Source organism: Promicromonospora sp. NPDC019610, from assembly GCF_044389365.1.
Lineage (GTDB): Bacteria > Actinomycetota > Actinomycetes > Actinomycetales > Cellulomonadaceae > Promicromonospora.
On the sequence record NZ_JBIRXX010000001.1, the window covers coordinates 1781670 to 1895402 of the forward strand.

At 73.3% G+C, this 113733-nt stretch carries 100 protein-coding genes and 2 tRNA genes (1 of these 102 cut by a window edge); 50 read left to right on the forward strand and 52 right to left on the reverse strand.

The features are described from left to right. Window positions 1-158: 158 nt before the first annotated feature. Window positions 159-1160 (reverse strand): alpha/beta fold hydrolase, encoded by a 1002-nt coding sequence (locus tag ACH45N_RS07965; RefSeq protein WP_397392801.1) that lies wholly within the window; start codon window positions 1158-1160, stop codon window positions 159-161. Between the two features lie 86 nt (window positions 1161-1246). On the opposite strand from ACH45N_RS07965, the gene ACH45N_RS07970 reads away from it, so the two are divergent. Then, a complete protein-coding gene (locus tag ACH45N_RS07970; RefSeq protein WP_397392803.1) occupies window positions 1247-1810 on the forward strand; it encodes a TetR/AcrR family transcriptional regulator in 564 nt (187 codons plus the stop codon). A gap of 48 nt (window positions 1811-1858) precedes the next feature. Here the strand turns inward: ACH45N_RS07970 and ACH45N_RS07975 are convergent, their stop codons facing one another. From ACH45N_RS07975 to ACH45N_RS07985, 3 genes are read right to left on the reverse strand one after another with little or no spacing between them, the layout of a single operon-like run. Then, window positions 1859-2155, reverse strand: a complete 297-nt coding sequence (locus ACH45N_RS07975) for a hypothetical protein (protein ID WP_397392805.1) — start codon at window positions 2153-2155, stop codon at window positions 1859-1861. 12 nt (window positions 2156-2167) lie between these two features. Beyond that, window positions 2168-2602, reverse strand: coding sequence for a type II toxin-antitoxin system VapC family toxin (locus tag ACH45N_RS07980; protein WP_397392807.1), 435 nt, complete (start codon window positions 2600-2602; stop codon window positions 2168-2170). Continuing rightward, the gene (locus ACH45N_RS07985) at window positions 2599-2907 is read right to left on the reverse strand and encodes a CopG family transcriptional regulator (RefSeq protein ID WP_397392809.1); all 309 of its coding nucleotides are present in this window, start codon (window positions 2905-2907) and stop codon (window positions 2599-2601) included. Before ACH45N_RS07985 ends, ACH45N_RS07980 begins: the two co-directional genes overlap by 4 nt. A gap of 129 nt (window positions 2908-3036) precedes the next feature. On the opposite strand from ACH45N_RS07985, the gene trmB reads away from it, so the two are divergent. The 3 genes from trmB to ACH45N_RS08000 all read left to right on the forward strand — a co-directional run bounded on the left by trmB (window position 3037) and on the right by ACH45N_RS08000 (window position 6008). After that, entirely contained in the window at window positions 3037-3831 is a 795-nt protein-coding gene (gene trmB, locus ACH45N_RS07990) for a tRNA (guanosine(46)-N7)-methyltransferase TrmB (protein WP_397392811.1), read from the forward strand. Between the two features lie 192 nt (window positions 3832-4023). Next, window positions 4024-4362 carry a DUF485 domain-containing protein gene (locus tag ACH45N_RS07995; RefSeq protein WP_397392813.1) on the forward strand — a complete coding sequence of 113 codons (339 nt, stop codon included), beginning with the start codon at window positions 4024-4026 and terminating at the stop codon, window positions 4360-4362. An 11-nt stretch (window positions 4363-4373) separates the two neighbouring features. After that, window positions 4374-6008: a cation acetate symporter gene (locus tag ACH45N_RS08000; protein WP_397393827.1), complete on the forward strand. Its 1635-nt coding sequence runs from the start codon at window positions 4374-4376 to the stop codon at window positions 6006-6008. Between the two features lie 96 nt (window positions 6009-6104). Here ACH45N_RS08000 and ACH45N_RS08005 read toward each other — a convergent pair whose 3' ends face one another. Further along, entirely contained in the window at window positions 6105-7085 is a 981-nt protein-coding gene (locus ACH45N_RS08005) for an epimerase (protein WP_397392815.1), read from the reverse strand. Between the two features lie 94 nt (window positions 7086-7179). Then, window positions 7180-9504, reverse strand: a complete 2325-nt coding sequence (locus tag ACH45N_RS08010) for an FdhF/YdeP family oxidoreductase (RefSeq protein ID WP_397392817.1) — start codon at window positions 9502-9504, stop codon at window positions 7180-7182. A gap of 102 nt (window positions 9505-9606) precedes the next feature. Between ACH45N_RS08010 and fdhD the strand changes: the two genes are divergently transcribed. After that, the gene (fdhD, locus tag ACH45N_RS08015; RefSeq protein WP_397392819.1) at window positions 9607-10557 is read left to right on the forward strand and encodes a formate dehydrogenase accessory sulfurtransferase FdhD; all 951 of its coding nucleotides are present in this window, start codon (window positions 9607-9609) and stop codon (window positions 10555-10557) included. Here the strand turns inward: fdhD and ACH45N_RS08020 are convergent. The 5 genes from ACH45N_RS08020 to ACH45N_RS08040 form a co-directional block, all read right to left on the reverse strand. After that, entirely contained in the window at window positions 10530-11396 is an 867-nt protein-coding gene (locus tag ACH45N_RS08020; protein WP_397392821.1) for a helix-turn-helix domain-containing protein, read from the reverse strand. The genes fdhD and ACH45N_RS08020 overlap by 28 nt on opposite strands. A gap of 12 nt (window positions 11397-11408) precedes the next feature. After that, entirely contained in the window at window positions 11409-11795 is a 387-nt protein-coding gene (locus ACH45N_RS08025; protein ID WP_397392823.1) for a nuclear transport factor 2 family protein, read from the reverse strand. Window positions 11796-11881: 86 nt separating this feature from the next. Then, window positions 11882-12028 carry a hypothetical protein gene (locus ACH45N_RS08030; RefSeq protein WP_397392825.1) on the reverse strand — a complete coding sequence of 49 codons (147 nt, stop codon included), beginning with the start codon at window positions 12026-12028 and terminating at the stop codon, window positions 11882-11884. A gap of 2 nt (window positions 12029-12030) precedes the next feature. After that, window positions 12031-13428: an OFA family MFS transporter gene (locus ACH45N_RS08035; RefSeq protein ID WP_397392827.1), complete on the reverse strand. Its 1398-nt coding sequence runs from the start codon at window positions 13426-13428 to the stop codon at window positions 12031-12033. Window positions 13429-13589: 161 nt separating this feature from the next. Beyond that, on the reverse strand, window positions 13590-14918 hold the full coding sequence (locus ACH45N_RS08040; protein WP_397392829.1) for a serpin family protein: 1329 nt from the start codon (window positions 14916-14918) through the stop codon (window positions 13590-13592). Window positions 14919-15141: 223 nt separating this feature from the next. Here ACH45N_RS08040 and ACH45N_RS08045 point away from each other — a divergent pair, with 223 nt between their 5' ends. From ACH45N_RS08045 to ACH45N_RS08055, 3 genes are all read left to right on the forward strand, one after another. After that, window positions 15142-17559, forward strand: a complete 2418-nt coding sequence (locus tag ACH45N_RS08045) for a Tex family protein (protein WP_397392831.1) — start codon at window positions 15142-15144, stop codon at window positions 17557-17559. Window positions 17560-17739: 180 nt separating this feature from the next. Continuing rightward, window positions 17740-19497 (forward strand): TetR family transcriptional regulator, encoded by a 1758-nt coding sequence (locus ACH45N_RS08050; protein ID WP_397392833.1) that lies wholly within the window; start codon window positions 17740-17742, stop codon window positions 19495-19497. A 33-nt stretch (window positions 19498-19530) separates the two neighbouring features. Then, window positions 19531-21177, forward strand: a complete 1647-nt coding sequence (locus ACH45N_RS08055; RefSeq protein ID WP_397392835.1) for a dihydrolipoyl dehydrogenase family protein — start codon at window positions 19531-19533, stop codon at window positions 21175-21177. A gap of 196 nt (window positions 21178-21373) precedes the next feature. On the opposite strand, the gene ACH45N_RS08060 is transcribed toward ACH45N_RS08055, so the two are convergent. The 3 genes from ACH45N_RS08060 to ACH45N_RS08070 all read right to left on the reverse strand — a co-directional run bounded on the left by ACH45N_RS08060 (window position 21374) and on the right by ACH45N_RS08070 (window position 23903). Beyond that, on the reverse strand, window positions 21374-22405 hold the full coding sequence (locus tag ACH45N_RS08060; protein ID WP_397392837.1) for a glycine betaine ABC transporter substrate-binding protein: 1032 nt from the start codon (window positions 22403-22405) through the stop codon (window positions 21374-21376). Between the two features lie 158 nt (window positions 22406-22563). After that, entirely contained in the window at window positions 22564-23247 is a 684-nt protein-coding gene (locus ACH45N_RS08065) for an ABC transporter permease (RefSeq protein ID WP_397392839.1), read from the reverse strand. Continuing rightward, entirely contained in the window at window positions 23244-23903 is a 660-nt protein-coding gene (locus ACH45N_RS08070; RefSeq protein WP_397392841.1) for an ABC transporter permease, read from the reverse strand. The genes ACH45N_RS08065 and ACH45N_RS08070 overlap by 4 nt, the downstream gene beginning before the upstream one ends. Before the next feature lie 42 nt (window positions 23904-23945). Here ACH45N_RS08070 and ACH45N_RS08075 point away from each other — a divergent pair, with 42 nt between their 5' ends. Both ACH45N_RS08075 and ACH45N_RS08080 read left to right on the forward strand, forming a co-directional pair. Beyond that, window positions 23946-25025, forward strand: a complete 1080-nt coding sequence (locus ACH45N_RS08075) for an ABC transporter ATP-binding protein (protein WP_397392843.1) — start codon at window positions 23946-23948, stop codon at window positions 25023-25025. Between the two features lie 49 nt (window positions 25026-25074). Further along, a complete protein-coding gene (locus ACH45N_RS08080; protein ID WP_397392845.1) occupies window positions 25075-25971 on the forward strand; it encodes a RimK family alpha-L-glutamate ligase in 897 nt (298 codons plus the stop codon). Between the two features lie 114 nt (window positions 25972-26085). Here ACH45N_RS08080 and ACH45N_RS08085 read toward each other — a convergent pair. The 4 genes from ACH45N_RS08085 to ACH45N_RS08100 all read right to left on the reverse strand — a co-directional run bounded on the left by ACH45N_RS08085 (window position 26086) and on the right by ACH45N_RS08100 (window position 27995). Next, a tRNA-His gene (locus ACH45N_RS08085) sits at window positions 26086-26161 on the reverse strand. A gap of 72 nt (window positions 26162-26233) precedes the next feature. Further along, window positions 26234-26869 (reverse strand): oligoribonuclease, encoded by a 636-nt coding sequence (gene orn, locus ACH45N_RS08090; protein WP_397392847.1) that lies wholly within the window; start codon window positions 26867-26869, stop codon window positions 26234-26236. Window positions 26870-27368: 499 nt separating this feature from the next. Next, window positions 27369-27518: a hypothetical protein gene (locus ACH45N_RS08095; RefSeq protein ID WP_397392849.1), complete on the reverse strand. Its 150-nt coding sequence runs from the start codon at window positions 27516-27518 to the stop codon at window positions 27369-27371. Between the two features lie 300 nt (window positions 27519-27818). Further along, complete coding sequence (locus tag ACH45N_RS08100; RefSeq protein ID WP_397392851.1) at window positions 27819-27995, reverse strand: hypothetical protein; 177 nt, start codon at window positions 27993-27995, stop codon at window positions 27819-27821. A 208-nt stretch (window positions 27996-28203) separates the two neighbouring features. Here ACH45N_RS08100 and ACH45N_RS08105 point away from each other — a divergent pair, with 208 nt between their 5' ends. Together ACH45N_RS08105 and ACH45N_RS08110 are read left to right on the forward strand one after the other, a co-directional pair. Continuing rightward, window positions 28204-28833 (forward strand): ArsR/SmtB family transcription factor, encoded by a 630-nt coding sequence (locus tag ACH45N_RS08105; RefSeq protein WP_397392853.1) that lies wholly within the window; start codon window positions 28204-28206, stop codon window positions 28831-28833. Further along, window positions 28830-30071 (forward strand): MFS transporter, encoded by a 1242-nt coding sequence (locus ACH45N_RS08110; RefSeq protein ID WP_397392855.1) that lies wholly within the window; start codon window positions 28830-28832, stop codon window positions 30069-30071. The genes ACH45N_RS08105 and ACH45N_RS08110 overlap by 4 nt, the downstream gene beginning before the upstream one ends. 18 nt (window positions 30072-30089) lie before the next feature. On the opposite strand, the gene ACH45N_RS08115 is transcribed toward ACH45N_RS08110, so the two are convergent. The 11 genes from ACH45N_RS08115 to ACH45N_RS08165 all read right to left on the reverse strand — a co-directional run bounded on the left by ACH45N_RS08115 (window position 30090) and on the right by ACH45N_RS08165 (window position 43338). After that, on the reverse strand, window positions 30090-31037 hold the full coding sequence (locus ACH45N_RS08115) for an FHA domain-containing protein (RefSeq protein WP_397392857.1): 948 nt from the start codon (window positions 31035-31037) through the stop codon (window positions 30090-30092). After that, entirely contained in the window at window positions 31034-32353 is a 1320-nt protein-coding gene (locus ACH45N_RS08120) for a VWA domain-containing protein (RefSeq protein ID WP_397392859.1), read from the reverse strand. The genes ACH45N_RS08115 and ACH45N_RS08120 overlap by 4 nt, the downstream gene beginning before the upstream one ends. A 25-nt stretch (window positions 32354-32378) precedes the next feature. Beyond that, window positions 32379-33494, reverse strand: a complete 1116-nt coding sequence (locus ACH45N_RS08125; protein WP_397392861.1) for a protein phosphatase 2C domain-containing protein — start codon at window positions 33492-33494, stop codon at window positions 32379-32381. Window positions 33495-33519: 25 nt separating this feature from the next. Beyond that, window positions 33520-35865: a tetratricopeptide repeat protein gene (locus tag ACH45N_RS08130; RefSeq protein ID WP_397392863.1), complete on the reverse strand. Its 2346-nt coding sequence runs from the start codon at window positions 35863-35865 to the stop codon at window positions 33520-33522. Next, entirely contained in the window at window positions 35862-36965 is a 1104-nt protein-coding gene (locus ACH45N_RS08135) for a hypothetical protein (RefSeq protein ID WP_397392865.1), read from the reverse strand. Before ACH45N_RS08135 ends, ACH45N_RS08130 begins: the two co-directional genes overlap by 4 nt. Then, the gene (locus ACH45N_RS08140) at window positions 36962-38017 is read right to left on the reverse strand and encodes a glutamate ABC transporter substrate-binding protein (RefSeq protein ID WP_397392867.1); all 1056 of its coding nucleotides are present in this window, start codon (window positions 38015-38017) and stop codon (window positions 36962-36964) included. The genes ACH45N_RS08135 and ACH45N_RS08140 overlap by 4 nt, the downstream gene beginning before the upstream one ends. Next, window positions 38014-39345, reverse strand: a complete 1332-nt coding sequence (locus ACH45N_RS08145) for a hypothetical protein (RefSeq protein WP_397392869.1) — start codon at window positions 39343-39345, stop codon at window positions 38014-38016. Before ACH45N_RS08145 ends, ACH45N_RS08140 begins: the two co-directional genes overlap by 4 nt. Further along, window positions 39342-40718: an AAA family ATPase gene (locus ACH45N_RS08150; RefSeq protein ID WP_397392871.1), complete on the reverse strand. Its 1377-nt coding sequence runs from the start codon at window positions 40716-40718 to the stop codon at window positions 39342-39344. Before ACH45N_RS08150 ends, ACH45N_RS08145 begins: the two co-directional genes overlap by 4 nt. Continuing rightward, window positions 40715-41332: a hypothetical protein gene (locus ACH45N_RS08155; RefSeq protein ID WP_397392873.1), complete on the reverse strand. Its 618-nt coding sequence runs from the start codon at window positions 41330-41332 to the stop codon at window positions 40715-40717. The genes ACH45N_RS08150 and ACH45N_RS08155 overlap by 4 nt, the downstream gene beginning before the upstream one ends. Before the next feature lie 23 nt (window positions 41333-41355). Further along, window positions 41356-42576, reverse strand: a complete 1221-nt coding sequence (locus ACH45N_RS08160) for a toxic anion resistance protein (RefSeq protein ID WP_397392875.1) — start codon at window positions 42574-42576, stop codon at window positions 41356-41358. 222 nt (window positions 42577-42798) lie between these two features. Then, entirely contained in the window at window positions 42799-43338 is a 540-nt protein-coding gene (locus ACH45N_RS08165) for a YbhB/YbcL family Raf kinase inhibitor-like protein (protein ID WP_397392877.1), read from the reverse strand. A 62-nt stretch (window positions 43339-43400) separates the two neighbouring features. Between ACH45N_RS08165 and ACH45N_RS08170 the strand changes: the two genes are divergently transcribed. From ACH45N_RS08170 to ACH45N_RS08190, 5 genes are all read left to right on the forward strand, one after another. Further along, window positions 43401-44114 (forward strand): GntR family transcriptional regulator, encoded by a 714-nt coding sequence (locus tag ACH45N_RS08170; protein ID WP_397392879.1) that lies wholly within the window; start codon window positions 43401-43403, stop codon window positions 44112-44114. A 151-nt stretch (window positions 44115-44265) separates the two neighbouring features. After that, window positions 44266-45933 carry an ABC transporter substrate-binding protein gene (locus ACH45N_RS08175; RefSeq protein WP_397392881.1) on the forward strand — a complete coding sequence of 556 codons (1668 nt, stop codon included), beginning with the start codon at window positions 44266-44268 and terminating at the stop codon, window positions 45931-45933. A gap of 38 nt (window positions 45934-45971) precedes the next feature. Further along, the gene (locus tag ACH45N_RS08180) at window positions 45972-46913 is read left to right on the forward strand and encodes an ABC transporter permease (RefSeq protein WP_397393829.1); all 942 of its coding nucleotides are present in this window, start codon (window positions 45972-45974) and stop codon (window positions 46911-46913) included. Between the two features lie 5 nt (window positions 46914-46918). Further along, the gene (locus ACH45N_RS08185; RefSeq protein ID WP_397393831.1) at window positions 46919-47749 is read left to right on the forward strand and encodes an ABC transporter permease; all 831 of its coding nucleotides are present in this window, start codon (window positions 46919-46921) and stop codon (window positions 47747-47749) included. Then, on the forward strand, window positions 47746-49497 hold the full coding sequence (locus ACH45N_RS08190) for a dipeptide ABC transporter ATP-binding protein (protein WP_397392883.1): 1752 nt from the start codon (window positions 47746-47748) through the stop codon (window positions 49495-49497). Before ACH45N_RS08185 ends, ACH45N_RS08190 begins: the two co-directional genes overlap by 4 nt. 198 nt (window positions 49498-49695) lie before the next feature. Here ACH45N_RS08190 and ACH45N_RS08195 read toward each other — a convergent pair whose 3' ends face one another. Next, entirely contained in the window at window positions 49696-50079 is a 384-nt protein-coding gene (locus ACH45N_RS08195; protein WP_397392885.1) for a TIGR03618 family F420-dependent PPOX class oxidoreductase, read from the reverse strand. A 96-nt stretch (window positions 50080-50175) separates the two neighbouring features. After that, window positions 50176-51009: a helix-turn-helix domain-containing protein gene (locus tag ACH45N_RS08200; RefSeq protein ID WP_397392887.1), complete on the reverse strand. Its 834-nt coding sequence runs from the start codon at window positions 51007-51009 to the stop codon at window positions 50176-50178. Window positions 51010-51143: 134 nt separating this feature from the next. Between ACH45N_RS08200 and ACH45N_RS08205 the strand changes: the two genes are divergently transcribed. After that, on the forward strand, window positions 51144-51482 hold the full coding sequence (locus ACH45N_RS08205) for a YciI family protein (protein WP_397392889.1): 339 nt from the start codon (window positions 51144-51146) through the stop codon (window positions 51480-51482). A gap of 120 nt (window positions 51483-51602) precedes the next feature. Here ACH45N_RS08205 and ACH45N_RS08210 read toward each other — a convergent pair whose 3' ends face one another. Both ACH45N_RS08210 and ACH45N_RS08215 read right to left on the reverse strand, forming a co-directional pair. After that, window positions 51603-53252 carry an ATP-dependent DNA ligase gene (locus ACH45N_RS08210; RefSeq protein WP_397393833.1) on the reverse strand — a complete coding sequence of 550 codons (1650 nt, stop codon included), beginning with the start codon at window positions 53250-53252 and terminating at the stop codon, window positions 51603-51605. A gap of 138 nt (window positions 53253-53390) precedes the next feature. Then, window positions 53391-53825, reverse strand: coding sequence for a nuclear transport factor 2 family protein (locus tag ACH45N_RS08215; RefSeq protein ID WP_397392891.1), 435 nt, complete (start codon window positions 53823-53825; stop codon window positions 53391-53393). 88 nt (window positions 53826-53913) lie between these two features. On the opposite strand from ACH45N_RS08215, the gene ACH45N_RS08220 reads away from it, so the two are divergent. Beyond that, window positions 53914-54723 carry a helix-turn-helix domain-containing protein gene (locus tag ACH45N_RS08220; RefSeq protein ID WP_397392893.1) on the forward strand — a complete coding sequence of 270 codons (810 nt, stop codon included), beginning with the start codon at window positions 53914-53916 and terminating at the stop codon, window positions 54721-54723. Between the two features lie 3 nt (window positions 54724-54726). On the opposite strand, the gene ACH45N_RS08225 is transcribed toward ACH45N_RS08220, so the two are convergent. Then, window positions 54727-55878, reverse strand: coding sequence for a winged helix DNA-binding domain-containing protein (locus tag ACH45N_RS08225; protein ID WP_397392895.1), 1152 nt, complete (start codon window positions 55876-55878; stop codon window positions 54727-54729). A gap of 194 nt (window positions 55879-56072) precedes the next feature. Between ACH45N_RS08225 and ACH45N_RS08230 the strand changes: the two genes are divergently transcribed. The 12 genes from ACH45N_RS08230 (at window position 56073) to ACH45N_RS08285 (ending at window position 69519) form a co-directional block, all read left to right on the forward strand. Next, a complete protein-coding gene (locus ACH45N_RS08230; RefSeq protein ID WP_397392897.1) occupies window positions 56073-56237 on the forward strand; it encodes a hypothetical protein in 165 nt (54 codons plus the stop codon). Window positions 56238-56292: 55 nt separating this feature from the next. Then, window positions 56293-56366, forward strand: a tRNA-Arg gene (locus tag ACH45N_RS08235). Window positions 56367-56487: 121 nt separating this feature from the next. Then, window positions 56488-58167: a GTPase gene (locus tag ACH45N_RS08240; RefSeq protein WP_397392899.1), complete on the forward strand. Its 1680-nt coding sequence runs from the start codon at window positions 56488-56490 to the stop codon at window positions 58165-58167. Continuing rightward, the gene (locus ACH45N_RS08245) at window positions 58164-59744 is read left to right on the forward strand and encodes a GTP-binding protein (protein ID WP_397392901.1); all 1581 of its coding nucleotides are present in this window, start codon (window positions 58164-58166) and stop codon (window positions 59742-59744) included. The genes ACH45N_RS08240 and ACH45N_RS08245 overlap by 4 nt, the downstream gene beginning before the upstream one ends. A 52-nt stretch (window positions 59745-59796) precedes the next feature. Beyond that, complete coding sequence (locus ACH45N_RS08250) at window positions 59797-60339, forward strand: single-stranded DNA-binding protein (protein ID WP_397392903.1); 543 nt, start codon at window positions 59797-59799, stop codon at window positions 60337-60339. Window positions 60340-60464: 125 nt separating this feature from the next. Then, entirely contained in the window at window positions 60465-62147 is a 1683-nt protein-coding gene (gene ettA, locus ACH45N_RS08255) for an energy-dependent translational throttle protein EttA (protein WP_397392905.1), read from the forward strand. Window positions 62148-62395: 248 nt separating this feature from the next. Further along, window positions 62396-63349 (forward strand): phosphotransferase, encoded by a 954-nt coding sequence (locus ACH45N_RS08260; RefSeq protein ID WP_397392907.1) that lies wholly within the window; start codon window positions 62396-62398, stop codon window positions 63347-63349. A 165-nt stretch (window positions 63350-63514) separates the two neighbouring features. Then, window positions 63515-64357: a hypothetical protein gene (locus tag ACH45N_RS08265; protein WP_397392909.1), complete on the forward strand. Its 843-nt coding sequence runs from the start codon at window positions 63515-63517 to the stop codon at window positions 64355-64357. Between the two features lie 65 nt (window positions 64358-64422). Further along, the gene (locus ACH45N_RS08270; RefSeq protein WP_397392911.1) at window positions 64423-66513 is read left to right on the forward strand and encodes a dynamin family protein; all 2091 of its coding nucleotides are present in this window, start codon (window positions 64423-64425) and stop codon (window positions 66511-66513) included. Continuing rightward, window positions 66510-68258, forward strand: coding sequence for a GTPase (locus ACH45N_RS08275; RefSeq protein WP_397392913.1), 1749 nt, complete (start codon window positions 66510-66512; stop codon window positions 68256-68258). The genes ACH45N_RS08270 and ACH45N_RS08275 overlap by 4 nt, the downstream gene beginning before the upstream one ends. A gap of 47 nt (window positions 68259-68305) precedes the next feature. Continuing rightward, complete coding sequence (locus ACH45N_RS08280; protein WP_397392914.1) at window positions 68306-68806, forward strand: acyl-CoA thioesterase; 501 nt, start codon at window positions 68306-68308, stop codon at window positions 68804-68806. 62 nt (window positions 68807-68868) lie between these two features. Then, complete coding sequence (locus tag ACH45N_RS08285) at window positions 68869-69519, forward strand: hypothetical protein (protein WP_397392915.1); 651 nt, start codon at window positions 68869-68871, stop codon at window positions 69517-69519. A 43-nt stretch (window positions 69520-69562) separates the two neighbouring features. Here ACH45N_RS08285 and ACH45N_RS08290 read toward each other — a convergent pair whose 3' ends face one another. Both ACH45N_RS08290 and ACH45N_RS08295 read right to left on the reverse strand, forming a co-directional pair. Then, entirely contained in the window at window positions 69563-70513 is a 951-nt protein-coding gene (locus tag ACH45N_RS08290) for an acyl-CoA thioesterase (protein ID WP_397392916.1), read from the reverse strand. A gap of 46 nt (window positions 70514-70559) precedes the next feature. Continuing rightward, window positions 70560-70946, reverse strand: coding sequence for a globin (locus tag ACH45N_RS08295; RefSeq protein WP_397392917.1), 387 nt, complete (start codon window positions 70944-70946; stop codon window positions 70560-70562). A gap of 142 nt (window positions 70947-71088) precedes the next feature. Here ACH45N_RS08295 and ACH45N_RS08300 point away from each other — a divergent pair, with 142 nt between their 5' ends. The 3 genes from ACH45N_RS08300 to malQ all read left to right on the forward strand — a co-directional run bounded on the left by ACH45N_RS08300 (window position 71089) and on the right by malQ (window position 74897). Then, window positions 71089-71322, forward strand: coding sequence for a glucose PTS transporter subunit EIIB (locus ACH45N_RS08300; protein ID WP_020018155.1), 234 nt, complete (start codon window positions 71089-71091; stop codon window positions 71320-71322). A 192-nt stretch (window positions 71323-71514) separates the two neighbouring features. Then, on the forward strand, window positions 71515-72570 hold the full coding sequence (locus ACH45N_RS08305) for a mechanosensitive ion channel family protein (RefSeq protein ID WP_397392918.1): 1056 nt from the start codon (window positions 71515-71517) through the stop codon (window positions 72568-72570). Window positions 72571-72647: 77 nt separating this feature from the next. Further along, on the forward strand, window positions 72648-74897 hold the full coding sequence (gene malQ, locus ACH45N_RS08310) for a 4-alpha-glucanotransferase (RefSeq protein ID WP_397393835.1): 2250 nt from the start codon (window positions 72648-72650) through the stop codon (window positions 74895-74897). Between the two features lie 159 nt (window positions 74898-75056). Here the strand turns inward: malQ and ACH45N_RS08315 are convergent, their stop codons facing one another. Beyond that, window positions 75057-75977, reverse strand: coding sequence for a hypothetical protein (locus ACH45N_RS08315; protein ID WP_397392919.1), 921 nt, complete (start codon window positions 75975-75977; stop codon window positions 75057-75059). 300 nt (window positions 75978-76277) lie between these two features. On the opposite strand from ACH45N_RS08315, the gene pepN reads away from it, so the two are divergent. Then, window positions 76278-78842, forward strand: coding sequence for an aminopeptidase N (gene pepN / locus ACH45N_RS08320; protein WP_397392920.1), 2565 nt, complete (start codon window positions 76278-76280; stop codon window positions 78840-78842). A 104-nt stretch (window positions 78843-78946) separates the two neighbouring features. On the opposite strand, the gene ACH45N_RS08325 is transcribed toward pepN, so the two are convergent. Beyond that, window positions 78947-80959, reverse strand: a complete 2013-nt coding sequence (locus ACH45N_RS08325) for a M13 family metallopeptidase (RefSeq protein WP_397392921.1) — start codon at window positions 80957-80959, stop codon at window positions 78947-78949. A gap of 49 nt (window positions 80960-81008) precedes the next feature. Here ACH45N_RS08325 and ACH45N_RS08330 point away from each other — a divergent pair, with 49 nt between their 5' ends. Further along, window positions 81009-81461: a ribose-5-phosphate isomerase gene (locus tag ACH45N_RS08330; RefSeq protein ID WP_397392922.1), complete on the forward strand. Its 453-nt coding sequence runs from the start codon at window positions 81009-81011 to the stop codon at window positions 81459-81461. Next, entirely contained in the window at window positions 81454-82509 is a 1056-nt protein-coding gene (locus tag ACH45N_RS08335; RefSeq protein WP_397392923.1) for an Fpg/Nei family DNA glycosylase, read from the forward strand. The genes ACH45N_RS08330 and ACH45N_RS08335 overlap by 8 nt, the downstream gene beginning before the upstream one ends. A 1-nt stretch (window position 82510) precedes the next feature. On the opposite strand, the gene eis is transcribed toward ACH45N_RS08335, so the two are convergent. Continuing rightward, complete coding sequence (eis, locus tag ACH45N_RS08340; RefSeq protein WP_397392924.1) at window positions 82511-83827, reverse strand: enhanced intracellular survival protein Eis; 1317 nt, start codon at window positions 83825-83827, stop codon at window positions 82511-82513. Window positions 83828-83882: 55 nt separating this feature from the next. Here eis and ACH45N_RS08345 point away from each other — a divergent pair, with 55 nt between their 5' ends. Then, on the forward strand, window positions 83883-84386 hold the full coding sequence (locus ACH45N_RS08345; protein WP_397392925.1) for an MGMT family protein: 504 nt from the start codon (window positions 83883-83885) through the stop codon (window positions 84384-84386). Between the two features lie 73 nt (window positions 84387-84459). On the opposite strand, the gene ACH45N_RS08350 is transcribed toward ACH45N_RS08345, so the two are convergent. Further along, window positions 84460-85572: an LLM class F420-dependent oxidoreductase gene (locus ACH45N_RS08350; protein WP_397392926.1), complete on the reverse strand. Its 1113-nt coding sequence runs from the start codon at window positions 85570-85572 to the stop codon at window positions 84460-84462. 104 nt (window positions 85573-85676) lie between these two features. Here ACH45N_RS08350 and ACH45N_RS08355 point away from each other — a divergent pair, with 104 nt between their 5' ends. Then, a complete protein-coding gene (locus ACH45N_RS08355; RefSeq protein WP_397392927.1) occupies window positions 85677-86069 on the forward strand; it encodes an MmcQ/YjbR family DNA-binding protein in 393 nt (130 codons plus the stop codon). Between the two features lie 12 nt (window positions 86070-86081). On the opposite strand, the gene epsC is transcribed toward ACH45N_RS08355, so the two are convergent. From epsC to ACH45N_RS08370, 3 genes are all read right to left on the reverse strand, one after another. Then, window positions 86082-86678, reverse strand: coding sequence for a serine O-acetyltransferase EpsC (gene epsC / locus ACH45N_RS08360; RefSeq protein ID WP_397392928.1), 597 nt, complete (start codon window positions 86676-86678; stop codon window positions 86082-86084). Next, complete coding sequence (gene cysK / locus ACH45N_RS08365) at window positions 86678-87613, reverse strand: cysteine synthase A (RefSeq protein WP_397392929.1); 936 nt, start codon at window positions 87611-87613, stop codon at window positions 86678-86680. Before cysK ends, epsC begins: the two co-directional genes overlap by 1 nt. A gap of 471 nt (window positions 87614-88084) precedes the next feature. Beyond that, on the reverse strand, window positions 88085-88819 hold the full coding sequence (locus tag ACH45N_RS08370; protein WP_397392930.1) for a lytic polysaccharide monooxygenase: 735 nt from the start codon (window positions 88817-88819) through the stop codon (window positions 88085-88087). Window positions 88820-89147: 328 nt separating this feature from the next. Here ACH45N_RS08370 and ACH45N_RS08375 point away from each other — a divergent pair, with 328 nt between their 5' ends. Then, window positions 89148-89477: a nuclear transport factor 2 family protein gene (locus ACH45N_RS08375; protein ID WP_397392931.1), complete on the forward strand. Its 330-nt coding sequence runs from the start codon at window positions 89148-89150 to the stop codon at window positions 89475-89477. A 175-nt stretch (window positions 89478-89652) separates the two neighbouring features. Here ACH45N_RS08375 and ACH45N_RS08380 read toward each other — a convergent pair whose 3' ends face one another. The 3 genes from ACH45N_RS08380 to erm all read right to left on the reverse strand — a co-directional run bounded on the left by ACH45N_RS08380 (window position 89653) and on the right by erm (window position 91676). Next, on the reverse strand, window positions 89653-90045 hold the full coding sequence (locus ACH45N_RS08380) for a DUF4345 domain-containing protein (protein WP_397392932.1): 393 nt from the start codon (window positions 90043-90045) through the stop codon (window positions 89653-89655). A 64-nt stretch (window positions 90046-90109) separates the two neighbouring features. Continuing rightward, the gene (locus ACH45N_RS08385; protein ID WP_397392933.1) at window positions 90110-90724 is read right to left on the reverse strand and encodes a hypothetical protein; all 615 of its coding nucleotides are present in this window, start codon (window positions 90722-90724) and stop codon (window positions 90110-90112) included. Between the two features lie 88 nt (window positions 90725-90812). Then, complete coding sequence (erm, locus tag ACH45N_RS08390) at window positions 90813-91676, reverse strand: 23S ribosomal RNA methyltransferase Erm (RefSeq protein ID WP_397392934.1); 864 nt, start codon at window positions 91674-91676, stop codon at window positions 90813-90815. Between the two features lie 277 nt (window positions 91677-91953). Between erm and ACH45N_RS08395 the strand changes: the two genes are divergently transcribed. The 4 genes from ACH45N_RS08395 (at window position 91954) to ACH45N_RS08410 (ending at window position 99837) form a co-directional block, all read left to right on the forward strand. After that, window positions 91954-95490 (forward strand): family 43 glycosylhydrolase, encoded by a 3537-nt coding sequence (locus ACH45N_RS08395; protein ID WP_397392935.1) that lies wholly within the window; start codon window positions 91954-91956, stop codon window positions 95488-95490. Between the two features lie 166 nt (window positions 95491-95656). Beyond that, complete coding sequence (locus tag ACH45N_RS08400) at window positions 95657-97249, forward strand: peptide chain release factor 3 (RefSeq protein WP_397392936.1); 1593 nt, start codon at window positions 95657-95659, stop codon at window positions 97247-97249. A gap of 141 nt (window positions 97250-97390) precedes the next feature. Beyond that, complete coding sequence (locus ACH45N_RS08405) at window positions 97391-98659, forward strand: chloride channel protein (RefSeq protein WP_397392937.1); 1269 nt, start codon at window positions 97391-97393, stop codon at window positions 98657-98659. Further along, window positions 98656-99837, forward strand: a complete 1182-nt coding sequence (locus ACH45N_RS08410; RefSeq protein WP_397392938.1) for a cation:proton antiporter — start codon at window positions 98656-98658, stop codon at window positions 99835-99837. Before ACH45N_RS08405 ends, ACH45N_RS08410 begins: the two co-directional genes overlap by 4 nt. Here the strand turns inward: ACH45N_RS08410 and ACH45N_RS08415 are convergent. Further along, on the reverse strand, window positions 99818-100207 hold the full coding sequence (locus ACH45N_RS08415) for a MerR family transcriptional regulator (RefSeq protein WP_397392939.1): 390 nt from the start codon (window positions 100205-100207) through the stop codon (window positions 99818-99820). The two genes, ACH45N_RS08410 and ACH45N_RS08415, sit on opposite strands and share 20 nt — an antisense overlap. 74 nt (window positions 100208-100281) lie before the next feature. On the opposite strand from ACH45N_RS08415, the gene ACH45N_RS08420 reads away from it, so the two are divergent. After that, on the forward strand, window positions 100282-101010 hold the full coding sequence (locus ACH45N_RS08420) for an SDR family oxidoreductase (RefSeq protein WP_397392940.1): 729 nt from the start codon (window positions 100282-100284) through the stop codon (window positions 101008-101010). Window positions 101011-101149: 139 nt separating this feature from the next. Here the strand turns inward: ACH45N_RS08420 and ACH45N_RS08425 are convergent, their stop codons facing one another. From ACH45N_RS08425 to ACH45N_RS08440, 4 genes are all read right to left on the reverse strand, one after another. Next, complete coding sequence (locus tag ACH45N_RS08425; RefSeq protein ID WP_397392941.1) at window positions 101150-101776, reverse strand: class I SAM-dependent methyltransferase; 627 nt, start codon at window positions 101774-101776, stop codon at window positions 101150-101152. Between the two features lie 121 nt (window positions 101777-101897). Continuing rightward, a complete protein-coding gene (locus ACH45N_RS08430) occupies window positions 101898-102656 on the reverse strand; it encodes a C40 family peptidase (RefSeq protein ID WP_397392942.1) in 759 nt (252 codons plus the stop codon). Between the two features lie 186 nt (window positions 102657-102842). Then, on the reverse strand, window positions 102843-104825 hold the full coding sequence (locus ACH45N_RS08435) for a ricin-type beta-trefoil lectin domain protein (protein WP_397392943.1): 1983 nt from the start codon (window positions 104823-104825) through the stop codon (window positions 102843-102845). 907 nt (window positions 104826-105732) lie between these two features. Further along, window positions 105733-106734: a LacI family DNA-binding transcriptional regulator gene (locus tag ACH45N_RS08440; protein ID WP_397392944.1), complete on the reverse strand. Its 1002-nt coding sequence runs from the start codon at window positions 106732-106734 to the stop codon at window positions 105733-105735. Between the two features lie 146 nt (window positions 106735-106880). On the opposite strand from ACH45N_RS08440, the gene ACH45N_RS08445 reads away from it, so the two are divergent. The 4 genes from ACH45N_RS08445 to ACH45N_RS08460 are packed head-to-tail and all read left to right on the forward strand — an operon-like array spanning window position 106881 to window position 112353. Beyond that, entirely contained in the window at window positions 106881-108305 is a 1425-nt protein-coding gene (locus ACH45N_RS08445) for an ABC transporter substrate-binding protein (protein ID WP_397392945.1), read from the forward strand. After that, a complete protein-coding gene (locus ACH45N_RS08450; protein WP_397392946.1) occupies window positions 108302-109222 on the forward strand; it encodes a carbohydrate ABC transporter permease in 921 nt (306 codons plus the stop codon). The genes ACH45N_RS08445 and ACH45N_RS08450 overlap by 4 nt, the downstream gene beginning before the upstream one ends. A gap of 1 nt (window position 109223) precedes the next feature. Then, window positions 109224-110156 carry a carbohydrate ABC transporter permease gene (locus tag ACH45N_RS08455; protein ID WP_397392947.1) on the forward strand — a complete coding sequence of 311 codons (933 nt, stop codon included), beginning with the start codon at window positions 109224-109226 and terminating at the stop codon, window positions 110154-110156. A 28-nt stretch (window positions 110157-110184) separates the two neighbouring features. Then, window positions 110185-112353, forward strand: a complete 2169-nt coding sequence (locus ACH45N_RS08460; RefSeq protein ID WP_397392948.1) for a glycoside hydrolase family 2 protein — start codon at window positions 110185-110187, stop codon at window positions 112351-112353. A gap of 39 nt (window positions 112354-112392) precedes the next feature. Here the strand turns inward: ACH45N_RS08460 and ACH45N_RS08465 are convergent, their stop codons facing one another. Next, window positions 112393-113046 carry a TetR/AcrR family transcriptional regulator gene (locus tag ACH45N_RS08465; RefSeq protein WP_397392949.1) on the reverse strand — a complete coding sequence of 218 codons (654 nt, stop codon included), beginning with the start codon at window positions 113044-113046 and terminating at the stop codon, window positions 112393-112395. 54 nt (window positions 113047-113100) lie between these two features. Between ACH45N_RS08465 and ACH45N_RS08470 the strand changes: the two genes are divergently transcribed. Then, window positions 113101-113733, forward strand: partial view of an SDR family oxidoreductase gene (locus tag ACH45N_RS08470; RefSeq protein WP_397392950.1) — the 5' portion only. The gene runs 408 nt beyond the window's last position; only the first 633 of its 1041 coding nucleotides appear in the window; its start codon is at window positions 113101-113103; its stop codon lies off the right edge, out of view.

The window sequence follows — 113733 nt, forward strand, 5'->3', positions numbered from 1 at the left end:
GCGGGGTGTCGGCGCGGGGGCGGGGTGCCGCGGCGGCGGCGGGCTGAGCCCGGGTCGGCCAACGTTGGGTTGGCCGCACTCTGGGCGCCCAGAGTGCGACCAACCCTACGTTCGGTTGTCCGGCCGTTCGGCACCGCGGCCGGCCGCCCGGCAGCCGGCTACTCGTGAGTCGCCCAGAACGTCTCCAGCTCCGCGTCCAGCGCCGGCGCCACCTGCATGGGCAGGGAGTGCGTCGTGTCCGGCCAGATCTTGACCTGCGCGTCCGGGATCAGCTGCGCCTTCTCGGCCGCCGCGTCGCCCCCGGCCAGCGACGAATCGCTCGCGATCGCCACGTACACGGGCATCGGCAGCGCCTTCAGGTCGGCGTCGCTCAGCACGGAGGGGCTGGGCAGCCCCGACGAGCTGTAGCTCGCCGAGCCGACGGCGATCATCCGGGCCAGCGGGTCGTCGGGGTCCACCTCGTCGTCCGACACGCCGCCGATCCGGTTCAGCGCGGACTCGCGCCAGGAGTCCGGGAAGAACGGCAGCGAGACCGGGATGGTCGTGAGGATGACCGACAGCGGCATCATGCCGAGCGTCATGACGGGCTCCAGCAGGGTGAGGCTGGCGAGCCGGTCCGGGTGGCGCACCGCCACGGCCGCGGCCAGCCCGCCGCCCTGGGAGTGCCCCAGCAGATGAACCCGGTCGAGGTCCAGCCCGGCCATCGCCTCGTCCACCCAGCGGGCGGAGTCCCCGACGCCGCGGAACGGGACCGTCTGCACGGACAGGCCAGTGTCGCCGAGGGTGTCGAAGGCGTAGACGGTCCGGTGCTCGACGAGGTCGGGCAGGTTGTCGCCCCACATCGGGGCCGCGGCAGACCGGCCGGGCAGCAGGACGACGGGCGTGGCGTCGGGCCGCTCGGCGTGCACCCAGGCGTAGGCGCGGACCGTGCCGAAGCTCGTCTCGACGTCGTGCGTCGCGGTGGGCTCCGGCAGGCGGCCGAGCGCCTCGGCATACGCGTCCTCGTAGGCCCGGCGGTCCTCAGGCGTGCGGAAGTGGCCGACGCCGGGGCCGCCCGCCGCGACCAGCAGCGCCAGCCCGCTGGTCGAGACCACCGCGACGACGGCCAGCAGGACGGTCGGCCAGCGGCGGCGCTTCGGGCCGGTGGTGTGCGTGCGCATCGGAGGTCCTCTCGGGGTCGGTCGGTTTTCCAATACGGTCGCATCGTAACAGGTGACGGTGCGACCGCATTGCTATCCTGGCCCGCATGCCGAGAGTCGTGGACCACGAGGAGCGCCGCTGGGAGATCGTCCTCGCGCTCTGGCTGGTCATCGCCCAGCACGGGATCGAGGGCGTCAGCCTGCGCCAGGTCGCGGCGGAGGCCGGCGTCTCCATGGGGCGCATCCAGCACTACTTCGGCACCAAGGACGCCCTCGTCCTGGCCGGCTGCACCGCCCTCGTCGACCGCGCCTACGGCGGGTACCAGGGGACCGCCGACGCCGCTCCGCGCGAGCGCCTGCTGTACGTCATGAGCCAGCAGATCCCCCGGGACGACGCCGGACGCACCGGCGTCAGCGTCTGGTACGCCTACGTCGCGAAGTCGATCAACGACGCCGCCGTCCGCCAGGTGCTGGCCGAGGCGCGGCGGGGCGCCGAGGACGAGTGCGTGCGGTTGATCCGGGCTGACCGCGACACGAGTGCCGATGAGGCGCTGACGCAGGCCCGGCGGCTGCTGGCGCTGGCCGACGGGCTCACGCTGCGGGTCCTGGTCCGGGACCTGGAGGCCGACGAGGCCGTTGCGATGCTGGAGGCGGAGGTCGGGCGGGTGTGAGCGGCGCGGCCCGGCCGCGCCTGACCCGGGCGCCCGGCGCCCCCGGTGTCAGTCCGCGCGGTCCGGGCTGCCGAACAGGTCGCCGAAGGCGTCGTCGGCCTGCCGTGCGACCTCGACGTCCCGGGCCAGTCGGGCGCCCCGGTCGACTGGCCCGTCCCAGGCTCGGGGGCCCCGGGCCGGTCCGTCAAGGAGCCCGCGCCGGATCCAGCCCAGGACGAGCTGCGGCGCCGGGATGCCGCTCCGGGCCGCCGTCGTGGTGAGCTGGTCGCCGTCGGCGTCGGACAGGTCGACGACGACCCGCCGTCCGTCGACCTCGACGCGCGAGCAGGAGCCGCGGGTGGTCATGGGTGCTTCCGATCAGAGGTCGTCGGGGAGGATGCGGAAGGCCTTGTCCTCGGTGAGAGGGCGAATGGCGCGGAAGCCTCGGCGATCGAGCGTCAGGACCGTGTTCGTGTAGTTGTCGCGCGCAACAACGGTGATGACGGCGTCGGTGAGGTCAAGGTTGAGGTCGTCATATCGTGCCTGCACCACGCGCGCCGTCCGCAGGACGTCGACGGCGAGCGGGGTGACGATGAATCGCCCGGACTCGGCCTGTCGGACGATCTCGTCCATCAGACTGGCGGCGGCACCACGGCCGAACCGTTGTGTGACGAGGTGGTCGAGCTCGGCGAGGACGAGGGGTGGGACGAGGATGGTGCTCGCATGATCGACTACGCGACGAGCGCCTTCGTGCTCAGGGGAGTCGGTGTCGATCGCAGCGATGAGGCCTGACGTATCGGCGACCACGATCATTCGGTGTCCGGCTCCAGGTTCATGGAGTCCAGGATCTCGTCCGTCCGTGCCGCGAAGGTCGGGTCGCCGCTTGAGACGAGAGGCAGGTTGACGGGCTCGTCCCACACCCGGTTCCGAAGGAGGGCGTGACGCACCCCCTCGCGAATGATCTCCGCTTCGCTCACGCCACGGCGGGCGGCGGCAATCTTGAGGTCTCGAAGGTCGTTCTCGTCGAGGTAGACAGTGGTCCGCTTGAGCCCCATCTCAATATGGTATCTCTGCCATACGTCGATGGTCGGATCTGTGACAGGTGCAGCGGCGAGCATGTGTGGTTCCTGACTCTGCTGGGCTGGGCGGCTGTGCCCAGCCTGCCGCGTGCGCCCGCGGGGCCGCGCGCCGGGCCGGGAATCAGTGCGGATACGCAACGCTGGCCGGCGACCTCGTACGCTTTTCCCGTGAGTCAGCCCGCTTCCGCCCAGCCCGACACCGCCCACCAGGACACCGAGACCCCGCTCGACCTCTCGGGATTCCGGACCAGGCCGGTGTCGTTCGTGCGCCGGTCCGGCCGCCTCACGGACAAGCAGAAGCGCCTGTGGGCCGAGCGTCGCGCCACCTACGTCGTCGACGTGCCCCGGGCGATCGCCCGCACCTCCGTGCACCCGGAGTACGTGCTCGACGCCGCGGCGCACTTCGGGCGGACCGCCCCGCTCGTGGTCGAGATCGGCTCGGGGCTGGGCGACGCCGTCGTCGGGGCGGCCTCGACCGATCCCGGGCGCGACTACCTCGCCGTCGAGGTCTACCAGCCCGGGCTGGTGCACACGATCGCGCGTGCCGAGCGGGCCGGGGCGGCCCTGGGGCGGGACGGGCTGCCGAACCTGCGGCTCGTGCAGGCCAACGCGGCCGAGCTGCTGGAGACCACCATCGCGGCCGGCTCCGTGGACGAGCTCTGGGTGTTCTTCCCCGACCCGTGGCACAAGGCGCGCCACCACAAGCGCCGCCTGGTCACCGCGGAGTTCGCGGCGCTCGCGGCGCGCGTGCTGCGGCCCGGCGGCACCCTCCGGCTCGCGACCGACTGGGCCGAGTACGCCGAGCAGATGGTCGAGGTGCTGGAGGCCGACGAGAACCTCGTCAACGCCCACGGCCCCGGCGTCCTGGCGCCGCGGTTCGAGCGCCGTGTGCTGACCGGGTTCGAGCGCAAGGCGCACGATGCCGGGCGGGACATCGCCGACCTGGAGTACGTGCGCCGCTGACGCCGCGCTGACCAGTGGCTTCCCCGGGGCGGGTGGCAGATACCGTTCGAATGTAACGACTTGGTCAAGTCAGGAAACGCGCCGTCTGAACTGTTTGCCCCCGACCTGTGAGGTGCGGCACATTGGGCCGGGTGCGAGATGCGCACATGGGCCGCGGCAGAGCGCGCGCCCCCATGAGCCAATGGAGGCGTCATGAGTGACGTACAGGCAGCAGGGCCTGCCGAAACCGATTACCAACGCGTCGAGCGATCGGACGAGTTCCAGAGCCTGCGCAGGGCGTTCCGGAACTTCGTCTTCCCGATGACGGCGCTGTTCCTCGTCTGGTATCTCCTGTACGCCCTGATGAGCACGTACGCGCACGAGTTCATGAGCATCCGCGTGTCCGGGACCATCACCGTCGGGCTGATCTTCGGGCTGCTCCAGTTCGTGTCGACGTTCGTGATCACCACGCTGTACGCGCGGTGGGCCAACAACAAGTTCGACGCCCGGGCGCAGGCCCTGCGCGAGGAGATCGAGGGGGGCGAGCTGTGAACGGGACAGTCATGGCGGCGGAGGCCACCAACGTCGGCAACACCTGGGTCAACATCGGCATCTTCGCGGCGTTCGTGGTCGTCACGCTCGTCGTCGTCTTCCGGGTGTCCCGGCAGAACAAGAGCGCCGCGGACTTCTACGCCGGCGGCCGCAACTTCACCGGTACGCAGAACGGCACCGCGATCGCGGGCGACTACCTGTCCGCCGCCAGCTTCCTGGGCATCGCGGGCGCCATCGCCGTCAACGGGTACGACGGCTTCCTCTACTCCATCGGCTTCCTCGTCGCGTGGCTCGTCGCGCTGCTGCTGGTCGCCGAGCTGCTGCGCAACACGGGCAAGTTCACGATGGCGGACGTCCTGTCGTTCCGCCTCAAGCAGCGGCCGATCCGGCTCGCGGCGGCGCTGTCCACGCTCGCGGTGGTCTTCTTCTACCTGCTGGCGCAGATGGCGGGCGCGGGCGGCCTCGTCGCTCTCCTGCTCGGCATCACCGACAAGGCGGGCCAGGGCCTGGTCATCGCCGTCGTCGGCGCCCTGATGATCCTGTACGTGCTGGTGGGCGGCATGAAGGGCACCACCTGGGTGCAGATCATCAAGGCGACGCTGCTCATCCTGGGCGCCGGCGCCATGACCATCTGGGTGCTCGCGCGCTTCGGCTTCAGCCTCTCGGCCGTCATGCAGGAGGCCGTGAACATGGCCGGCGAGAACGGCGAGGCGATCCTCGAGCCGGGCCTCCAGTACGGCGCCACGGCGCTGTCGCAGCTCGACTTCCTCTCGCTCGCGCTGGCGCTGGTGCTCGGCACCGCGGGCCTGCCGCACGTGCTCATGCGGTTCTACACGGTGCCGTCGGCCAAGGAGGCCCGCAAGTCCGTGGTCGTCGCGATCTGGCTGATCGGCATCTTCTACCTGTTCACCCTGGTGCTCGGGTACGGTGCGGGCGCGCTGGTGGGCCCGGAGGCGATCCTCGCGGCGCCGGGCGGGCAGAACTCGGCGGCACCGCTGCTCGCGTTCGAGCTCGGCGGCGAGATCCTGCTCGGCATCATCGCGGCGGTCGCCTTCGCGACCATCCTCGCGGTCGTGGCCGGCCTGACGATCACGGCGGCGGCGAGCTTCTCCCACGACATCTACGCCTCGATCATCAAGAAGGGGCAGGTCTCGCCCGACGGCGAGGTCCGGGTGGCCCGCTGGACCGTGGTCGTGATCGGCATCATCGCGATCATCGGCGGCATCTTCGCCAACGGGCAGAACATCGCGTTCCTCGTGGCGCTGGCGTTCTGCGTCGCGGCGTCGGCGAACCTGCCGACGATCATCTACTCGCTGTTCTGGAAGCGGTTCAACACGTCGGGCGCGCTGTGGAGCATCTACGGCGGCCTCATCTCGACCGTCGTCCTGATCATCTTCTCGCCGGTGGTCTCGGGGAAGCCGGCGGACCCGGTCACCGGGCTCAGCAAGTCGATGATCAGCAACCCGGCCATCGACTTCCACTGGTTCCCGCTCGACAACCCGGGCATCGTGACCATCCCGCTCGCGTTCGTGCTCGGCATCGTCGGCACCTACCTGAGCAAGGAGCGGTCGCACCCGGAGAAGTACGCCGAGATGGAGGTCCGCTCCCTCACCGGCGCCGGCGCGGAGAAGGCGGTAGCCCACTGACCCACCCCCTTCGTTGAGTGCTGGCTATTTGTTGTTCTGCGGGCTTCAGGCCCGCAGAAAGCCAGCACTCAACGGAGGGATGGGGGCGGGGCGGGGTCAGGAGCGGCGGCGGACGACGTCGTCGATCGCCGGGGCGAGCGCGGGCCAGCGGAACGCGAAACCGGCGTCGGTGAGCCGCTCGGGCAGCACCCAGCGGCTCTTGAGCACCAGCTCCGCCTCGTTGCGCAGCACCCACACGGCGGGCTCCAGCAGCCAGCGCGGCGCCGGTATCCCGATCGGCATGCGGGTCGCCCGGCGCAGCTCGGCCATCAGCGTCCGGTTGTCGACCGGGTGCGGCGCGGCGAGGTTGACCGGCCCCGAGAGCTCCTCGTGCTGCTCCAGGAACCGGGCGGCCCGCAGCACGTCGTCGACGTGGATCCACGAGAACTTCTGCCGGCCGTCGCTGTGGTGCACCGGCACGGGGCCGCCCGTCGGCGAGTCGCCGATGCCGCGGTAGCGGCGGTGCTGGAACCACCACCCGTCGAGCTGCGGGCCGCCCACGCCGAACCGTGCCAGCCGCGCGAGCATGTCGGACGCCGGGCCGCCGAGCACGATCGCCATGCGCAGGGCGACCCGCCGGGTCTCCGGCAGGCGCCCCGCGAAGAACTCGTGCTCCCAGCTCCGCGCGACGTCCACGGAGAACCCGGCGCCGAGCTCGCCGCCGTCCTCCGTCTGCGGCCGGTCCAGCGCGTACCGGTAGATCGTCGCGGTGCTCGCGTTGAGCCACAGCCCCGGGGGACGGGCGGCGGCCGCGACGGCATCGTGCAGCTGCCGCGTGGTCTCGACCCGCGACCGCAGGATCTCGTCGCGGTTCCGGTCCGTGTACCGGCAGCCCACGCTCTTGCCCGCGAGGTTGACCAGCAGGTCGGCGCCGTCGACCACGTCCCGGAGGGCCGCCGGGTCGTCGGACCACCGCACGTCCGGCCCGGCGCGGCCGACACGCGCGACGTCGTACCCGCGCGACGCGAGGTCGTCGACGAGGGCCCGCCCGATGAACCCGGTCCAACCCGCCACGACGGCCCGCTTCGCCTCGGTCATGCGCCGCAGCGTATCGGCCGCCTCCCCCGACCCGCCTCGTTGAGTGCTGGGTATTTGCGCCTCACACGGCTCTCGGAGCGCAGATACCCAGCACTCAGCGAGCGGGTTCCAGGCGGATGACTACCGACTTCGAGGCCGGGGTGTTGCTCTGGTCCGCCGTGTGGTCCAGGGGGACCAGCACGTTCGTCTCCGGGAAGTACGCGGCGGCGCAGCCGCGCGCCGTCGGGAACGAGACGGCACGGAAGCCCTCCGCCCGGCGCTCGTCGGTCCCGCCGTCCGGCCCGGGCCACTCGCTGACCAGGTTCACCGTGTCGCCGTCGGCGATCCCGCCCGCGTCCAGGTCGTCCGGGTGGACGAACACGACCCGCCGCCCGTTCTTCACGCCGCGGTACCGGTCGTCGAGCCCGTAGACCGTGGTGTTGAACTGGTCGTGGGAGCGGACGGTCTGCAGCAGCAGGCGGCCCTCCGGCACCTGGACGATCTCGAGCTCGTTCACCGTGAAGTTGGCCTTGCCCGTCGTCGTCGGGAAGAGGCGGGCGTCGCGGGGTGGGTGCGGCAGCACGAACCCGCCGGGCTCGGCGACCCGCCGGTCGAAGTCCTCGAAGCCCGGGACCACGCGCGAGATCGAGTCGCGGATCCGGGAGTAGTCGGCCGCGAACTCCTCCCACGGCGTCGGGTCCTGCGGGCCGAGCACGCGGCGGGCCAGGTCGCAGAGGATCGCCGTCTCGCTGCGCAGGGCGCCCGAGACCGGGGCCAGCCGGCCGCGGGACGCGTGCACCACGCTCATCGAGTCCTCGACGGTGACGACCTGCTCGCGCCCGCCCGTCATGTCCCGCTCGGTGCGGCCGAGGCAGGGCAGCACCAGCGACCGCCTGCCGGGCAGCACGTGCGAGCGGTTCAGCTTGGTCGACACGTGCACCGTGAGTGGTACCTCGCGCAGCGCGGCCTCGGTGACGGCGCTGTCCGGGGTGGCGGCGGCGAAGTTGCCGCCCACGGCCATGAAGACCCTGAGCTGCCCGTCGCGCAGGGCCCGGACGGTGTCGACGACGTCGTACCCGTGGGCGCGCGGCGGCTCGAAGCCGAACTCCGTGGCCAGCGCGTCCAGGAACAGCTCGGTGGGCCGTTCCCAGATGCCCATGGTGCGGTCGCCCTGCACGTTGCTGTGGCCGCGCACGGGGCAGGCGCCCGCGCCCGGGCGGCCGACGTTGCCCCGCAGCAGCAGGAAGCTCACGACCTCACGGATGGTCGCCACGGCCTGCTTGTGCTGGGTCAGGCCCATCGCCCAGCAGACGATGATGCGGTCGGCGGCCTTCACGTCGTCGACGAACGCCTCGATCTCCGCCCAGTCCAGGCCCGTGGCCCGCTCGACGTCGGCCTGGTCGACGGCGCGCCAGGCGGCCGCCGCCTCCGGGAAGCCCGAGGTGTGCTCGGCGATGAACTCGTGGTCCAGCACGGGGGCGTGCCCGGCGGTCCGCGCGTCGTCGTCGGCCTCGACCAGCAGGCGGTTCACCGCCTGGAAGAGGGCCAGGTCACCGGCGAGACGCACCTGGAGGAACCGGTCGGCGAGCTTGGTGCCCTGCCCGACGACGCCGCGCACGCGCTGCGGGTTCTTGAAGGTCTGCAGCCCCGCCTCGGGCAGCGGGTTGATCGCGACGATGCGTGCGCCCCGGTCCTTGGCCTCCTCCAGCGCGGTGAGCATGCGCGGGTGGTTGGTCCCGGGATTCTGGCCGACGACGACGATCAGGTCGGCGTGGTCGGTGATGTCCTCCAGCGACACGCTGCCCTTGCCGATGCCCAGTGTCTCCACCAGGGCGGTGCCGGACGACTCGTGGCACATGTTCGAGCAGTCGGGCAGGTTGTTCGTGCCGAGCTTGCGCGCGAGGAGCTGGTAGAGGAACGCGGCCTCGTTGCTGGTGCGGCCCGAGGTGTAGAACGCCGCCTGGTCGGGCGTGTCCAGGCCGCGCAGCTCGCGGGCGATCAGGTCGAGGGCCTCGTCCCAGGACACCGGCCGGTAGTGGTCGGCGCCCTCCTCGCGGAGCATGGGCTCGGTGATCCGGCCGGACTTGCCCAGCCGGTGGTCGGTCCAGGTCGCGAGCTCCGAGATCGCGTGCTCGGCGAAGAACGCGGCGTCCGCACGCTTGCGGGTGGCCTCCTCGGCCACCGCCTTGGCGCCGTTCTCGCAGAACTCCGCGAGGTGCGGCTTGCCCGGCTCCGGCCAGGCGCAGCCGGGGCAGTCGAAGCCGCGCTGCTGGTTGATCAGGGGCAGCGTGCGCAGGCCACGCCCCACGCCGGCCTCCTCGAAGACGTGTGCCAGGCCGTGGACCACCCCCGGCACGCCGGCCGCCGCCGTCTTGGGCGGCCCGATGCGCAGGCTCTTCTCGGGGGCGTCGGTGCGGGCCTCGTCGCTCACGTCGGTCACCCTCCCGACCCTACGCCGGAGTCGACCGCCTGTGGAGGCTATGGACATATCGGTCGCGGATGGGCCTGTGGAAGCGGCCGCCCGAGGTGCGAGACTGGCCGCATGGGAGTCGTCACCGACCGACGGCGCGTGGTGCGCGTCCGCGAGGGCGTCCGCGCGGCGCGCCCCGACACGCTCGCCGTCGAGGAACCGCTGATGGTCCGTCTGGTCGGGCCCGGCGATCTCGTCAGCAGGGCGCGGCCGCTCGCCGCCGTCGCCGGCGGAGCGGTCGCCGGCGGCGCGGTCGCGGGCGGCCTGGTGCCGGTGGGCGGCGTCGTCCCGGTGGGGGGTGTACTGCCGGACGGCGTCCTGCCGGGCGCACGGCCCGCCGGGAGCACGCTCACCGTGACGATGCGGACCCCGGGCGACGACTTCGACCTGGTCGCCGGCTGGCTGGTCTCGGAGGGCGCCGTCACGGCGCGCGAGGACATCGCGGGCATGCGGCTGTGCCCCGACGAGGACAACACGGTCGAGGTGGCGCTCGCGCCCGGCGTCGAGCCGCCGCGGCAGCGGGCGTTCGCGACCACGAGCGCGTGCGGGGTCTGCGGGTCGGACACCGTGGTGGAGGTGCGGGCCGCGCTGCGCTGGCCGGTCGCGGCCGACGCCGTCACGGTCGGCACCGGCGTGATCGCCGCCCTGCCCGACCTGCTGCGGGAGCGCCAGCGGGCCTTCGAGCGGACCGGCGGCCTGCACGCCGCGGGCCTGTTCACCGCCCACGGCGAGCCGCTGTACGTGCGCGAGGACGTGGGCCGGCACAACGCCGTCGACAAGGTGGTGGGTGCCGCCCTGCGGGACGGCGCCCTGCCCGCGGCCGGGACGGTGCTCCAGGTCAGCGGGCGGGCGTCGTTCGAGCTGGTGCAGAAGGCCGCGCGGGCCGGGATCCCGGTGCTGTCCGCGATCTCCGCGCCGTCGACCCTCGCGGTGGACCTGGCCGAGGAGTGCGGCCTGACCCTGCTGGGCTTCGTGCGCGGCGACTCGATGAACGTCTACACGCGGGCGGACCGGCTGCGCTGAGGGGCTGTTCCTGCCTGGCCCGGTGGTGGAGAGGTTCTCTCGGGATCGCAGGGCTGGGACGCGGTGTAGACGACGACGCGCAGGTCGCCCGGGCTGAGCGTGAGCACGTCCAGGTCCAGGTAGAGATGGCCGTGCACAGGACTCGGCACGCGCAGCCGGTCCGCGTGGCCGCCCGGGGCGGGCGGAGCGTCCCAGAGCCGGCTGAACTCCTGGCTCCTGGCGTGCAGGTCGGTGATCATCGAGGACAGCTCGGCATCGGCCGGATAGCGCCGGGCCGTGTCGCGCAGCTCGGCCACGACGGTGGCGCGGAACCCGGCCAGCCGCTCGGGGTCCCGGAACCTCGAGGGGCCGGCCTCCGTGAACGCGCGCCAGACCACGTTCCGGTCGCGCCCCGGCGTGTCCGGAATGGTGCACACGTCCGAGTGCCAGAGCTCGTTCGCCGCCAGCACCGTCCAGGTCGCGTCGCAGACGCAGACCGCTACCTCGGTCAGCCGGTCCAGCATCCGGCGGGCCGGCTCGGTGACCTTGCGCGGGACCAGGCTGTCCGGCTCGGGGGACGCGGCGAAACCGGCCAGCGCACGCAGCCGGGCGTGCTCTCCCGAGGTCAGCCGCAGCGTCCGCGCGAGCGCGTCGACCACGCCCGGCGACGGTCGGCGGCGGCCCTGCTCCAGGCGCTTCACGTGTTCCTCGGAGACGCCCACCACGCGGGCGAGCTCGTCCCGGCGCAGGCCCGGCACGCGCCGGACGGCGGGCAACGACGCCGACACCCCGACCTCACCAGGCGTGATCCGCCGTCGCAGGGTCCGCAGCGCCGTCCCGAAGTCGTCGTCCTGTCGCACACCCCGATTCTGTCAGTCCCGGGCGAGGCGCGGTCCACCCACGACCGGGGCGTCCGCCGCGTCGACCGGTTCCATGTAGAACCGCGACCGGCGGATCAGGTCGTCCCGCACCGTGACGATGATGACGCCGCGCAGGTCCTGGCCGGCTGCCCTGGTGTAGTGCCACTCTCCCCACACCTCGTCGCCGACCTCGACCGCGTTCGTCATCGCGACCGTGATCTCCGGCGACATCGTGAAGATCGTCTCCCAGTTCCGGCGCACCTGCTTCGGCCCCTGGAAGTCCCGGCCCGGGTGGGCCGGCCACTCGCTGAAGAAGTCCGGCCCGAAGCAGGCCGACACGGCATCGAGATCGTGGTTGTTCAGTGCGTCGATCAGGCGTTCCACCACAGGGTTGCTCATGTCGAGCACGCTATCCGCGTGGTCGCTGCCCTACCTGGTCCAAGATGTACCACCTGCGAAGGTGGCCGCCGCCGCGGGTAGACGGACTACCCCGTGAACAGCGGGATGACGCTCCGGACCGTCTGGAACAGCCCGTAGGCGAGCGGGACGGTCACCACGAGCCAGGTGAGGACGAGTCGCGGGACCTGGTTCGCCGGCTGCTCCGGCGTCCGTTCCTGGGTCTGCTCGGCCATGGTCACACCTTCCCCTCGACAAATTCTTCCGCCTGGCCCGGCCGCTCGTGGAACCGCGCCGCGACGGGCCGGACCAGGGCGTTCGCCACGAAGCCGACCGCGAGCACCGCCACCATGGTGAACAGCGCGGGCCGGTAGTCGGCGGCGACCAGCTCGCCGGGCGTGCCCTGGGCGTCCAGGAACCCGTTGATGATGAGCGGCCCGGCGATGCCCGCGGCCGACCACGCGGTGAGCAGGCGGCCGTGGATCGCGCCCACCTGGTAGGTGCCGAACAGGTCGCGCAGGTACGCGGGGACGGTGGCGAAGCCGCCGCCGTAGAACGACAGGATCACGGCCGCCACCAGCACGAAGATCGCCGTGGACGTGTGGCCGACGGTGGCCAGGAGCGCGTACAGGATCATCCCGACGCCGAGGTACATGACATAGACGGGCTTGCGGCCGATGTAGTCCGACGTGGAGGACCACACGAAGCGGCCGGCCATGTTGAACAGGGACAGGAACGCCACGAACCCGGCAGCCGTCGCCGGTGCGACGGACGAGACGCCGTCCACCCGGAAGAAGTCCTGGATCATGGGCGCGGCCTGCTCCAGGATGCCGATGCCCGCCGTCACGTTGCAGAACAGCACGGTCCACAGGAACCAGAACTGCGGGGTGCGGATCGCGTTCGCCGCGGAGACGTTCGCGGTCGAGACCATCGGCTTGGCGGCGACCGCCGCGGCGTCGAACCCGGCTGGTGCCCAGCCGGGCGGCGGTACCTTCACCGTGAACACGCCCAGCATCATCACCAGGAAGTACACGATGCCGAGGGTCACGAAGAGCGCGGTGACCGCGCTGCCCGAGGCCACGGAGGTGGGGTCGGCAGGGTCGTAGCCGCTGTCGTAGCCGGCCATGAGCTGGCGGGACAGCGGCGAGGCGATGAGCGCGCCGCCGCCGAAGCCCATGATCGCCATGCCCGTGGCCAGGCCCGGCCGGTCGGGGAACCACTTGATCAGCGTGGACACCGGCGAGATGTAGCCGATGCCGAGCCCGATGCCGCCGATGAAGCCGTACCCGAGGTAGACCAGCCAGAGCTGCGACGTCGCGATGCCGAGCGCCCCGATGAGAAAGCCGGAGGCCCAGAAGCAGGCCGAGGCGAACATGGCGGCGCGGGGGCCGGCGCGCTCCACCCAGGTGCCGAGCACCGCGGCCGAGAGGCCGAGCATGACGATGGCGATGGAGAAGATGACGCCGATCGCGGTGAGGCTGGTCTCGAAGTGGGCGACCAGCGCGCTCTTGTAGACGCTGGTGGCGTAGGCCTGGCCGATGCACAGATGGATGGCGAGCGCGGCCGGCGGGATGAGCCACCTGCTGTAGCCGGGCTTTGCCACCGTGTGCTCCCGGTCGAGGAACGACAGTGCCATCAAGCACCTCCTCGTGCTCAGGGGATCAGGTCGCGGAAAGTGCGGTTTTTCCCGTTTGCGTGGGCACGCTACTGGCGCTGGATGCCCGGGTCAATGGTCGACGGCGGCGCGCCCCGCCAGGGCGCGCCGCCGGGCGGCCCGGCTCTGGCCGCGCGGCCGGCTCAGTGCTGCGGGCTGCGCACAGCGGCCAGGAACAGGGGGAGGCGGGTATCGGTGTGGGCGATCCGCAGCAGGTAGGGCCGGTCCACGGTCATCCGGACGGCGGGCTCGCCCGGCATCGCCCCGGTCGCCTCCATCCCGATCTCGGTGACGGCTGCCGCGACCGTCCCGTCCTCGTCCAGCCGCAGGGAGGCCTGCTGCATCGCCTGGCTCACCCGGAGCCGTTCGGTGGTGCTGATGCCCGTGAGGTCCGGGGTGTCGTACAGCCCGCCCAGGCCCGCCTCGTCCAGCGCCGGGGCCAGGTCCAGCGCCGGCGGTTCGAGCTCCAGGGTGGGCAGGGCGAGCTCGACGAGCCGGGGGGCCGCGTCGTCGAGGGCGGTGGTGAGGGCGGTCAGCGTCCAGGACGTGACGTCCGCCGGGTCGGTGCCTTCCGGCGGCAACAGCACGTCCGCGTGGAACGCCTCGCCGTAGGGGAGGCGGACGGCGGCCCAGCCGTCGTGCTCCGCGTACGCCCAGGACTCGGTGCCGTGCAGCGTCTCGACGGGCTCGGTGCCGCCGGGGCCGGTGAAGTCGTCGTCCCGGGTGGAGTGCTCCGCGAACGGCGTGTCCCAGCGGGCCGCGAGCAGGATCGCGTTCTGCAGCACCAGGCGCAGCATCGGGTCGGGCTCGATCGCCGACTCCTCGATCAGGCCGCCCGTGTGGTGGTTCACCCAGGAGTCCAGGACCTGCTTGCCCGCGTCGGTGCCCAGGTCGGTGCGCTGCACGCCGGCGTCGAACGCGGCGGCGAGCGCGTCCAGGTAGTCGGGCTCGACGGCGAGCTGGTCGTCCAGCACGGCCTGGTTCGCCAGGTGCAGCACCGGGCGGTCCGGGAGGCCGCCGTCCTGCGCGACGCCGGGGTCGCCGTCGTGCTTCGCGAGCTCGGCCGTCAGGGCGTTGTACGCGGCGGTGCGGTCCCCGCCCGAGGCGCCGAGCGCGGCGTCCAGCGCCGTCGCCGTCTCACCGCGCGCACCCTCGGCGAGCAGGGCCAGCGCGAAGGTGAGGGACGCCGGGGAGACCAGGGCGTTGTCCGTCGGCTCGCCGGTCGCGCGCAGGGCCAGCAGGCCCAGCTCCTCCGTCGCGGCGACGGCGCCGGCACTGGCGCGGGCGTCGGCGACCGTGACGGCGACCCGTGCCGCGTCCGAGCGCTCCAGGGCCGCGTCCGCCGCGGGCCCGCAGGCGGCCAGGGCGAGGACGGCGGCCGTGACGACCGCCGTCGACGTCGTCGCGTGGCGCCGGGCGTGACGCCCCGGACGGTGCGGGGCGGGGCGCCCGGCCGGATCGCGATGCTGCACGGTTTCCTCCAGGTCGGTGGCCCCCGCGGACGGGCGGGGTCCTGCTCCGGATGTGTCGTGAGGCGTCCCGGACTTGCACCACACGTCGTGTCGGACGTACGGGTCACCCGGGGGACCTGTACGTCTGACACGCGTGGGCGGATGCGACAGATGTCAGTGGCGGCGGGCACAATCTGTCCCGACCATCCCGGTGGGTTCGACCCCTGAAGTGAGGTAGTGGACGTTGGCAAGCATCAACCAGCGCATCGCCGAGGAGCTGGGCGTTCGTGAGGGGCAGGTGACCGCGGCGGTCGACCTGCTCGACGGCGGCGCGACCGTGCCGTTCATCGCCCGGTACCGCAAGGAGGTGACGGGCACCCTCGACGACGCGCAGCTGCGCACCCTCGAGGAGCGGCTGCGGTACCTGCGCGAGCTCGAGGAGCGGCGCGCGGCGATCCTGGCGTCGGTGCAGGAGCAGGGCAAGCTCACGGACGAGCTGCGGGCCCAGATCCTGGCGGCGGAGACCAAGTCGCGTCTGGAGGACATCTACCTCCCGTACAAGCCCAAGCGGCGCACCAAGGCGCAGATCGCGCGCGAGGCCGGGCTGGAGCCGCTCGCCGAGGCACTGCTCGGCGACCCGTCGCTCGACCCGACGGAGGCCGCCGGCCCGTACGTCGACGCCGACAAGGGCGTCGCCGACCCGGCCGCCGCGCTCGACGGCGCCCGGGCGATCCTCGTGGAGCGCATGGGGGAGGACGCCGACCTGATCGGCACCCTGCGCGAGCGGTTGTGGAAGCGCGGACGCATGCTGTCCGCCGTCCGCGACGGGGCGCAGGACAAGGGCGCGAAGTTCTCGGACTACTTCGAGTTCGCCGAGGCCCTGTCCAGCCTGCCGTCCCACCGCGTGCTCGCCCTCTTCCGGGGCGAGAAGGAGGACGTGCTGGACCTGACGATCGAGCCGGAGGAGGGCATCGAGCCCGGCGTGCCGACGTCGTACGAGGCCACGATCGCCCACCAGTTCGGCATCACCAACCAGGGCCGCCCGGCCGACCGCTGGCTCGGCGACACCGTCCGCTGGGCCTGGCGCACCAAGATCCTGGTGCACCTCGGCATCGACGTGCGGCTGCGGCTGCGCTCCGAGGCGGAGGACGAGGCCGTGCGCGTGTTCGCCGCCAACCTGCGCGACCTCCTGCTCGCGGCGCCCGCCGGCACGCGGGCCACGATGGGTCTCGACCCGGGCCTGCGCACCGGCGTCAAGGTCGCCGTCGTGGACGCCACGGGCAAGGTCGTGGAGCACGCGACGATCTACCCGCACCAGCCCGCCAACCGCTGGGACGAGTCGCTGGCCGTCCTGGCCCGGCTCGCCCAGAAGCACAAGGTGGACCTGGTCGCGATCGGCAACGGCACGGCCTCGCGCGAGACCGAGCGGCTGGCCGCCGACCTCATGAAGAAGGTTCCCGAGCTCGGCCTGACCAAGGCGGTCGTGTCCGAGGCGGGTGCGTCCGTGTACTCGGCGTCCGCCTACGCGAGCGCGGAGCTGCCCGACCTCGACGTGTCCATCCGGGGCGCCGTCTCGATCGCGCGCCGCCTGCAGGACCCGCTCGCCGAGCTCGTGAAGATCGACCCCAAGTCGATCGGCGTGGGCCAGTACCAGCACGACATCACCGAGACCAAGCTCTCGCGGTCGCTGGACGCCGTGGTGGAGGACTGCGTGAACGGCGTCGGCGTGGACCTGAACACCGCGTCGGTGCCGCTGCTCTCGCGGGTCTCGGGCATCACCTCGACGCTCGCCGAGAACATCGTGGCGCACCGGGACGCCAACGGCCCGTACACGTCGCGCGCCGCGCTCAAGAACGTGCCGCGCCTCGGCCCCAAGGCGTTCGAGCAGTGCGCGGGCTTCCTCAAGGTCTCGGGCGGCGACGAGCCGCTGGACGCGTCGTCGGTGCACCCCGAGGCGTACCCGCTGGCGCGGCGCATCGTGACGGCGTCGGGCGCGGACGTGCAGGCCCTGATCGGCAACGGCGGCGCCCTGCGCACGCTCAAGCCGACGCAGTTCGTGGACGAGACGTTCGGTCTGCCGACCGTCACCGACATCTTCGCGGAGCTGGAGAAGCCGGGCCGCGACCCGCGCCCCGCGTTCACGACGGCGTCCTTCGCCGACGGCGTCGAGACGCTGGGCGACCTGGTGCCCGGCATGGTGCTGGAGGGCCAGGTCACCAACGTCGCGGCGTTCGGCGCGTTCGTCGACGTCGGCGTGCACCAGGACGGGCTCGTGCACGTCTCGGCCATGTCCAAGAACTTCGTCAGCGACCCGCGTGAGGTCGTGAAGTCAGGCGACATCGTCAAGGTGAAGGTCATGGACGTCGACCTGCAGCGCAAGCGGGTCTCGCTGACCCTGCGCCTGGACGACGAGGTCGGTGCGGCCCCCGGCGGCCGTACCTCCGGCGGCGGCCGCTCCGGCGGGGCCGGCGGTCAGGGCGACGGCCGCGACGGCCAGCGCGGCGGACGTCCGGGCGGCGGCGAGGGCCGCGGCCGGGGCGGTCAGGGCCGTGGCCAGGGACAGCGCGGGCAGGGCGGACAAGGCGGACAGGGTGGCCGCGGCCGCCCGGCCCCGGCGGACACCGCGATGGCGGACGCCCTGCGCCGAGCGGGCCTGGCCTGACATTCCCGCCGCGAGCTGCGCTCGCGGCCTGAGTGAGGAGTCCAACGTAGGGTTGGTCGCAGCAAGAGGCGTGATGCAGCGACCAACCCTACGTTCGGCTACCAGGTGATGCCTGGGGAGGTCTCGGCGTGGGAGACTGGGTGCCACATCGTCGGCACCATCGGAGACCAAGTACGCCCCGTGAGCAGCACCGCAGAGACCACGCCCCGGCGACGTCGACGGCAGGAGCTGCTGAGCAGCTCGATCGTCGTGGCGCGGCGGCTGCTCGCCGACGGCGGGCTCGAGAGCGTGACGATGCTGGCGGTCAGCCGGGAGATCGGCATCGCGGGGCCCGGCCTCTACCGGTACTTCCCGAGCCGCGCCGACCTGCTCCGGGTGGCGTACCGGGACGTGCTCGACGAGCTGGTCGCGCACGTCCGCGCGGCGATCGCCCGGCAACCGGCCGGTGACCGCGCCGCCCAGGTGCAGGCGCTGACGAACGCGATGTTCGCGTGGAGCGTGGCGCACCCCCACGAGCTCGACCTGCTGCTCGGCGCCGGCCTGCGCCTCGTCGAGGACGGCGCGCCGGTCGGCGGGGAGTTCGGCGGCGGCACGTTCTACGAGGTGGCGGCGCTCGCGTTCCCGCCGGTTGTCGCCCAGTGGGCGGACGGCGCCGTCTGGTTCGACGAGCCGGTCGTCCCGGAGCTGGCGGCGGACCTGGCCGCCCGCCGTGACGCGCTGCTCGCCGTGTTCCCGGACGCGCCCCGGGACGTGCCGCTGGGTCTGGTCGCCGCCGTCCGCGTCGCGTGGCAGCGCACCTTCGGCCTGCTGTGCATGACGGCGTACGGGCACGTCACCGAGCCCGACGGGCCGGTCCGGCGCGACTACGTCACGGCGCTGCTCGACGACCTGAACGCCCGGAACCTCGCGCTCTTCGGCCTGGCGCCCAGCCCTGCCGCCGTCCTGGAGCCGGTCTTCGTGCCCGGGTCCGAGAGCGGGCCGGCCGAGCTCGGGTCCGAGAGCGGGCCGGGCGAGCCCGCCTCCGGGAGCAGGCCCGCCGAGCCCGCCTCCGGGAGCGGGCCCGCCGACGGGACTGCCGCACCCGAGGCGCTCCCTGCCGGAGCCCACCCGGCCGACGAGGCGGGCACGTCGGCACAGGGCGGCACGGGCCGCCGGGCCCGCCTGCGCCGCGAGCTGGTGGCGCAGGCGCTGCGCTCGGCGCGCCGCCTGCTGGACGAGCACGGTCCGGACGGCGTCACGATGCAGGCCGTCGCGAAGGACGTCGGGATCGCGGCGCCCGGCCTGTACCGGTACTTCGACGGTCGCCCCGGCCTACTGCACGCCACCCACCAGGACGTCGTCGACGAGCTCCTGGCGTCTGTGGGGGCGGCCCGGGCGCGGCAGCCCGCGGACGACCCGAGTGCGCAGTGCCACGCCGTGATCGACGCACTGTTCCGCTGGTGCCTGGCGCACCGCAACGAGTACGACCTGCTGATGTCGGGGCGGCTGCGGATCTCCCTCCCGGGCGACGACACGCCCGGGGAGCCCCGCCACGCGCCCCTGATGGCCCTGGACCGGGTGGGTGCGGTGTTCGCGCCCATCGCCCTGGCGTGGTGGCGGGCGGGCTGCCGCGTGCTCCCCGACGACGAGCTCCTGCCCGCGCTCGTGCCCCACCTGCGGGCCGCGCGCGACGCGATGCGCGGGATCCCGGGTTTCCCGCCCGACGTGCCGCTCGGGCTGCTGCACGCGATGAACCTGTGCTCCGCGCGGCTCTGGGGCCTGCTCACGCTGACCGTCTACGGCCACATGGGCGACCTGGACGGCCCGGCGGGCGCGGCACACCTGGACGCGCTGGTGCTGGACCTCGCGGCCGACGCCCTCGACGTCTTCGGCCAGAAGCTCTCCGCCGCCGTCGTGCTGGTGCGGGACACGCCGGCGCCGTCCGACCCCGTCCGATAGACCGGTGGTGCGGGTTCGGTCCAGGATGACGACATGAACAACGCACCCGAGACACCCGGCGAGCAGGCGGACGAGACCTACGACGTCATCGTGATCGGTGGTGGGCCTGTGGGCGAGAACGCGGCGGACCGCGCCTCCCGCACCGGTCTGTCCGTCGCCCTGGTCGAGTCCGAGCTCGTGGGGGGTGAGTGCTCGTACTGGGCCTGCATGCCGTCCAAGGTGCTGCTGCGCGCGGGCACCGTGCGCGCCCTGGCGCGCGACACGCCCGGCCTGGCCGACCCGGGGGCGCCCGACGTCGCCGCCGTGCTGGCCCGGCGCAACGAGATCACCTACGACTGGGACGACTCCGGGCAGGTCTCGTGGGTCGAGGGTGCCGGCATGACGCTCGTGCGCGGGCACGGCCGCCTGGCGGGCGAGAAGCTGGTGGAGGTCACGCTGCCGCCCGCTGACGCCGCCGGCGCCTCCTCGGCGGCCGGCGCGGGCGCCGACTCCGGGGCCGGCTCCGACGGCGACGACGAGGACGCCGGCGGCGGCCTCGCGGAGGCCGAGACGGGCGACGCCCCGGTGACGCGGCTGCTGCGGGCCCGGCACGCCGTGATCGCCGCGACCGGCAGCGTGCCCGTGCTGCCCGACACCCCCGGCCTGGCGGCGGCTGCGCCGTGGTCGAGCCGGGAGGCGACAGGCGCCGAGTCGATCCCCGAGTCGCTGGTCGTGATCGGCGGCGGGGTGGTGGGCGTCGAGATGGCGAACGCGTACTCGGACCTCGGCGCGCGGGTGACGCTGCTGGCCCGGGGCGGCCTGCTGTCGAACGCGGAGCCGTTCGCGGGCGAGATGGTCGGCGAGTCGCTGCGTGCGATCGGCGTCGACGTCCGCACCGGCGTCGGGGTCGCCTCGGTCGAGCGGCCGGGCACCGGCAGTGACAACGAGCCCGCCGGCCCGGTCACCGTCACCCTGTCCGACGGCGGGACGATCACCGCCGCCGAGATCCTGGTCGCGACGGGGCGCGTGCCGCGCACGACCGACCTGAACGTCGAGAGCGTGGGCCTGGACGCGTCGAGCCTCGGCCGCGCGGGGGCGCTCGTCGTCAACGAGTCGCTCGAGGTGGTCGGCGTGCCCGGCGGCTGGCTGTACGCGTGCGGCGACGTGACGGGGCGGGCGCCGACCACGCACCAGGGCAAGTACGAGGGCCGCATCGTCGGCGACGTGGTCGCCGCGCGGTACGGCACGGAGGCCGGCGACCGGTCCCCGACGAGCGGTGACCCGGAGCCCGCCGTCGGGCAGGAGGGCAAGCCGTGGTCGCGGTACGCCGCGACCGCCGACCACGGCGCGCGCGTCCAGGTGGTGTTCACCCACCCGCAGGTGAGCTGGGTGGGGCCGACGGAGCGCGAGGCGCGGGCCGCCGGGATCCCGGTCGAGGCCGTGTCGTACGACCTGTCCTGGGTGTCCGGCGCGAGCGTCGACGGCCCGAACTACACCGGCCGGGCCCAGGTGCTGGTCGACACGCAGCGCCGGGTCCTGGTGGGCGCCACGTTCGTGGGGCCGGACGCCGGCGAGATGCTGCACGCCGCGACGATCGCCGTCGTCGGCGAGGTGCCGCTGGACCGGCTGTGGCACGCGGTGCCCGCGTACCCGACGGTCAGCGAGGTGTGGCTCCGCTTCCTGGAGTCCTACGGCCTCTGAGCCGTCTCGGCCCCCCGGGCCATATCGGGCTCGTCCCACTCACCTTTGAGGCCCGGGTTTCTTCGCTGTGGAGCTGTCCAAAGCGAAGAAACCCGGGCCTCAAAGGTGAGTCCGCGGTGCCCGCGGCGGCAGCGGGCCCGCGCGGCAGAGCGTCCCGGCGGCCCACGCGGGGCCGCCGGGTTGGTTCAGCGGTGGGTCAGCTCGTCGGGGTGAGCGAGCCGTCCGAGCTGAAGACCAGGCCGAGGGTGACCTCGCCCTGCTGCAGGGCCGACTTGGTCAGCGGGCCGCCGGCGTCGAGCGAGCGGAACTCCGCGAACTCCAGGCCGTACGTCTCCTCGAGACCCGGCTGGCAGAACGGGCGCTCCGTGCACTCCGGCGGGCCGCCGAGCACCAGGCCGCCGCAGGCCTCGGCGAGGTCGCTGAGCGTGGCCAGGCCGTGCTCGTCCGCGAAGGCCTTGGTCACGGCGAAGGCGTTCTGGTCCTGCGCGGGGGAGGGCTCGCCGAACACGAGGCCCACCTCCTCGCCCAGCCCGGTGAGTCCCTCGACGGTCGCGTCGAGGTCGCTGCTCGCGACCGGCTCGGCGTCGGCCCCGTTGACGTCCTTGTTGATGAACTCCGTCAGGGTGCCCACGTACTCGGGGATCACCTGGACCTGCTTGCCGTCCTCCAGCGCGGGGAGGTAGGCCTCACGGTTGCCGATGGTGGTCACCTCGGCGTCGTACCCGGCGGCGTTCAGCACCGTCGCGTAGATGGTGCCGAGCGTGGCGCTCTCGGCGAAGTCGGCGGCACCGACGACGATCTTGCCGCTGCCGCTCTGCTCGGGGGCGTCCAGGCCGGCGTCGGCCACGAACTCCTCGGCGACCTCCTTCGAGGTGCGGCGGTCGACGTCGACGGCCTTGTTCAGGCCGATGAGGGTGTCGGTGTCGAGCGCGGCGGACACGCTGTCGAGCAGCGGGATGAGCGTGTCGTCGCCCTCCACGGCCGCCGCGTTGATCGCCGGGATGATGTTGTCGACGGTCTGGAGCTGCTGGTCGTCCTCGAGCACCACCAGCTCGTCGCCCGGGACGGCCTCGCACGCGGCGAGGCTGCTGCCGCCGGTCGAGGTGCTGCCGCCACCTCCGCCGGAGGAACCCGGTGCGCCACAGGCGGTCAGGAACGCGAGGGAGACGACGGCGGCTGCGGCGCCGAGCGCGCGCGGCAAGGACAGATGCGTACGGGGGAGCTTCATCGAATGTCTCCGAATGTGGGTGGCGTACAACTGTTCTACGGCTTCGATCCGTCCCATTCGACCTCGGTCCGCGGTCGATGGCAAGGGATAAACCCCCTCGTGAGAATGTCGTTACATTTGGTCGGGCACCCCGGGGAGTTATTCCCGGGGAGGCGCCGTCAGGTGGCGCGGATCCGGAGCGGGGCCGGGGTGGCGAGGCGCTGCCCGACGGCGAGCACGGCGTCGATGAGCAGGCAGAGCCCGGCGACCACCACGCCGCCCGCGAGCACCTCGCCGTAGCGCTGCGTGCCCATGCCGAGCGCGATGATCTGCCCCAGGCCACCGCCGCCGGCGAGGGCTGCGAGCGGGATGGTGGCCACGACCTGCACGATCGTGACGCGCAGGCCCGCGGCGACCAGTGTGGTGGCCAGTGGCAGCTCGACCTGCATCAGGATGCGCCCGTTGCTCATGCCCATCCCGCGGGCGGCGTCCTTGGCGTCGGGGTCGGCGCCGCGCACGCCCTCGTAGGTGTTGACCAGCAGCACCGGCACCGCGAAGAAGGCGGCGGCGATGACGGTGGCGGTGTTGCCGAACAGGCCGCCGGCGGCGAGCAGCAGGATGATGCCGAGGGTCGGCAGCGCCCGCGAGGCGTTGGTCAGCCAGACGACGGTGCCCGCGCCCCGGCCGCTGTGGCCCAGCCAGGCGCCGGCCGGGATGGCGACGGCGGCGGCGATGGCCACGGCGATCGCCGTCATGACCAGGTGCTCGCCCGCGAGCTCCAGGATGCCGCCCGGCTCGGTCCAGGTCAGGGGGTCGTTGAGCCAGACGATCGCCTCCTGGACGACGCCGGTGGGGGCGCTCATGCGGTCCTCCCGCGCAGCCAGGGGGTCAGGGCTCTGCCGACGGCCCAGAGGGCGAGGTCGAGCACGAGGGCCAGCAGGATCGTCGCGAGCGTGGCCGTCATGATCTCGGCCCGGTAGAAGTTGTTGCGGAAGCCCTGGAACATGAGCTGGCCGAGCCCGCCGTACCCCACCACGACACCCACGGTGACCAGAGCGACGGTCGACACCGTGGCCAGCCGCAGCCCGGCGATGATGCTCGGCATGGCGCTCGGCATCGCCACCTGGACCAGCAGGCGGCCCGGCCCGTAACCCAGGCCGCGGGCGGCGTCCGTCACGGCGGGGTCCACGGTGGACAGCCCGGCCACGGTGTTGCGCAGGATGATGAGCAGCGCGTAGACCACCAGGCCCACCAGCACCGGCGTGCGGCCGATGCCGAGCAGCGGCGCGAGGATCGCGAACAGCGCCAGGGACGGCACGGTGTACAGCACGGCCGCGGTGCCGAGCACCGGCCCGGCCAGCCACCGGGACCGGGAGATCAGCGCGCCGAGCGGGATGGCGATGGCCGCCGAGATCGCGACGGCCTCGAGCGTCAGGCCGGCGTGCTCGACGGTGCGCTGCCAGATCACGGGCGCGTTGTCGACCACGTACGACCAGGAGAACCACGGGTTGCCGGGCATGTTCAGAACCTATCGTGCTCTTCACCCGGTAGGTTCGAGCACATGGCCTCACGCACCGTGATCGAGCTGGACAACGTCCGCAAGTCCTTCGGCAGCGGCACCGTCGCCGTCGAAGGACTGAGCCTCTCCGTGCACGAGCACGAGGTGCTCGCGCTGGTGGGCCCCTCGGGCTGCGGCAAGTCCACCACCCTGCGCATGGTGAACCGGCTGGTGGAGCCGACGTCGGGCCGCATCCTGCTCGACGGCGAGGACGTGACCACCACCGACCCCGTCGCCCTGCGCCGCCGCATCGGGTACGTGATCCAGAACGTGGGGCTCTTCCCGCACCGCACCGTCGAGGCCAACATCGCCACCGTGCCCGGCCTGCTCGGCTGGGACCGCCGGCGTACCCGGGCCCGCGTGGCCGAGCTCCTGGACCTCGTGGGCCTGCCCGCCGCCACGTACGCGAAGCGGTACCCGCACGAGCTGTCCGGCGGTGAGCGCCAGCGCATCGGCGTGGCCCGGGCGCTCGCGACCGACCCGCCCGTGCTGCTGATGGACGAGCCGTTCGGCGCCGTCGACCCGGAGTTCCGCCGCCACCTGCAGACCGAGTTCCAGCGGATCCAGCAGGAGACCGGCACCACGGTGATCCTCGTGACGCACGACATCGACGAGGCGGCGCGGCTGGGCGACCGGATCGCCGTCCTGTCCCGCGGCGGCAAGCTGGAGCAGGTGGCGAGCCCGCTCGCGGTGCTGGCCCACCCTGCGTCGGAGCGGGTGCGCGACTTCATCGGCGACGGCGCGGCCTCGCGCATGCTCTCGCTCGCGGAGGTGCAGACGGCCGACCTCGAGGGTGTGGACCGGATCGTCGAGCCGGCCCCCGCGCCCGTGCGCCTGGGCGCGCGGCTGACCGACGCGTTCGAGGCGGTCGCCGCGCTGCCGGCGTCCGCCATGGGGCGGGTGCCCGTGGTGGGGGAGTCGGGCGAGCTGGTCGGTTCGCTGACCGCCGACGGGATCCTCGGCGCGCTGCGCCGGGCGGCGGACGCGGCGGCGGGGACGGCGGACGCGGCCTGGGATGCACCGGACGCGTCCGGTCCGGCTGCGGACGCCGAGGACGCCGCTGTGACCGACGCCGCGTCCTGACCTGCGCCCAGACCGGGACCCGGGGATCTGGCCCCGATAGTCTCGGGGCGTGACCAACGCACGCGTAGCCCTTGCGACCTGTTCCCAGCTGCCCGACCTCGACAAGGACGACGTGCCGCTGATCGCCGCGCTCGCCGAGCGCGGCGTGACGGCCGAGCCCGCCGTGTGGGACAGCCCGGCGGTCGACTGGCAGGCCTACGACCTCGTGCTGGTCCGCTCCACCTGGGACTACTCGCCCCGCCACGACGAGTTCCTCGCGTGGGCGCGCTCGCTGCCCAAGGTGGCCAACGGCGCCGACGTCATCGAGTGGAACACGGACAAGCGGTACCTGCGCGAGCTCGAGGCCGCGGGTGTCCCCGTGATCCCGACGATCTGGCTCGACCCGCAGCGGCACCTGTCCAAGCGCGCCGTGCACACCCGCATGCCCGCGTTCGGCGACTTCGTGGTCAAGCCCGTCGTCAGCGCCGGCGCCCAGAACACGGGCCGCTACCAGCCGGTGTCCGCGCAGTCGCGCGGCAAGGCGATCGCGCACGCCACCCGCCTGCTCGACGACGGCCGCTGGGTCATGATCCAGCCCTACGTCACCTCCGTGGACACCACGGGCGAGACCTGCCTCGTGTTCATCGACGGCGAGCTCACCCACGCCGTCCGGAAGAACGCGCTGCTCACCGGGCCGGCCGAGGACTCGGGCGAGCTGTACGCGCGGGAGGAGATGGCGTCGTTCGAGGCCACGCCCGACCAGATCGAGGTGGCCCGCCGGGCGCTCGACGTGGCGCGCGCGGCCACCGGCTCGGACCTCACCTACGCCCGCGTGGACCTCGTCTCGGGCGACGACGGCGTGCCCATGGTCATCGAGCTGGAGCTCACCGAGCCGTCGCTCTGGATGAAGTACGGCACGGGCGTCGAGGGCAAGCTCGCCGACGCCGTGGTGAAGCTGCTCGGCTGAGCGCGGCGCCGCCGTCGGGCACCGGCGGCCGTGCGGCACCGGCCGGCGTCCGGCACCGGCGGCCGTGCGGCGACGCGAAAGGGCCCCTCGCCTGAGCGAGGGGCCCTTTGCACATGGGGTGAGCGACGGGACTTGAACCCGCGGCCCTCGCGACCACAACGCGATGCTCTACCAGCTGAGCTACGCCCACCATGCTCGCCGATCGTGGACCGGCGACCGTCGAAAAGCATACATGGTCAGCGGCCACGAACCGAACTCAAATCTACGGAGCGAGCTGCTTCGTGACGGACGTCTCGGCGACGCTCGCCGCGGCGGCGCGCGCGGTCGCCGTGTCGGGGCCGGGCTGCGCGGGGAACAGGACCTCGCGGTAGTAGCGCAGCTCGTCGATCGACTCCAGGATGTCGGCCAGCGCGCGGTGCCCGCCGTCCTTCTTGGGGGAGGCGAAGTAGACGCGCGGGTACCAGCGGCGCGAGAGCTCCTTGATCGAGGAGACGTCGATGATCCGGTAGTGCAGGTACTCCACCAGCTCGGGCATGTGCAGGTCGAGGAACGACTTGTCCGTGCCGACGGAGTTGCCGGCCAGCGGAGCCTTGCCCGGCTCGGGCACCCACTCGCGGATGTAGGCCAGGATCTGCTCCTGGGCCTCCTCCAGGGTCAGGCCCTCGTCGAGCTCGTCGAGCAGGCCGGACGTGGTGTGCATGGTGCGGACGAAGTCGTTCATCTGCGCCAGCGCCTCGGCGGGCGGCTTGACGAGGACGTCGACACCGGTGCCCAGGACGTTGAGATCGGAGTCGGTGACGATCGCGGCGACCTCGATCAGCGCGTCGGCGCGCAGGTCGAGGCCGGTCATCTCGCAGTCGATCCAGACGATGCGCTCGTTGGGGTTGGGAAGGCTCACCGGCCCAGCCTATTCCGTCCGGCGCCGGGGGTGTTCCGCTGGGTGCGGTACAGGAGTGCGGTACGGGGGCGCGGTACACGGGCGCGGGCTGCGTTGCGCCTGCCGGGCGTGCCGGGGCGCGAGGTCGGCAGTCTGCTGGCCGACGTCGGTAGTCTGCTGGCCGACGTCGACGGGTGGGCCGTGCCGTGCTGCTCGACGTCGGCACATTCCTGCGAGGTCGGCAGTTGGCATCGAGGTCGGCACAGGCCTGTGCCGACCTCGATACAGACTGCCGACGTCGATACAGACTGCCGACGTCGATACAGACTGCCGACGTCGTGGGCATGCGGCGCCGGCCGGGGTGCACGAAGGCCCTTCCGCGAGGCGACGAGGTCGCTCGGGGAAGGGCCCAGGGTGTCCGACGGCGGTCGGGGTGCTGTTGCTCGGCGGATCTGTCGGCCGACGGGTCGGCCGGCGGGCGGATCGGGCGACCGGCCGGATCAGGCGAGCGGCCGGCCGGTCAGATCAGGCGGAACCGCTTGGCGCGCTTGGCCGTGCGGCGCTCGGGGCGCTCCCGCAGAGCGCGCTCCTGGGCACCGGCGACCTCCGCGCGGCGGGCGATCTCGGCGACCTGTGCGCGGCCGATGTAGTAGGCGGTCTGGGCATGCATGTCCGTGGTCCTTCCAGGGGTGGGGAGAGGTGGCGGTCGCAGCGGGCGTGCTCCGGCCGGGTCGCGGTCGGTGCTCCTCAGTGTTTCCGTCGTGTTACATCATCCCAGATTCCGGAAATGCCGCGCAAGGCGGACAGGGGTGACGTGCAGCACCCTGTCGCAGGTCAGCGGCGTGCGGAGCCGTCTCTGGGGGTCATGTCCGCACAAAGAACGAAGCAGAGCGTGTGGGGGACACACGCTCTGCTTCGGGGACGTCGGCCGCGCCGGTCGCCGGTGGCGTTCCGGCGGGCGCCGTACGGGTCATGCGGACCGCACGCGCAGGGCGGGTGCCGGTGCGCGGTGGTCGCGGTGTGCGGCGCGGGCCTCGGCCCGGCGTCGCTTCTGCTCCTCGCGGAGCCTGCGTGAACGCCGGTGTTCCTCGGCGTCCTGGAGGCGCTCCCGGTGAAGGGCCTGCGCCAGCTCGTACTCGGTGTGCACGTGAGTGCCTTTCGTGACGCTGGATTGCCGGTCTCCCGACAGGAGGGTCTGGCCGGACCCTGTCCACCGCCCGGTATGGGACCGGACGGACGTCACCGCGGTGTGCCTTGAGCCTCCCAGGAGTCGGCGGTGCGGCGCACGGCTTTATTCGGGCGAACTCGCTAAAGATTCCTTGCGCAAGTTCTCTTTAGCGTTCTACGCTCGGCGCATGCCCGAGCAGAAGCAGCCAGAGGTCCAGGGGTTCACGCGGCCGACGCCGCCGGAGGACGCCGTCATCTCGCAGACCGACGCCATCAAGGCGATGACGCACCCGCTGCGCATCCGGCTCCTCGGCCTGTTCCGTCCCGGTGTGGAGCTCACCGCCACCCAGTGCGCAGAGCGCACGGGCGAGTCGGTGGCGAGCTGCTCGTTCCACCTGCGCCAGCTCGAGAAGTACGGGCGCGTCGAGCGCGCCGAGGCGCACGGCAAGGAGCGCCCGTGGCGGGCAGTGGGCAGGGGGTTCAGCGTGCGCCCGGACATCGCCGACCCGGAGGCGTGGCCCGCCGCGCAGGCGTTCGGCAGCATGTTCCTGGCCGAGCAGTTCGCCGCCCTGCAGCGCTGGCTCGCCGACGCCGGCCGGGACGACCCGGCCTGGGTGTACGCCAGCACCCAGACGGCCCAGGAGTTCTGGGCGACGCGCGACGAGCTGGACGACCTCTCCCGGCGGCTGGAGGAGATCACCGCCCCGTTCCGCGGCCGCGCGGTGGACGCCGCCCAGCGCCCGGAGGGTGCCCGCCGCGCGCACCTGTTCGGCGCGGTCTGGGCCGAGATCCCGGAGCCGGAGGGCGAGGACGCATGACCACCACCGAACCGCCGGCCGACCCCGCCCGGTACCTGCGCACCCCGCTCTTCCGGACCCTCGTGGTGGGCTGGACGCTCGCCAACGTGGCGGACTCGCTGCTCACGCTGCTCATGGCGGTGTGGGTCGCGGACCTGACCGGCAGCGCCGCGCTCGGCGGCCTGACGTTCGCCCTGCTGGGCCTGCCCGCGCTCGCCTCCCCGTTCCTGGGGTATCTCGCGGACCGGGTGTCCCGGCGGCGCATGCTCGTGGTCGCCTATGTGGTGGGCGCCCTCGGGCTGGTGCCGCTGTTCTGGGTGACCCGGCCGGACCAGGTCTGGATTGTCTTCGCGGCGACGATGGTGTACTCGTCGGTCGCGTACGTGACGGGCGCCTGCCAGTCCGGCCTCCTCAAGGACCTGCTGCCGAACGAGGCCCTGGGGCACGCGAACGGGCGGCTCTCGATGATCGACCAGGTGTTCCGCGTGGCCCTGCCGCTGGTCGGCGCCGCCGTGTACGCGTTCGCCGGCGTGGTGCCGCTGGTCGCCGTGGCGATCGCCGGTTTTGTCGGCGCGGCCGTCGTGCTCGGGCTCGTGCGGGTCACGGAGTCGCCGTTCGAGGGGGAGTCCGGCGAGTCGTACCTGGCGGCGACCACGGCCGGGTTCCGGCACCTGTTCGGCACCCAGCCGCTCGGCGGGATGACGTGGAACGCCGTGATCGTGTTCGCGTCGGTCGGCCTCGTCAACGCCGTCGTCTTCGCGGTGCTCGACGGGCTGGGTCTGCCGCCGGCCTGGCTCGGACCGTTGACCGTGCTGCAGGGCGTGGCAGGGTTCGTCGCCGGTGCGGTCACGCCGCGCCTCATGCTGCGGTACGGCCGGCCGCGCGTCTACGCGCTCGGCATCCTCGCCGCGGGCGTGTCCCTCGTGCCCTTCGCGTTCCAGTGGGTCGTCCCGGCCGTCGCGGCCCAGGCGCTCCTCGGGTTCGGGGTGACCGCCGCGATCATCGCGTGGGTCACCGAGCGCCAGGTCGCGACCCCCGACCGGCTGCAGGGCCGGGTCGCCGCCGCCGGGCACCTGGTCAACAACCTGCCGGGCACCGTGGTGACGGCCCTCGGCGCGGGGCTGCTCGCGTTCGTCGACTACCGGCTGCTGGTGCTCGCCAACGTGATCGTGGTGGTCGGGGCCGGGCTGGTCGCCCTGCGCCTGCGCCGCACGCCCGACCCTGACGTGTCAGACGCTCAGGTCACCCGGGTGACCTGAGCGTCTGACACGTCAGGGTCAGGCCTCGCCCGGGAGGGCCTTGCGGATCACCAGCCGGGTCCACGCGCCGAGGAAGATCCGGTCGTTCTCCTCGATCTCGCGGCGCACCCCCTGGGTCAGCGGGCTGTCCGGCAGCGGGTCGCCCGCCGCCGCCACGAAGGTCCCGTTCGACGAGCCGAGATCCTCGACCCACCAGCGCTGGCCGTCCGTCGTCAGCTGGCAGTGCCGCCGGGACACCCCGGGGTCGCTGCCGCAGTCGATGTCCGGGTGGATGCCGCGTGACCGCGACGGCCGCCCCACCAGCAGGCTGCGCTGTCGCAGCGTGACGAGGCCGGGCAGGCCCGCGGACGGCATCGGGTCCTCCGGCCGCTCGTGCGCGTACCAGTCGGGGTCCACCCAGATCTCGGCCACCCAGGCGTCGTCGCCCGGGACGGGCGGCGCGGCGAGCCCGCCGCCGTCCGGCGACGGCGCGGGGCCGGGCGCCGGGACCGGGGCAGAGGCAGGCGCCGGGGCGGGCGCAGGCACACCGGCCGACGACGACGTCCCGGCCGGCGTCGGCGCCGAACCCACCGGCACGGGCGCCGACCCGGCCGGACCGCCCGCGGACGCCGCACCGGCCCCCGCGACGGAACCGCTCGCGGGCTGCGTGGCGTCCAGGTCGCCGAGGTCCAGGCCGGACGTCGGCGGGGGCGGCGGCGCCGGCGTCCCGGTGGTGAAGTCGTACCCGCAGTTCTCGCAGAACAGGGAGTCGGCGGGGGACAGGTCGCCGCAGTTCGGGCAGGTCACGGGTCCGGCGGAGGTCTCGGCGGGTGCGGCCGACGCACCGGGCGCGCCGCTGCCGGTCGCGGCGCTCGCGGGTGCGGCGGACCCGCCGGACGACGCGGCGCCCGCGGGGATCGGCGTGCCGCAGACGTCGCAGTAGTCCGTGGACTGGCTGGTGTGTCCCTCCGGACAGACGACGGTCATGCGCGCCGGACCCGGGTGGTCTTGGTGGAGGCGGTGTCGAGTGCCATCTCGTCCAGCTTGGCGGTGTTCCGCTTGAGCCGCACGGTGCCCTCCTCCTCGTTCTCCACGTCCACGATCTTGCGCAGGCGTGACGTGGCCTCGTCGTTGCCGGTCTCGGCGGCGAGCTGCACGGCGCGGCCGAGCTTCACGGTCGCCGTCGCCTCGTCGCCCGCGGCCTTGGCCGCCAGGCCCTCCTGGATGGCCGAGGCGAGCTCGGCCTGGCCCGTGTAGTGCGCCACCTCGGGGCTGATCCGGGCGGTGAGCGTGGAGTCGTCCGACCACTTGGCCTTGACCAGGCCCGACGCCTGCACCTCGCCGCCCACCGCGACCTGGACCCGCGCCGCGAGCTGCTCCGAGCCCACGGGCTTGGCCGCCACCCGCACGGCCACGTGGTAGTCGCGGGTCTCGTCGGCCCAGGCGCCGGTGGGGTAGCCGCTGGTCAGCGGGTTCACCTCGGTGCGGCGGCCCGTCAGGTCGTCCACCTCGGGGGCCACCTGCTTGACGAACAGGACCTGCGACCCCTGCGGCGCCCACACCCGCAGGTCCACCGCGGAGACGCCGCGCGCCATGGACTTGCGCACCAGGGCCGCGAAGTCCTCGGCGATGTCCTCCGGCCGCGCGATGAGGTCGACGGTGCCGAGCAGCGCCGTCGAGATCTTGCGCAGCTCCCCCACCACCCAGCGGTCGCCCACGCCGCGGGCGTCGCACTGGAAGTGCCCCGTGACGTCCTCGATCATCCGGTCCAGGTGCATCGACGGCTCGGACTCGTTCTTGCCGTCGGTCAGCAGGATCAGGTGCTTCTGCGCCGCCGGGACCGTGGCGAACAGGTCGTCCGCGAGCCGCAGCCACGTCGAGATGGCCGTGCCGCCGCTGGCCGACATGGTGGAGATGGCGCGCTTGGCCTCGGCGCGGGCACCGGGCTCCATCGCCACCATCGGCACGCGGGCGTTGGGGTAGGGGAAGATCCGGGTGGCCACGTGCGAACCGCCGATGATCGCGAACAGCGTGCCGTCCGGGATCTGGTCCACGGCGACGGCGGCGGCGTGCTTGGCGGCCTCCATGTTGCGGCCCTGCATGGACCCGGACGTGTCGACGGCGACGATCTCGGCGACCTGTCCCGCGCTGCCGGCGTCGGTGGTGGCGCTCGTGCCCGCGGCGGGGCCGACGGCCCCGGCCGTGCCCGCGCCGGTGCAGGTCACGGACACGATGGCGTGCACGTCGGTGCCGCCGTCGGACAGGAACTCGTTCTGGAAGACCTCGGCGGAGAACTCGGCCACGGTGGCTCCTCTCGGTTACGGCAGGCTAGCGCTGCTCGGTGACAGTCGGGGCGATCCGGGCGAGCGCGGCGGTGATGTTGTCCCGTCCACCCTGGGCGTTGGCCCAGCGGACGAGCGCCGACGCGGCGGCGTGGGGCTCGCCGCAGCCGGCGAACCTGCGCACGAGCTCGCCCATCTGGTGCGCGTCGGAGCAGTAGTTCCACAGGCCGTCCGAGCAGACCAGCAGCCAGCCGGGCCCGGACGGGACGGTCGCGGCACAGCGCGCGTCGGTGTCGGCGGCGTCGGGGCCGAGCCAGCGCGTGATGGCGTGCGCCTGGGGCGACGTCTCCGCCTGGGCGCGCGGCACGCCCGCCGCGATCATCTCCTGCGCCCACGAGTCGTCGACGCTGAGCTGCTCGGCCGGCCCCTCGTCCGGCAGCCAGTACACGCGCGAGTCGCCCAGCCACCCGGCGACGATCAGGTCGTGGTCCACGACGGCGGCCACGAAGGTGCACGACGGCGGGTCGTCCGCCACGTCGGTGCCCTTGGTCGCGGCGAGCTGCTCCGCCGCGCCGCGCACCGCCTGGCCGGCCGCGCGCGACGCGGCGACCATGGCGTCGGTCCAGCCGGCGATGCGCCGGCTGGTGGCGCCCGCGACCGAGCTGGACCCCTCGGGCCCGTAGGCCACGAGCACGTCCCGGGCGGCGCGGCTCGCGGCGAGCGAGGCGACGTCGGAGTCCGGGGCGCTGGAGACGCCGTCGCACACCACGAGCGCGGCGAACGCGCTGCTCGCGGCGAGCGCCATCGCGTCCTCGTTGCGGGCGTGCCGGATGCCCCGGTCGCAGACGCCGGCCACCCAGGCGGCCGGGCGCTCCTCGAAGTGGTCGCGCTCGGACTGGCCGGGGGTGCCGCAGTCGGTGCAGTAGCCGTCGTCGGCGATGACGCCACCGCAGGCCGCGCACTTGCGCCGCCCGGCCTCGCCCGTCGCCGGGTCGAGGTCCAGCACGGTGGGGGCCACGTCCAGGGTCACCTCGGACGGCAGGGACGGGTCGTCGGCGACGGCGGCGAGCGAGGTACCGCAGTTCTCGCAGAACCGGGCGCGCGGCGCCGCGCTCTCCCCGCAGCTCGGGCAACGGACGAGGACACTGTCTTCGGCGCTCATGTCTCGGTCGATCTCCTTGCGTTCGTCATCGCCACGTCCACTGCCGTACGGAGTTTGCCCGGTCCACGAGCGCGACGCGCTCCGAGCGCTCGTCGGTGAGGTGGGCGAGGTTGCGCAGGGCGAGCTCCAGGCGGTCGCGCAGCTCGTGCTCCTCGGCGCTCACGCCGGCCACCCGCACGGTCGGGACGGGCCCGTCGCGCAGCACGATGTCGAGCGCCTCGTCGAGGGCCTCGACGGTGACCTGGGCCTTGGGCCGGTCGGGGATGTGGGCGGCGTCGAGGCCGGCGACGGCGTCGGCCAGGTCGAGCAGCGTGCGGTGCGCGGAGACGAGGAGCCGGGCCCGCTGGAGACGGGCGTCCGGGAAGGACCCGCGCGTGGGGCCCACCAGCTCGAGGGCCCCGAGGGCGCCGTCGAGGTCGCCGCCGCCGGACCGCACGCGGGCGAGGCCGAAGGCGGCGGCGCCGGTGTAGTTGGCGTCGGCCCGGGCGATCGTGCCGTAGAGCTGCTCGGCGACCCCGGGCTCGCCCGAGAGCTCGCAGGACGTGGCGAGCGCGAGCTTGGGCGCAGGCTCGCCGGGCACCTGCCCGTAGACGGCGTTGAACGACGCGCGGGCCGCGGCGGCGTTGCCCGAGGCGAGGTGCCCGAGGCCCTCCATCCAGGCGGCGCGCCACTCCCAGGGGTCCTCCTCCAGGATCTGCGCCACGGTGGTGCGCAGCAGCGAGCCGTCACCCGCCTCGATGGCGGCGCGGGCGACGGCGAGACGCACCTCGACGGTGTGCTCGGCGGGTCCGGCCAGCGCCTTGATGCGCTCGGTGGGGTCCGCGACGTTCACGCCGGACAACCAGGACGCCATCGGGTCGGACGAGTCGACCTTGAGCAGGGGCAGCTCGTTCCAGTCCAGGGCGCCGTCCGCGCCGTCGAGCGGCGGCACGCCGAACAGGAGGGACTCGGCCGACGTCGTCGCGGTGTAGCCGGGGCCCTTGTCGGTGGCGACGACCTCGCGCAGCACGCCGAGGAGCTGGACCCGGGCCTCGTCCACGGTGGCGAACCGGTCGGCGGGCGCGGGGGCGCAGGCCTTGGCCAGCCAGCGGTAGAACGAGTCGTACTTCTGGAAGACGGGGGTGTCGGCCACGGGCGGGAACGACGCCTGGTAGACGGTGGTGTTGCCGCGGAAGTCGAGCACGAGGGACGCCAGCGTGCGGCCGAGCGTGAAGATGTCGGACGCCACGGACGGCCCGACCTCCGGCACCTCGGGCGCCTGGTAGCCGACGGTGCCGTAGATGGCCGACGTCAGGTCGTCGATGCGGCGCACGCCACCCATGTCGATCAGCTTGACGCCGTCGCCCTGGGCGATGATGTTGTCCGGCTTGAAGTCGCAGTACAGCAGGTCGTGGTCGTGCAGGTAGCTGAACGCGGGCAGCACCTCGAGGATGTAGGCGATGGCCTGGTCCACGGGCAGCGGGCGGGGCTGTCCGCCGTGCTGCTCGCGGCGGTCCTTGAGCACGTCCTTGAGCGACCGGCCGCCCACGAACTCCATGACGGTGTAGCCGAGGCCCTCGTGGAGCACGAAGTTGAAGATCTCGACGATCAGCGGGTGCTCGACCTCGGCGAGGAACTGGCGCTCGGCGACCGCGGCTTCGTACGCCTCGGTGTCGCCCGCGTTGAGCAGGCCCTTGAGCACCACCCAGCGGCCGCTGACGTTGCGGTCCCGGGCCAGGTAGATCCAGCCGAGGCCGCCGTGGGCGAGGCAGCCCACCACCTCGTACTGCCGGGCCACGAGGTCGCCGGCCTTCAGGGCGGGGGCGAAGTCGTACCGCGCGCCGCAGTGGCCGCAGAACCCGGCGATGCGGCCGGGCACGCCGTCCCGGGCACGGCCGACCGGCTGCCCGCACGTGGGACAGAACCGCTTGGACTCGGCGAGCTCGGGCGTCTCCATGACGGCCTGCAGCGGGTCGGCCACGGGCGTGTGCGGCACGGTGGTCAGGCCGGCTCCGAGGCGGTGCCCGCGCAGGCGCGTGGACCCGGTGCCGACCCGGCGGGTCTGCCGGGTTCCGCCCGTCACGCGGGCCGAGCCCAGGGCGGTGGACGCGAGGCGGGACGAGCTGGTGCGCCCGGTCGACGGCTCGGCCGCGCCGCTGGGCACGGCCGCGCCGCTGGGCACGGCCGCGCCGCCGGGCACGGCCGTGCCGCTCGGCGCGGACCCCGAGGCGCGGACGGTCGCCGCGTCGAGGTCGTCGTCGGCCCAGGACGCCGCGACGGCGGCGAGCGCGTCGCCGTCCGGGTTGCCGCCCGCCGGCGTACCGCACACGTTGCAGTAGCCGTCCTCGATGGTGCCGGTGCAGCCCGGCTCGGCGCAGGCCTGTTCAGTCATCGGTGTCCCTCCGGGAGATCGCGCACGAGCGTCTCGAGCTGCTCGGTGAAGTGCCGGGCCAGGGCGAGGTCGCAGGGGGTCGCGTCGAGCGTCTCGCGCACCTCGTCCTCGCCCGCCTTCACGGTGTACGACGACGCCCGCCCGTTGCCCTGGGCCTTCGTCATCAGGTTCTTCACGCGGTAGCGCAGTTCGGCGCGCTCCCGCAGCGGTGCGGTGTAGGCGTCCTCGACCTGCTCCATGGCACGTTCGACGGCGCCGAGGCGCTGGACGTACGTGGTGAGCCGGTCCTGCTCGTCCGGGACCTCGCCCAGGCGGTGCACGTCCGGGATCGCGAGCCGCGGCGGGTCGGTGATCTCCCGGCGGCAGCGCTCGGCGACCTGCGCGAGCCGGGGTGCCCGCTCGGCCAGGGCGGCGCGCAGCTCGACGGCGCGCTGCCGGTCCTTGGCGAGCGACCGGCTCCGGGCGGCGTGCACGATCAGGTCCCGCTCGGTGCGCGCGACCTCGTCCTCCAGCGCGCCGAGGGGGCCCGTGACGTCGGCGCCGCGGGCGGCGTCGGCCTTGAGCCGGGCGTGCCGGTCGCGCAGACGGGCGACGGCGTCGTCGTCCTGGGTCGCGGCCGTGGCCCGCGCGGCGTCCTCCGCCCGGACGATCCCCGCGGCCAGCGCCCGGAACCGCGCGGTGACGTCGGCGGCGTGCGGGTCGAACGAGAGCCGGGCGGCGAGCTGGTCGGCCTGCGCGTCGCACAGGCGTGCGGCGTCGACCAGGGAGAGGAGCGACGTGGCGGGGTCGCCGCCGAGGCGGCCCCAGACGAGCTGCGACATCCGTTCGCGCGCCACGGCGTCCGCCCGGCCCGAGTCCCACACCTCGACCAGCTCGTCCGCGCGCGTACGCACGGCCTGCCACAGGGTCAGGGCGAGCACCACGTCGGCCGTGACGGCGTCCGCGCCGGACTGCCGGGCCGCGGCGTCGAGGCGGTCCAGGTCGGCGCGGCGCACGTCGAGCCATACCTGCAGGTCGGAGAGGTAGGCCAGGAGCGCGGCCGGCTCGGCCGCGACCCCCAGCGCGCCCGGTGGCGCGGGCGCGCGCTGCGTCCGGCTCACGGTGTCCTTCCGTACACGGGCTCGGGTGCGGACGGCGCCGCGCCGAGCGCGTCGCCCAGCCAGCGGTCGTAGGACTCCTCCCACTGCCCGTCCGCGACCATGTCCTCCAGCACGCCGTTGACGAACCGCACCATGTCCGCGTCGCCCGCCGGGATGCCGACGCCGTACGGCTCGTCGCTCACGGCGTCGCCCACGACCTTGGCGTACGGGTCCTGGGCGGCGAAGCCCGCCAGGACGGTGTCGTCGCCGGTGATGGCGTCCACCGCGCCCTGCTGGAACAGGACCAGGCACGTGGTGTGCGTGGCGGCTGGCACCGCCTCGACGCCCTCCCACTGCTCGAGCCGCTCCAGGGTCGTGGTGCCCTCGGGCGCGCACACGCGCTGCCCGTCCAGGTCCTCGATGTCCTGCACCTTCGACGTCGACGGCACCAGCAGCTTCTGCCCCGCGTGGTAGTACTCCGCCGAGAACGCGATGTTCTCCCACCGGTCGCAGTTGATCGTGAACGCGCGGGTCACGATGTCGACGTCGCCGTCCTCCAGGACGGTCTCCCGGTCGCCCGACGTGATGACCCGGTACTGGATCTTGTCCGGGTCGCCCAGGACCGCGTCGGCGATCTGGTGGGCCACGTCGATGTCGAAGCCCTCGATGGCGCCCGTGAACGGGTTGCGCGAGCCCATGAGCAGGGTGTCCGCTGAGACGCCCACCCGGAGCACGCCGCGCTCGCGGATCTCGGCCATCGTGGAGCCGGACGTCACCTCCGGGCTGCCGCCCGGGTCGATCGACGCGACCGGCGGCAGGCCGTCGGCGCAGTCCTCCGCGGGGGCGGTCGCCGTGCCCGACGTCGTCCCGCCCTGCTGGGCCGAGCCCTGGGCCGACCGCTGCGCGGAGTCCTTCGTGGACTCCTGGACCGACTTCTCGGCGGACGAGCCCGCCCCGGCCGCGCCCGTCAGGAGCTGCGTCGTGGGCTGGGGCGCGCACGCCGCCGTCGTGCCCACCAGGGCCAGCGCGACCAGGGCGGTGACGATCGGTCTGCGGGCTGCGCGCGTGCTCATCGGTACTCCTTCAGGCGGACGTTCATCCCGGCGGCCGCGGCGACGGCGCCGGCGACACCGAGCACGAGGGCGACCCAGGCCGCGATCTGGGCGGTGGTCGCCGCGGAGCCGAGGCGGTCCACCGCGGCGGTGCTCGTGGTCTCGACGTCGGCGTGGGCCTGGTCGGAGAACGCGGTGAAGGCCGCGCCCGCCGAGTCGTCGGCCGTGGACGTCGCTGCCTCGACCGCCTCCTCCCACCTGCCGCCGTCGTCCAGCGCACGGATCTCGGCGTGCTTCTCGTCCCAGGCGTTCAGCAGGGCCAGGGGGTCGGAGCCGGTGTCCGAGGCGTCCTGCGCCTCGGTCAGCAGGTCCCGGGCCTGGGCCACCGACGTCTGGTAGGACTCCTCGAACTCCGCGCCGGAACCGCGCTTGATCAGCGTGAACGACTCCATCGACTTCGCGTCCGTGGCGAGCGACAGGGCCTGCGACGTGGCGACCGTGGCCGCGTACGGCCCGCTCGCCACCGACCGGGCCACGCCGTTGCCGCCCAGCACCGCCACCGTCGCCACGACGCCGCCCACCAGGAGGGCGGCGCTCGCGGCCGCCAGGCCGAGGTTCAGCCGGCGGTGCGTGCGGCGCGCCAGCCAGAGCTGGACGGCGGCCAGCGCCACCAGGCCCAGCAGCACGAACAGCAGCAGCGCCTGGCTCAGGGAGACCGAGGTCAGGTCGGAGTCCACGCGCTCGGACGTCGAGACCGCCACGTCGTCCAGCGTGGGCAGCACCTCGTCGCGGAGCGCGGACGAGGCCTGGTCCAGGTAGGCCGCGCCGACCGGGAAGCCCTGCCGGTTGTTCGCCCGGGCCGACTCGACCAGGCCCGCGTACCGCTGCACCGAGTCCGACACCGTGGCCAGGTCCGCGGTCTCGCCCGCTCCCTGCGCCGTCGCGGCCAGGGCCGGCACGGCCTCCGCGGCCTGCGACACGCTCGCCTCGTAGGCCGCGCGGGCCTCCGTGGGCTCCAGCCCGCCCACGAGGAACGCGTTCGTCGCCGTCGCGTCCGCGGACACCAGGTCGTTGCGCAGCTCCTGCGTGCCGACGAGCTGCGCCGCGTCGCGCTGCGCGTCCCGCAGCGCGGCCGACTGGCTGCTGCCGGCCAGGAACCCGGTGACAGCGAGCAGCAGGCACCCCACCACCGCCACGGCGGTGGCCAGCGCCAGCCGGCCCGGGGTGGTCGCGAGCCCCGCGGCAAGGCGGTCCCGGACGGAGACACGCGCGGGGCCCTCGCCCGGGGAGCCCGGCGCCTGACCCGGCTCGGTCCGGGGCGGGCCCGTGGTGGTCAGGGGTGCCGTCACAGGGTGGCCTCGCTGTCTGTCCCGATGTCCACGACGTCCTCCAGGTCTTCCGGGACCAGCGTGCGCAGCTGGTCCACCGTCGGTCGTTCAACGTCCCGCAGACGCCAGGCGTGCCGGGCGATCGCGGAGTCGAGCACGTTGCGTGCCCAGCGTCCGTTGCCGAAGCCCTCGCCGCGCACCTGGTCCGCCACGAGGCGGTCGAAGCGGTCGAGGGTCTCCGGCTCCGGCTCGAAGTCGGCGGCCCCGGCCATGGCCGCGAAGATCTGCCGCAGCTCGGCGGCGGAGTAGTCCTCGAACGTGATGGTCCGCGAGAACCGGCTCTCCAGGCCCGGGTTGGTGCCGACGAACCGGGCCATCGGGCCCGGGTAGCCCGCCACGATCACCACGAGGTCGTCGCGGTGGTCCTCCATGTCCTTGACCAGGGTGTCCACCGCCTCGCGGCCGTACTGGTCCTCGGCCAGCGCGTACGCCTCGTCGATGAACAGCACGCCGCCCAGGGCGCGCTGCACCACCGCCGTCGTCTTCTCCGCGGTCTGGCCCAGGTAGCCCGCCACCAGCTCGGACCGGTCCACCTCGACCAGGTGGCCCTTGTCCAGCAGGCCCAGCGCGCGGTAGATCCCGGCCACGAGACGGCCCACCGTCGTCTTGCCGGTGCCCGGGTTGCCGACGAACACCAGGTGGCGGGTGAGCGTGGGCGACGTGAGGCCGGCCTCGGCGCGGAGGCGCTCGATGCGCAACAGCTCGGTCTGGCGGTGGATCTCGTCCTTGACCCGGCCCAGGCCGATGAGCTGGTCGAGCTCCGCGAGGAGCTCCTCCAGGGTCTCTTGCGGTTCTGCTGGTTCGGGTGCTGTGGCTGGGTCGGCCTCGGACACCGCGGCCTTGGCTGTCAGGTCACCTTCGGCTGCGGGGAGTGCTGCGGGGAGTGTGGACGCCTTGTCTCTGCCCTGTGCCGCGCTGCGGTGCACCGCCTTGGTGCCCTCCGCGGCGGCGATGGCGCTGATGCTCGGGTCGCCCAGGGTGGCGGCCGCGTCGACGACGGCGGACAGCGCGTCGGCGTAGGCCGGGGCGTGCTGCGGGGCGGTCGCGATGAGGTGCTCGAGCAGGTCGGTCGGGGCGGAGCGCCAGCGGCGGGCGCTGACGGCGGCGTCGAAGAACGGCTGGAGGGTGGACGACGTCGGCCGGGCGGCGACCCTCGCTGCCGAGCCGCCCGGCGCGGTGGCCTGGAGCCAGTCGGCCGGGGCGCCCGGGGAGGACTCGGCCACCGCGGCGGCCAGGCGCTCGCCCTCGGCCCGCGCCTCCGGGCCGGCCAGGCCGGCGGCGGTGCCGGCCCGGGCGAGGGCGTCGAGGGCGGTGGTGAGCGCCGTCGCGGTCACGGGGCCTCCAGCGGGGCGGGCCCCGGCGTCGGGCCCGGGCCTGCCGTGCCTTGACCGGGCAGGGCCTGACCGGGCAGGGCCTGACCGGGCAGGGCCTGACCGGGCAGCGACTGGCCGGCACCCGGGAGGGTGAGGCCGCCCGAGGTGCCGAACTTCTCCTCCAGGAACCGGCCGTGCGCCACGAGGGCCACCGCGTCGGCGCGGGAGACGGCGTCGGAGATCTTGTCGAGCGTGGCGCCCAGGAGGTCGAGCTGGTCGCAGAGGATCAGCAGCGACGTCTTGCCGCGGTCCACGACGCGTCGGTCCGCGAAGTCGCGGGGCAGCCGCAGGTAGGCGTCCACGGCCTCCGGCAGGTAGCTCGTCGCGGTCGCGACCACGGTGTGCGCCTGCTGGGAGCCCGCGCCGAGCCGGTCCAGCCGCGGCGCCATCTCGTGCACCGTCTCGGCGACCCGCTGCACCCGGGCGGTGACGGCCGCGGGGGCCTTCCCGGACGCGCGGGCCAGCACGGCGTCGACGGACGTGACGATCTGCTCGGTCGTGGGCGGCGCCGGGACCGCGAGGGGCGGCTCCTCCTCGGTGCGTCGGCCGCCGAAGACCCGCTGCCACCAACCCATGCGTTCCCCCGTGCCCGCGGCCGTCACCGGTTGCCGAGGTCGAGGGAGCCGCCCGCCACGCCGTCGGTGTTGGTGCGCCGGGCCCGCTCGACGTACTCGGAGGCCTTGGCCGTCTCGGTCTGCAGCACCCCGATGGTCTGCGACATCGAGTCCAGCGCACGGGTCTTGAAGTCGCTGATCGAGTCCATCGTCGCGTAGATGTTCGCGAACGCCGACTGGAGCTGCTCGATGCCCACGGTCGAGCTCGCGGCCTGCTCCTGGATGGTCGCGGACTGGTCGGCGAGCATCTTGGACGTGGAGGCGATCATGTTCGACGTCGTGGTGTTCAGGGCGCCGATCTGGTCCAGCACGAGCTTCTGGTTGGCCAGGGCCTGCGCCACGATGACGGCGGTGCGCAGCGCCGAGACCGTGGTCGTGGTGGCGCGGTCGACGCCCTTGGTGAGCTCGACGTTGTTCTTGATGATGATGTCGATCGCGAGGTAGCCCTGGATCGAGACGGCGAGCTGGGTGAGCAGGTCCTGGTGCTTCTGGCGCACGTAGAACAGCACGTCCTCGGACAGCGCCTTGGCCCGGTCCGGGTCGGCGATCTGCAGCTCGGCGATCTTCGCGGACAGCTGGGCGTCCAGGCGCTCGGCCACGTAGATGTACTGGTTGAGCCGTGTCATCGTGTCCCAGAGGTTCTGCTTCTCCAGGTTGAGCGCCGCGTTGTCCTTGCGCAGCTCGTCCTGCCCGTTGTAGAGGGCCTGGATGATGGCGTTGAGCTGGCCCTGGGCGGACTCGTAGCGGCGGAAGTAGTCCTGGATCTTGTCGCCGAACGGGATGACGCCGAGGATCTTGCGGCCCACGCTCGCCTCGGACGGGTCCAGGTCCTCCACCGTGCGGCGCAGCTCCAGGAGGGTCTGGCCCACCTTCGAGCCGTCGGCGAGGCCGCCCTCCTTCAGGGCGCGGACCGGCGTGGCCAGCAGGCGGTTGCTGGAGTCGGCGGCCTGCCGGATGTCCTGGTCGCCCATGGTGCGCACGTCGTCGGCGCGCCGGGCGAACTCGGGGGACCGGGTGTCGGCGCCCAGCAGCCCGTCCAGGTAGGTGGTGACCTTCTGGTCCAGCGCGGGCGCCACGGCGGGGTCGACCTTGGGCGCCATCTTGGGCGCCTGCGTGGCGGCGACGGGCTGGACCGGGTCGGGCGCGCTCAGCACGAGGGGCTCGGCTGCGGGAGCAGGCGGTTGAAGCGGCATCGGCTCGGTCATCGGTGCTCCTCGCGATAGGGCGTCCGAACTTGGCGAGTATATGCGGGAGGCCGCTGTCGCCGGGAGGAAAAACGCCTGGGTGCGGGGTGAGAACGTTGGGGCGTGCGGGGGAGTTCCCGGGCGTCGGTGGACGGTTCTCCACGCCCTTCGCCGGGCGCGGCGGTGTGGGCCGGGCGGAGACCCGGCCCACACCGCACGGCCACGTGCTGCGGGGCCGGGACGTCAGGCGGCCGGGGTCTCCGCGGTGGCCACCAGGGTGGCCCGGCCGAGGATGTGGGACGCCATGGTGAAGCCGAGGAACGCGGGGGTGGCGTCGTCGGGAACGCCGAGGTCCTCGGTGTCGAGGGCGTGCACGGTGATGAAGTACCGGTGCGCGCCGTGGCCGGCGGGCGGTGCGGCCCCCAGGTAGCGGGGCGCGCGGGCGTCGTTGGGCAGCTGGGTGGCGCCCTCGGGGAGCCCTGAACCCGTCTCGTCTCCCGCGCCCTCGGGCAGCTCCGTGACCGTGGCCGGGATGTTGGCGACGGCCCAGTGCCAGAAGCCTGAACCGGTGGGGGCATCGGGGTCGTACACGGTCACCGCATAGCTCTTCGTGGCAGCCGGCGCGCCCGTCCACGTCAGCTGCGGCGACCGATCCTGCCCGCCGGGCATGCCGAAGAGACCGGACAGCTGCGCCGCGGGAAGTTCGCCTTCGTCGTGCACGGTCTGGCTGGTCAGCGTGAACGCCGGCACCAGCGGGAGCCTGGCAAAGGGGTCGTTGCTCATCTGCACTCCAATCGAAGATCGATCAAACAAGAAATGATCGATTATTTTGCTACGCTAGCCCCATGGAAGCCGAGAGCGCAATCGAACCGACGCACCGCTCGCCGTCGGAACGTCTGTACGCCGGGGTCCGCACGCGGATCCTGCACGGAGAGTTCGGGCCCGGCGCAGCGCTCAAGCCGCGGGAGCTGGCGGACACCGAGGGGGTGAGCCTCGCGGTCGCCCGGGAGGCCCTGCTGCGTCTCGTCGGTGAGGGCCTGGCGGTGCGGTTGCACAATCGCGGGTTCGCGGTGCCGTCGATGGACGCCGACCGCTGGCAGAAGATCGCGGAGGCCCGGATCGCGACGGAGCCGGCCATGCTCCGCATGTCGATGGCCCGGGGCGACATCGACTGGGAGGCGCGGGTCCACGCGGCCCACTACCGCCTGCGACGCACCCCGGTCTGGACGGAGGGCGGCCCCTTCTACTCCGACGAGTGGTCAGAGGCCCACCGCCAGTTCCACCGGTGTCTCCTGGAGGGCTGCGCGAACGACATCCTCCTCGACCTGTTCGACCGGATGTGGGTCGCCAGCGAGCTCGCCCGCCGCTGGTCCACGTCCGCGATGCCCCGTGGCGTCCCGCTCCGGAGCGTCCAGCCCCGCGACGGCATCGCCGAGCATGCCGCGCTGGAAGCCGCCGTGCTCGTGCGCGACGCCGACCGCGCCGTCGACCTGCTCGTCCAGCACCTCACACTGACCGCGGAGAGTCTGCGTGCCGGTCATGGTGCACCGGACGGCTGAGCTGCGCGGCCGCCGAGAGGAACGACCCACCTCACCGGTGTGGCGCGCCTCACCTGGGGCCGCTGGACGGAATACGTCCGGCCGGGCGCACAGTTTGGGAGCATGAACGCAGTCGTTCGGAACACCTTCCAGACAGGATGCACACGTAGCCATGCCCTCGCGTCGGTTCTCCCGCCCGCGTGCCGTCGTCGTTGTCACGGCCACGGTCGCTCTCCTGCTCGCTGCCTGCTCACCCGGGGGAGGGACGCCGGAGGAGGCCTCCGGCGAACCCGTCGCGGGCGGAACCCTCACCTACGCGTCGGGTGACGCCGAACCCTCGTGCCTCGACCCGCACGTCGGCGGCAACTACCCCCAGGCCCTCATCGCGACCCAGTACCTGGAGTCCCTCGTCTCCCTCGACGAGGACGGCGAGGTCGTCCCGTGGCTCGCCACCGAGTGGGACGAGAGCGACGACGGCCTGGAGTGGGAGTTCACGCTCCGCGACGACGTCACGTTCACCGACGGCACCCCGTTCGACGCCGAGGCCGTCGCCGCGAACATCGCCCACGTGCAGGACCCCGCCACGGCGTCGTCGACCGGGTACCTCGCCCTGGCGAAGATCAAGGACGTCGTCGCCGTCGACGACCACCTGGTCCGGCTCGAGATGAGCGCCCCCGACTCCGCGCTGCTGGAATCGCTGTCGCAGGTGTGGGTCGCGATGGAGTCGCCGAAGGCGCTGGAGCGCAGCCAGGAGGAGAACTGCGCCGCGCCGGTCGGCACCGGCCCGTTCGTCGTCGACACGTGGGAGCGCCAGGACTCGGTGACGCTGGTCCGCAACGACGACTACAGCTCGCCGCCGGCCGACGTCGCCGAGGCGACCGAGGGCAGCGACCTGCCCTACCTCGACTCGATCGTGTGGCGGTTCATCCCCGACTCCGCGAGCCGCTACGCAGCCCTCCAGTCCGGCGAGGTGCAGGTCATCGACAACGCGCAGCCCGACACCATCAGGTCCGCCGAGTCGGACGACGCGATCGAGGAGCTGGACGCCCCGCGCCCCGGCGCGGCCAACCGCATCGAGCTCAACTCGGGCAAGGCGCCCTTCGACGACGAGCGCGTGCGCGAGGCGTTCATCCGCTCCGTGAACGTGGACGACGGCATCGAGAGCCTGTTCTTCGGCACCGCCGAGCGGTCGTACTCGCCGCTGTCCAGCGTCGAGCCCCTGGGCCTGAGCCTGCCCGACCTGTTCACGGTCGACACGGACGCGGCGTCCGACCTCCTGGACGACGCCGGCTGGGCCGAGCGCGACGCCGAGGGCTACCGCGTCAAGGACGGCGAGCGCCTCAGCCTCGACTTCCCGGTGAGCACCAACCAGTCGATCCCCGCCGAGCAGTCCCTGTTCGAGCAGATCCAGGCCGACGCCAAGACCGCCGGCTTCGAGGTCAACCTCCAGCCGCTCGACCTGTCGAGCTGGTACGGCGTGCTGGCGGAGAACGAGTACGACCTGGTCAGCGCGCCGTACACGAAGGTCGGCCCGGACGTGCTGCGGATCCTGTACCACTCCGACTCGATCGAGCCGGCGCCGAGCGGCTACTTCGCGAACCTCGCGCAGGTGGACGACGCCGACCTCGACGAGCTGCTGACCCAGGCCTCCGCCACGAGCGACGCCGACGAGCGGGCCGCGCTGTACGAGCAGGCGCAGCAGATCATCCTGGAGGGCTACTACATCCTGCCGCTGTACGACCAGCAGAACCACTTCCTGCGGTCGTCCGCCGTGCAGGGGCTGCGGGCGATGCCGACGGTGTCGACGCCGACCTTCGCCGGGGCATGGCTGGTGCCTTGACCCTTCCGGTCGCCACCACCGGGGCGCGCAGGAAGCCGGTGCCGGGCAACCGGCACTGGCTGCTCCTGCGCGCCGGCGGCGTCCTCTTCGTCCTGTGGGCGGCCGCGACCATCACGTTCTTCGCGCTCCGGCTCGTCCCGGGCGATCCCGCCGAGGCGATCCTCGGCGGCCCCGGCTCGCAGGCCGGGCCCGAGGCCCTTGCGCAGGTGCGCCGCGAGTACGGCCTCGACCAGCCGCTCGTGGTGCAGTACCTCACCTACCTGGGGCGGCTGCTGACCGGCGACCTCGGCCAGTCCTACTCGCTGCACAAGCCGGTGCTGACCGCGATCGGGGAGCAGTTCGGCGCCACGCTCACGCTCGCCCTGGTCTCCCTCGTGCTCGCCTGGGCGCTCGCCACGGGCCTGGCGGCCTGGAGCGTGCGGGGCGGGCGGGTCGCCTGGGCGATCGGCTCCGGGCTGGAGCTGGTCGCCGCCGCCGTGCCGCACTTCTGGCTCGCGACGGTGCTCATCCTCTTCTTCAGCCTGACCCTCGGCATCCTCCCGCCGGTCAGCGTGCCCGGCCCGCTCGGCATCGTGCTGCCCGCACTCACCCTGGCGATCCCGCTGGCCGGGTTCCTCGGCCAGGTCATGCGCGAGTCCCTGCTCACGGCCATGGAGTCGCCGTTCGTCACCACGGCCCGGGCGCGCGGCGAGAGCGAGGTGCGGATCTTCTGGCGGCACACCCTGCGGCACGCGGCCATCCCCGCCGTTGGGCTGTCGGGTTGGGCGTTCGGGTCGCTGATCAGCGGGGCCGTCGTGGTCGAGTCGGTGTTCGCGCGGCAGGGCCTGGGGCGCAGCCTGCTGTCCGCCGTGCAGCTGCGCGACGTCACGCTCGTGACCGGCATCGTGCTGGTGGTGGCGCTCGCGTACACGGTGATGACGCTGGTCACGGACCTCGCCGACCGGCTCATCGACCCGCGCACCCGGGCGGTGGCGGAGTGAGCCGCGTGCGGCGTCCGGGCGGCGTCGGCGGCCTCCGGTTCACCGTGGCCGAGGTAGTCGCCGGCGTGTTCCTGGTGTTGCTCGTCGTCGCCGCGCTGTGGCCGAGCCTGCTCGCCCCCGGCGATCCCCTCGCCGTCTCGCACGCCGACGCCTTCCGGCCGCCGTCGCCGGCCCACCTCTTCGGCACCGACGAGTCGGGCCGCGACATCTACACCCGCGTGGTGCACGGTGCCTCGGAGTCGCTCCTGATCGGCGTGCTCGCCACGGCCATCGGCATCGGCCTGGCGATCGTGCTCGGCTTCGTGGCCGGGCTCGGCCCGCGCTGGCTCGACTTCGGCACCACCCGCGTGGTCGAGGTGCTGTTCGCGTTCCCCGGGCTGCTGCTCGCGCTGCTGTTCATCGTGGTCACGGGGCCGGGCGTGCTGAGCTCGACCATCGCCGTCGGCCTGGCCACCGCGCCCGGGTATGCGCGCATCATCCGTTCCCAGGTGCGCCGGACGGCGTCCGCCGAGTTCATCGAGGCCGCCCGCGTGCTGGGCCGCGGGCGGCTGTGGATCACCGCCCGCCACATCCTGCCGAACGTGACCGCCGCGCTGTTCGTGCTCGCCACCCTCGGCCTGGGGCAGGCCGTCATCTGGGTGTCCTCCCTGAGCTACCTCGGCCTGGGCGCCGTGCCGCCCGCCGCCGAGTGGGGCGCGATGCTCGCTGCCGGGCGCACCTACATCGCCAACTTCTGGTGGATGACGTTCTTCCCCGGCCTCGCGATCGTGGCCAGCGCCGCCGCGGCGACGGTGATCGGGCGGGGCATCCAGAAGCGGAACAGGAGCGCGGCATGAGCGAGCCGGTGCTGGACGTGCGCGACCTCGCCGTGTCGTTCGCCGGGCGGCAGGTCGTCGACGGCGTCAGCCTCCAGGTCGCCGCGGGCGAGTGCGTCGCGATCGTCGGCGAGTCCGGCTCGGGCAAGAGCGTGACCGCGCGCAGTGTCGTCGGCCTGGCGGGGGAGGGCGCGCGGGTGTCCGCGGCCCGGCTGTCCGTCGCGGGTCAGGACGTGCTGTCCCTGTCCGCGCGGCGGCTGCGGAAGCTGCGCGGCGGCACCGTCGGCCTCATCGCGCAGGACGCGCTCGTCTCCCTGGACCCCCTGCGCCCCGTCGGCCGCGAGATCGGCGACACGCTGGCCCTGCACACCGACCTCGACGCCGCCGCGCGCCGCGCGCGTACCCTCCAGCTCCTGGAGCGGGTGGGCCTGCCCGACGCCGAGCTGCGCGCCGGCCAGCGCCCCGGCCAGCTCTCGGGTGGGCAGCGGCAGCGCGCGCTGATCGCCGCCGGCATCGCGGCCGGCCCGCGCCTCGTCATCGCCGACGAACCCACCACCGCGCTCGACCAGCCCGTCCAGGCCGGCGTGCTGCGACTGCTCGGTCAGCTCCGCGACGAGGGCACGGGCGTGCTGCTGATCAGCCACGACCTGTCCGTGGTGCTCGGCATCGCGGACCGGGTGCTCGTGATGACCGACGGTGTCGTGGTCGAGGAGGGCACGCCGGCCGAGGTGTTCGAGCACCCCCGGCACCCGTACACGCGGAAGCTGGTCGACGCCGTCCCGGCGGGGCGGGCGCGGGGGGAGTCGCTGACCGGGGGCGCGGGCGCTTCGTCGTCGGGCGCCGCTGCCGCCGTCGTCCCGCCGTCGGCCGGGGCCGGTGCCGGTGGCGGTGCCGGTGCCGGTGCCGGTGCCGGTGCCGACGAACGTAGGGATAGTCGCGTTCTGTGCCGTGACAAGGCGACTATCTCTACGTTCGATCGGTCCGGCGGCGACGGTGCCGGCGGGGCGCAGGGTGTGCTCGTCGAGGCGCGGGGGCTGTCGCGCGTGTTTCACGTCGGCGGGCGGGAGATCGTCGCCGCCGACGACGTGTCGTTCGCCCTGCGCGCCGGCCGGACGCTGGGGCTGGTCGGCGAGTCCGGGTCGGGCAAGTCGACCACCGCACGGCTGCTGCTCGGCCTGGAGCACCCCGACGCCGGCGAGGTCACGCTGCTGGGCGAGCCGTGGAGCCCGCTCCCGGAGGCCCGACGCCGGCCGCGCCGGCCGCTCGTCGGCGCGGTGTTCCAGGACGCCCTGAGCTCGTTCGACCCCCGCTGGACGGTCGGCGCCGTCCTCGCCGATGCCGTGACCTTCGGCCGCTCGGTCCGGCCCGGACCCGTGCGCGCCGAGATCGCGGCGCTGCTCGACACCGTGGGCCTCGACCCCGCGCTGGCCGCCCGCCGCCCGCTGCATCTGTCCGGCGGGCAGCGCCAGCGCGTCGCCGTAGCGCGGGCGCTCGCGGCGCAGCCCCGGGTGCTGGTCCTGGACGAGCCGGTCTCGGCGCTCGACGTCTCGGTCCAGGCGCAGGTGCTCGACCTGCTGGATCGGCTCCAGCGCGAGCGCGACCTCGCGTACCTGCTCATCACCCACGACCTCGGCGTGGCGCTGCACATGAGCGACGACGTCGCGGTGATGCAGGAGGGCCGCATCGTCGAGCAGGGCCCGGCGTCGAGCGTGTTCGAGGACCCGGAGCACCCGTACGCGCGGCTGCTGCGTGACGCCGTCCGGCTCTGAGAGGCCTGCCGAACGCGCGGCCCGATGCCCCGGCCGACCTCCGGGGAAGCGATGTGCGCCCCGGACAGGTAACGCTGAGCCACCACTGCTAGCTCAGCGTTACCCACCCATGGGCACAACATCCGCCCCGGAGCGGGCCGGTCGCGAGAGCGTCGGCGGACCGGAGGGCGTGCGGGGCCCGCGCCGGCTGGTGACGGGTCAGCCGACGCCCACGTTCTGTCGCTCCGGCTCGATCACGGCCACCACCCGCTCGTGCTCGCGGGAGTAGGGCGAGCCGGTGTACTTCCTGGCCAGCCGGTCGACGATCGTCCAGCCGGCCTCGCCGTCGAGCCACTCGACGACCCGGCCGCGCACGACGACGGGCTCGAACGGGTTGTCGGCGGGCGCGATGGACAGGGCCACTCGGGGGTCGCGGCGCAGGTTGCGGGCCTTGCGCATCGTGGGGCCGGTGAAGAAGACGATCTGGTCGCCATGGGTGCCGACGAAGACCGGGGCGGTGTGCGGCGCACCGTCCGGGAGGACGCTGGCGACGTGGGCGATGGAGGTGCCGTCCAGGACGCGGCGCACGGCGGGTTCGAGCATGTCGGGGCTCCTTCGGCGGGGATGGTGCTCGGCGGGGATGGGTGGGCCCAACCTAGGAGCCGGACGGCGGCGGGTTCTTGAACGAAACGAGCAGGCTCACGCCCGCAGCGGCACCCGGCGTCGCGTGGCGAGGAAGGGGCGGTACGACGCCGCGTGCTCGTGACCGCAGGCGCAGCGGTCCATCCCGCCGCCGAGCAGCCCCCGCGGGGTGAGGCCGGTCAGCCGCAGGCACTCCCGGCTCAGGTGGGCCTGGTCGGCGTAGCCGGTGTCGATCGCGAGGCCCGCGGCGCCGTCCGCGCCTCGCCGTCCGCTGGCCACCGCGCCGGCCTGGGCCAGCGCGAGGAAACCCTGGAAGCGCAGCGTCCGCTGGAGGACCTTGGGCGGGACCCCCACGGTGTGCAGGCAGCGGCGGCGGAGCTGGCTCGGGGACAGCGCCAGGCGCCCGGCGAGGGCGTCGATGCCGACCCGGCGCCAGGGCATGAGCGCGCCGACGGCCGCGCCCACCAGCGGATCCGGGCCGGCCGCCCGCCGCAGGAGCCGCACGAGGTGGGCCTCCAGGAGGTCAAGCGCCTGCTCGGGGGTGGTCGCCCTGGCGGTCCGGTCCACAAGCTCGTCGACCGACCCGCCCCACAGGTCGGCCAGGTCCACGCGCTGGTCCACCAGGTCGTCGAGCGCCGTCGGCAGGGGCGGCGGCGTGCCGGGAAGGAACCGCACGCCGACGATCGTGGTGCGCGGCGGCACGACCTCGATCTCGGGGCCGGTCAGCGGTCCGATGAGCTGAGGACGGCCCCCGATCGGGAGGTGGATCTCGACGCCGCCGGTGGGCAGGTTCCGCTGGACGTACGCCGTCGCGCCGGTGCGCTGGACCCACACCGTCCGCACCGCGCCCGCCAGCGCGGGCAGCGGTGGCCGCTCGACGTAGGACTCCATGGAGGTCATCCTCCACGCGGTGGCCCGCGGACCGCCAGGGAAGTGCGTGGGCTGTCACCGATGACTTCCCGGGGCGCGCGCCGTCTGCCCGGAGGAGTCGGCCTACGACGGCCGTGACGACAAGGAGGCCCGGCATGCCGCGATACCTGATCTCGTTCGACGACGGTGCGATGACGTTCCCCGAGGAGGACCTGCCCGCCGTGGCCGAGGCCTCGCACGCGGTGGTGCGAGCGGCCAAGGACGCCGGCGTGTGGATCTTCGGCGCGGGCCTGGAGCGGCAGCGGGCTGCGATCGTCGCGACGGACGGCACCGTGACCGACGGGCCGTTCCCGGAGACGAAGGCCGTGATCGGAGGGTTCGCGATCCTCGAGGTGCCCTCGCGCGAGGAGGCACTGAAGTGGGCGGCCCGCATCGCCGAGGGCTGCCGCTGCGCCCAGGAGGTCCGGGAGCTGATGTACGACCCGGAGTCCTGAGCTGCGCGCGAGGCGGGACGTCGTCGTCCCGCCGCCCGCCACATCCCCTTTGAGGCCCGGGTTTCTCCGCTTTCGGACGGCGGAAAGCGAAGCAACCCGGGCCTCAAAGGGGATGAGGGGTCAGCCGGCGAGCGACCTGACCGTGTCGATCGTGTCCGCCTCCGCGGCCGTCTTGTCGTCGCGGTACCGCAGCACGCGCGCGAACCGCAGCGCGAGACCGCCGGGGTAGCGGGACGAGCGCTGCAGGCCGTCGAACGCGATCTCGACGACCTGCTCCGGCCGGACGGTGACGACCCAGCCGTTGTCCTCGACCTCCAGCTCCCGGAACCGCTCGGTCTGCCACTGGAGCATCTGGTCGGTCATGCCCTTGAACGTCTTGCCGAGCATCACGAAGCCGCCCTCCGGGTCCCGCGCGCCCAGGTGGATGTTCGACAGCCAGCCCTGGCGGCGGCCCGAGCCGCGCTCGACCGCGAGCACCACGAGGTCGAGGGTCTTGCGGGGCTTGACCTTGACCCAGCCGGCACCCCGTCGTCCGGCCGCGTAGGGCGCCTCCAGGGACTTGACCACCACGCCCTCCTGGCCCTCGCGGACCGCGCCCGCGAAGAACTTGGCCGCCGCCTCCGGGTCCGACGTCACCAGGCGGCGCACCGTGTGCGGGCCCGCGACCTCGTCCAGCACCGCGAGGCGGTCGCGGAGCGGGGCGTCGAGCAGGTCGCGGCCGTCGGCGTGCAGCACGTCGAAGAAGAACGGGGTGAGCTCGAACTGGTCGGCCAGCGCCTCCTCCGCCGACGCCGCCCGCGCCGACGTCCGCGCCGCGCCGCGCGCCGCGCCGCGCGCCGACCCGCGCGCCGACCCTCGCGCCGACTCGTGGGTCGCCGACCGCGCGGCCGTCTCCTGGAACGGCCGCGGCACGCCGTCGGGCCCGACGCCGAGCGCCTCGCCGTCCAGCACCAGCCGGTCCGCCGGCAGGCCGCGCACGACTTCGACGATCTCCGGTACGCGCTCCGTGATGTCGTCCAGGGAGCGCGTGACCACCCGCACCTCGTCGCCGAGCCGGTGCACCTGGATGCGGATGCCGTCCAGCTTCACGTCCACGCACAGCTCGGCGGGCCCGTCGCCGGAGCCGAGCTTCTCGAACGCGGCCGCGATGTCCGGCGCGGACTGGGCGAGCATCGGCCGCACCGGCCGCCCGACCTCCAGGGTGAACGCCGCCAGCGCGGCCGGCGGGTCGTCCGCGAGGAGCGCGGCGCTCGCGACCGGCCCGGTGGCCCCGCGCAGCATGACGGCGCGCCGGACGGCGTCGGCGGGCGTTCCGGAGGCATCCGCGACGGCGTCGACGACGACGGAGTCAAGGGCACCCTGCCGCAGCTCGCCCGCGACCAGACCGCGGAGGAACGCCTGCTCCCGCTCGGTCGCGGCGCTGAAGAGCTCGGTGGCCGCGGCGGAGCGTGCCTGGGCGGAGCCCGAACCCTCCAGGGCGGCCATCGCGGCGAACGCGGCGTCGACGTCGCGCACCGTGAGCGTCGGTTCGGAAGCGGGCGGTGGAAGGTCGCGCAGCGCGGCGTAGCCGAGGCCCGTGCGGCGCTGGCGCAGTGCGCCGGCGAGGTAGGCGACGACGATCTCCAGGTCCTCGGCCGCTTCCGCGGGCGCCGGAGCGCCACCGCCGTCCGCCGTCAGGCGTAGCAGGTCGGCGATGGCCGCACGCTTGGCCAGGCGCGAGCGCGTGGCGGCGACGGCGTCGGACGTGGCGGCGACCTCGGCGAGCAGCATGCTCCATCTTGACCCGCCGCCCGACCAGCCGCGGCCCGAGGCGTTGACCACAGCACCTGCTGCCACGCCGGGGCCGGACCTGGCAGCAGCTGCTGTGGTCAACACCGAGCCGTGGCAGCAGGTGCTGTGGTCAACGCGTCAGGCCCACCAGGTCAGGTGGGCTCGGGCCTCCGCCGTCGGCTCGATGAGCTCCCAGGCCTCCGCGATGCGGCCGTCCTCGAACCGCATGATGTCCACGACCGTGATCTCCGGTCCGGCCGGGAGGCGACGCCGGGAGTGCAGCAGCACGTGGTCGCCGTCGGCCAGCAGGTGCAGGACCGTCACCTCCATCCCGTCGATGTGGTCCAACGAGCCGCGCACGGCGGCGAGCCACTCGGCCTTGCTCCGCGACGTCCCGTCGGGCCGGCGGTGGACGAAGCCGTCGGTCAGCGCCTGCGCGACGGCGTCGGTGTCGCCCGTCTCGGTGAGCGCCGCGAAGGCGGCGGTGACGATGCTCGTGTTGTCGGTCGAGGTGCCCGGCGTGGTCGTGTCCTGAGTGGTCGTGTCCTGGGTCGTCGTGTCCTGGGTCGTCATGTCCGCAGTCTTCGGCGGGGCGCCGCGGGTTGTCGATGAACTGCGAGTTCATGGCGCTCCGGCCCGCCGTGCACGACACTCGACCTCCATGGGAACAGTGGGCGAGCTGCTGCGGCAGTGGCGGCAGCGCCGCCGGCTCAGTCAGCTCGATCTCGCGATCGCCGCCGACGTCTCGGCGCGGCACGTCAGCCTCGTCGAGACCGGGAAGTCGCGGCCGAGCGCCGACATGGTGCTCCGGCTCGCGGAGCAGCTCGATGTGCCGCTGCGCGACCGCAACCGGCTGCTGCTCGCCGCGGGGTTCGCGCCCCGGTACGACGAGCGCCCCCTCGGCACCGACGCCCTGGCGCCCGCCCGCGACGCCGTCGCGCGGGTGCTGCGGGCGCACGAGCCCTACCCGGCGCTGGTCTTCGACCGCGGGTGGAACATCCTGATGACCAACCGGGCCGTCGACCGCTTCTTCGCGGGGGTGGCGCCCGACCTGCTGCGCCCGCCGGTCAACCTCGTGCGCCTGGGCCTGGACCCGCGCGGGCTCGCCCCGCTGGTCGTCAACCTCGCCGACGTGCGCGCGGTGTTCCGCGCCCGGGTGCGGCGTCAGCTCGCCACCGTGCCCGACGCCGGGCTGACCGCCCTCTACGAGGAGCTGCTGGCGCCCGGCTCCCTCGGCGACGACGGCCCGGCGGAACCCGGCCGGTCGATCGCGGCCGAGTCGGACGTGGTGATCCCCATGATCATCCGGATCGACGGGCGGGAGCTGCGGCTCTTCTCGACGATCACGACGTTCGGCACCCCGATGGACATCACGCTCGACGAGGTGGCCATCGAGTCGTACTATCCGGCCGACGCGGAGAGCGCCGCCTATTTCACGGACGGCGCCGTCTCGGAAGCGGCCGAGGGCTGACCGTCAGCCCAGCGGCCACGCCGCCACCGCCTGCTCCACGGCGGTGCGGGCCGGTCCCGCGATCCCCGGCACGAGCTCGTACGGCGCCTCGCCCGCCTTGGGCGCGCGCCGCCACGTGCCGACCAGGCGCCCGTCGAGGAGCACCGCCGGCCGGAAGATCCCGTTGGTGAACGGGACGACGGTCCGCATCGCCTCGGCGTCCGCCACGAGGTCACGGTCCTGGTAGCCCAGCACGATCTCGTCGAACCCCGCCACGAGCAGGACACCGCCGGGTTCGGCGAGCCCGGGCAGCAGCTCGGGCGCGACCCCGGCGCCGGGCCCGTCCGCCGCGCGTCCCACGAGCATCACCTTCCCGTCGACCGTGACCTCGGCAACGGCGTCCGGTTCGGTCTCGCGCAGCGTGGCGACCGCGGCGCGCACCGGGGTCTTGGGCAGGCCGAGCCACCAGGCCAGGTCGTCCACCGTGGCGGGTCCGCGGCTCGCGAGGTAGGACCGGGCGATGCGGCGCAGGGCGGCGTCGGGCTCCTCGGCCGGCCCGCCTGCGACGCCACCTGCGGCCCCGTAACCACCCGCGCCCGGCGAAGCGACCATCTTCTGCTGCGCCCCCGTGAAGGGGCCCCAGTGCAGCACCCCGCGCAGCGCCAGGGTGACGATCAGGTGGTACCCGCGCTGTCCCTCGATGGGCACCCCGGCCTGCTGCCACAGGTCGATCATCTCGGCCCGCGTGAACCCGTCCGACGTCGCCAGCGCCTCCCGGGTGATGCCTTCGGCGCGGTCCACGAGCGCGTCGTCCAGCCCCTCCGCCTCGCGGACCCGCCGGCCCAGGTGGGTCACGCGCTCACCCGTCAGCGAGACGAGCGCGGCGAGGTCTCGCGGCGTGGTCGCGAAGAGCGTGCCGCGCTGGGTCCAGCCGCGCACCAGCTCACCGCTGTCGAACCCGGCCCGTACGTCGTCGATCGTGGTGCCCGGCCGCGACCGGACCGCGATCGCGCGCAGCACCGCGGGCAGGTCCTGACCCTGCAGGGCAACCATCCGGCGGACGACGTCGGCCGGCGTCGCGGAGCTCGGCCCGTCGGCGGGCAGCGCCAGTCCCTGCGTGCGCAGGCGCAGCCGGCGCGCGACGTCGGGGGCGAGGTCCGTGGCTCCGGAGGGCATGCGGGAAGAGTACGTCGCACCTGTGACACTCGTCGGGGTCCGCGCAGCGGGCTGCGCCGGACACCGCGTCGTCTCCCCGGCACGGCCCGCTTCACCGGTGACGCCGTGTCATGCCGTGGCCTGCGGTATGTCACGGGGGGAGCGATGACGCGGTCGCCCTGGAGGGTACCGGCCCGGACCGCTGGGATCGAGGCATGACCTCGACACCAGCGAACCCCGCCGACGGACCCGGCGCCGACAGCCCCGAGCCGCCCCGACCGGGCAAGGTGATGCGCGTCTCCGTGCTGACCATCGCGGTGGCACTCCTGGCGGCGACGCCGGCGCCCGGGGCGGCGTCGTCCGCCTCGACCTCCCCGTGACGCCTTATTTGGCATGGTCAAGACCGGCCCGGCCTAGGCTAAACTCAGCTCGCTTGCCTCCGTAGCTCAGCTGGATAGAGCGGGTCACTTCTAATGACTAGGTCGCGGGTTCGAATCCTGCCGGGGGCACTGATCTGCTGTCGTCGGGCGTCGGAGACACCCTCCGACGGCCTGCACAAAACCCTTGTTTCTGCACACCCACCAGCCGCTACGGCTTGGCAGAACGATCTTGACCTATCAGGATGAAGCCGTGACTCCAGGAACACGCTCCGCAGTGCTCGGCCGTCGGGGTGGTGTGGACCCGAACGTTGCGGAGCAGCTCGGCTTCACGGTGCACGACGTCGTGCAGGACCTGCGCCGCGACGTCGCCGCGGCCACCCTGCCCCTGCCCGTCGACGGCGCCGAGGAGGCCGAGGCGTCCCGGGAACGCCTCCTGGCCCAGCTCGACGAGCACCTGCTGCCGCGCCTCGCCGAGCTCTCCAGCCCCGCCGTCGTGGTGCTCGCCGGCTCCACGGGAGCCGGCAAGTCCACGCTCTTCAACAGCCTCCTGGGCGAGGAGGTGTCCGAGGCCGGGGTGCTGCGGCCCACCACCCGCGAGCCCGTCGTGGGCGTGCACCCGCGGGACGTCGACACGCTCACCGCGGGCCCTGTCACGGAGCTCGCCCGGCTGGTCAAGCACGAGGGTGTGCCGCGCGGCACCGCGCTGATGGACGCGCCCGACCTCGACTCGCTCCTCAAGGAGAACCGCTCCACGGCCCACCAGCTGCTGGAGGCCGCCGACCTCTGGCTCTTCGTCACCACGGCCGCCCGCTACGGCGACGCGCTCCCGTGGCAGGCGCTCGACCGCGCCAAGGAGCGCGGCGCGAGCGTGGCCATGGTGCTCAACCGGGTGCCCAAGGAGAACCTGACGACGATCCGCGCCGACCTCAATACCCGCATGAAGGAGCGCGGGATGAAGGACGTCCCGCTGTTCATCGTGCCCGACGTCGGACCGCACGAGGGGCTGCTCGACCCCAAGCTGGTGGCGCCCATCCAGCGCTGGCTCAACCTGATGGCCGGCCCCGAGCGCTCGCGCACCGTCATCCTGCGCACCCTCAAGGGCGCGATCGGCGCCCTCCCGGAGTGGGTCACGGGGCTGGTGACCGCGGTGGAGCAGCAGGGCACCGCCGCGTTCGACCTACGCAACGCCGTCCAGGCCGTGGTCCCGGACGAGCAGCTCGCCGCGCGCACCGCGGTCCTGTCGGGGACGTCGGGCGAGGGCACGGTCGCCGCACGGTTCGCCGAGATCGCCAGCACCGACCACATCTCCCGGGTCACGGTCCGCGACGGCATCGCGCGGACCACCAAGCGCGCAGGGAAGGCCCGCGAGGCGGCCCTGCTCCGGCTGCGCGAGGAGGTCGAGGCCACCGCGACCCGCGCGTTCGTGGCCGCGGGCGTGCGCACGGAAGAGAGCCTGCGCGGCGTCCTGGCCGGCCCCGGCGCGCCGCCCGCCGGCGAGACGATCCTCCCGTCCGCGTCCAGCCGCGCCAAGGAGCGCCTCGCCTGGGGCCAGAAGGCGGCCGCGGCCTGGTCCCGCCTGGCCGACGACGTGGTCGGGCGCATGGCGGACGCCGACCCCGCGACGTCCGACCCCGAGGCGGTCGCCCGCGCCACGGGCGCCCGCAAGGCGTTCGGCGACGCCGGGCTGGCGACGCTCCTGCAGGCCACCGCGCTCGGCAACGAGGACTCCATGGCGCTCGTCGACCGCGTGCTGGGCGACAGCGCGGGGGACTCGATCGAGGAGCTGCAGGGCGAACTTGCCGACCAGGTCGCGCTAGCGGTTGCGGAAGAGGCCCGTTCTGTCCAGAGTGCCCTTGACGTCCCCGCGCTAGCCGACGACGCGGCCGCTCCGCTCCGCGTGCGGCTGGCCGAGCTCAGGAGGCTGACATGACGAGCCACGACGCGACCCTCGGCGCTCGGACCGAGGACCTCGGCCGAGCCCTCCAGATCGCCGGGTCCCGCCTAGACGACGCGGTCTTCGGCAAGGTCGCCAGCTCCGTGGCCGGGGTGCGCGAACGGCTCGCGCTCGGCGTGGACCACACGGTGGTGGCGCTCGCCGGCGGCACCGGGTCGGGCAAGTCGAGCACGTTCAACAAGATCTCCCGCCTCACCTTCGCCGACGTCGGCGTCAAGCGCCCCACCACCGCCAAGGTCACCGCCTGCTCGTGGAGCGACGACGCCGCCACGCTGCTGGACTGGCTGGGCGTCGAGCGGGAGCGTCGCATCACCCGGGCCGGCGAGCTCGACTCGGCCGACGAGGCCGCCCTGAGCGGGCTCGTGCTGCTGGACCTGCCCGACCACGACTCGGTCGCGCCCGCCCACCGCGACGTCGTGGACAAGGTGCTGCCCCTGGTCGACCTGCTGGTCTGGGTCGTGGACCCGCAGAAGTACGCCGACGACGCCCTGCACACCGGCTACCTGCGCGACTCGTCCGGCATGCGGGCCTCCACCGTGGTGGTGCTCAACCAGATCGACACGGTGCCCGTGGGCCAGCGCGACAACCTGGTCAACGACGTGAAGCGCCTGCTGCGCGACGACGGCCTGGACAACGTGCCGGTCATCGCGGCGTCGAGCAAGACGGACATCGGCATCGAGGACCTGCGCGGACTGCTGGAGCAGACGGTGGCCCGCCGGTCGGTCTCCGCCGGCCGCGCCGCGGGCGAGCTGGACGCCGCCGCGACGCTGCTGCTCAGCCAGACCCCGGCCGAGGTGCCGTGGCACATCGACACCGTCCTCGAGCGGGAGATCGACGCCCTCGCCCGGGCGGCGGGCCTGGAGTCCGTCGCCGCGCAGGTCGGCGCCGCGGTACGCAACGGCTACGGCTCGCCCGAGTTCCGCAACCCGGACCCCGACTCGATCGCCCTGTCCCGCTCGCGCTGGCTCACCGGTTCCGGGGAGTCGCTCAAGCCGGGCTGGCAGCGTTCGCTCGCCGAGAGCGTGGCGAGCGCCCGCGACGTCACGAGCGCCGTGTCGACGGCGCTGCAGGGCATCACCCTGGACACGCGCGGCCCGACGACGCAGCCGCTCACCCGCCGGCTGGCGCTCGGGGCGGTGCTGCTCGCGGTGCTGCTCGGGATCGGCACGGTGCTGGCCTCGACGGGGATCCTGCCCGTGGGTGACACGTGGACCACCGTGCTCGGGGTCGCCGCCGTGGTGGCCGCCGTCGCGGCGCTCGTGGTGTTCCTCGTGGCGATGCAGATGCGCCGGGCGCTCGCCGCGCGCCGGGCGCAGGCCGTCATCGCGTCGGGCCGCGCCGCGCTCGAGCGGGTGCTGCGCCAGACCCTCGGCGTGCCCACCCAACGGCTGCTCGACGAGCACCGCGCGGTGCGTGAGCTCGCACAGAGTGCGCGCGACGACGGACCCTCGATACCGCTTCGTGTGGAAGAGAACGCGACCACAGGCAGCCAGATCCGGGTTTCGTCAACAGGTGACTTCGGACTGACCGACCTGCGCTCCGTCCGCGCCTGATGCTGGGTACGGACCGGCCGCGAGGGCCGGTCCGGAAACCCAGGAGGGCTCCATGAACGACGTCACGGTGACTGTCTCCGGCTTCGCCGGCAACTCCCCGGTGCTGCACACGGGCAAGGGCAGGCCGTTCGCCATGTTCCGCGTGGCCAGCACGCGGCGCTACGTGAACGACGCCGGCGAGTGGACCGACGGCACGACGCTGTGGTTCACGGTGAAGGCGTGGCGGACGGCGGCGGTGAACCTGGTGCGGTCGGTGCGCAAGGGCGACCCGGTGGTCGTCACGGGCCGGCTCGAGATGGACGAGTGGGAGGGTCCGGAGGGTGAGCAGCGCAGCGGCCTCGTGATCGCCGCGACGGGGGTCGGTGTGGACGCGACCCGGGGCAAGGTCGAGTACTCGCGGCACGTGCACCACGAGCGGGTGCCCGGCTCCCGCGGCGACGGCGACGTGGCGGAGCTTCCGGAGGACGCCGGGCTGGTCGTGGCGCGGGCGGGTGAGACCGACCCGTTCGGCGTCGACCTGCCGGGTCCCGGGGGTGACGAGGAAGACCAGGGCGACGGGGCCGGCGTCGGGCAGCGGGAGCTCGTGACCGCGTAGGCTGGTCCCAGTCGTGCTCAGCGGTCCGCGGGTGTCAGGGTTCTCCTGCGCGGACGAACCCTGGCACCCGCTCCGTGCGAGCGCACCCATCCGACGTACCTTCTGTGAACGGTGGAACACAGGCAGTGGCTGAATACATCTACTCCATGTACAAGGCGCGCAAGGCGCACGGCGACAAGGTCATCCTCGATGACGTGTCGCTGAACTTCCTGCCCGGCGCCAAGATCGGTGTCGTCGGCCCGAACGGCGCCGGTAAGTCCACGATCCTCAAGATCATGGCCGGGCTGGACACGCCCAGCAACGGCGACGCGCGCCTGTCGCCCGGCTACACCGTGGGCATCCTCCAGCAGGAGCCGCCGCTGAACGAGGAGAAGACGGTCCTCGGCAACGTCCAGGAGGCCGTCGGCGAGATCCTGGCCAAGAAGGCGCGGTTCGACGAGATCTCGGAGCTCATGGCGCAGCCCGACGCGGACTTCGACGCGCTGCTGGCCGAGATGGGCACGCTGCAGGAGGACATCGACGCGGCCGACGCGTGGGACCTCGACTCGCAGCTCGAGCAGGCGATGGACGCCCTGCGCTGCCCGCCGCCGGACGCCGACGTGACGCTGCTCTCCGGTGGTGAGCGCCGCCGTGTCGCGCTGTGCAAGCTGCTCCTGGAGAAGCCCGACCTGCTCCTCCTGGACGAGCCGACCAACCACCTCGACGCCGAGTCCGTGCTGTGGCTCGAGCAGCACCTCGCGTCCTACGCGGGCGCCGTGCTCGCCGTGACCCACGACCGGTACTTCCTCGACCACGTCGCGGAGTGGATCTGCGAGGTCGACCGCGGCCGCCTCTACCCGTACGAGGGCAACTACTCGACCTACCTCGAGAAGAAGCAGGCGCGCCTGGAGGTCCAGGGCAAGAAGGACGCCAAGCTCTCCAAGCGCCTCAAGGAGGAGCTGGAGTGGGTGCGGTCCAACGCCAAGGGCCGGCAGACCAAGTCCAAGGCCCGCCTGGCCCGCTACGAGGAGATGGCGGCCGAGGCGGAGCGCACCAAGAAGCTCGACTTCGAGGAGATCCAGATCCCCGCGGGCCCGCGCATGGGCTCGCTGGTGCTGGAGGCCACGAACCTCAAGAAGGGCTTCGACGACCGCGTGCTCATCGACGGCCTGTCGTTCACGCTGCCGCGCAACGGCATCGTCGGCGTCATCGGCCCGAACGGCGTCGGCAAGACCACGCTGTTCAAGACGATCGTCGGCCTGGAGCCGCTCGACGGCGGTGAGCTGAAGGTCGGCGAGACCGTCTCCATCTCCTACGTCGACCAGTCGCGCGGGGGCATCGACCCGAAGAAGACCCTCTGGGAGGTCGTGTCCGACGGGCTCGACTTCATCAAGGTCGGCAACGTCGAGATCCCGTCGCGCGCCTACGTGGCGTCGTTCGGGTTCAAGGGCCCGGACCAGCAGAAGCCCGCCGGCGTGCTGTCCGGTGGTGAGCGCAACCGCCTCAACCTGGCGCTGACGCTCAAGCAGGGCGGCAACCTGCTGCTGCTCGACGAGCCCACCAACGACCTCGACGTCGAGACCCTCGGCTCGCTGGAGAACGCCCTGCTGGAGTTCCCCGGCTGCGCCGTCGTCGTCTCGCACGACCGGTGGTTCCTCGACCGGGTCGCGACCCACATCCTGGCCTACGAGGGCACCGAGGAGAACCCGTCGAACTGGTACTGGTTCGAGGGCAACTTCGAGTCGTACGAGGCCAACAAGGTCGAGCGCCTGGGCGCGGACGCCGCGCGCCCGCACCGTGTCACGTACCGCAAGCTGACCCGCGACTGACGACGCGGCGCGGGTGGGGGGCCGAGGAACGAGGCCTCTGCACCTGCGGCCCGAGGAAGTCGTGCGACCGGCACAGCGACTGACGACGCGGCGCCTGCCACATCCCTTTTGAGGCCCGGGTTTCTTCGCTTTGAGCCCGCTCAAAGCGAAGAAACCCGGGCCTCAAAGGTGAGTTGCCTCGCCCGCATAACGGGCGAATTTCGCATATGTTCCTTGCTGTCAGTAGGCATCTTCGACAGGATGCCGCAGTGAGCCCTGCCCTACGGCCCGGATGGCGCGAGCTTCCGCCCCTGCTGCGAGACCGCATCACCGACCTGCTCGGCGCCCGTGTGATCGCCGCCAAGCAGCCGGACGACTCCGGGATCCTTCCCGGCGCGCGCTTCCAGGTGCAGACGACGAAGGGCCACGTCTTCGTCAAGGCGATCGGCACGGAGCAGCCGGGGCCGCTGGGCGTCCTGCGGCAGGAGATCGCGCTCTCGCCGCTGCTGCCCGCCGCGGCGCCGCACCCGGAGCTCCTCTGGTCGCTCGACGAGGTGCTGCCCAACCTTGGCAGGTGGGTCGTCGTCGGCTATGCGATGAAGTCGAACGTGCGCCCGATCGATCTCTCCTGGCCCGACGAGGACGTCGCGACCATGGTCAAGGTGGTCCGGGGGATCGGGGAGATCGAGGCGCCGGACGACCCGATGTTCCTGCCCGAGGAGAAGGAGTTCCCCACGGACTCGTGGGAGTACCTCGCGGACAAGCGGCCCGCCGGGCTCGCCCACCACTCGCCGTGGCTCGCCAACCGGCTGGAGGGCCTCGCGGAGATCGTGGCGCACGCCCCGGACGCGATCGCCGGCACGAGCCTGCAGCACGGCACCCTGCGGGTGCAGAACGTGCTGCTGCCGGCCCGGCTGGGCGAGAAGCCGCTGGTCACCGACTGGATCCGGGGCAGCGTCGGGGCGCCGTACCTCGACCTGGTCTCGATGCTGCTGCACGTCCGCGCCAACGACGGCCCGCCGCCGGAGGCCACGCTGCGCCGCTACGGGCTGCCGCCCGGCACGGAGCGGGACGCCGTCACCTGCTGGATCGCAGTGCTCGCCGGTCACTACGTGAAGTCGTCGATGGACACGCCGCCCACGGACATGCCGGAACTGCGCGGCTACCAGCACCGGCTGGCCCGCGCGGCCGTGCAGTGGCTTCAGACCAGGCTCGGTTTCTGATCCACGCCGTTCCTGCAACACGTGCTGTGGTTTGCGGGTGAAAGCGCAGTTCGGCACACTCCGGCCATGAGCGCTGTGCGGCGACCGGCTTGGTCCGATCTACCCCCGTCTGTCCGTTCTCGAGTCAGCGAGTCCATGGGGGGACGCGTGATCGGCTCGGCTCCGATGAGCGGCACGGATCTGGCCCCGCTCGAGGTGCTGCAGACGGCGTCGTCCCGCTCGATCGTGCGGGCGGTAGGGCCGGAGGCCCCGCTGACCCAGGACAGGATGGCCGCGGAGGCGGCGTCGCTGGCCACGCTGCCCGACGACGTGCCGAGCCTGGAGCGCGAGTGGTACGTCGACGAGGTGCTTCCCGGGGCGGGCCGCTGGGTGGTGCTCGGCTATCGGAACGAGCCCATCCGGCCGCCCCATGACCCCTGGGACGACGGCGACCTGGCCGCGGCGGTCGAGCTCGCCATCCAGATCGGCTCGACCGAGGCGCCCCCGGACCTGCCCGACGCGCTCGACCTGATCGACGTGGGCGCCTGGGCCACGATCGCCGCGATGCGCCCCGCCGGCCTGTCGTCCTTCACGCCGTGGCTGTCCGACAAGGTCGACCACCTCGCGGACATCGCCCGCTACGCCGGCGAGGCGATGTCCGGCAAGAACCTGGTGCACGGCGCGCTGCGCCGGGAGTCGATCCTGATCACCGACCACGGCTGGGACGCGACCAGCGCGCACGCGGTCGACTGGTTCATGCCGTCCCACGGTGCGTCCTTCCTCGACGTCGTGCTGCTGCTGCCGTACCTGCGGGTCGACGGCGCGCCGCCCCCCGCCGTGGTCCTCGACCGGCACCCCCTGCCGGACGTCGACCCCGAGGCGCTGACCTGCGCCGTGACCGTGGTCGCCGGCGCGCTGGTGCTCGAGTCGATGCGGCCGCCGGAGCCCGGCGTGCCGCACGGCCGCTCCGTGCAGCGCGAGGTGGCCCACGCGGCCCTCGACTGGCTGCGCTCGCGCCTCGGCGGCTGACGTCTTCACCCGGTTGCCACGCCACGGGCGCGCCTGACCTGCGCTGCTGCGGCAGACTGAGCGCCATGACCGAGAAGCCCGACGACGGCGCGGTGGCCGGCGGACCGAACCCGGGTGTGAGCCCCTGGCAGACCGCCGGGCTGCCCGCGGAGCCCGCTCCTGCGCCGCCCACGGGACGGGCCGAGGACCAGGCTGCGACGCCGGAGGACGGGCCCGACGAGGAGTCCGGCCTGACCGGCGCGCTGGAGGTGCTCCGGGCCCGGCTCGGCGCCCTGCGCCTGCCGTTGGAGACCACGGGCGCCGAGGCGGCCCGCACGGAGCTGCGCCGGTCCACGGACCAGCTCGACGACTACCTGCTGCCGCGGCTGCGGGCGCAGAAGGCGCCGCTGCTCGTCGTGGTCGGCGGGTCCACGGGCGCGGGCAAGTCGACGCTCGTGAACTCGGTGCTGGGCGAGCGCGTCACGCAGCCGGGCGTGCTGCGGCCCACGACCAAGGCGCCTGTGCTGGTGCACCACCCGCTGGACGCGCGCTGGTTCTCCACGGACCGGGTGCTGCCGGGCCTGGCGCGCGTCACGGCGTCCGGCACGGGGACGCCGACCCGGTCGGCGGTGGGTCCCGCCGTCGCGGAGCAGGGCCACGGGACGCCGCGCGACCCTTCCCGCACCCTGCGCCTCGTGTCCAGCGACTCGCTGCCCAAGGGCCTGGCGCTGCTGGACGCGCCGGACATCGACTCGGTCGACACCGCCAACCGTGAGCTCGCCGCGCAGCTCCTCGGCGCGGCCGACCTGTGGCTGTTCGTCACGACGTCGGCGCGCTACGCCGACGCCGTGCCGTGGGACCTGCTGAACCAGGCCGCCGCGCGCAAGGCGCAGGTGGCGATGGTGCTGGACCGGGTGGACCCGGGGGCGGAGGCCACGGCCGACGACCTGCGGGACATGATGGTCGAGCACGGGCTGACCGGCAGCCCGCTGTTCGTCATCCCCGAGGACGGGCTGTCCGACGACGGCATGCTGCCCGAGGACGCCGTCGGCGAGGTCTCGCGCTGGCTCACCGGGCTGGGCGGCGACGCCGACGCGCGCCGCCGGGTCATCGCCGCGACCCGCGACGGCGTGGTCGACTCCCTCGTGGTGCGGGCGGGCGAGCTGGCCGACGCCGCCGACGAGCAGCGGGCCGCCGATGCACGGCTGCGGCACGTGGTGGACCGCGCCTACGCGGACGCGGTGGCGCACGTGGCCGCGGCGACGTCGGACGGCGCGCTGCTGCGCGGCGAGGTGCTCGCCCGCTGGCAGGACTTCGTGGGCACGGGCGAGTTCTTCCGCGCCGTCGAGGAGGGCATCGGCCGGTTCCGGGACGCGGTGAGCTCGTTCTTCCGCGGCAAGCCGAAGGAGGCGCCGCAGGTCGAGAAGGCGATCGCCCACGGCCTGGAGTCGGTGGTGCTGGACGCCGCCGAGGAGGCCGCGGAGCGCTCCTACCAGGGCTGGCGCGGCGACGCCGCGGGCACGGCCCTGCTGGAGGGCCTGGAGCTGTCGCGGACGCCGGCGGCGCTGCGCGCCGAGGTGGGCGAGCAGATCCGGGGCTGGCAGGGCGACGTCCTGGGGCTGGTGCGCGAGCAGGGCGAGTCCAAGCGCGGCAAGGCCCGCGCCCTGTCGTTCGGGGTGAACGGCCTCGGCGTGGCGCTGATGATCTTCGTGTTCGCCTCCACGGGCGGGCTCACCGGCATCGAGGTCGGCATCGCGGGCGGTTCGGCGGTGCTGGCGCAGCGGCTGCTGGAGGCCGTGTTCGGCGAGGACGCCGTGCGGCGGCTCGCCGTGCAGGCCCGCGACCGCCTGCGCGCCCGTGTCCAGGCCGTCATGGACGGGCAGGCCGCCCGCTACACCGCGCAGCTCGACGCGCTCGGCTCCGCGGAGGCGGGCGGGTCCGCCCTGCGCGCGGCGGCCGACGCCGTCGCCTCGGCCGCCGCGGCGGAGCGGCGGTCGCGGGCCCGCGAGGCCGGCGCGGCACCGGCGGGCGTCGGGGATCTGACCGAGAGCCGCGGGCTGCGCGGCGTCCGCTCGCCGGCCGGTAGCGCGGGCGCTACGGACGGCCGCGGCGACCTCGCCGAGGAGCCGGCCCGCAAGGGCTTCTGGAAGCGCCTGTTCGGGGACGGTGACCGGTGAGCCGGCTCGACCTGGCCGACCGCACCACGGCCCTCGACACCGCGATCCAGGCCGCGGACGGCCGCGTCGAGCCCGCGCTGCTGGACGAGGCGCGCGCCGTCGTGACCCGGGCGCGCGAGCGGGGCGGCCTGTCCGCCGAGCACACCGTGGTGGCGCTGGCGGGTGCCACGGGCTCGGGCAAGTCGTCGGTGCTGAACGCGGTGGCCGGCGCCGCGATCGCGCAGCCCGGCGTGCGCCGTCCGACGACGTCGCACCCGATGGCCGCCGTCTGGGGCGACGGCGCGGACCCGCTGCTGGACTGGCTGGAGGTGGGCCGCCGGCACCACGTGGAGCCTGCCGCGGCCGAGCCGGCGCCGGACGAGCCGGCTGGCCGCGGGCCCTTCCGGCGGCGGACCCCCGCGGGGGACACGTCCGGGCTGGTGCTGCTGGACCTGCCCGACCACGACTCGATCGTCACCGAGCACCGGCTGCGCGCCGAGCGGCTGGTGCAGCGCGCCGACCTGCTGGTCTGGGTCGTGGACCCGCAGAAGTATGCGGACGCCGCGCTGCACGAGGGCTTCCTGCGCCCGCTCGCGGGGCGGGCCGAGGTGGTGGTCGTCGCGCTCAACCAGGCCGACCGGCTGACGGCGGAGGAGACGTCCGCGATGCTCGCTGACCTGCGGCGACTTGTCGCCGAGGACGGCCTGGACGGCGCACGGGTGCTGGCGGTGTCCGCGCGGACCGGGCAGGGCATCGACGACCTGCGTGGCCTGCTGGCCAAGGCGGCCGCGCGGCGCGAGGCCGCGACGGCCCGGCTCGCCGCGGACGAGCGCGTGGTGGCGCAGCGGATCGTCGACGAGTGCGGCACGCCGCCGCCGTCGCGCGCCGGGAGCCAGGCCACGGGCGACCTGGTGGCTGCCCTGGAGGACGCCGCGGGCGTGCCCACGGTGGTCGGCGCCGTCCGCGTCTCCGCGCGCCGGGACGCCCGGTCGGCGACCGGCTGGCCCCTGACCCGCTGGATCGGCCGGCTGCGCCGGGACCCGCTGCGGCGGCTCGGGCTGCGGACGGCGGACCGGGAGCAGCGGGCGCCGTCGGGCCGCGAGGACCTGGTGCGCACGTCGCTGCCGACGGCGCGGCCCGCCGTGCGCTCCACCGCGGCCTCGGCCGTGCGGCGCTACGTCGAGGAGGTGACGCGCGGCGTCGCCGACCCGTGGGTGCTGGCCGCGCGCTCGCGCGGGCAGGCGGGGATCGACACGCTGCCGGACGCCCTGGACCAGGCGGTGGCCGCGACCCGCGTCGAGGCGCAGCGCCGCCCGGTGTGGTGGTCGCTGGTCAACGTGGTGCAGTGGCTCCTGGTCGCGGTGCTCGCCGCGGGCCTGCTGTGGCTGTTCGTGCTGTTCGGGTTCGCATACCTGCAGCTCCCGCCGCTGCCGACACCCGTGCTGTCGCTGCCGACCTGGTCGGGTGACGGCGTCGTGTTCCCCGGGGCGCCCGGGTCCGGCTCGGGCGAGGGGCTCGGCGTGGACCCGTTCACCATCCCGTGGCCCACGCTCATGGCGCTCGGCTCGGTGGTGCTCGGCCTGCTGCTCGCCCTGGTGTGCCGGATCTTCGGCGCGCTGGGCGCCCGCCGTCGGGCGAACGCGGCGCGCCGGCGGCTGCGGCAGTCGGTGGGCAAGGTCGCCGACCGGCTGGTGCGGGAGCCCGTGGGGGAGGAGCTGGCCCGGCTCGCGAGCTGCCGGACGGCGGCGACGGTCGCGGCGAGCTGAGGCGGGCCGGTGCCTCACGGCTGCGGCGCCGGGAGAGGATAGGGACCATGACACGCCTGCACGTCCCCGTCACGCTGCGCTGGTCCGACCTGGACGCCTACGCCCACGTCAACAACGTGGCGATGTTCCGCCTGCTGGAGGACGCCCGCATCACGGCCTTCTGGCAGCACCCCGAGGCGCCCGAGGGCGAGGCCTGGCCCACGGCCGTGGTGCCGACCGGCCCCGACGCCGACTCCCACACGCTCGTGGCCGGCCAGCGCATCGAGTACCTGCGCCCGCTGCTGTTCACCCGCACGCCGGTGCGCGTGGAGATGTGGCTCGGCCGGATCGGCGGGGCGAGCGCCGAGGTCTGCTACGAGGTGCACGACGGCACGGCGAGCATGGCGAAGACCGGCCCGACGTCGGGCGGCAAGCCCTACGCCCGGGCGACCACCACGCTCGTGTTCGTCGACGCCGCCACGGACCGGCCGCGCCGCCTCACCGAGGGCGAACGTCTGGCGTGGAAGGAGTTCCAGGAGGAGCCGGTCACGTTCCGCCACCGCGGCTGAGTGGTCCTCAGGGTGTCCGAATTGCTAGATTCATCCCCCTTGGTTTCGGCCACGGAGGAACAGTGGATCTGCCCCAGCACTACCTTGACCCGGTCACCCTGCACGAGGTGTTCGACGACGTCCCGGCCGCCCGGGCGTATCTCGCCGCGCTGGCCGGGGGTCCGGCCCGCGACGAGCCGGCGACGCTCGCCGTCCGCGTCCCGCTGACCCGCGCGCTCGCCCCGGAGGACGACGACCCCGACACCGAGCTGGCCGAGGCGGAACGCCTCGGGTGGCTCGCCGTCCGCCTGGCGGGCGGGCCTGGGGACGACGCCGCGGCCGCGCACGCGCACGCCGCCGACGTGCCGCTGAAGGCCGTGGCGCCCCTGCTGCGGCTGGCGCACGTGCTCCAGTGGCGGCATCGCTTCTCGGAGGCCGACCTGCTGTTCGGCCTCGCGCTGGAGGCCGCGCTCTACCACGGGGAGCACGCCGCGAGCATCGAGCACGCGCGCCGGCTCGAGTTCTTCGCCCTCCAGCACTGGGGGCGGTGCCGGTACGACCAGGCGCTCGAGGTGCACGCCGACCAGGCCCGCCCCTACCTCGGGGAGGCGCTGGCCCTGTTCGTGCGCGCCCTGGAGCAGCGGGTGGACGTCGCCGCGACGCCGCACGAGGTCGGCACGCTCCGGCAGGCGGTGCAGGCGGCCCGGGACCGGCTGGCGGAGCTCGGGGCGTAGCGGGCCCGGCGGGCGGCGCCACGGGCGCCCCCCGCGGCTCCGGTCAGGCCGGCAGCCGGATCATGCCCTCCTGGCCCGCCGAGGCCACGAGGACGCCGTCCTGCGTGTAGACCTTCGCGGTGCCCAGCGCACGGCCGCCCTGGGCCGTTGGTGAGGACTGGACGAACAGCATCCACTCGTCCACCTGGACGTCGCGGTGCCACCACATGCCGTGGTCGAGGCTGGCCATGGGCACCGTGGCGGCGACGTCCTGCCAGGACTTGCCCGCGGCGCGCATGGCGGGCTCCAGCATGAGCTGGTCGCACGCGTAGGCCAGCAGGGCGCGGTGCATCGACTGGTCCTTGATGCCCAGCGGCCGGCGCGTGCGCATCCAGACGAGCTGCGTGGCGGGCGGCGTGCCGCCCTGCGCCACCGCGGCGTCCGGGTGCAGGTACAGCGACCCGCCCACGTGCCGCAGCTCGAACGGCGAGTCCGCCCAGAACTGGGCGCGGGAGTCGGCGCTGAGGGAGGCGAGCTCGTCGAAGGCGGAGCCGACCTCGTCGGGCGCGGGGACGCCGTCGGGCATCGGCATCGAGTGGTCGTAGCCCGGCTGGTCCTCCTGGAAGGAGGCGATCATCGACAGGATCGGCTTGCCGAACTGGATCGCGTGGGTGCGGCGCGCGCTGAACGAGCGCCCGTCCCGCAGCCGCTCGACGGCGAAGTCGATGGGCTCCTCGACCCGTCCCTCCCGCAGGAAGTAGCCGTGCAGGGAGTGGATCTGGCGGCCGTCGGGCACCGTCCGGTCCGCCGCGAGGATCGCCTGCGCGAGCACCTGACCGCCGTAGGCGCGGTTCGCCAGGGCGGGCATGCTGTTCCCGCGCAGCACGTCCTCCTCGCCGCGCGGCCCCCAGCCCTCGAGGTGCCGCAGGTCGAGCACCTGCAGCAGGCGGTCGAGCGCGTCGGGCGTGTGGTCCGACGTGGCGTCGCCGGCGATCAGGTCAGGGGTGGCGTCCACGGGCGGGCGTCTCCTTCGGTTCTTCCGGGTCGGTCGTCGAGCAGGGTCAGTCGTCGAACGTGTTGATCATGCTGAAGGCCGCGCGCTCCAGGTAGTCCCACAGCTGCGACTCGTGGATCGGGGCCAGGCCGAGCGAGTCGACGGCGGTCCGCATGTGCGCGAGCCAGCGGTCGCGGGCGTCCGGGTTCACCTTGAACGGCGCGTGCCGCATCCGCAGCCGCGGGTGCCCGCGCTGGGCGGAGTAGGTGCCGGGGCCGCCCCAGTACTGCTCCAGGAACAGCGTCAGGCGCTCCTTGGCCGGCCCCAGGTCCTCCTCGGGGTACATGGGGCGCAGCACCGGGTCGTCCGCGACGCCGTCGTAGAACGCGTCGACGAGGCGCACGAACGTGTCGTGGCCGCCGACGGCCTCGAAGAAGGAAGGTTCCTGTGTCACGCCGTTCATCCTGCCACCCGCCTATGACGGTCCGGTGAAACTCGGTCTCGTGTGAGCAACTCGACAATTGCCCGGGCGAAGGGCTTGCCAGCACAGATAGGGTGGGGACAAACCTGCAGCGACGCACGGTGGGAGTTGAGACATGACCAAGGCTGACCAGATCCTTGCGGCACTCGGGGGAACCTCGAACGTCGTCGAGCTGGAACCGTGCATCACCCGGCTACGGGTCGAGGTGAGCGACCCGTCCCTCGTGGACGAGCCCGGACTGAAGTCGTCGGGAGCGTTCGGCGTGGTGCGGTCGGGCAGGGTGGTTCAGGTGATCGTCGGACCCGAGGCGGACAACCTCGCGGCCGAGCTGGACACGCTCAGGGTGTGATCACGAGGGTGTGAACCCGTAACGAGCAAAGGTCACGGGCCCGGGACGAGCTTCCGGGCCCGTGACCTGCTTCACTGCCCGCCGGCCGCGTGGAACCGGGGCGCGAACGGGCTGTGAAGGTCGCGCAGTGGTCCGTCGGACGCGGCCGGAGATGTACTGGTCCTCCGGTTCGACCCGAGTAGGTTGGGGGCCGTGTTCGAGTCTCTTGCTGCCTCCGTGTTCGACAGCGCCGAGGATTTCTGGGCCTGGTTCGGTAACAAGCCGCTGAAGATCATCCTGATCCTGGCGATCGGGCTGGTCGCCATCGCCGTCCTTCGGCGTGTGGTCACCAGCCTCGCCGAGCGCATCGCGATCGGCCAGAAGCCGCGCGCCGTCGTCGAGACGGTCGCCACCCCGGTGGGTACCACCACGGGCGCCATCCCCGTCACCACGCCCGGTGCCGTCCAGGGAGCGGGCGGCAAGCGCCGCCGCAAGAACGTGCTCATGACGCCGCAGGCGCTGGCCGACGTGTTCGGTGCGGCCAACCCGCGTGCGGCCGAGCGACGTGCCCAGCGTGCGCGGACCGTCGGGTCGGTCCTGAACTCGACCGTGAACATCGTGATCGGCACGATCATGGCCCTGTCGATCCTGCAGATCATCGGCATGCCCATCACCGGGCTGCTGACCGGGGCCGGCGTCGTCGGCGTCGCCATCGGTTTCGGCGCGCAGAGCCTGGTCAAGGACTTCCTGTCCGGCGTCCTCCTGCTCATCGAGGACCAGTTCGGCGTGGGCGACAACGTGGACCTCGGCGCCGGCGTGATCGGCACCGTCGAGACGATGGGCCTGCGGCTCACCCAGGTCCGCGCCTTCGACGGCACCCTCTGGTACGTCCGTAACGGCGAGATCCTGCGCGCGGGCAACCGCACCCAGGAGTGGAGCCGCGCCGTCGCCCCGGTGCAGGTCCCGCTGGGGGCCGACATCGACGCCGTGCGCGCCGCGCTCGGCCGCGCCGTCGACCGCGTCAAGAACGACCCCGAGCTGGCGGACAGCCTCCTGGAGACCCCGTCGGTGCGCGGCGTCGACGAGGTGGACCAGGGCGGCCTGACCTTCACGCTGCACGCCCAGGTGCGCCCGGCCCAGCAGTGGGCCGTCGCCCGGTCGCTGCGCGTGGCCGCGCACGCCGCGCTGCTGGACGCCGGGATCGTGGCGCGCTCGGTGCCCGCCCCGTTCGAGGACGGCGTCGCGGGGGACACGCCCGGCGTCAGCTGACGTCGGGTTTCTCGGGCCGGGTTGCGCCCGGTACGGGTCGGTAGATGGCAGGATCTTTCCTTGTGACCGACGAACCGATGCCCGGGTCCACCGGAGACGGCTCCACCGTGCCGCAGGAGCTGGCCGAGCTGGCGACAGCCCACGGCGTGCAGTGCGAGTACACCGACCACGACGGCCGCGTGCAGCAGGTCAGCCCCTCGACGCTCGTCGCGGTGCTGGAGGCGCTCGGGGTCCAGGCCTCGACCCCCGCTGCCGTCACGGCCAGCCTGGACCGCGCCCGCGACGACGAGTGGCGTGCCATGCTGCCGCCCACGGTCGTCACGCGCGAGGGCACCGAGGTCCAGGTCCCCGTGCACGTCGCCGACGGCGCGGACGTGACCGCGTGGGTCGAGCTCGAGCAGGCCGAGACCCCCGTCGTCCCGGCCAGCGCCACGCCCTGGCGGGTGACGGCGCCCGGCGCCACCCCGACGACCGGCTCGTTCGCCACCGTGCGGGGCACCCGCGTCACGCTCCGCCAGGCCGACGTCTACGCCGAGCCGCGCACCGTGGACAGCCGCAAGGTCGGCCGGGCCACGTTCACGCTCCCGGACACCCTGCCGCTGGGCTGGCACACGCTGCACGCCGAGTCGGGCGGGCAGACGGCGCAGGCCTCGCTCGTGGTGACGCCCGCGCGGCTGGAGCTGAGCGACGAGATCGCCCGCAAGCAGGCCTGGGGCTTCATGGTCCAGCTCTACTCGGTGCGGTCCCGGGACTCCTGGGGGATGGGCGACCTCGCGGACCTGGCCGACCTCGCCTGGCAGACGGCGCACAACGGCGGGGCCGACTTCGTCGCGATCAACCCGCTGCACGCGACCGAGCCGGTGCTGCCGGTGACCCCGAGCCCCTACCTGCCGACGTCGCGGCGGTTCATGTCGCCCCTGTACATCCGCGTCGAGGACATCCGTGAGACGGCGTATCTCTCCGCCGCGGACCGGTCGCTCGTGGAGTGGGCCGCGGAGCCCGTCCGGGAGCTGTCCGAGGACTCCGGGCCGATCGACCGGGACGCCGTCTGGGAGGCCAAGAAGGCCGCGCTCGAGGTCGTCTGGACGGCGCCGCGGTCGGCGGCCCGGCAGACGGCGTTCGACGAGTTCGTGCTGGCCCAGGGCCGCGGCCTGGTCGACTTCGCCACGTGGTGCGCCATCAAGGAGCACCTGGACGGCCGGGACTGGCCGGCGGAGCTCTCCGACCCGGGCTCGTCCGGCGTGCAGACCCTGCGCAACGCCCTGTCCGACCGCGTCCAGTTCTACTGCTGGCTGCAGTGGGTGGCCGACGAGCAGCTCCGTGCGGCCCACCGCACCGGCCTCGACGCGGGCATGCGGCTCGGGGTGTTCAAGGACCTCGCCGTCGGCTCGAACCCGGAGGGCGCTGACGCCTGGGCGGACGCCGCCGTCCTCGCCCGCGGCGTGTCCGTGGGCGCCCCGCCGGACATGTACAACCAGCAGGGCCAGAACTGGTCCCAGCCGCCGTGGAACCCGCGGGCGCTCGCCAAGGTGGGCTACGCGCCGTACCGCGAGATGCTGCGCACCGTGCTGCGGCACTGCGGCGGCCTGCGGGTCGACCACGTGCTCGGGCTGTTCCGCCTGTGGTGGATCCCGGGCGGGGCGCGCGCGTCGGCGGGCGCGTACGTCACGTACGACCACGAGGCCCTGATCGGCATCCTGTGCCTGGAGGCGCACCGCGCCGGCGTCGCGATCGTGGGCGAGGACCTCGGCACGTTCGAGCCCTGGATCCGCGACTACCTCGCGGAGCGCGGCATCCTGGGCACGTCCGTGCTGCTCTTCGAGCGGGACGAGGCCGGGGCGCCGATCGAGCCGGAGGCCTACCGCAGCGCGGCCCTGGCCACCGTGACCACCCACGACCTGCCGCCCACCGCCGGCTACCTGGCGGGGGAGCACGTGGACCTGCGGGAGCGGCTCGGCCTGCTCACGGAGGACGCGACGCTCCTGCGCGCGCGGGCCCGCCAGGAGCGCGAGTCGCTCGTGGAGGCGCTGTCGCGCCGCGGGCTGACGACGTTCGACCCGTCCGAGCGCGAGCTCGTCGAGGGCCTGCACCGCTACCTCAAGGACACGCCGTCCGCGCTGGTGGGGGTCTCGCTGGCCGACGCCGTGGGCGAGCGCCGCACGCAGAACCAGCCCGGCACCGACTCCGAGTACCCGAACTGGCGCGTGCCGCTCGCGGACTCGGCGGGCACCGTGGTGCTCCTGGAGGACCTGTTCACCAACGCCCGCCTGCGCAGCCTGGTCACGGTGATGAACGAGGAGCCCCCCGAGCCGGAGCCCGCGCGCTAGGCCGAGCTCGCCGCCGTCGCCGTCGCCGCTGCTGCCGCCGTCGGCGAGCGAAAGTGCGCTTCTACCCCGTCATCAGGCCCGGAATCACGCTGATTCCGGGCCTGATGACGGGGTAGAAGCGCACCGCGCGTCGCCGCTGCCGTTGCCGCGCGGCTCGGGTCAGGCCGAGCCGATGCCCGCGCGGGCGATCGAGAACCCGCTGCCCGTCGCGTCGGCCACGCACGTCATGCCCGTGTCCGCGCTGGCGCACGTGAAGCCGTGCGCCTTCTTGGTCTCGCCGTAGTCCAGGATCGCGACGTCGCCCTTGGCCTTCTTGGGCTGCTCGTTCTTGCTGACGCACGGCTGCGTCACGTTGCCGCTCGGGTCGACCTTCGCCACGTAGCCGGAGGCGCCGTCGCACGAGGCGTCGGGCGCGGGCTTCTGGGTGAGCTCCGCGATGCCGCACGTCGCGGCGTCGGCCGAGATGGTGCAGGTGATGTTGAGCGACGGCGCGGCGAACGTCTCGACGCCGGCCCCGCCGTCGGTCTCCAGGCCCTCCTCGGCCTCCGGCTCGGTGGACTGCTCCGCGGCGGAGGTCTCGCCGCCCGTGGCCGAGGTGTCGGGCGAACCGAGCAGGTTCACGGCGAACACGATCGCGGCGATCACGAGCAGCACGTCCAGGGCGATGAACGCGATCCAGCCGGGGCTGAGCTTGCGGCGCGGGGGCTCGGGCTCGTAGCCGCCCGGCTGACCCGCGTAGACGGGCTGGCCGTACTGGTCGTAGCCCTGCGGCTGGTACTGCGCGGGCGGCTGGTACTGCGCCGGCTGCTGCGGGTACTGGCCGCCCTGCTGGTACTGGCCCTGCTGGTTGTACTGCGCGCCCTGCGGCGGCGCGTACCCCTGCTGGTACTGCTCGGGGTAGTACTGCTGCTGCATCGTCGGGTCGCCGCCGCGCTGCACGGACTGCACCATGGGCGCACCCGGTGCGGCCGGTGCGGGGGTGACGGCCTGGGCGAACTGGTTGCTCGGCGAGATGGCGGGCGGCTTGCGCGTCGCCGCCGAGACACGCTGCACCGGCGCCTGCTGGACAGGCGTGGGCATGGTGGCGGGGTGCTGCTCCTGAGGGGGAGCCGTGGGCTCCTCGTCAGGGCTGCCGCCCGGTGGCGGTGGCGGGGGCGGCACAGTGCCGGACATCGGGCAACTCCTCAGCTCAAATCGGTCGGTCTGGGCGACCGCGGTCGATCGTACACAAAGGCGTTACTCGCTGTTACTCCTGCGTGGCATGATCGACGAGTCGTCGCAGGTAGTTCACACACCGGACGAGAAGCCAACCGATAAAGCGCGTTATTCGGACGTGCGGGGCGCCTTCGGCGCCCATGAGCAGACAGACGTGGAGGGCCCGTGCCCGGAGAGAACCTGACCCGCGCCGAGGCGGTCGAACGAGCCGGCGTGGTGTCGGTCGAGTCGTATGAGATCGCCCTGGACCTGACCACCGGTCCGGAGACTTTCGCGTCCGCCACGACGCTGCGCTTCACCGCCACGGAGGGTGCCTCGACCTTCGTGGACCTCGTCGCCCCCGCCGTGCGGTCCGTGGTGCTGAACGGCCGCGAGCTGGACCCCGCCACCGTGTTCGCCGACTCCCGGATCGCCCTGGACGGCCTGGCCGAGGACAACGAGCTCGTCGTCGTCGCCGACTGCGGCTACACGAACACGGGCGAGGGCCTGCACCGCTTCGTGGACCCCGTGGACGGCGAGGTGTACCTCTACACCCAGTTCGAGGTGCCGGACGCACGCCGCGTGTTCGCCTGCTTCGAGCAGCCCGACCTGAAGGCCACGTTCCAGTTCACCGTGACCGCGCCCGCCGCGTGGGAGGTCGTGAGCAACGAGCCGACGCCGGAGCCGGCCGCGGCGCAGCACGCCACCGAGCCGGACGTCGAGGCCGCGACGTGGACGTTCGAGCCCACGGGCCGCATCTCGACCTACATCACGGCGCTGGTGGCCGGCCCGTACGCGGTGGTCCGCTCGTCGCTGACGTCGTCGGACGGCCGGGAGATCCCGCTCGGCGCGTTCTGCCGCAAGTCGCTGTCGGCGCACTTCGACGCCGACTACATCTTCGAGAAGACCCGCCAGGGCTTCGAGTTCTACGAGTCCACCTTCGGCGTGCCGTACCCGTTCACCAAGTACGACCAGCTCTTCGTGCCCGAGTACAACATGGGCGCCATGGAGAACGCGGGCTGCGTGACCTTCACGGAGTCGTACGTGTTCCGCTCCAAGGTGACCGAGGCCGTGCGCGAGCGTCGCGTCGTGACGATCCTGCACGAGCTGGCGCACATGTGGTTCGGCGACCTGGTCACCATGAAGTGGTGGAACGACCTGTGGCTCAACGAGTCGTTCGCGGAGTACGCCTCGACGCTCGCCACGGCCGAGGCCACGGAGTGGGAGGCGGCCTGGACCACGTTCTCCGCGATGGAGAAGTCCTGGGCCTACAAGCAGGACCAGCTGCCGTCCACGCACCCGATCGTCGCCGAGATCAAGGACCTGGAGGACGTCCAGGTCAACTTCGACGGCATCACCTACGCCAAGGGCGCCTCGGTGCTCAAGCAGCTCGTGGCCTGGGTGGGCCGCGACGCGTTCGTCGCGGGCGTCTCCGCCTACTTCGGCAAGCACGCATGGGGCAACACCGAGCTGCCCGACCTGCTGACCGAGCTCGAGGCCACCAGCGGCCGCGACCTCAAGGCCTGGTCCAAGCTCTGGCTGGAGACCGCCGGCGTGAACACGCTGCGCCCCGTCATCGAGACGGACAGCCACGGCCGCATCATGTCGTTCGTCGTCGAGCAGACGGCGCCCGCCGAGTGGCCCACGATCCGCCCGCACCGCCTCGGCATCGGCTTCTACAGCCTGTCCGACGCCGGGGAGCTCGCGCGCACCCGCTTCGTCGAGGTCGACGTCGACGGCCCGCGGACGGACGTGAAGGAGCTCGTCGAGCTCGACCGCCCCGCCCTCGTGCTGCTCAACGACGCGGACCTCGCGTACGCGAAGATCCGGCTCGACCCCGCCTCGCTCGCGGTGGCGCTGGAGCACCTGGCCGACATCACCGACCCGCTGGCCCGCTCCCTGGTGTGGGGGTCGGTCTGGGACGCGGTGCGCGACGGCGAGGTGCCGGCGTCCGAGTACGTGAAGCTCGTGCTCGGCGGCATCGCCGGCGAGACCGAGTCGACGACCCTGCGCACCACCCTCAACCAGATGGTGCTGGCCGCCAAGCAGTTCGTGGCGCCGTCGGCCCGCGCGGAGACGCTGGCCACGGTGGGCGACACGCTCTGGTCGCTGGTGGGCGACGCCGAGGCCGGCTCGGACACGCAGTTCCAGCTCGTGAAGTTCTTCGCGCACGTGGCCTCCACGCCCGCGCACGTCGCGACGCTGTCCGGCCTGCTCGACGGATCCGTCGCGCTCGACGGGCTGGAGATCGACACCGACCTGCGCTGGGAGCTGCTGGAGGGCCTGGTGCTCAACGGCGCGGCCGGTGACGCGGAGATCGACACCACGCTGGCCGCCGACGACACGGCGACGGGCCGCCAGTCCGCCGCCCGGGCCCGGGCCGCCAAGCCCACGGTCGAGGGCAAGCTGGCCGCCCTGTCCTCCGTGGTGGACGCCGCCGACGTGCCGAACGCGATCATCCGGAACACCGGCCTCGGGTTCCTGCACGTCAACGACCCGGCCCCGCTGGCCGACGTCGTGCAGCCCTACCTGGACGCCGTGCTCAAGGTGTGGGACGAGCGCAGCTACCACATCGCCGAGGAGATCATCGAGGGCTTCTACCCGGCCCCCCTGGCCTCGCCGGAGCTGCGGGACGCCACCGCGGCGTGGCTGGAGACGAACGCGGACGCGGCCCCGGCGCTGCGCCGTCTGGTCGTCGAGGCCCTCGCGGGCACGGAGCGGGCGCTGAAGGCCCAGGCCAAGGACGCCTGACGCCGTCGGCGGGACCTCCCCTCACCTTTGAGGCCCGGGTTTCTTCGCTTTGAGCCAGCTCAAAGCGAAGAAACCCGGGCCTCAAAGGTGAGGATGAGGGGCGACTACCAGATGCGGACCCGGTCCTCCGGGGCCAGGTACAGCGCGTCACCCGGCTGCACGTCGTAGGTCGCGTAGAACTCGTCCACGTTGCTCACCACGCCGTTGCAGCGGAACTCGTTGGGGGAGTGCGGGTCCGTCGCGAGGCGGCGGAGCACCTCCTCGTCGCGGCCCTTGGACTGCCAGACCTGCGCCCAGCCGAGGAAGATCCGCTCCAGGGCGGTGAGCCCGTCCACGACGGGCGCCTCCTCCAGCGGCTTGCCGAGCGCGATCCGGTAGGCCTTGATCGCGATCGAGAGCCCGCCCAGGTCGCCGATGTTCTCGCCGATCGTCAGGCTGCCGTTGACGTGACCCTCGGAGCCTTCGCCCTCCGCGCCCTCGGCCGCGGCACCCGCAGCCAGCTGCGCCGGACGGAACGCGTCGTACTGCGCGATGAGCGCGCTCGTGCGCTTCTCGAACTCGGCGCGGTCGGTGTCGGTCCACCAGTCCTCGAGGCGGCCGTCGCCGTCGTACTTGGAGCCCTGGTCGTCGAACCCGTGGCCGATCTCGTGCCCGATGACGCCGCCGATGCCGCCGAAGTTCACGGCGTCGTCGGCCTCGGGGTCGAAGAACGGCGGCTGCAGGATCGCCGCGGGGAACACGATCTCGTTCATGCCCGGGTTGTAGTAGGCGTTGACGGTCTGCGGCGTCATGAACCACTCGTCGCGGTCCAGCGGCTTGCCGATCTTGGCCAGCTCGTAGTCCTGGTCGAACGCGTTGGACCGGCGCACGTTGCCGACCACGTCGGTGGCGTCCACCTCCAGACCCGAGTAGTCGCGCCAGCGCACCGGGTAGCCCACCTTCGGGGTGAACTTCTCCAGCTTGGTCAGCGCCTTCGCCTTGGTCTCGTCGGTCATCCAGTCCAGGCCCTGGATCGACTCCCGGTACGCGGCGACCAGCGCCTCCACGAGGCGGTCCATCCGCTCCTTGTTCGACGGCGGGAAGTGCCGGGCGACGTACTCCGCGCCGACGACCTCGCCGAGCGCGCCCTCGACCAGGGCCACGCCGCGCTTCCAGCGCTCGCGGACCTCCTGCGCGCCGGTGAGCGTGCGGCCGTAGAAGTCGAAGTTGGCCTCGACGATCTCGTCGGTGAGGTACGGCGCCCGGGCGCTGACCACGTGGTACGTCATCCAGAGCTGCCAGTCCAGCGGCGACAGCTCGCTCCAGAGGGCGGCGAACCCGGTCGCGAAGTCGGGCTCGCGCACCACGATGTCGTCGAACGACCCGGCCGGCACGCCCAGCGCCTCGGCCCAGGCCACCCAGTCGAAGCCCGGGGCGGACTCGACGAGCGCGGCCAGCGTCATCGGGTTGTAGGTGAGCGTCGCGTCGCGGTCGCGCACCACGTCCCAGTGGTGGCCGGCGAGCTGCTTCTCGACGTCGTACACACGCTGGGCCGCGTCCTGCGGCGAGATGCCCCACGTCTCCTCGACCGGGGCGAAGCCCAGCATCCGGGCCACGTGCGGCACGTACTTCGCGCGCAGCTCCGCGTACTGCTCCTCGCGGTAGTACGCCTCGTCGGGCAGGCCGAGCCCCGACTGCCGCAGGTAGACGACGTACTTCTCGGGGTCGGTCGCGTCGTTGTCCACCCAGAAGCGCACGCCGGCCGTGCCGCCCGTGCGCTGGAGCGCGCCGAGCGCGCGGGTCAGCGCGGCGGCGTCCCCGGCGTTCTTGATCAGGGCGAAGTCCTCGTCCAGGGGTGTCGTGCCGAGCTCGGCGATGCGCTCGGTGTCCATGAAGCTGGCGTACAGGTCGCCGATCGTGGAGCCGGTGGGCGCGTCCTGGATGATCTCCCGGACGTGCACCTCGGCCTGGTCGTAGAGAGCGCGGAACGCCCCGTCCATCGCGCGGTCGGCGGGGATCTCGTGACTGTCGATCCACCTCCCGTTGACGTGGCGGTACAGGTCGTCCTGCGGTCGGGTTGCGGGATCGAGCGCGTCGAGGTCGATCCCCGACGTGAGTCCCGTGGCGTCGGTGGTCATTGCGCCAGCGTACGCAACGTGGACCCCGCGCATGAGGGAAGATGGGGCCATGCGTCTCCACATCGCCGCCGACCACGCCGGGTACGACCTCAAGCAGCACCTGGTGGGCCATCTCACCGCGGCCGGGCACGAGGTCGTCGACCACGGTGCCCACGAGCTCGACCCCCAGGACGACTACCCGTCCTTCTGCCTCTCCGCCGGTGAGGCCGTCGTGGCCGAGCCCGGCTCGCTCGGCATCGTGATCGGCGGATCTGGCAACGGAGAGCAGATCGCCGCCAACAAGGTGACCGGGGTCCGGGCCGTGCTGGCCTGGTCGCTGGAGACGGCGAAGCTCGGCCGCCAGCACAACGACGCGAACGTGATCGCCGTCGGCGGGCGCATGCACTCCGTGGAGGAGGCGACGTCGTTCGTCGAGGCCTTCGTGGCCGAGCCGTTCAGCGGCGACCCGCGGCACCAGCGCCGCATCGACCAGCTCGCCGACTACGAGAGCAAGCGTGCCTGAGGGGCACACCGTCCACCGCCTCGCGCGGACGTTCGACACCTTGTTCGCGGGGCAGGGCCTGCGGGTGAGCAGCCCGCAGGGGCGGTTCGCGGACGGCGCGGGCGTGCTCGACGGCCGTCGTCTGGTCGCGAGCGAGGCGTGGGGCAAGCAGCTCTTCCTGGGCTTCGCGCCGGCCGACGCGCCGGCTGACGCCGCGGCCGGCCTGCCCGCCGACGTGTCGGACGCACAGGTCCGCGGGGTGAGCTCAGCGTCCGACACGCTGTGGCTGCGCACGCACCTCGGGCTGTACGGCGCGTGGACGTTCGCGGGCGCCCCGGACGCGCCCGAGGTCGCGCACGCGATCGGTGCACCCCGGCGGCGGATCGGGGAGCGGGACTCGGTGCCGACGTCCGCCCCGCCGTCGTCCGACGTGTGGGAGGTGCCCGAGCCGCGCGGGCAGGTGCGCGTGCGCCTGCTCGGCGTGCACGCCGTCGCCGACCTCACCGGTCCGACGGCGTGCGAGGTGATCACCACCGACGAGAAGCGGGTCGTCGAGGCCCGGCTGGGCCCCGACCCCATCCGGGACGACGGCGACGCCGACGCCTTCGTGGCCGCTGTCGGCCGGTCGCGGGTGACGATCGGGCAGCAGCTCATGGACCAGGCCGTCGTCGCGGGTGTCGGCAACATCTACCGCGCCGAGGTGCTGTTCCGCGCCGGCGTCGACCCGCTGCGCCCGGGGCGCGACGTGCCCGCCGCGACCGTCCGCGCGATCTGGGACGACCTCGTCGTCCTCATGCGCGACGGCGCCGACCACGGGGCGATCGTCACGACGCGGCCGGCGGACCGGGGTGCCGGGACCGTGGCGGAGGGCGGTGCCGAGCCGGTCCCCGCGCCCGGACGCGGCCAGACCCGGCAGAACACCGACGGCTCGCCCGACGCCGTGCCCTCCGACCAGGCCTTCTACGTGTACCACCGCGACGGGCTGCCCTGCCGGGTGTGCGGGTCGCCCGTGCTGGTCAAGGAGCTGGCGGGCCGCAACCTGTTCTGGTGCGGCGTCTGCCAGACCTGACTCAGAACACCCAGGACGCGCCCGGCGCGACCGGCCAGCCGAACGCTGTGCTCGCCCGCGCCAGCACGCCGGGGCGCTGACCGGGGCGCTGGTGCACGGTGACAAGACCCGCCGCCGCCAGCGTCGCGAGCGACTTGCCCCCGAGGTAGGCCGCGCCGAGCTCGCGGACGTCGAGCGACAGCTCGGGCGCCTCGAACTCCGGGTCGACCCGCTCCACCGCCGCCGGCCCGAACGCCTCGGCCTGGAGCCGGTACACCCCGGCGTTCGCCGGGAGGCGGGAGTCGGTCACGGCGAGTGTCACGTCGACGTCAGCCGCGTACTGCCGCCCCGCCAGCGCCGCGGGCACGTCGACCAGCCGTACCCACAGGTTGTCCGGGGTGCGCGGCGCCGCGGCGCGCAGGTTGACCAGGAGCTGCGTGATCACGTCGTCCACGGGGAGGACGAACGGGCTGACCTCGTTGGTCAGGTCGAGGTCCAGCAGCGCGCCCCAGAGGGCCCGGGCCGCGGCGGCGTCGACCGCCACGACCTCGCCGGCGCTGACCTGACCGCGCGGGCCGGTGGGCTCCCAGGAGAGGTTGCGGCGGAACGTCACGTAGCCGCGGGGCTCGCCGTCGAGCTCGACGACGATGATGCGGCGCGACTCGCGGCCGCCGCGATGGATGGGGGCGTCGTCCCAGAGGACGGCCTGCAGCTCCTCGGTCTCGCGCGTGACCCAGCCGGGCCGGTTGATGCCCGGCTCCCCGGACGGCGCGGCACCGGCGGCGCGGTGCAGGCGGTCGACGAGCTCGCCGTGGCGCTCGCGGGAGGCCACCTCGACGCGGACCGTGTGCCGCTCCGCGCCGGGCACGTCGCGCAGGGCTGCGCCGCGCGGGACGTCGAGGCGCAGGTCGTCGGCCGCGTGGCCGTAGCCGAACCGGCCGTAGATCGCGGCCTCCGCGGCGAAGAGGGCGCTGAGCGGCTCGCCCCGCTCGGCCGACCGCGCCAGGTGCAGGTCGATCATCGCCGTCAGCAGGCCGCGGCGGCGGTGCTGCGGGTGCACGCCCACCCAGGTCAGGCCCGCCGTCGGCAGCTCGGCGCCCGGCACGGGGAAGTGCCCGAACGGGTACGACGCGTGCAGGGCCACCAGGCCGTCCACGCCGTCCGCCTCGATGGCCACGGCACGGTCCCAGGTCAGCGGGGACGGGGTGGCGTCGAGGTCGTCGTGGGCGTGCCCCGTCGGGAAGGCCCAGGTGTCGAGCTCGGTCACGAGGCGCTGGTCGTCGGAGGTCAGCGTGCGCCAGCGGTAGCCCGCCGGCAGGGCGATCTGGGGAAGTGCCATGCGTCGATCGTCGCACCCGTCGGCAAGTGAAAAACTGCCGGTCGGACGGCGTGCGGTGTCGGTGTCCCCGTCTACGATCGCCTGCGTGACCCAGCCGCCGCCCGGAACCCCGCTCACCGACGTCGAGGAGTACGCCGCCGCCGTGCTCGACGTGGTCCGGCGTATCCCGTCCGGCCGCGCGATGACGTACGGCCTGATCGCGGAGATCGTCGGCGAGGAGCTCGGCCGTGGCGGCCCGCGCCAGGTCGGGAGCGTCCTGGCCGGCTCGGGGAGCAGGTACGCGCACCTGGTCCCGGACGACGGCGGGGCGGACGGCGAGGGATCGGACGGCGAGGGATCGGACGGCGCCGGCTCACCGGCGTCGGACGGCGACCGCGTGCCCTGGTGGCGCGTGGTGAACGCGGCCGGGTCGCCGCCCCAGCACCACCTGACCGAGGCCCTCGACGCGCTGCGGGCCGAGGGCTGCCCGCTCACGAAGGACGGCCGCCGCGTGCACCTGAGACGCGCGGTCTGGTTCCCGGAGGACGAGGAGCCACACCCACCGCTCTCCGACCGTTGAGTGCTGGCTATCTGCGTGGTTCAAGGTCGATTCAGCGCAGATACCCAGCACTCAACGGTCGGAGAGGGCGGGGTCAGATCTTGGAGGGGGCGAGGCGGCTGAGGACGCTGCCCGCCGTCGAGCGGGCGCGGCCGGCCAGGGAGGTGTCCTGCGTCGCGGCCAGCAGGCCGAGCATGGAGGCCGGGTCGCCCTGGACGAGCAGGGTCGTGATCGCGGTCTTCTCCCAGGTGGGCAGCTCGCGGCGGATCTTGTCGATCGGCCCCACCAGCGCGATCTCTTCCACGAGCTGCGTCGGCACGGCCGCGGCCGCCTCCTCCTTGCGCCCGGCGAGGTACAGCTCCTGCACCTTGTCGAGCGGCTCCTGGTACCCGAGCCGGTCGAGCGACTGCTTGTGGAAGTTGGCCTCCTTGGCACCCATACCGCCCGCGTACAGGGCGATGTGGGGGCGGATCACGTCGGCGGCGGCCTCGACGTCGTCCCGCACGACGACGGGCACCGTGGCGCACACCTCGAACCGGTCGGCGGCGGAACGCTCCGGGGAGCGGGCGTCGAAGCCCTCGGCGAGCAGCGCGCGGAACTCGTCGTCCATGCGCGGCGCGTAGAAGCCGGCCATCCAGCCGTCGGCGATCTCGGCGGCGAGGGCCACGTTCTTGGGGCCCTGCGCGGCGAGCACGATCGGGATCTCGGGGCGGAAGGGGTGCACGGTCGGCTTGAGGGCCTTGCCGAGCCCCGTCGCGCCGGGGGCCTCGGCAGCCAGCGGGAGCTGGTAGAACGAGCCGTCGTGGGTCACGGGCGCCTCACGGCGCATGACCTGCCGCACGATGTCCACGTACTCGCGCGTGCGGGCGAGCGGCCGCTTGTACGGCTGCCCGTACCAGCCCTCGACGACCTGCGGCCCGGAGGCGCCGAGCCCCAGTACGAACCGGCCCTTGGACAGGTGGTCCATCGTCAGGGCCTGCATGGCCGTCGCCGTCGGCGTGCGGGCGGAGAGCTGGGCGATGCCCGTGCCCAGGCGCACGTTCCGGGTCCGCGAGCCCCACCAGGCCAGCGGCGAGAAGGCGTCCGACCCGTAGGCCTCCGCGGTCCAGACCGAGTCGAGGCCCAGCTTGTCGGCGGCAACGATGAGCTGCTGGATGCCCTTCGGGGGCCTGCGGGACCAGTAACCGGTCTGGAATCCGATGCGCATGGGGTTCACCTCGTCGTGGGAACGGCTTACCTGGGACGGCGCGTCCCAGGTACTGCCCCACACCCTACCGGTCGCGCGGGGCCGGTTGTGGCTACGGTGGAGTCGTGGCCACCTACGACGACGTCGCCCGGCTCGCCCTCGCGCTGCCCGAGACGGCGGAGGGCTCGAGCTACAGCCACCGCGCCTGGTCCGTCGGGACCAGGGCGTTCGCCTGGGAGCGCCCCTTCACCAAGGCCGACCTCAAGCGGTTCGGCGACGAGCCGGTGCCGCAGGGCCCGATCCTCGGCGTGCGCGTCGAGGACCTGGGGGAGAAGGAGGCGATCCTGGCCGAGGGCCGGCCGGGGTTCTTCACGATCACGCACTTCGACGGTTTCGCCGGGATGCTGATCCAGCTCGACGTCATCGCCGAGGCAGGGCTGCGCGAGGCCCTGGTGGACGCGTGGTTGGCGACGGCGCCGCCGAAGCTCGCGGAGCAGCACGCCGACTGGCTGCGCTAGCGGGCGCGGCGCTCAGATCGAGTACTCGATGAGCTCCGACGGGTCCTCGTTGCGGGAGCGCTCCGCGACGGGCGCCTTCGGCACCCGGATGCGTGCGGGGATGCCCACCGCGACGGCTCCGGCGGGCACGTCCTTGACGACGACGGCGTTGGCGCCGATCTGCGCGTCGTCGCCCACCCAGACCGGGCCGAGCACCTTGGCGCCGGCGCCCACGGTCACGCGGTCCCCGAGCGTCGGGTGCCGCTTGCCGCGGTTGAGCGACCGGCCGCCGAGCGTCACGCCGTGATAGAGCATGACGTCGTCGCCCACCACCGTCGTCTCGCCGATCACCACACCCATGCCGTGGTCGATGAACAGCCGCTGGCCCAGCCGGGCTCCGGGATGGATCTCGACCCCGGTCGCCGCCCGCGCGAGCTGCGAGAGCAGTCGCGCGGGCAGGCGCAGAGCGGGGACCCGCCAGAGCCGGTGCGCCGCCCGGTACGCCCAGAGGGCGTGCACTCCCGGGTAGGCGAGCGCGACCTCCAGGCGCGACCGGGCGGCCGGGTCGTGGGCGCGCGCGGCATCGAGGTCCTCGGACAGGACCCCGAGCAGCCCGCGCCCCTTCGCCATCAGTCGACCAGACCCTCGAACAGCGGCGTGGACAGGTAGCGCTCGCCGAAGTCGGGGATGATCACGACGATCGTCTTGCCAGCGTTCTCCGGGCGCTTCGCGACCTCCAGGGCGGCCGAGAGCGCGGCGCCGGACGAGGTGCCGACCAGCAGGCCCTCCTCCGTGGCGGCGCGGCGGGCCGCGTCGATCGCGGTGGCGAGGTTGACGTCGATGACCTCGTCGTAGACCTCGCGGTCCAGGATGTCGGGCACGAAGTTCGCGCCGATGCCCTGGATCTTGTGCGGACCGGGCTGGCCGCCGTTCAGGATCGGCGACTCCTCGGGCTCGACCGCGATGACCTTGACCTCGGGCTTGCGCTCCTTGAGCACCTGGCCGACGCCGGTGATGGTGCCGCCCGTGCCGATGCCGGCCACGAGGATGTCGACGGCACCGTCGGTGTCCGCCCAGATCTCCTCGGCGGTGGTGGCGCGGTGGATCGCCGGGTTGGCGGCGTTCGCGAACTGACGGGCGAGCACGGCGCCCGGACGCTCCTGCGCGATCTTCTCGGCGGCGGCCACGGCGCCCTTCATGCCCTCGGCACCCGGCGTGAGCACCAGCTCGGCGCCGTAGGCGCGCAGCAGGGCGCGGCGCTCCTTGGACATGGTCTCCGGCATCGCCAGGACCACCTTGTAACCGCGGGCCGCGCCCACCCAGGCGAGGGCGATGCCCGTGTTGCCCGAGGTGCCCTCGACGATCGTGCCGCCCTCCTTGAGCTCGCCGGACGCCTCGGCGGCGTCGATGATGGACACGCCGATGCGGTCCTTCACGGAGTTGGCGGGGTTGTAGAACTCGAGCTTGCCGAGAACTGTCGCCTCGAGGCCGGCGGTCAGACGGTTGAGCTTGACCAGGGGTGTGTTGCCGATGAGCTTGGTCGCGTCGTCGTAGATGCGGGCCATTGTTCTTCCTTCGCTGGGTGGCGGGTCTGGCTGGGGTCGTGCGGTGCCCGACGTCGGCGCCCCGGTCGTGCGGGTGCGCGCCTCGGAGCCGGCGTCGAGCGTCTGGGGCTGGTGTCGGGGCCGGAGCGTGCCGCTGGCGGCCTGGCCACGCGGACGGTTCCGGCGTGGTCTGGCGCGTGCGGACGCTCTACAGACAGCCTCGGGGGCAGCGGCCTGTCTCGCACATCGGGCGTGCGGCGACGGCGACGGGACGGTCGGGGAGTGCGGAGCGCACGGTGCTCAAGACGTCCTCCCTGCGTGTGGCGACCGTGTGGTCGCGTGGCTGCGTGTCACATGACGAGCGACTGGCTCGACTCGTGCAGGTTACGCGGGCAGCCACTGTGAGACAAGATCTGTCTCAGGTATCGATCATGTCGATACTTTGCGCTTGCTTGCCCCGCTCACGGGCGAGGCAAGCAAGCGGGTGAGCGATCAGGCGGCGATCTGTCCCAGCCGGAACGCCGAGGTCACCGGCGCGCCCGCCACTCCGCCGATGTTGATGTCCGAGCACAGGTAGTACGGCTGGTCGAGGTGGGACGCCTGCCAGATCGTGTACAGCACGGCGCGGCCGCTGTACCCGGTGAGGTCGACGTCGGTCTCGTAGGTGCCCTGTGAGGGGTAGGGGTCGGTCTCCTGCACCAGGTCGAGGTCGTCCCAGCCGAGCGCCTCCGTGGTCGGGTCGAAGCCCGGCTTGGAGACGTAGATGCGCAGGTAGTCGGCGCCGTGCCGGGCCTGGTCGGTCAGGGTGAGGTGGAACTGCTGCGGCACGTCCTTGGCCACCCACTCGCCCGGGGTGTCGAGGTAGTCGTAGCGCGGCGACTGGGTGCGGCCGCCCGAGCAGAGCTGCCCGTCGGGGATGACGGCTTCGTGGTTGCCGCCGACGTTCTCCCGGTACAGGCCGTTCCAGTTCCACATGGCGTTGGGGTCGGCCTGCCAGGCGCCCCAGCACATGGGGTCGAGCTCGGCCATCTCGGGGTTGAGGTGGTCGCTGCCCCAACGCTCGAAGCAGCCGTAGTTGCGGGTGGGCGGGTCGGTCACCGAGCCGTGGGCGGCGGCGGGCGCCGCCGTGACGGTGTCGGCCGCGACGACGGCGACCATGGCGAAGGGCGCGACCAGCGCCACGGTGACGGCCAGCGTGAGACTGCGCGCGTGCGCACGGATGGACATGGGTTCCTCCAGGTGCTCGGGCGGGGTGCGCCTGGCGGGGCCCGCCACGGCGCGTGCAGGAACCACTGTCCGGAGCCGGGCCGGGCGAGACCACGGGGTGAAACGGTTAAGACCGTGATGTCTGCGACGCCTGCGCCACGGGCTCCGGGGAAATGGTTGCGCAGCCGAGGGGGTAACGCTGAGCTAACAGTGCTACCTCAGCGTTACCCCGTCGGCTGTGTGTCTTTCCCCGCCGGTCTGCTTTCCCGCCGGTCTGCTTCCCACCCGGTCTGCGCAGCGCGGGGGCTCTGCTTAAGGTCGGGGCATCCGACCGCCCAGGAGGCACTCCATGGCTGCTCCCGACCTGCCCGCCGCGATCCAGGAGTTCATCGACGCGACCAACGCCGGTGACACCGAACGTTTTGTCGCGACGTTCACCGACGACGCCTACCTGAACGACTGGGGGCGCGAGTTCCACGGGCCCGACGGCGTCCGGAGCTGGAACGAGACCGACAACATCGGGATGAAGAGCCACTTCGACCCCGTGTCCGTGGCACCCGGGGACGGTCCGGACGCCTACACCGTCACGATCAAGGTGACGAGCAACCGCTTCAACGGGACGGGGCCGTTCAAGTTCGACCTGCGTGGCGGCAAGATCGCGAGCCTCGTCCTGAGCTGAGCTGACGCCGGTCAGCGCGGGCTGGTCTCGGCGCGCAACCAGTCGAGGTAGTCCGGGGCGCCGTCCAGGATCGGCAGGCTGCTGGGTCGCCGCTCGGTGTTCTTCCTGCGTCATGCCCGGAGGATGGGATGCCGCCCGTGCGCCCGGCGACGGTCTTCCGTACGCAGGGCGCGGGTCAAGCGGTCGGCACGGGGCCGATCGTGCGCACGTGCCACCAGATCACGAGCGGCACGACGACCAGCTCCAGCACCAGTGCCCCGACGAACACGGGGTGCGGCCGGCCGGTCGCGGCGATCGAGACGAGCCGCGCGACGCCGCCCAGCGCGGCGATCGCGAGGACCACCCGTGTGACGCCGGCACGCTGCTCGGGCCGGCGCAGGCTCCACCAGACGAGCAGGCCGGCGGCGAGCCAGAACGTGCTGGTGAACCGGTACTCGCTGTCGATCGTGGCGTTCACCGGTCCGCCGCCGGGCAGGGCTCCCGGGCCGATCACGATCCCGAGGAGACCGCTCAGCACGGGAACCGTACCGAGCACCGCGACGACCACCAGCAACGCTCTCCGCCCCATCAGGGCACCCTCTCACGGTCTCGCCGGGGAAGGCTTGGGCCACGGGTTCACATCCCGCGGCTCCTCACCAGATCGCGACCTCCGCGCCCAGCTCCAGGCCGGCCTCCGTCGCCACCGCGGACGAGATCGTCACCTCGCTCGCCTCCTCCTCCGGGAAGGCCACGCCCTCGACGAGCTGGTTGATCTGGTCGTTGCCGAGCTGGTCGGCCAGCGTGGCGAGGGGGAGCGAGATCCCGGCGAGCTCCACGGACTCCGCGCGCAGCACCGCTCGGCCGTTCTCGGCGGCCACGGAGAGGAGCACGTCCACGTTCTGCTCGCTGCCCGCGATCGAGAACGGCACCTGCGCGACCAGGTTGCCGGACTGCGGCGTGACCTGGAGGTTCGGCAGGTCGGTGGCCGAGCGGGCCAGGTCGGTGAGTGCCGCCGGGGAGACCTCCGCGCGCAGCGTGGCCCGGCCGGTCGCCACCTGCACCAGTGCGAGCGTGTCGTCGCGCTCCACGGTGACGCCGGCGGGCAGGTCCGCCTCGGCGGTCGCGATCCGGTCGTCGATGATGCCGCGCAGCAGCACCTCGCCGACCACGCCCAGGACGACCAGCACTCCGATCACGGAGACGACGGCGACGATCCAACGACGGGGGCGGCGAGGTGCGCTCGGCGGCGCGGCTGCGTACGACGACATGCGCCTATTCGACAGCATCGTCATGCCGGACTCATGGCGAACCGCTGGGCATCACGTGATGGGTCTCATCGCGACGGCCGCCGCCTGCTCATCGCGACCTCCGCCGGCCGCTCATCGCGTACGCGCCCACCCAGGCGCTCGCGTCCAGGTCGCGGGGCAGCGCGTTCGGCCCGACGCCGTGCTCCCGGGCCCACCGCCCGACGTCGGACCGCGCGATGCCGTACCGCGTCAGCACCTCACGGACACCCCGGCCGGGGCCGTTGAACACGGCGGCGGCGAACCGCTGGTAAGGGCCGAGTTCGGCCACGGACACCAGCGGCAGAGACCGTCGGTCGACCACGAGCAGCCCGGCGTCGACGCTCGGACGGGGCCGGAAGGCTGCGGCAGGGACGCGCCGGTCCAGGCGGAAGGTGAACCACGGCCACCACTGCGCCGTCAGGAGCGTGGTGCCGCCGACGGCCGCGCGCTTGCGCGCGACCTCCCACTGCGTGATCAGCAGGGCGCGCTCCCACCCGCCGAGGGTGAACAGCCGGCGCAGCACGGGGGTGGTCAGGTGGAACGGCACGTTGCTCACGAGGTCGTAGGCGCCCGAGGGCGGCGCGTGGCGCAGGATGTCGTCCCGCGTCACGGTGACGTTGCCCGGGGCGGTCCGTCCGAGCCTGGCGACCGAGCGCGGGTCGATCTCGACGGCCTCGACCGGCCGGCCGAGCCGGGCCAGCGGCAGCGTCAGCGCGCCGCGCCCGGCCGCCCACTCGACCAGCGGCCGGTCGGCGTCGGCGACCAGGGCGACGACCCGGTCGATCACCTGCGTGTCGACCAGGAGGTTCTGGCCGAGCTCGTGGGCGCCGCCAGGATGCCGGTCGACCGGCCGGGATCGGGTGTCGGCGTCCGCGCGAAGGGTTGTGCCCAGCGGCGTGCGGGCAGAGGAACGGGAGGATCGGTTGCGCGACATGGTGGGTGCTCCAGGATTCGTCGGCTGACAGGAATCCGGGCAGCACGAACGCGCCGCCCGGCGGAAGCCGGCGGCGCGGAGCACGCGCTGGGTGGTGGTGTGCGTTCCGCGCCGCTAGCGGGCGGAACGCTGCCTGATCATTGCGTTCATATCGCGGGCGACCCTACGGGCCGGGCTTCGGACGGCGCCACGCTTTTTCGCCCCGGTCCCTTGACACGGTGATCCGCCGATGGTCGGATGACGCGACTGTTAACGCTCACATTCTCGCGAGGTCACTGTGCAAAGAAGCACTCGTCCTTTCCGCCTGCCCCTGCGCGCGGCCGCCACGGGCGCCGTCGTCGCACTGCTCGGCAGCCTGGTTCCCCTCCTCCCCGCAAGCGCCTCGGCGGCGCACCTGCCCGCGACCGCCGACAGCACCACAGCCGGCGCGGCCCAGGCGGAGGCGGACGCCGCGGCCGCCGCGCTCGACGTCGTGCACGCCGACGACGTCCGCAGCCACCTCACCCTGCCGACGTCCGGCCCGCACGGCGCGAGCGTCACGTGGGCGTCCTCCGACCCCGGCGTGGTCGCCGCCGACGGCATCGTCCGTCGGCCGGCGCACGGCGCGGGCGACGCGGCGGTCACGCTGACCGCGACCGCCGACGTCGGCGGCGCGACCGCGGTCCGGGAGATCCCGCTGACGGTCCGCGAGCAGCCGGAGGCGGCCCCGTACGAGGGCTACGCGTTCAGCTACTTCACGGGCAACTCGGTCGCCGGCGAGAAGATCTACTTCGCCGCGAGCCGCGGCAACGACGCCCTGACCTGGGACGAGGTGAACGACGGGCAGCCCACGCTGGAGTCCACCGAGGGCACCCGGGGCCTGCGGGACCCGTTCCTGATCCGCTCGCCCGAGGGCGACCGGTTCTTCCTGATCGCGACCGACCTCTCGATCGGGCGCAACGGCGACTGGGACGCGGCGCAGCGGCACGGCAGCCAGTACCTGGAGGTTTGGGAGTCCACGGACCTGATCACCTGGTCCGAGCAGCGGCACATCAAGGTCTCGCCCGACAACGCGGGCAACACCTGGGCGCCCGAGGCCTACTGGGACGAGACGCTCGGGCAGTACGTCGTGTTCTGGGCCTCGAAGCTCTACGCCGCCGACGACCCGGACCACACCGGCAGCGCCTACAACCGCATGCTCTACGCCACCACGCGCGACTTCGTGACGTTCAGCGAGGCACAGGTGTGGCAGGACCGCGGCGAGTCGCGGATCGACTCCACGGTGATTCGGGAGAACGACGTCTACTACCGCTTCACCAAGGACGAGGGCGGCGGCGGTACCGGCTGCTCCGACATCATCCAGGAGAAGTCGGCGTCGCTGACCGCCGTCGACCTGCCCGGCGACCCGGCCTGGGAGTTCATGGCCGGGTGCATCGGCCGGGAGGCCGGCACCTCAGCGGTCGAGGGCCCCACGGTGTTCAAGGCCAACCCGGGCGACGCCTCCGGCGCGCCGTACTACCTGTTCGTCGACGAGTACGGCGGCCGCGGCTACATCCCGCTCGGCACCGACGACCTGGAGCACCCGGACTGGCAGGTGCCCGCGGACTACGACCTGCCCGCGAGCCCACGCCACGGCACCGTCATCCCCGTCACGGCCGCCGAGCTCGCGGCGCTGCGCGAGGGCATCGTCGTTCCCGAGCCGCCGACGCCGGTCGTGGCCGACGAGAACGGCCTGGTCGCACAGTACGCGCTGGACGAGACCGCGGGAACGGTCGCCGCGGACGGCACCGGCCACGGGTACGACGGCGTCGTCAGCGGCGACGCCACCTGGGCCGACGGCGGGCTGAACCTGGGCGGCACGAACGGCCACGTGCGGCTGCCCGACGACATGATGGCCGGGCTCGACGCCATCACGGTCTCGACCAAGGTCTGGCTGGACCCCGCGCAGGCCACGCCGTACTTCATCTGGGGCCTGGGCAACACCGACGGCGGCGGCGTCGGCAACGGCTACCTGTTCACGACGGGGAACAACTACCGCTCCTCGATCGCGACCGGCAACTGGTCCACCGAGCAGACCGTCGCCTCGGGCGCGGCGCTGCCGCGCGGCGCCTGGAAGACGCTGACCTACACGCTCCAGGACGGCACCGCCCGGCTCTACCTCGACGGCGCCCGGGTGGGCGAGAAGACCGGCGTCACGATCGAGCCCGGCGACATCGGCGACGGCCGGACCACGGCCAACTACATCGGACGCTCCACCTACACCGCGGACCGGTACCTCAAGGGCGCGGTGCGCGACTTCCGCATCTACAACCGTGCCCTGTCGGCCGACGAGGTGCGGGAGCTCGGGGCGGACCCGACCGCCATCACCGGCGTCGAGCTGGACGCCCTGAAGGTGCCCGCCGTCATCGATGCCGCGACGTCGACCGTGACGCTGCCGGTGACGCCCGGGACCGACGTGACCGCGCTGGAGCCGGCCTTCCAGGTCGTGTCCACCTCGACGGTCTCGCCGCAGGTCACGGGGCCGATCGACCTGTCGCGGCCGCGCTCGTTCACCGTCACCGCGCAGGACGGCGCCAGCCGGGCGTGGACCGTGCGCGCCGTCGAGATGCGCTCGCCGGTGCTGCCGGGGCTGTACGCCGACCCGAACATCGCGCACCTCGGCGACCGCTACTACCTCTACGCCACGTCGGACGGCGTCGCGGGCTGGGGCGGCAAGGACTTCCACGTCTGGACGTCGAAGGACCTCGTGGACTGGGAGCGCTCGGCCGAGCCGATCCTCACCCTGGACGGCGCGAACGGCGACGTGCCGTGGGCCACGGGCAACGCCTGGGCGCCCACGATCATCGAGCGGGGCGGGAAGTACTACTTCTATTTCTCCGGCCACAACGCGACCCACAACCGCAAGACGATCGGTGTCGCCGTCGCCGACCGTCCCGAGGGCCCGTTCGTCGCGCAGCCGACGGCGATGATCCTCAACAACGAGCCGATCGCGTCGGGGCAGGCGATCGACCCCGCGGCGTTCCAGGACCCGGAGACCGGCCGGTACTACCTGTTCTGGGGCAACGGCGGGCCGTCGAACGGCCCGGTGTACGCCGAGCTGAGCGACGACATGCTGTCCATCAAGCAGGACACGCTGGCGCGGATCGGCGGGCTCACGGACTTCCGGGAGGGGACGTTCCTCAACTACCGCGACGGGCTGTACCACCTGACCTACTCGATCGACGACACCGGCTCCGCCGACTACCGCGTCGGCTACGCCACGGCCACCAGCGTCGACGGGCCATGGACCTACCGCGGCGTCATCCTGTCCAAGGACCCCGGCCAGGGCATCCAGGCGACCGGACACAGCTCGATCGTCCAGGTGCCCGGCACCGACGAGTGGTACATCGCGTACCACCGGTTCGCGATGCCCGGCGGCGACGGCACGCACCGGGAGACCACGATCGACCGGCTGACGTTCGGCGCCGACGGCCTCATGCAGCAGGTCACGCCCACGCTGACCAGCGTGGACCCGCTGCCCTATGCCGGCGTCCAGCCGCGGGCGCAGCGGCCGCCGAAGGTGAACGGCCGGGCCGCGGCCGGCTCGCCGCTCACCGCGACGTCCGGGCGGTGGGATCAGCGGCGGCTCGCGTTCGCCTACCAGTGGCTGCGGGACGGCGTGGCGGTCGCCGGGGCGGAGGCCCGGACGTACCGGCCGACCGCCGCCGACGTCGGGCACCGCCTGACCGTGCGGGTGACGGCGGCGACGCCCGGCGCCCTGCCGGGCGTGGCGGTCTCCGACCCGACCGCGCCGGTCGCGGCCGAGATACCCAGCCGAACCCGCGCCGCCGTCTGACCACGCCCGCTGAGTGCTGGATATCTGCGCCTCTGGGCCGTCCGGGAGCGCAGACACCCAGCACTCAACGAGGGGAGGGGGAGGGTAGAGTTGCAGGCTGTCCGGAAGCGGTAGGCGCAGGAGATGGGATGGCGTTGGTGCAGCACGAACTGAATGGTGGAGCCCGGTGACCGTCCTGACCTCAGACGCCCGTCCGGTCGAGGCCGAGGCGGCACGTCGCCGCAGCATCGCGGTCATCTCCCACCCTGACGCCGGCAAGTCGACCCTCACCGAGGCCCTCGCGCTCCACGCCCACGCGATCGACGAGGCCGGGGCGGTGCACGGCAAGGGAAACCGCGCCGGCGTCGTCTCCGACTGGCTCGAGATGGAGCAGAAGCGTGGGATCTCCATCACGTCCGCGGCCCTGCAGTTCGCCTACGGCGACGTGGTGATCAACCTCCTGGACACCCCCGGCCACGCCGACTTCTCCGAGGACACCTACCGCGTGCTGACGGCGGTGGACGCCGCCGTCATGCTGCTCGACTCCGCCAAGGGCCTGGAGCCGCAGACGCTCAAGCTGTTCGAGGTCTGCCGCCGCCGCGGTGTCCCGGTCATCACGTTCGTCAACAAGTGGGACCGCCCCGGGCGCGAGGCCCTGGAGCTGTGCGACGAGCTGGAGGAGCGCATCAACCTGCGCCCGACGCCGCTGAGCTGGCCCATCGGCGAGGCCGGCCGGTTCCTGGGGCTGCTCGACCGCGCCACGGGCGAGGTGCGCACCTACCGCCGCGCCCCGGGCGGCGCATCGATCGCCGAGGAGGAGCTGCTGACCCCGCAGGCCGCCGCCGACACCCTCGGCGACGACCACACCGAGGCCGTCGAGAGCGTGCAGCTCCTCGACGAGCTCGACCGCGAGTCGTTCCTCGCCGGCACCACGACGCCGATGCTGTTCGGCGCGGCGCTGGCCAACATCGGCGTCCGCCAGCTCCTCGACGCCGTCGTGGACCTCGCCCCGGCGCCCGGCGCGCGGCCCGACGTCGACGGCGGCGCGCGCGACGTCGACCAGGCGTTCAGCGGCTTCGTGTTCAAGATGCAGGCCGGCATGGACCCGAACCACCGCGACCACGTCGCCTTCATCCGCGTGTGCTCGGGCCGCTTCGAGCGCGGCATGGTCGTGACGCACGAGCGCACCGGCCGGCCGTTCGCCACGAAGTACGCGCTGTCGGTCTTCGGGCGCGAGCGGTCGACGGTCGAGGACGCCTACCCCGGCGACGTCGTGGGCCTGGTCAACGCCAGCACGCTCGCCGTCGGCGACACGGTGTTCGACGCCGCCGGCCCGCACGTGCGCTTCCCGCCGATGCCGGTGTTCGCGCCCGAGCACTTCGCGGCCGCCCGCTCGGCCGACCCGGGCCGGTCCAAGCAGTTCCGCAAGGGCATCTCGCAGCTCGAGCAGGAGGGCGTGGTCCAGGTCCTGGTGTCCGAGGCACGCGGCGACGGCAACCCGATCCTCGGTGCGGTCGGCCCGCTCCAGTTCGAGGTCGCGACCTTCCGCATGGAGCACGAGTTCTCGGCGCCCATCCGGACGGAGCAGCTCGGCCTGTCGCTGGCCCGCGAGGCCGCGCCGGAGCACATCGACACCATCGCCGCCTACCCGGGCGTCGAGGTCGTGCGCCGCGGCGACGGCACGCCGCTGGTGCTGCTGCGCGACGTCTGGCACGCCCGGGCCTTCGAGCGCGCCCACCCGGACGTGCCGCTGATCCCGTTGGTCGCCAGCGGCGTCTGACGGCAACCGACGACGTCTGACGACGTCTGACGAAGGAGATCACCCCCGGACCGGCCGCCCGGGGGGAGCCGTCCGCGCGCGAACCCCGCGGCGCGGTGCGACGATCGGCATGTTCAGCGCTAGGCGACCGAGGGTGCGGCCATGGACGCACAGGGCAAGAGGCCGCTGGCCACGCTCGTGGGGCTGCCCGCGGTGGTCGGCGTGGCGGCAGCGCTCTTCGCCACGCTCTTCACGTCGCTGGTCCACGGCGCCGAGCAGCTGCTGTGGACCTGGCTCCCGAACACCCTGGGGCTCGACGGCGTGCCGTGGTGGTGGGTGCTGCTCCTGCTGCTGATCGGCGCACTGGGTGTCGCCGGCGCGTCGCGGCTGCCGGGGCACGGCGGCCACCACCCGCTGGACGGGTTCGCCTTCGACATCACGGCGCACGAGCTGCCCTCGACGCTGCTGGCCGCGGCGTCGTCCCTGATCTTCGGCGCGGTGCTCGGTCCCGAGGCGCCGCTGCTCGCGATCGGCACCAGCATCGGCTTCGCCGTGCACCGGCGGCTGGGCACCGATGCGTCCAAGGTGCTGGTCATGGCGTCCGCGGCGGCCGCGCTCGGCGTGGTCCTGGGCAACCCCGTGGTCACGATGCTGCTCGTGCTGGAGGCGATGTTCCTCTCCGCGCGGCCGCGTCCCGAGCAGCCGGTGCTCCAGGTGGTCCCGATCCTCGCGGCGCTCGGCGCGGGCTACGTGGTGCGCATCGGGATCGCCGACTGGCCCGGCGTCCACGTCCCCGAGCTGTCCATGGGCGACCTCGGCTCGTACCCCACCCTCCACGTGGTCGACCTGCTCGCCGGGGCCCTGGTGGCCGTGGTGGCCGCGGGGCTCATCGTGGCGGCCATGCGCCTCGGCGCCGTCACGCGGCGGCAGGCGACGCACGGCCCGTTCGTGGCGCTCCTCGCCGGCGGCTTGATCGTCGGCCTCCTCGCGCTCCTGGTCCGGGCGACGACGGGCGCGGACGTGGACACCGTGCTGTTCTCCGGGCAGCAGTCCTTGTCCACGGTGACGACGACGACCGCCGCGGGCACGCTGGTCGTGGTCGCCGTCGTGAAGTCCGCGGCGTACTCCGTGAGCCTCGGCACGGGGTTCCACGGCGGGACGATCTTCCCGTCGGTGTTCATCGGCGCGGCCGCCGGGGCCGCGGCCGCCCTCCTGATCCCCGGGACGGCGCTCGCGCCGCTGGTGGCCTGCGGCCTCGCCGCCGGGGTCGCGGCCGCCGCCGGGATGCCGGTGACCGCCCTCGTCCTCGCCCTCCTGCTCTGCGTGAGCGCGGGGGCCGCTGTCACCGTCCCCGCGATCCTCGGGGCGCTCGTCGGCACGCTGCTCAAGGGCCTGCTCAACGCCCGCCGGCCCGCGACGGTCGAGTCGTGAACGTCTACGCGCCGCTCGTGCCGGTGTTCCTGGTGGCGCTGCTCGCGCCGCTGCTGACCGGCCTGATGCCCGTGCGGGCGCGGCTGCCCCAGGTGGTGCTGCTCCTGCTGGGCGGCGTGCTCATCGGGCCGGCCGTGCTCAAGATGGCCGAGCCCGACGACGTCACGCTGCTCTCCGACCTCGGGATGGGCTTCCTCTTCCTGCTCGCCGGCTACGAGCTGCAGCCGAGCCACCTGCGCGAGCGGCTCGGCCGCCGCGCCGGCGCCGCGTGGGGCACCTCGCTGGTGCTGGCGGCGGTGGTGGTCCTCCTGGTCGTCCGGCCGGACGAGGAGGAGGAGCTGGCGGCCGGGGCGATCGCGCTGACCACCACCGCGCTCGGCGTGGTGCTCCCGGTGCTGCGGGACGCCGGCAGGCTCGACTCCTCGTTCGGCCGCGCCGTCCTCGTGGTCGGCGCATACGGCGAGCTCGGGCCCATCGTCGCGATGGCGCTGCTGCTCGGGACCCGCGGCTCGGGGGCCGCCGCGGTGCTGCTCGTGCTGTTCGCCGTGCTCGCCGTGGCCGTGGCCCTGGTGCCGGGCTCCCGGGCGCCGGTGGCCGTGCGGCTCGTCCAGGATTCCGAGCACGGCACCGGGCAGAGCACGCTGCGGCTCACGGTGCTGCTGCTCGTGGGCCTGCTCGCGGTCGCGTCGGCGTTCGGGTTCGACGCCGTGCTGGGCGCGTTCGTCGGCGGCATGGTGCTGCGGCGCTGGGCACCCGGCGACGTCGGGAGCCTGGAGAAGAAGCTCGACGCCGTGGCGTTCGGGGTCTTCATCCCGGTGTTCTTCGTGAGCTCGGGGATGGCGCTGGACGTGGCCTCCATCATGGCCGCGCCCGCCCTGCCCCTGGTGCTGTTCGCCCTGATGGTGCTGGTCCGCGGGGGCCCGGTGCTGCTGTGGCTGCGCCGGGAGCTGCCGACCGGGGAACGGGTCCAGGCCGCGCTCTACTCCGCGACCGCCCTCCCGCTGCTGGTCGCGCTGACGGGGATCGCGGTGGAGCGCGGCATCATGTCCACGCAGACGGGGGCGGCGCTCGTCGGCGCGGGTGTGCTCTCCGTGATCGTGCTGCCCCTGGTGGCCGGCCGGATCCCGGCGCGCGGCGGCGAGCGGGCCGGGCGCGCGCCTACGGGTGGCTCGCCGTGACCTCGATGACCTGGTCGAGCCGGTCCAGGGCGGTCTGCAGCTCGTCGATCCGGGCGCGGATCCGCTCGCGCTCGGCGTGCAGCATGGTGCGCTGATCGGCGTCCGTGTGCCCGGACTCGATGCAGGGCAGCAGCTCCGCGATGTTGCGGCTGGTCAGGCCGGCGGCGTACATCTGCTGGAAGAACCGCACGCGCTCGACCGTCTCGGGCGGGTAGAGGCGCTGACCCGACGGGCTGCGCCCCGCGGTGAGCAGCCCCTGCTGCTCGTAGTAGCGCACGGCGCGCACCGAGACGCCGGCACCCCGCGCCACCTCGCCGATGCGGATCGGCGGCTCCGTCCTGGCCTCGGCCGCTGCCTCGGTGACCGTCATCACGTCCCCTCCCGGGTGGTTCGGCGAGTTCCTGCTTGACCCTGACGTCAGCGTCAGGTTTTAGCGTACCGGACATGGACATCAACAACTCAGTCGCCCTCGTCACCGGAGCCAACCGCGGGCTCGGCCGCGCCTTCGCCCAGCGGCTCCTCGACCGGGGCGCGCGCAAGGTCTACGCCACGGCCCGGCGTCCGGAGTCGGTGGACCTGCCCGGCGTGCAGGTGCTGGCCCTCGACGTCACCGACCCCGCGTCCGTGCGCGCCGCCGCCGAGGCGGCCCCCGACGTCACCCTCCTGGTCAACAACGCCGGCATCACCACGGGCACCAGCCTCCTGACCGGCCCGCTCGACGGCGTCCGGCACGAGCTGGAGACCAACCTGTTCGGCAGCCTGGCGATGATCCGGGAGCTCGCCCCGGTGCTCGCCGCGAACGGCGGCGGCGCCGTCGTCAACGTGCTGTCCGCCATGTCGTGGTTCGGCGTCGACGGCGCGAACACCTACCACCTGAGCAAGGCCGCCGCCTGGGCGATGACCAACGGCGTGCGGCTGGAGCTGGCCGGGCAGGGCACGCTCGTGACCGCCGTCCACCTCGGCCTGGCCGACACCGACATGTCGGCGGGCTGGGCCGTGGACAAGATCGCGCCGTCGGCCCTGGCGGACGCCGCGCTCGACGGCGTCGAGGCGGGCTCGGGCGAGGTGCTCGCCGACCAGTGGACCCGGGACGTCAAGGCCTGGCTCCAGCTCACCCCGGAGGAGCGCGACGCGGCTACCGCTCGGGGCCTGGCGGCGATGTCGGCGGGCTGAGCTCCGAGCCGGGGGCCGGCGGGGGGCCGGGCCGCGGCGCGAGGTCTGGCGCGGGCTCCGGCGCGGGTTCCGGTGTGGGGGCCGGCGCGGGCTCCGGTGTGGGGGCCGGCGCGGGCTCCGGCGCCGGCCGGCGGGCCGGTCAGCGGGCCGGCCGGCGGGCCGCGAGCCGCTCGATGACGCCGCGGTTGAACCGGTCGTGCCGGTCGATCTCCAGGCCGGCGGCCTCGACGTGCAGCAGCGGACGGCGCCGGAAGTGCTCGTTCTGGACCGGCACGCTGTACAGCTCCGCCACGGCCTGGAGCGCCCGCAGGAGAGCCGAGGTACTGACCACGTGGTCGGCCAGGAGCAGCAGTCCACCGGGCCGCAGCACGCGCACCATCTCGTCGACCGCGCCGCGGTCGTCGGGCACGGCGCACAGCCCGAACGTGCAGACCACGGTGTCGAACGAGGCGTCGTCGAACTCCAGCCGCTGGGCGTCGCCGACCCGCAGGTCGACCGCGCGGCCCAGCTCGGCGGCGTGCCGGCGGGCCAGGTCGATCATGGCCGGGCTGAGGTCGATCCCGGTCAGGGCGGTGTGCGCGGGGTAGAGGCCCAGGTTCAGGCCCGTGCCGACGGCGACCTCCAGCACCTGGCCGGTGGCCTGCCGGCACACCCAGTCCCGGGTGTCGCCGAACATCCGCTCGGCGCCGTTCATCCTGCGGTCGTAGCTCGCCGCCTGCCGGTCCCAGTGCCGGCGGATCCGATCGGGTCCGGGTGATCTGACCATGGCACCTCGCTCGGTGGTCGTCGTACGTCGTCGCGCAGTGGTCGGGAGACGACTCGGGCGGTGTTGCGGGGAGTCGACATCGTCAACTCTCCGCAACACCGCCCGAATGCGCGACCTGGGTTCAGCCGACCCGCAGGAACGTGGGGTTGGACTGCCAGATGCTGGTGTACCGCACGCTCTTGCCGGGGACCGGCGCCTCGATCTGCATGCCGTTGCCCGCGTAGATCGCGATGTGTCCCGGGGTCCAGATCAGGTCGCCCGCCTGGGCGTCGGCCCACGACACCGGCGTGCCGGCGTACAGCTGCTGGGACGAGGTACGCGGCAGGTCGATGCCGACCTGCGCGAAGACGTAGGACGTGAACCCGGAGCAGTCGAACCCGGACGGCGTGGTGCCGCCCCACACGTACGGCACGCCCAGGTACCGCATCGCGATGGAGACCACCGAGGCGCCCCGCTCCTTCGCGGCCCGCTCGGCCTCCTCGGCCTCGATCTTCGCCTGGTACTCGGCGTTCTCCGTGGCGGAGACCACGGAGACGGCTGACTTCTCCAGCGTCAGCTGTGCGTCCGCGGCAACGGTGATCATCGGCGAGGCCGAGACCGACTCGCGGGCCTGTGCGGTCAGCGCGTTGAGGTCCGCAGTGTTGAGCGCGCCCTGGACGGGCTGGCCCTGCAGCGCCGTCGTTGCCGGTGCCGCCTGGGCCGGGGTGGCGATGAGCGACAGCAGCACGCCGCCGCCGGCCGCCGCGACGACCGCACCGCGTCCGGCGAACGAGCTGACCTGCTCGCCCGCGGCGCGCGCGACGCCGGCCAGGGGGCGGTGCGCCGCCCGGTGCCGGCCGCGTGCACGGGGGAGTGCGGCCGGTTCGAGGTTGGGATCCATGAAGGCTGGGACCTTTCTGGTTCGGAAGACAAAGCGCACACGCGGCATCGTGGTGGGCCGAGCCGAGGTGCGCCCACACTAGCGCCTCATCCGGCGGTGCGGGACCCTCCTGGCGTGATCTCCTCGTGATCTTTTTTTCCGCCGGGTGCGGGACGGGGACCAGCGCCCGTCCCGCACCCGTCTCGCCTACTGCGGGACGACCCAGACCTGGGTCCAGAGCCCGTTGCAGTCGTAGATCTGCAGGTCGGTCCCGTCGGCGGTGTTGCCCTGGGGCACGTCCAGGCAGCGGCCCGACTGCGGGTTGTACAGCGAGCCGTCGGCCCGCGCGTCCCACTGCTGGGCGCCGGAACCGTTGCACTCCCAGAGCTGCACCCTGGTGAAGTTCGCGGTGCCGTTGGCGTCCACGTCGAGGCACCGGCCGAACGCGCGGACTGTGCCGTCCGCGCCCATGGACCACGTCTGGCCGGTGGCGGTGCCGCACGTCCAGAGCTGGGCGGCGTTCCCGTTCACCGCCGTGTTGGTGTCGACGTCGAGGCACTTGCCGCCCGGCGCGCCGACCGGGCCGGTGGGTCCGGGGAGCGAGCCGATGCCGAACCGCACCTCGCACTGGTTGCCGGTGCCGAGCCACGTCGCGGCGAGGTAGAGGTAGGAGGTCCCGTCCTCGCGCGGGATGGCCGGGGTGGAGTAGCCGGGGCACGACGGCACACCCGTGGCGTATCCGCCGGTCGGGTTCACGGTGACCGGTGTGGCGGCCTCGGTCCACGCGCCGTTGCCGAGCGAGGTGTTGGCGAACAGCACGGTGCCCGACTCCGCGAGGACCGTATTGTTCCCGGTGGGCCCGGCGACGACGCGCTGGCCGGACAGCAGCACGGTCCCGTTCGGGCCGCCGCCCGGGACCCACGAGATGTACGGGGTGTGCAGGAGCTCGCGCGCGTCGGCGGTGCGCACCAGGGTGCCCGCGTCGCCGGCCGCGCCCCAGTCGTACCCGTTGGCGCTGCGCTTGACGTACACCTCGCAGGCGTGGTCCGGGTCGGTGGCGTCGCGGCACATCTCGTACGCCATCAGGTGGTCGCCGTCCGGCAGCGCGGCGAACGTCTGCATCCCCGGACGACGCAGGTTGTCGCCCGGGAAGGAGACGTCCACGGTCATCGAGGAGCTCCACGTGCGTCCGCCGTCGGACGACGTGTAGTGCCCGATCACCTGGTTGTTGGTCGGGGTGTTCGCGGGGCGCTCGTCGGAGATGAAGCAGGCGAGGCGGTCGTCCTCGGTGACCAGGAAGACGGGCTCCCAGATGCCGTGGCCCCAGGTGTCGGGCTGGCCCGAGGTCTGCGTGCAGTTGGACAGGAACTGCCAGGTCGACCCGCGGTCGGTCGAGCGGAAGACCTCGACCTTCTGGGTGCTGTAGTCGCCGACCTGCCACGCGGTGCCCGCGGCGAGGACGTCGCCGGCGGCCAGGCCGTTGATGGCCCGCGGTACCTCGTACAGCGTCGGGGCCTCCAGGTCCCAGCCCGGTGTGTTCGAGGTGATGGTGGACACGGCGGACCACGACTGGCCGCCGTTGGTGCTGCGGTAGACGGGCAGCGCCGTGGGGGAGCCGGTGCCGCCGCGCGCGAACGTGGCGAGCATCGTCTGGTTCGCGCTCAGGTCGTGGTCGAGGCGGACCGCCCGCGGGTAGCCGGCGGTCCCGTTGGGGTGCTGGCCCAGGTCCGGGCTGTACAGCACGTTGCCGGGGAGGGCGGCGGGGGTGACGTCGCCGGACGCCGGTGTGGCTGGTGTCGTGGTCGAGGCCGCTGTTGCCGCCGCTGGTGCCGTTGCGGTTGCCGTCGTCGTCGTCGCTGTTGCCGCCGTCGCGGCCGTTGCGGGCGCCGTCGCCGTCGCCGTCGTCGCCGCCGCCGTTGCGGTTGCCGCCGTCGCCGGTGCCGTTGCGGTCGCCGCCGTCTTCGGCGCGGCCGCTGTCGTTGTCGCGGCTGTCGTTGCCGTTGCGGTCGCCACCGTCGTGGTCAGGGCGGATGCCGGGGTCGCTGTCCCCGTGCGGTCTGATGCGGTGGTGGGCGACGCGGCTCCCAGCGCCGCCGTCGCGCCGGCCGGTGCCCCGGCCAGGGCGAACGCCGCAGCGAGGGCGACGGTCAGTGCGGCGGATCTCCGCCGGGTCGTGAGATGTCGAGACATGGTGCAGGACCTCCTTGTCGTGCGCGTGATGTCCGGCAGCGGTGCGGGCCGTCGTGCCCGAGATGCACCTTTGCAGACGTTGCAAAGCCAACTGTGGCTCACGATGTGCACACGTTGCAAGACCCACGCACGGCAAAGTCGCGCTCGCCCCCGCCATTGCGCCCGAAATCACGCCAGTTCCGGGCGCAATGACGGGGTAGACCGTGACTTCCAGTCAGCCCGGCCCGGCCCGGCTCGGGTGCCGGGCCCGGTGTCCGCGCCGGCTCGGCCCGGCCCGACTCGGCTCGGCTCGGCCCGGCCTGGTCCAGCCCGGCTCGGCCCGGCTCGGCCCGGCTCGGGTGTCGGGCGGTGCATGATCGGCGCCCGGCGGCGCGGTCGGCGCCGGATGGTGCGCGGTCGGCACCCGGCGCGTGGCGAAGTCACGTTCTACCCAGCGATCTGGCCCGGAATCACGTGCGTTCCGGGCCCAATGACTGGGTAGACCGTGACTTCTCGGCCCGGCCCGGCCCGGCGGCGGGCGACGGCGTCAGCCCCTGTTGCCGGGCGACGCGGTCAGCCCCCGTTGCCGGGCGACGGCGTCAGCTCGTGGCTGGCACCGTCGTGTCCGTGCGGGTCATCCGGACGCCAGGCATTCGGCACTTTGCATCGAGGTCGGCACAGGCCTGTGCCGACCTCGATGCAAACTGCCGAGTCTGCGGTGCAAACTGCCGATGCCGGTGCGGACTGCCGAGTCTGCGGTGCAAACTGCCGATGCCGGTGCGGACTGCCGAGTCTGCGCGGCAAACTGCCGACCTCGGTGCGCACTGCCGAGTCTGCGGTGCAAACTGCCGAACCCGCCGCCACCACCGGCTCCAACAGCGGAGCCCCCCGCCGTCGCCCTCGGCTCCGCGGTCGGAGCCCCCCGCCGTCACCCCCCGCCCGGCACCGCCGTGCTCTCGCGGGCCACCAGCGTGTGCGGCGCCGTGACCTCGACCGCCGGGGTGTCCGGGTGGTCGATGCGCTCGGCGATCCGGCCCACCGCCTGGCGGGCGATGAACGGGGTGTCGAGGGAGACCGTGGACAGGCTGGGGTGCGTGTACTTGCCCTCCTCGATGTCGTCGACGCCGATCACGGCGACGTCGTCGGGCACGCTCCGGCCGGCGTCGAAGACGGCGCGCATCGCGCCCATGGCGAGCAGGTCGGAGTAGCAGAAGATCGCGTCGGGCGGCTCGGGCAGGGCGAGCAGCGCCGTGGCGGCGTCGTACCCGTCGGCCCGGCTGTAGTGCGCCGCCGGGCGCAGCAGGTCGCGTTCAGGGGTGAGCCCGGCCTCGGCCAGCGCGCGCTCGTAACCCACGGTGCGCTGGCGCGGGGTGGTGTAGTCCTCGTCGGGCTGCACGCCGATCGCCGCGATGCGGGTGCGGCCGGTCGCGATGAGGTGGGCCGTCGCGTCGTGGGCCGCCTGCACGTTGTCGATGGCCACGTGGTCGTAGCGGCCGTCGAAGTCGTGCTCGCCGAGCAGCACGAGCGGCATCGACCGGCTGGGCTCCATCTCGGCCAGCTCGCCCTGCGTGACCAGGGGGGTGAACAGGACGCCGTCGAACAGCATCGTGCGGTCGGCGCCCGTCAGGAGCCGGCGCTCGCGCTCGTGGTCGTGCCCCGTCTGGTCCACCATGACGCGGTACCCCAGCGCGGCGGCGGCGTCGATCACCTCCCGCGCGAGCTCCGCGAAGTACGGCACGTCGATCTCCGGGACCACGAGCGCCAGCACGCCGGTACGCCCCGTGCGCAGCGTGCGCGCCACCGGGTTGGGCCGGTAGTCCAGCTCCTCGATCGCGGCCTGCACGCGCTGCCGGGTCCGCTCGCTCACGTGCGTGTAGCCGGCGACGACGTTCGACACCGTCCGCACCGAGACCTGGGCTTTCTCTGCCACATCGCGCAGTGTGATCGGCACCGCGGTCCCCTTTCATCCTGGTGGACCTAAGGATAGGCCTTGCAACGTACGCAAAGCCGAGCTAGTTTGCACACGTTGAAAACCTCGCGGGGTGCCACGCCCCGCGCATGCACAAGGGAGTGCTCATGCACCCGATTCGCACCACCCGCGCGGCCGCCGGCCGCCCGCCCGCGCACCGCACCACCCGCACCACCCGCACCGCGGCGTCCGTCGCCGCCGGAGCCCTGACCCTGGCGGTCGCGCTCACCGCGTGCGGCCCCGCCATCACGAGCGGGGAGGCCGGCACGGACGACGCCGCGGCGTCCGCCGACCGCCTCCAGGCCCCCGCCGAGGAGTCGCCGCAGGGCGAGATCACCATCTGGGACCGGTCCGGCGACCTGTTCAACGTGTTCGAGGCCGTCATCGACGACTTCAACGAGGTCTACCCCGACATCACGGTGCACCACGAGGCCGTGGACATCGACGCCAAGCTGCAGAACACCCTGATCACCGGGGCCGACGTGCCCGACGGCGTGTTCCTCGACGACGCCAAGGTGGCCGGCTTCTCCGACTACCTCTGGGACCTCACCGACGTGCTGGCGCCGTACACGGACGACATCGCCCCGCAGAAGATCGACGTCAACTCGCAGGACGGCGCCATCTACGGCGTGCCGTTCGACCTCGACCCGGGCCTGCTCTTCTACAACGAGAAGGCGCTGACCGAGGCCGGGATCGACGCGACGGAGATCGAGACCTACGACGATCTGCTGGCGGCGGCCCGCGAGTACCAGGAGGCCGTGCCGGGGTCGAAGCCGATCCACCTGGAGCAGAGCCCGTTCCTGGGCCAGCTCCAGCTCGAGATGTACGCGAGCCAGCTCGGCACGGCGCTGGCGGACGAGAACGGCGAGCTGCGGCTCGACTCCGACGAGTACCGGCAGGTGCTCGGCTGGCTCGACACCGTCAACCAGGAGGGCCTCGGCACCCGGGCGGAGTACCTGTCGCCCAGCGACGTCGGCGCGCTGGAGTCCGGTGACCAGGTGTTCTACCCCTGGGCCATCTGGTTCAGCTTCGCCCCCGAGCAGCAGCTCACGAAGACCAGCGGCGACTGGCGCGCCATGCCGTTGCCCGCGTGGGAGGACGGCGGGGCGCGCTCCGGCGCCATGGGCGGCTCGTCGTTCGTGCTGCCGAAGGACGGCGAGAACTCCGACCTGGCCTGGCTGTTCTACGAGTTCCTGATGTTCCACGAGGACGGCTACAGCGCCGTCTGGGGCGAGAACGACACCTATCCGAACGGCCTGGCGACGTCGATCCCGGCGTACGCCCCGGCGGCCGACCCGGCGAAGCCGCTGTTCGGCCCGGTCGAGGGTCTCGGCGGGCAGGACCTGTGGACCACCGCGGTCGAGGCCGGCGCGCAGATCCCGGGCGGGGCGCCCGCCCCGACCTGGTGGACCGGCGCGGTCGACTACCTCGGCACGAACGTCCAGCGGATGTACGACGGCGACATGACCCCCGACGAGGTCATCGAGCGGTCGACCGCCGACATCCAGACGAACCTCGTCGACCGGCAGTGAGCACGCTCGTCAGCCCGGAGCGCGTCCGGGGCCGCCAGGGCCGGCCGCTGCTGCGGCCCTGGCTGCCCCGCAAGGTCGCGCCGTACGTGTTCGTCCTGCCGTTCGTCGCGATCTTCGTCGCGTTCAGCGTCTACCCGATGCTGTTCACGCTGCGCCTGAGCTTCACCGACTGGCGCGGTTCGGGCGCGGCGACGTGGGTCGGCTGGGACAACTACACCTACCTGCTCGGCAACGACATGTTCTGGGGCTCGCTGGCCAACTCGGCCGTGCTCTGGCTGATGATCGTGCCGGTGCAGGTGGTGCTCGGCCTGCTCGTCGCGGTGCTGCTGAACAACGCGAAGATCCGGATGCGCTCCTTCTACCGCATCGCGTTCCTGGTGCCGTTCGTGACGCCGCTCGTGGCCGTCGCCCAGATCTGGGTGGTGGTCTTCGACCAGGAGTTCGGGGCGGTCAACGGCCTGCTCAACCTCGTCGGCCTGCCCGACGTCGGCTGGCTCACCACCAGCGCGTGGGCCAAGCCGACCCTCGCACTGCTGTTCCTGTGGAAGACCACGGGCTTCATCGTGATCATCCTGCTCTCGGGCCTGCAGTCGATCGACGCGAGCGTCTACGAGGCCGCCTCGATCGACGGCGCCTCCCGCAGCCGCCAGCTCTGGAGCATCACCGTGCCGCTCGTGCGGCGCACCCTGATGTTCTCCGTGGTGCTCCAGACGCTGGCCGTGTTCCAGATGTTCGCCGAGCCGTTCGTCGTGACCGACGGCGGCCCCTACAACTCGACGACCACCGCTGGCCTGCACCTGTACGAGCACATCACCCGCGGCGACCTCGGCACCGGGGCGGCGAACTCGTTCCTGCTCGTGGTCGTCGTCATGGGTCTCTCGCTGCTGTTCGTCCGGTTCCTGCGGACGGAGGACTGACATGACCACCCTGCACGCCCCCGGCCCGGCCGGGACCCGCCCAGCCCGGACCCGTGTGACGGCGGCCCGGCCGCCCCGGACAGGCCCCCGCGACCTGCCCGCCGTCGTCGGCTCCCAGGCCTTCCTGCTGCTGCTCGCCCTCGCCTTCCTCGCCCCGGTCGCCTGGGCGCTGGTCTCGGCGTTCAAGCCGGCCACCCAGATCATCAGCGACCCGCTGGGCCTGGACCTGACGGCGTTCACCCTCGACAACTACCGCCGGATGTTCGCCGACGTGCCGATCGGTCAGGGCTTCCTCAACACCGCCGTCGTGCTGGTCACCAAGGGGACCATCACCCTGTTCTGCGCCCCGCTGGCCGCCTACGCGTTCGCCAAGTACCGGTTCCCGGGTCGCGACCTGCTGTTCGGCACCGTGCTGATCACGCTCATGCTGCCCACGATCGTGCTGATCATCCCGCTGCTGCTGGAGATGAAGGCCCTGGGCTGGGTCAACACCTACCAGGCGCTCGTGCTGCCCGGCGCCGTGGACGCCTTCGCCATCTTCTGGATGCGGCAGGTCATCGCCGACGTCCCGGACGAGCTGCTCGACGCCGCGCGGGTCGATGGTTGCGGCGAGTTCGGCATCTTCACCCGGATCGTGCTGCCCGTGATCCGGCCCGCCCTGGCCGGGCTCGCGGTGCTGACCGTCATGAACATCTACAACGACTTCGTCTGGCCCGTGGTGGCGGCGAGCTCCGAGCGGATGGCCACGCTGCAGGTGGTCCTGTCCACGCTCGCGCAGAACATCACCGGCAACCGCGTCGGGGCCGACTACGCGACCGTGACCGGCGAGCTGCTCGCCGCCGCGTCGATCGCGCTCGTCCCGCTCCTCATCGTCTTCATCGCACTCCAGCGGCACTTCATCAACGGCATCCTCGCCGGAAGCGTCAAGGGCTGAACCCCGCATTCCTGAAAGGCAGACACACATGACCTCGGCTCTCCCGCGCCCCCACGCAGCCCGCCCCGACGCAGCCCCCGTCTACCCCCGGCCCGACCGTGACCGCTCCGACCGCTGGACCAGCCTGGACGGCACGTGGGACCTCGACGTGCCCGGCGGCACGGTGCCGGTCACCGTCCCGTTCGCCTGGGAGACGGCGGCCTCCGGCGTCGGGCGCACCTGGCTGGAGCACGCGACCTACCGGCGGGCCGTCACCGTTCCCGCGGCCTGGGCGGGGTCGCGGGCCGTGCTGTGCTTCGGCGCCGTGCACCATCACGCGATCGTCCGGGTCGACGGCGTCCAGGTCGCCGAGCACGTCGGCGGGTCCACCCCGTTCGAGGTCGACCTCGACGGCGTCCTTGCGGCCGGCGTCACCGGGACGCTGGAGGTCGAGGTGCACGCGCCCGCCGACAAGCGCGCCATCCCGCACGGCAAGCAGCGCTCCATCCCGCGCGACGACTACGACGGCGTCTCGTTCACCCCGACCTCCGGCATCTGGCAGCCCGTCTGGCTGGAGGCGCGCGGCCGCACGTATGCGGCGCGCGTCGCGGTGCGGGGCGACTCGCTGACCGGCTTCGACGTGACGGTCGGCGTCGCCGGCGACGCGCCCGCGGGCGCGGTGGTGACGGTCGAGGTGACGGCCGGGTCGGGCGCGGTTGGTCCGGACGGCGCGGCGGGTGCGGGGGAGCGGGTCGAGCTGGTCGCCGACGGCGCGGGCGCGGCGTCGGGCCGGATCGAGATCGCGGAACCCCGGCTCTGGAGCCCGGCCGACCCGCACCTGTACGTGCTCACGGTGACGACCCGGGCCGGGGGCGGCGCCGGCGCGCCCGACGCCGTCGCGATCACCGGGGGGCTGCGCCGCATCGAGCGGCGCGGCGAGCACCTGTACCTCAACGACGAGCGGATCTACCTGCGCGGCGTCCTCGACCAGGGCTACTGGCCCGAGACCGGCCTCACCGCCCCCGACGTCGACACCCTGGTCGCCGACCTGGAGCACGCCCGCGACCTCGGCTACAACCTGGTCCGCAAGCACATCAAGCTGGAGGACCCCCGCTGGCTGCACCACGCCGACCGCACGGGCATGCTGGTCTGGGCCGAGCCGCCCGCCCCCAGCCGGTTCAGCCCCGAGGCCGCGCGGGCCTTCGAGGAGCAGGTCGCCCCCATGGTCGAGCGCGACGGCAACCACCCGAGCATCGTGATCTGGGGCCTCTACAACGAGGAGTGGGGCCTCGACTGGGACATCCCCGGCAGCACCGACCGCGCCGCCGCCGCCGTCCGGGCCTACGACACGCTGCGCGCCCTGGACGACACACGCCCCGTCGTCGAGAACTCCGGCTGGGCCCACGTCCGCACCGACCTCGTGGACTGGCACTACTACGACGAGGACCCCGCCGCCTGGGCCGCGAACGTCGCGGCGCTCGCGGACGGCACCAGCGAGCACTTCCCGGTCCGGCTCGCGGCCGACTTCCTGGCCAGGAAGTCGCTGTACGGGTCGGCGGACCACCCGCGCACCGGCCTGCCCGTGCTGAACAGCGAGTACGGGGCGGGCTTCACCAGCCTCGAACGGGCCTGGCACCTGCGCTGGCAGACCCAGGAGCTGCGCCGCCACGACCGCTTCGCCGGCTACGTCTACACCGAGCTGACCGATGTCGAGCACGAGATGGCGGGCCTGCTCGACGTCGACCGCCGGCCCAAGGACCGCGGCGGCCTCGAACCGCGCGACATGAACGCCGAGACGGTGCTGGTCGTCGACCTGGTCCCCGCGCACGCGGGCGCCGATCTCCCCGTACCCGACGGCGAGCTCGGCCTCGACGTGCACGTCTCGCACCACGGCCCGGGGGTCGTGCGTGGGCGGGTCCGCGCGGCCTGGGTTCCGGCGGGCACGCCGTTCGGCGAGGTTCGCGACGGCGACGGCGGGTTGCTCGGCGGCGGGTCTAGTGACGACGCCGGGGCGTCCGGCGTCGCGTCGGACACCGTCGAGGCCAAGCCGTTCGTGCTCAGCCCGGCCGTCCGGGTCACGGTGCCGCCGCCCGGCGCGGCGTCGTCGGCCCGCCTGCACCTGTGGCTCGTGGGCGACGACGGGGCCGTGCGGGCGCGGACCTTCGTCGACGCGGGGCCGATCGAGGAGCCCAACCGGCGCGGCGAGCGCTGGGCGTGACGAAAGCCTGACCAGGCCTGACCCCGCCGCGCGGCGGGGTCAGGCCTCGTGCTGCCGCGCCTCGTCGGGCAGCCCGGTGAGGGCGTCGACCGACCGGCCGATCTGGCCGACGGCGCGGGCGAGCAGGTCGTCGGGGTCGGTGTCCCAGGTCTCGGCCTTCTGGTCCAGCAGGCCGTCGAGCGCCAGCGCCGCCAGGCCGTGGCCCGTGGCCCAGAGCGTGAGCCCGAGCGCGTGCGGGTCGGCGACGCCGAGCCGCCCGACCAGGTCGGTCAGCACCTGGAGGGCGGCGTCGCCCGCCTCCTGCACGGCCGGGTGCTTCTCGGGCTCGGAGAGCTCGGGGCGGAACATGACCTGGAAGTGCCCCGGCTGCCGCCGGGCGAAGGCGACGTAGGCGGCGACCGTGCGCGACACCTCGTCGCCCCCCGATGTCGTACCCGGCCGGCCGACCGCGCCCAGCAGGTCCTGGGTGAGCAGGTCGAAGCCGCGGGCCGATATCGCGGACAGCAGCGCCGCTCGGTCCGCGAAGTGGTGGTAGGGCGCGCCCGGGCTCACGCCCGCCTCGCGCGCGACGCGCCGCAGGCTCACGGCGGCGATCCCCTCGGCCTCGATGAGCCGCACGCAGGCCTCGACGAGCTCCTCGCGCAGCGCGCCGTGGTGGTACGTCTCCCGTTTACGTGACCCGTTGACCTCCATAGCGGCAATCTATACGGTGCTCATTATCTAAACACTGCTCAGACTGGAGACGCGATGTCGAGGGTTCTTGTCACCGGCGCCACGGGGTTCATCGCCGGGCACGCGATCGAGGAGCTGCTCAGGAACGGTCACGAGGTGCGCGGGACGGTGCGCTCGCTGCGCGATCCCGCCCGCGTGTCGCACCTGCGCCGCATCGCCGGGGTGGTCGGCGGGCGGCTCGACCTGGTGGAGGCCGACCTGTCCCGCGACGACGGCTGGGACGACGCCGTGGCCGGGCGCGAGTACGTGCTGCACATGGCGTCGCCGTTCCCGGCCGCGCCGCCGCGGGACGAGAACGAGCTGGTCGGGCCGGCCGTCGACGGCACCCTGCGGGTCCTGGGGGCGAGCGCGCGGGCCGGGGTGCGGCGCGTGGTCATGACGTCGTCCCTCGCCGCCGTGAGCGCGGCCGCCTCGCGCGCGGGCGACCGGCGGTGCACCGAGGAGGACTGGAGCGACCCGGACCGGATCGCGCCCTACGCCAAGAGCAAGACGCTGGCGGAGCGCGCGGCCTGGGACTTCGTCGCGGACCACCCCGAGCTGGAGCTCGCGGTGATCAACCCGGGGCTCGTCCTGGGCCCGGTGCAGCACGCGGCGTCCGGCACGTCGGTGTCGCTGGTGCGCAGACTCCTCGGCCGGGAGATCCCGGCG

Bases quoted from the DNA above. Each gene is read 5' to 3' on its own strand.
- ACH45N_RS07965 (WP_397392801.1), bottom strand. From the start codon at position 1,160: ATGCGCACGCACACCACCGGCCCGAAGCGCCGCCGCTGGCCGACCGTC.
- ACH45N_RS07970 (WP_397392803.1), top strand. From the start codon at position 1,247: ATGCCGAGAGTCGTGGACCACGAGGAGCGCCGCTGGGAGATCGTCCTC.
- ACH45N_RS07975 (WP_397392805.1), bottom strand. From the start codon at position 2,155: ATGACCACCCGCGGCTCCTGCTCGCGCGTCGAGGTCGACGGACGGCGG.
- ACH45N_RS07980 (WP_397392807.1), bottom strand. From the start codon at position 2,602: ATGATCGTGGTCGCCGATACGTCAGGCCTCATCGCTGCGATCGACACC.
- ACH45N_RS07985 (WP_397392809.1), bottom strand. From the start codon at position 2,907: ATGCTCGCCGCTGCACCTGTCACAGATCCGACCATCGACGTATGGCAG.
- ACH45N_RS07995 (WP_397392813.1), top strand. From the start codon at position 4,024: ATGAGTGACGTACAGGCAGCAGGGCCTGCCGAAACCGATTACCAACGC.
- ACH45N_RS08000 (WP_397393827.1), top strand. From the start codon at position 4,374: ATGGCGGCGGAGGCCACCAACGTCGGCAACACCTGGGTCAACATCGGC.
- ACH45N_RS08005 (WP_397392815.1), bottom strand. From the start codon at position 7,085: ATGACCGAGGCGAAGCGGGCCGTCGTGGCGGGTTGGACCGGGTTCATC.
- fdhD (WP_397392819.1), top strand. From the start codon at position 9,607: ATGGGAGTCGTCACCGACCGACGGCGCGTGGTGCGCGTCCGCGAGGGC.
- ACH45N_RS08025 (WP_397392823.1), bottom strand. From the start codon at position 11,795: ATGAGCAACCCTGTGGTGGAACGCCTGATCGACGCACTGAACAACCAC.
- ACH45N_RS08030 (WP_397392825.1), bottom strand. From the start codon at position 12,028: ATGGCCGAGCAGACCCAGGAACGGACGCCGGAGCAGCCGGCGAACCAG.
- ACH45N_RS08035 (WP_397392827.1), bottom strand. From the start codon at position 13,428: ATGGCACTGTCGTTCCTCGACCGGGAGCACACGGTGGCAAAGCCCGGC.
- ACH45N_RS08055 (WP_397392835.1), top strand. From the start codon at position 19,531: ATGAACAACGCACCCGAGACACCCGGCGAGCAGGCGGACGAGACCTAC.
- ACH45N_RS08060 (WP_397392837.1), bottom strand. From the start codon at position 22,405: ATGAAGCTCCCCCGTACGCATCTGTCCTTGCCGCGCGCGCTCGGCGCC.
- ACH45N_RS08065 (WP_397392839.1), bottom strand. From the start codon at position 23,247: ATGAGCGCCCCCACCGGCGTCGTCCAGGAGGCGATCGTCTGGCTCAAC.
- ACH45N_RS08070 (WP_397392841.1), bottom strand. From the start codon at position 23,903: ATGCCCGGCAACCCGTGGTTCTCCTGGTCGTACGTGGTCGACAACGCG.
- ACH45N_RS08075 (WP_397392843.1), top strand. From the start codon at position 23,946: ATGGCCTCACGCACCGTGATCGAGCTGGACAACGTCCGCAAGTCCTTC.
- ACH45N_RS08095 (WP_397392849.1), bottom strand. From the start codon at position 27,518: ATGCATGCCCAGACCGCCTACTACATCGGCCGCGCACAGGTCGCCGAG.
- ACH45N_RS08105 (WP_397392853.1), top strand. From the start codon at position 28,204: ATGCCCGAGCAGAAGCAGCCAGAGGTCCAGGGGTTCACGCGGCCGACG.
- ACH45N_RS08110 (WP_397392855.1), top strand. From the start codon at position 28,830: ATGACCACCACCGAACCGCCGGCCGACCCCGCCCGGTACCTGCGCACC.
- ACH45N_RS08115 (WP_397392857.1), bottom strand. From the start codon at position 31,037: ATGACCGTCGTCTGTCCGGAGGGACACACCAGCCAGTCCACGGACTAC.
- ACH45N_RS08125 (WP_397392861.1), bottom strand. From the start codon at position 33,494: ATGAGCGCCGAAGACAGTGTCCTCGTCCGTTGCCCGAGCTGCGGGGAG.
- ACH45N_RS08130 (WP_397392863.1), bottom strand. From the start codon at position 35,865: ATGACTGAACAGGCCTGCGCCGAGCCGGGCTGCACCGGCACCATCGAG.
- ACH45N_RS08140 (WP_397392867.1), bottom strand. From the start codon at position 38,017: ATGAGCACGCGCGCAGCCCGCAGACCGATCGTCACCGCCCTGGTCGCG.
- ACH45N_RS08155 (WP_397392873.1), bottom strand. From the start codon at position 41,332: ATGGGTTGGTGGCAGCGGGTCTTCGGCGGCCGACGCACCGAGGAGGAG.
- ACH45N_RS08160 (WP_397392875.1), bottom strand. From the start codon at position 42,576: ATGACCGAGCCGATGCCGCTTCAACCGCCTGCTCCCGCAGCCGAGCCC.
- ACH45N_RS08165 (WP_397392877.1), bottom strand. From the start codon at position 43,338: ATGAGCAACGACCCCTTTGCCAGGCTCCCGCTGGTGCCGGCGTTCACG.
- ACH45N_RS08170 (WP_397392879.1), top strand. From the start codon at position 43,401: ATGGAAGCCGAGAGCGCAATCGAACCGACGCACCGCTCGCCGTCGGAA.
- ACH45N_RS08175 (WP_397392881.1), top strand. From the start codon at position 44,266: ATGCCCTCGCGTCGGTTCTCCCGCCCGCGTGCCGTCGTCGTTGTCACG.
- ACH45N_RS08190 (WP_397392883.1), top strand. From the start codon at position 47,746: ATGAGCGAGCCGGTGCTGGACGTGCGCGACCTCGCCGTGTCGTTCGCC.
- ACH45N_RS08195 (WP_397392885.1), bottom strand. From the start codon at position 50,079: ATGCTCGAACCCGCCGTGCGCCGCGTCCTGGACGGCACCTCCATCGCC.
- ACH45N_RS08200 (WP_397392887.1), bottom strand. From the start codon at position 51,009: ATGGAGTCCTACGTCGAGCGGCCACCGCTGCCCGCGCTGGCGGGCGCG.
- ACH45N_RS08205 (WP_397392889.1), top strand. From the start codon at position 51,144: ATGCCGCGATACCTGATCTCGTTCGACGACGGTGCGATGACGTTCCCC.
- ACH45N_RS08210 (WP_397393833.1), bottom strand. From the start codon at position 53,252: ATGCTGCTCGCCGAGGTCGCCGCCACGTCCGACGCCGTCGCCGCCACG.
- ACH45N_RS08215 (WP_397392891.1), bottom strand. From the start codon at position 53,825: ATGACGACCCAGGACACGACGACCCAGGACACGACCACTCAGGACACG.
- ACH45N_RS08220 (WP_397392893.1), top strand. From the start codon at position 53,914: ATGGGAACAGTGGGCGAGCTGCTGCGGCAGTGGCGGCAGCGCCGCCGG.
- ACH45N_RS08225 (WP_397392895.1), bottom strand. From the start codon at position 55,878: ATGCCCTCCGGAGCCACGGACCTCGCCCCCGACGTCGCGCGCCGGCTG.
- ACH45N_RS08230 (WP_397392897.1), top strand. From the start codon at position 56,073: ATGACCTCGACACCAGCGAACCCCGCCGACGGACCCGGCGCCGACAGC.
- ACH45N_RS08245 (WP_397392901.1), top strand. From the start codon at position 58,164: ATGACGAGCCACGACGCGACCCTCGGCGCTCGGACCGAGGACCTCGGC.
- ACH45N_RS08250 (WP_397392903.1), top strand. From the start codon at position 59,797: ATGAACGACGTCACGGTGACTGTCTCCGGCTTCGCCGGCAACTCCCCG.
- ACH45N_RS08265 (WP_397392909.1), top strand. From the start codon at position 63,515: ATGAGCGGCACGGATCTGGCCCCGCTCGAGGTGCTGCAGACGGCGTCG.
- ACH45N_RS08270 (WP_397392911.1), top strand. From the start codon at position 64,423: ATGACCGAGAAGCCCGACGACGGCGCGGTGGCCGGCGGACCGAACCCG.
- ACH45N_RS08280 (WP_397392914.1), top strand. From the start codon at position 68,306: ATGACACGCCTGCACGTCCCCGTCACGCTGCGCTGGTCCGACCTGGAC.
- ACH45N_RS08300 (WP_020018155.1), top strand. From the start codon at position 71,089: ATGACCAAGGCTGACCAGATCCTTGCGGCACTCGGGGGAACCTCGAAC.
- malQ (WP_397393835.1), top strand. From the start codon at position 72,648: ATGCCCGGGTCCACCGGAGACGGCTCCACCGTGCCGCAGGAGCTGGCC.
- ACH45N_RS08315 (WP_397392919.1), bottom strand. From the start codon at position 75,977: ATGCCCACGCCTGTCCAGCAGGCGCCGGTGCAGCGTGTCTCGGCGGCG.
- ACH45N_RS08325 (WP_397392921.1), bottom strand. From the start codon at position 80,959: ATGACCACCGACGCCACGGGACTCACGTCGGGGATCGACCTCGACGCG.
- ACH45N_RS08330 (WP_397392922.1), top strand. From the start codon at position 81,009: ATGCGTCTCCACATCGCCGCCGACCACGCCGGGTACGACCTCAAGCAG.
- eis (WP_397392924.1), bottom strand. From the start codon at position 83,827: ATGGCACTTCCCCAGATCGCCCTGCCGGCGGGCTACCGCTGGCGCACG.
- ACH45N_RS08350 (WP_397392926.1), bottom strand. From the start codon at position 85,572: ATGCGCATCGGATTCCAGACCGGTTACTGGTCCCGCAGGCCCCCGAAG.
- epsC (WP_397392928.1), bottom strand. From the start codon at position 86,678: ATGGCGAAGGGGCGCGGGCTGCTCGGGGTCCTGTCCGAGGACCTCGAT.
- cysK (WP_397392929.1), bottom strand. From the start codon at position 87,613: ATGGCCCGCATCTACGACGACGCGACCAAGCTCATCGGCAACACACCC.
- ACH45N_RS08370 (WP_397392930.1), bottom strand. From the start codon at position 88,819: ATGTCCATCCGTGCGCACGCGCGCAGTCTCACGCTGGCCGTCACCGTG.
- ACH45N_RS08375 (WP_397392931.1), top strand. From the start codon at position 89,148: ATGGCTGCTCCCGACCTGCCCGCCGCGATCCAGGAGTTCATCGACGCG.
- ACH45N_RS08380 (WP_397392932.1), bottom strand. From the start codon at position 90,045: ATGGGGCGGAGAGCGTTGCTGGTGGTCGTCGCGGTGCTCGGTACGGTT.
- ACH45N_RS08385 (WP_397392933.1), bottom strand. From the start codon at position 90,724: ATGTCGTCGTACGCAGCCGCGCCGCCGAGCGCACCTCGCCGCCCCCGT.
- erm (WP_397392934.1), bottom strand. From the start codon at position 91,676: ATGTCGCGCAACCGATCCTCCCGTTCCTCTGCCCGCACGCCGCTGGGC.
- ACH45N_RS08405 (WP_397392937.1), top strand. From the start codon at position 97,391: ATGGACGCACAGGGCAAGAGGCCGCTGGCCACGCTCGTGGGGCTGCCC.
- ACH45N_RS08415 (WP_397392939.1), bottom strand. From the start codon at position 100,207: ATGACGGTCACCGAGGCAGCGGCCGAGGCCAGGACGGAGCCGCCGATC.
- ACH45N_RS08420 (WP_397392940.1), top strand. From the start codon at position 100,282: ATGGACATCAACAACTCAGTCGCCCTCGTCACCGGAGCCAACCGCGGG.
- ACH45N_RS08425 (WP_397392941.1), bottom strand. From the start codon at position 101,776: ATGGTCAGATCACCCGGACCCGATCGGATCCGCCGGCACTGGGACCGG.
- ACH45N_RS08430 (WP_397392942.1), bottom strand. From the start codon at position 102,656: ATGGATCCCAACCTCGAACCGGCCGCACTCCCCCGTGCACGCGGCCGG.
- ACH45N_RS08435 (WP_397392943.1), bottom strand. From the start codon at position 104,825: ATGTCTCGACATCTCACGACCCGGCGGAGATCCGCCGCACTGACCGTC.
- ACH45N_RS08445 (WP_397392945.1), top strand. From the start codon at position 106,881: ATGCACCCGATTCGCACCACCCGCGCGGCCGCCGGCCGCCCGCCCGCG.
- ACH45N_RS08455 (WP_397392947.1), top strand. From the start codon at position 109,224: ATGACCACCCTGCACGCCCCCGGCCCGGCCGGGACCCGCCCAGCCCGG.
- ACH45N_RS08460 (WP_397392948.1), top strand. From the start codon at position 110,185: ATGACCTCGGCTCTCCCGCGCCCCCACGCAGCCCGCCCCGACGCAGCC.
- ACH45N_RS08465 (WP_397392949.1), bottom strand. From the start codon at position 113,046: ATGGAGGTCAACGGGTCACGTAAACGGGAGACGTACCACCACGGCGCG.